This window comes from Micromonospora sp. WMMA1996 (genome assembly GCF_002573675.1).
GTDB classification, from domain to species: domain Bacteria; phylum Actinomycetota; class Actinomycetes; order Mycobacteriales; family Micromonosporaceae; genus Micromonospora; species Micromonospora sediminicola.
In genome coordinates this window covers 56,084-170,647 of record NZ_PDHU01000004.1, presented here as the reverse complement: position 1 = coordinate 170,647, position 114,564 = coordinate 56,084, and the positions used below count along the sequence as shown (strand labels likewise).

General features: G+C 72.0%; 99 protein-coding genes, 4 tRNA genes and 3 rRNA genes (2 of these 106 only partly in view). 51 read left to right on the top strand and 55 right to left on the bottom strand.

Annotated elements, in window-relative coordinates:
- The 4 genes from COO58_RS25040 to COO58_RS25025 all read right to left on the bottom strand — a co-directional run.
- On the bottom strand, positions 1 to 40 hold the beginning of the coding sequence (locus tag COO58_RS25040; RefSeq protein WP_091568054.1) for a CDP-alcohol phosphatidyltransferase family protein. It extends 683 nt beyond the left edge of the window; only the first 40 of its 723 coding nucleotides appear in the window; its start codon is at positions 38 to 40; its stop codon lies off the left edge, out of view.
- Entirely contained in the window at positions 15 to 1,082 is a 1,068-nt protein-coding gene (locus COO58_RS25035; protein WP_091568057.1) for an iron-containing alcohol dehydrogenase family protein, read from the bottom strand. Before COO58_RS25035 ends, COO58_RS25040 begins: the two co-directional genes overlap by 26 nt.
- Entirely contained in the window at positions 1,070 to 1,801 is a 732-nt protein-coding gene (locus tag COO58_RS25030) for a sugar phosphate nucleotidyltransferase (protein ID WP_098747506.1), read from the bottom strand. Before COO58_RS25030 ends, COO58_RS25035 begins: the two co-directional genes overlap by 13 nt.
- An 86-nt stretch (positions 1,802 to 1,887) precedes the next feature.
- Entirely contained in the window at positions 1,888 to 2,337 is a 450-nt protein-coding gene (locus COO58_RS25025; protein WP_245666107.1) for an NUDIX domain-containing protein, read from the bottom strand.
- Between the two features lie 112 nt (positions 2,338 to 2,449).
- On the opposite strand from COO58_RS25025, the gene COO58_RS25020 reads away from it, so the two are divergent.
- Positions 2,450 to 2,842, top strand: a complete 393-nt coding sequence (locus COO58_RS25020) for a cyclic nucleotide-binding/CBS domain-containing protein (protein WP_098747504.1) — start codon at positions 2,450 to 2,452, stop codon at positions 2,840 to 2,842.
- Positions 2,843 to 2,925: 83 nt separating this feature from the next.
- Here the strand turns inward: COO58_RS25020 and COO58_RS25015 are convergent, their stop codons facing one another.
- From COO58_RS25015 to COO58_RS31150, 8 genes are all read right to left on the bottom strand, one after another.
- Entirely contained in the window at positions 2,926 to 5,997 is a 3,072-nt protein-coding gene (locus tag COO58_RS25015; protein ID WP_255292772.1) for a malectin domain-containing carbohydrate-binding protein, read from the bottom strand.
- A 218-nt stretch (positions 5,998 to 6,215) separates the two neighbouring features.
- Positions 6,216 to 7,262, bottom strand: a complete 1,047-nt coding sequence (locus COO58_RS25010) for a glycoside hydrolase family 26 protein (RefSeq protein ID WP_091568076.1) — start codon at positions 7,260 to 7,262, stop codon at positions 6,216 to 6,218.
- A gap of 68 nt (positions 7,263 to 7,330) precedes the next feature.
- Positions 7,331 to 8,878, bottom strand: coding sequence for a lipopolysaccharide biosynthesis protein (locus tag COO58_RS25005; RefSeq protein ID WP_255292771.1), 1,548 nt, complete (start codon positions 8,876 to 8,878; stop codon positions 7,331 to 7,333).
- The gene (locus COO58_RS25000) at positions 8,866 to 9,726 is read right to left on the bottom strand and encodes a sulfotransferase domain-containing protein (RefSeq protein WP_091568082.1); all 861 of its coding nucleotides are present in this window, start codon (positions 9,724 to 9,726) and stop codon (positions 8,866 to 8,868) included. The genes COO58_RS25005 and COO58_RS25000 overlap by 13 nt, the downstream gene beginning before the upstream one ends.
- Entirely contained in the window at positions 9,723 to 10,949 is a 1,227-nt protein-coding gene (locus COO58_RS24995; RefSeq protein WP_091568086.1) for a hypothetical protein, read from the bottom strand. The genes COO58_RS25000 and COO58_RS24995 overlap by 4 nt, the downstream gene beginning before the upstream one ends.
- Positions 10,949 to 12,415: an O-antigen ligase family protein gene (locus COO58_RS24990; protein ID WP_098747500.1), complete on the bottom strand. Its 1,467-nt coding sequence runs from the start codon at positions 12,413 to 12,415 to the stop codon at positions 10,949 to 10,951. Before COO58_RS24990 ends, COO58_RS24995 begins: the two co-directional genes overlap by 1 nt.
- On the bottom strand, positions 12,412 to 13,386 hold the full coding sequence (locus COO58_RS24985) for a DUF3048 domain-containing protein (RefSeq protein WP_255292770.1): 975 nt from the start codon (positions 13,384 to 13,386) through the stop codon (positions 12,412 to 12,414). The genes COO58_RS24990 and COO58_RS24985 overlap by 4 nt, the downstream gene beginning before the upstream one ends.
- A 17-nt stretch (positions 13,387 to 13,403) precedes the next feature.
- Positions 13,404 to 15,284, bottom strand: a complete 1,881-nt coding sequence (locus COO58_RS31150) for a Wzz/FepE/Etk N-terminal domain-containing protein (RefSeq protein ID WP_304363133.1) — start codon at positions 15,282 to 15,284, stop codon at positions 13,404 to 13,406.
- 337 nt (positions 15,285 to 15,621) lie between these two features.
- Between COO58_RS31150 and COO58_RS24975 the strand changes: the two genes are divergently transcribed.
- Positions 15,622 to 16,401 (top strand): N-acetylglucosaminyltransferase, encoded by a 780-nt coding sequence (locus tag COO58_RS24975; protein ID WP_141561954.1) that lies wholly within the window; start codon positions 15,622 to 15,624, stop codon positions 16,399 to 16,401.
- Positions 16,402 to 16,443: 42 nt separating this feature from the next.
- Here the strand turns inward: COO58_RS24975 and COO58_RS24970 are convergent, their stop codons facing one another.
- A complete protein-coding gene (locus COO58_RS24970; protein ID WP_091568104.1) occupies positions 16,444 to 17,433 on the bottom strand; it encodes a sulfotransferase in 990 nt (329 codons plus the stop codon).
- A gap of 236 nt (positions 17,434 to 17,669) precedes the next feature.
- Here COO58_RS24970 and COO58_RS24965 point away from each other — a divergent pair, with 236 nt between their 5' ends.
- The 4 genes from COO58_RS24965 to COO58_RS24950 are packed head-to-tail and all read left to right on the top strand — an operon-like array spanning position 17,670 to position 20,570.
- Positions 17,670 to 18,110: a UDP-N-acetylglucosamine--LPS N-acetylglucosamine transferase gene (locus COO58_RS24965; protein WP_098747494.1), complete on the top strand. Its 441-nt coding sequence runs from the start codon at positions 17,670 to 17,672 to the stop codon at positions 18,108 to 18,110.
- A 56-nt stretch (positions 18,111 to 18,166) separates the two neighbouring features.
- Positions 18,167 to 18,700: a glycosyltransferase gene (locus tag COO58_RS24960; protein WP_098747576.1), complete on the top strand. Its 534-nt coding sequence runs from the start codon at positions 18,167 to 18,169 to the stop codon at positions 18,698 to 18,700.
- On the top strand, positions 18,688 to 19,659 hold the full coding sequence (locus COO58_RS24955) for a sulfotransferase (protein ID WP_098747493.1): 972 nt from the start codon (positions 18,688 to 18,690) through the stop codon (positions 19,657 to 19,659). The genes COO58_RS24960 and COO58_RS24955 overlap by 13 nt, the downstream gene beginning before the upstream one ends.
- Positions 19,656 to 20,570, top strand: a complete 915-nt coding sequence (locus COO58_RS24950; protein ID WP_098747491.1) for a glycosyltransferase family 2 protein — start codon at positions 19,656 to 19,658, stop codon at positions 20,568 to 20,570. Before COO58_RS24955 ends, COO58_RS24950 begins: the two co-directional genes overlap by 4 nt.
- 10 nt (positions 20,571 to 20,580) lie before the next feature.
- Here the strand turns inward: COO58_RS24950 and COO58_RS24945 are convergent, their stop codons facing one another.
- The gene (locus tag COO58_RS24945; RefSeq protein WP_091568122.1) at positions 20,581 to 21,732 is read right to left on the bottom strand and encodes a hypothetical protein; all 1,152 of its coding nucleotides are present in this window, start codon (positions 21,730 to 21,732) and stop codon (positions 20,581 to 20,583) included.
- A 96-nt stretch (positions 21,733 to 21,828) separates the two neighbouring features.
- Positions 21,829 to 22,644, bottom strand: coding sequence for a 3'(2'),5'-bisphosphate nucleotidase CysQ (locus COO58_RS24940; RefSeq protein ID WP_245666112.1), 816 nt, complete (start codon positions 22,642 to 22,644; stop codon positions 21,829 to 21,831).
- 202 nt (positions 22,645 to 22,846) lie between these two features.
- On the opposite strand from COO58_RS24940, the gene COO58_RS24935 reads away from it, so the two are divergent.
- Together COO58_RS24935 and corA are read left to right on the top strand one after the other, a co-directional pair.
- Entirely contained in the window at positions 22,847 to 23,941 is a 1,095-nt protein-coding gene (locus tag COO58_RS24935; RefSeq protein ID WP_091568130.1) for a PLP-dependent aminotransferase family protein, read from the top strand.
- 362 nt (positions 23,942 to 24,303) lie between these two features.
- Complete coding sequence (gene corA, locus COO58_RS24930) at positions 24,304 to 25,452, top strand: magnesium/cobalt transporter CorA (protein WP_091568134.1); 1,149 nt, start codon at positions 24,304 to 24,306, stop codon at positions 25,450 to 25,452.
- A gap of 75 nt (positions 25,453 to 25,527) precedes the next feature.
- Here the strand turns inward: corA and COO58_RS24925 are convergent, their stop codons facing one another.
- Positions 25,528 to 26,349 carry a hypothetical protein gene (locus COO58_RS24925; protein WP_091568138.1) on the bottom strand — a complete coding sequence of 274 codons (822 nt, stop codon included), beginning with the start codon at positions 26,347 to 26,349 and terminating at the stop codon, positions 25,528 to 25,530.
- Between the two features lie 84 nt (positions 26,350 to 26,433).
- On the opposite strand from COO58_RS24925, the gene COO58_RS24920 reads away from it, so the two are divergent.
- Positions 26,434 to 26,964, top strand: a complete 531-nt coding sequence (locus tag COO58_RS24920; protein WP_091568142.1) for a peptidylprolyl isomerase — start codon at positions 26,434 to 26,436, stop codon at positions 26,962 to 26,964.
- Between the two features lie 25 nt (positions 26,965 to 26,989).
- The gene (locus COO58_RS24915; protein WP_098747490.1) at positions 26,990 to 27,934 is read left to right on the top strand and encodes a rhomboid family intramembrane serine protease; all 945 of its coding nucleotides are present in this window, start codon (positions 26,990 to 26,992) and stop codon (positions 27,932 to 27,934) included.
- Between the two features lie 782 nt (positions 27,935 to 28,716).
- Here COO58_RS24915 and COO58_RS24910 read toward each other — a convergent pair.
- A complete protein-coding gene (locus COO58_RS24910) occupies positions 28,717 to 29,151 on the bottom strand; it encodes a PH domain-containing protein (protein ID WP_176558966.1) in 435 nt (144 codons plus the stop codon).
- A gap of 100 nt (positions 29,152 to 29,251) precedes the next feature.
- Here COO58_RS24910 and COO58_RS24905 point away from each other — a divergent pair, with 100 nt between their 5' ends.
- From COO58_RS24905 to COO58_RS24880, 6 genes are all read left to right on the top strand, one after another.
- A complete protein-coding gene (locus COO58_RS24905; RefSeq protein WP_098747488.1) occupies positions 29,252 to 30,424 on the top strand; it encodes an acetyl-CoA C-acyltransferase in 1,173 nt (390 codons plus the stop codon).
- 106 nt (positions 30,425 to 30,530) lie between these two features.
- Entirely contained in the window at positions 30,531 to 31,043 is a 513-nt protein-coding gene (locus COO58_RS24900; protein WP_091568159.1) for a hypothetical protein, read from the top strand.
- Between the two features lie 69 nt (positions 31,044 to 31,112).
- Entirely contained in the window at positions 31,113 to 31,805 is a 693-nt protein-coding gene (locus COO58_RS24895; protein WP_091568163.1) for a response regulator transcription factor, read from the top strand.
- Complete coding sequence (locus COO58_RS24890; protein ID WP_091568167.1) at positions 31,798 to 33,240, top strand: HAMP domain-containing sensor histidine kinase; 1,443 nt, start codon at positions 31,798 to 31,800, stop codon at positions 33,238 to 33,240. Before COO58_RS24895 ends, COO58_RS24890 begins: the two co-directional genes overlap by 8 nt.
- Before the next feature lie 56 nt (positions 33,241 to 33,296).
- A complete protein-coding gene (locus COO58_RS24885) occupies positions 33,297 to 33,896 on the top strand; it encodes a hypothetical protein (RefSeq protein ID WP_091568170.1) in 600 nt (199 codons plus the stop codon).
- Between the two features lie 79 nt (positions 33,897 to 33,975).
- Positions 33,976 to 34,686 carry a glycosyltransferase family 2 protein gene (locus tag COO58_RS24880; RefSeq protein WP_091568173.1) on the top strand — a complete coding sequence of 237 codons (711 nt, stop codon included), beginning with the start codon at positions 33,976 to 33,978 and terminating at the stop codon, positions 34,684 to 34,686.
- 67 nt (positions 34,687 to 34,753) lie between these two features.
- Here the strand turns inward: COO58_RS24880 and COO58_RS24875 are convergent, their stop codons facing one another.
- Both COO58_RS24875 and COO58_RS24870 read right to left on the bottom strand, forming a co-directional pair.
- Positions 34,754 to 35,638, bottom strand: a complete 885-nt coding sequence (locus COO58_RS24875; protein ID WP_098747575.1) for a transketolase family protein — start codon at positions 35,636 to 35,638, stop codon at positions 34,754 to 34,756.
- Positions 35,639 to 35,652: 14 nt separating this feature from the next.
- Positions 35,653 to 36,336 (bottom strand): transketolase, encoded by a 684-nt coding sequence (locus COO58_RS24870; RefSeq protein WP_091568178.1) that lies wholly within the window; start codon positions 36,334 to 36,336, stop codon positions 35,653 to 35,655.
- Between the two features lie 46 nt (positions 36,337 to 36,382).
- Between COO58_RS24870 and soxR the strand changes: the two genes are divergently transcribed.
- Complete coding sequence (soxR, locus tag COO58_RS24865; RefSeq protein ID WP_098747486.1) at positions 36,383 to 36,826, top strand: redox-sensitive transcriptional activator SoxR; 444 nt, start codon at positions 36,383 to 36,385, stop codon at positions 36,824 to 36,826.
- Between the two features lie 4 nt (positions 36,827 to 36,830).
- Here the strand turns inward: soxR and COO58_RS24860 are convergent, their stop codons facing one another.
- Complete coding sequence (locus COO58_RS24860; protein ID WP_098747484.1) at positions 36,831 to 37,805, bottom strand: NAD(P)H-quinone oxidoreductase; 975 nt, start codon at positions 37,803 to 37,805, stop codon at positions 36,831 to 36,833.
- Positions 37,806 to 37,876: 71 nt separating this feature from the next.
- Here COO58_RS24860 and COO58_RS24855 point away from each other — a divergent pair.
- The 3 genes from COO58_RS24855 to COO58_RS24845 all read left to right on the top strand — a co-directional run bounded on the left by COO58_RS24855 (position 37,877) and on the right by COO58_RS24845 (position 39,239).
- Positions 37,877 to 37,963, top strand: a tRNA-Ser gene (locus tag COO58_RS24855).
- A 50-nt stretch (positions 37,964 to 38,013) separates the two neighbouring features.
- Positions 38,014 to 38,664, top strand: a complete 651-nt coding sequence (locus COO58_RS24850) for a DNA alkylation repair protein (protein ID WP_098747573.1) — start codon at positions 38,014 to 38,016, stop codon at positions 38,662 to 38,664.
- A gap of 41 nt (positions 38,665 to 38,705) precedes the next feature.
- Complete coding sequence (locus tag COO58_RS24845) at positions 38,706 to 39,239, top strand: YbhB/YbcL family Raf kinase inhibitor-like protein (RefSeq protein WP_091568190.1); 534 nt, start codon at positions 38,706 to 38,708, stop codon at positions 39,237 to 39,239.
- Between the two features lie 93 nt (positions 39,240 to 39,332).
- Here the strand turns inward: COO58_RS24845 and COO58_RS24840 are convergent, their stop codons facing one another.
- A complete protein-coding gene (locus COO58_RS24840; RefSeq protein ID WP_091568193.1) occupies positions 39,333 to 40,043 on the bottom strand; it encodes a bifunctional 2-polyprenyl-6-hydroxyphenol methylase/3-demethylubiquinol 3-O-methyltransferase UbiG in 711 nt (236 codons plus the stop codon).
- A 207-nt stretch (positions 40,044 to 40,250) separates the two neighbouring features.
- Between COO58_RS24840 and COO58_RS24835 the strand changes: the two genes are divergently transcribed.
- Positions 40,251 to 42,017, top strand: coding sequence for a hypothetical protein (locus tag COO58_RS24835; protein WP_098747483.1), 1,767 nt, complete (start codon positions 40,251 to 40,253; stop codon positions 42,015 to 42,017).
- Positions 42,018 to 42,031: 14 nt separating this feature from the next.
- Here the strand turns inward: COO58_RS24835 and COO58_RS24830 are convergent, their stop codons facing one another.
- On the bottom strand, positions 42,032 to 42,814 hold the full coding sequence (locus COO58_RS24830; RefSeq protein ID WP_091576806.1) for a hypothetical protein: 783 nt from the start codon (positions 42,812 to 42,814) through the stop codon (positions 42,032 to 42,034).
- A gap of 322 nt (positions 42,815 to 43,136) precedes the next feature.
- Between COO58_RS24830 and COO58_RS24825 the strand changes: the two genes are divergently transcribed.
- Positions 43,137 to 44,666, top strand: a complete 1,530-nt coding sequence (locus tag COO58_RS24825) for a peptide deformylase (protein WP_098747481.1) — start codon at positions 43,137 to 43,139, stop codon at positions 44,664 to 44,666.
- Positions 44,667 to 44,732: 66 nt separating this feature from the next.
- Here the strand turns inward: COO58_RS24825 and COO58_RS24820 are convergent, their stop codons facing one another.
- Positions 44,733 to 45,854 (bottom strand): globin domain-containing protein, encoded by a 1,122-nt coding sequence (locus tag COO58_RS24820; protein WP_091568206.1) that lies wholly within the window; start codon positions 45,852 to 45,854, stop codon positions 44,733 to 44,735.
- 122 nt (positions 45,855 to 45,976) lie between these two features.
- Between COO58_RS24820 and COO58_RS24815 the strand changes: the two genes are divergently transcribed.
- Positions 45,977 to 46,750, top strand: coding sequence for a CPBP family intramembrane glutamic endopeptidase (locus COO58_RS24815; protein WP_091568210.1), 774 nt, complete (start codon positions 45,977 to 45,979; stop codon positions 46,748 to 46,750).
- Between the two features lie 60 nt (positions 46,751 to 46,810).
- Here COO58_RS24815 and COO58_RS24810 read toward each other — a convergent pair whose 3' ends face one another.
- On the bottom strand, positions 46,811 to 48,358 hold the full coding sequence (locus COO58_RS24810; protein ID WP_255292767.1) for a hypothetical protein: 1,548 nt from the start codon (positions 48,356 to 48,358) through the stop codon (positions 46,811 to 46,813).
- 248 nt (positions 48,359 to 48,606) lie between these two features.
- On the opposite strand from COO58_RS24810, the gene COO58_RS24805 reads away from it, so the two are divergent.
- The 4 genes from COO58_RS24805 (at position 48,607) to COO58_RS24790 (ending at position 51,259) form a co-directional block, all read left to right on the top strand.
- A tRNA-Ser gene (locus tag COO58_RS24805) sits at positions 48,607 to 48,697 on the top strand.
- Between the two features lie 36 nt (positions 48,698 to 48,733).
- Positions 48,734 to 48,806: transfer RNA gene (locus tag COO58_RS24800), tRNA-Arg, on the top strand.
- Positions 48,807 to 48,975: 169 nt separating this feature from the next.
- Positions 48,976 to 50,463, top strand: coding sequence for an aromatic acid exporter family protein (locus tag COO58_RS24795; protein ID WP_255292766.1), 1,488 nt, complete (start codon positions 48,976 to 48,978; stop codon positions 50,461 to 50,463).
- Positions 50,464 to 50,590: 127 nt separating this feature from the next.
- Positions 50,591 to 51,259 (top strand): NAD(P)-dependent oxidoreductase, encoded by a 669-nt coding sequence (locus COO58_RS24790; protein WP_218012422.1) that lies wholly within the window; start codon positions 50,591 to 50,593, stop codon positions 51,257 to 51,259.
- A gap of 239 nt (positions 51,260 to 51,498) precedes the next feature.
- Here COO58_RS24790 and COO58_RS24785 read toward each other — a convergent pair whose 3' ends face one another.
- The 5 genes from COO58_RS24785 to COO58_RS30390 are packed head-to-tail and all read right to left on the bottom strand — an operon-like array spanning position 51,499 to position 55,945.
- The gene (locus COO58_RS24785) at positions 51,499 to 52,353 is read right to left on the bottom strand and encodes an ABC transporter permease (RefSeq protein ID WP_141561953.1); all 855 of its coding nucleotides are present in this window, start codon (positions 52,351 to 52,353) and stop codon (positions 51,499 to 51,501) included.
- A complete protein-coding gene (locus tag COO58_RS24780; protein WP_091568237.1) occupies positions 52,350 to 53,114 on the bottom strand; it encodes an ABC transporter permease in 765 nt (254 codons plus the stop codon). The genes COO58_RS24785 and COO58_RS24780 overlap by 4 nt, the downstream gene beginning before the upstream one ends.
- On the bottom strand, positions 53,111 to 54,067 hold the full coding sequence (locus tag COO58_RS24775; RefSeq protein WP_091568241.1) for an ABC transporter ATP-binding protein: 957 nt from the start codon (positions 54,065 to 54,067) through the stop codon (positions 53,111 to 53,113). Before COO58_RS24775 ends, COO58_RS24780 begins: the two co-directional genes overlap by 4 nt.
- Positions 54,064 to 55,158: a nucleotidyltransferase family protein gene (locus tag COO58_RS24770; RefSeq protein WP_091568245.1), complete on the bottom strand. Its 1,095-nt coding sequence runs from the start codon at positions 55,156 to 55,158 to the stop codon at positions 54,064 to 54,066. The genes COO58_RS24775 and COO58_RS24770 overlap by 4 nt, the downstream gene beginning before the upstream one ends.
- Complete coding sequence (locus COO58_RS30390; protein ID WP_091568248.1) at positions 55,148 to 55,945, bottom strand: hypothetical protein; 798 nt, start codon at positions 55,943 to 55,945, stop codon at positions 55,148 to 55,150. Before COO58_RS30390 ends, COO58_RS24770 begins: the two co-directional genes overlap by 11 nt.
- Positions 55,946 to 56,644: 699 nt before the next feature.
- Here COO58_RS30390 and COO58_RS24760 point away from each other — a divergent pair.
- From COO58_RS24760 to COO58_RS24740, 5 genes are read left to right on the top strand one after another with little or no spacing between them, the layout of a single operon-like run.
- Positions 56,645 to 58,177: a radical SAM protein gene (locus COO58_RS24760; protein ID WP_218012421.1), complete on the top strand. Its 1,533-nt coding sequence runs from the start codon at positions 56,645 to 56,647 to the stop codon at positions 58,175 to 58,177.
- 15 nt (positions 58,178 to 58,192) lie between these two features.
- On the top strand, positions 58,193 to 59,479 hold the full coding sequence (locus COO58_RS24755; RefSeq protein WP_091568252.1) for a radical SAM protein: 1,287 nt from the start codon (positions 58,193 to 58,195) through the stop codon (positions 59,477 to 59,479).
- A gap of 12 nt (positions 59,480 to 59,491) precedes the next feature.
- Positions 59,492 to 59,881 carry a hypothetical protein gene (locus tag COO58_RS24750; RefSeq protein ID WP_091568256.1) on the top strand — a complete coding sequence of 130 codons (390 nt, stop codon included), beginning with the start codon at positions 59,492 to 59,494 and terminating at the stop codon, positions 59,879 to 59,881.
- Complete coding sequence (locus COO58_RS24745; protein WP_091568260.1) at positions 59,878 to 60,792, top strand: phosphotransferase; 915 nt, start codon at positions 59,878 to 59,880, stop codon at positions 60,790 to 60,792. Before COO58_RS24750 ends, COO58_RS24745 begins: the two co-directional genes overlap by 4 nt.
- The gene (locus COO58_RS24740) at positions 60,789 to 61,763 is read left to right on the top strand and encodes a hypothetical protein (RefSeq protein ID WP_091568265.1); all 975 of its coding nucleotides are present in this window, start codon (positions 60,789 to 60,791) and stop codon (positions 61,761 to 61,763) included. Before COO58_RS24745 ends, COO58_RS24740 begins: the two co-directional genes overlap by 4 nt.
- Here the strand turns inward: COO58_RS24740 and COO58_RS24735 are convergent.
- The 5 genes from COO58_RS24735 to COO58_RS24715 form a co-directional block, all read right to left on the bottom strand.
- Complete coding sequence (locus COO58_RS24735) at positions 61,734 to 63,068, bottom strand: hypothetical protein (protein WP_141561950.1); 1,335 nt, start codon at positions 63,066 to 63,068, stop codon at positions 61,734 to 61,736. The two genes, COO58_RS24740 and COO58_RS24735, sit on opposite strands and share 30 nt — an antisense overlap.
- A 6-nt stretch (positions 63,069 to 63,074) precedes the next feature.
- Complete coding sequence (locus COO58_RS24730) at positions 63,075 to 63,701, bottom strand: histidine phosphatase family protein (protein WP_098747477.1); 627 nt, start codon at positions 63,699 to 63,701, stop codon at positions 63,075 to 63,077.
- Positions 63,701 to 64,174 (bottom strand): NUDIX hydrolase, encoded by a 474-nt coding sequence (locus COO58_RS24725; RefSeq protein WP_091568280.1) that lies wholly within the window; start codon positions 64,172 to 64,174, stop codon positions 63,701 to 63,703. Before COO58_RS24725 ends, COO58_RS24730 begins: the two co-directional genes overlap by 1 nt.
- Positions 64,171 to 64,638, bottom strand: a complete 468-nt coding sequence (locus COO58_RS24720) for a hypothetical protein (protein WP_098747475.1) — start codon at positions 64,636 to 64,638, stop codon at positions 64,171 to 64,173. Before COO58_RS24720 ends, COO58_RS24725 begins: the two co-directional genes overlap by 4 nt.
- Before the next feature lie 72 nt (positions 64,639 to 64,710).
- Positions 64,711 to 65,514, bottom strand: a complete 804-nt coding sequence (locus tag COO58_RS24715) for a DUF1206 domain-containing protein (protein ID WP_091568284.1) — start codon at positions 65,512 to 65,514, stop codon at positions 64,711 to 64,713.
- A 264-nt stretch (positions 65,515 to 65,778) separates the two neighbouring features.
- Between COO58_RS24715 and COO58_RS24710 the strand changes: the two genes are divergently transcribed.
- The gene (locus tag COO58_RS24710; RefSeq protein ID WP_255292765.1) at positions 65,779 to 69,177 is read left to right on the top strand and encodes an NACHT domain-containing NTPase; all 3,399 of its coding nucleotides are present in this window, start codon (positions 65,779 to 65,781) and stop codon (positions 69,175 to 69,177) included.
- Positions 69,178 to 69,230: 53 nt separating this feature from the next.
- Positions 69,231 to 70,151, top strand: a complete 921-nt coding sequence (locus tag COO58_RS24705; RefSeq protein WP_098747472.1) for an alpha/beta fold hydrolase — start codon at positions 69,231 to 69,233, stop codon at positions 70,149 to 70,151.
- On the opposite strand, the gene fxsT is transcribed toward COO58_RS24705, so the two are convergent.
- From fxsT to COO58_RS30385, 5 genes are all read right to left on the bottom strand, one after another.
- Positions 70,129 to 74,064: an FxSxx-COOH system tetratricopeptide repeat protein gene (gene fxsT / locus COO58_RS24700; RefSeq protein ID WP_091568293.1), complete on the bottom strand. Its 3,936-nt coding sequence runs from the start codon at positions 74,062 to 74,064 to the stop codon at positions 70,129 to 70,131. The two genes, COO58_RS24705 and fxsT, sit on opposite strands and share 23 nt — an antisense overlap.
- Entirely contained in the window at positions 74,061 to 75,251 is a 1,191-nt protein-coding gene (locus COO58_RS24695; protein ID WP_098747470.1) for a TIR-like protein FxsC, read from the bottom strand. The genes fxsT and COO58_RS24695 overlap by 4 nt, the downstream gene beginning before the upstream one ends.
- A gap of 129 nt (positions 75,252 to 75,380) precedes the next feature.
- Positions 75,381 to 76,196, bottom strand: coding sequence for an aminoglycoside N(3)-acetyltransferase (locus tag COO58_RS24690; protein ID WP_255292764.1), 816 nt, complete (start codon positions 76,194 to 76,196; stop codon positions 75,381 to 75,383).
- Positions 76,184 to 78,487 (bottom strand): FxsB family cyclophane-forming radical SAM/SPASM peptide maturase, encoded by a 2,304-nt coding sequence (locus COO58_RS24685; protein ID WP_098747469.1) that lies wholly within the window; start codon positions 78,485 to 78,487, stop codon positions 76,184 to 76,186. Before COO58_RS24685 ends, COO58_RS24690 begins: the two co-directional genes overlap by 13 nt.
- Positions 78,488 to 78,494: 7 nt before the next feature.
- On the bottom strand, positions 78,495 to 78,668 hold the full coding sequence (locus COO58_RS30385; RefSeq protein WP_176558965.1) for a hypothetical protein: 174 nt from the start codon (positions 78,666 to 78,668) through the stop codon (positions 78,495 to 78,497).
- 503 nt (positions 78,669 to 79,171) lie between these two features.
- On the opposite strand from COO58_RS30385, the gene COO58_RS24680 reads away from it, so the two are divergent.
- Both COO58_RS24680 and COO58_RS24675 read left to right on the top strand, forming a co-directional pair.
- Entirely contained in the window at positions 79,172 to 80,695 is a 1,524-nt protein-coding gene (locus tag COO58_RS24680; protein ID WP_098747467.1) for a non-reducing end alpha-L-arabinofuranosidase family hydrolase, read from the top strand.
- A 166-nt stretch (positions 80,696 to 80,861) separates the two neighbouring features.
- Entirely contained in the window at positions 80,862 to 81,155 is a 294-nt protein-coding gene (locus COO58_RS24675; RefSeq protein WP_098747466.1) for a DUF4287 domain-containing protein, read from the top strand.
- 167 nt (positions 81,156 to 81,322) lie between these two features.
- Here the strand turns inward: COO58_RS24675 and COO58_RS24670 are convergent, their stop codons facing one another.
- The 6 genes from COO58_RS24670 to COO58_RS24650 all read right to left on the bottom strand — a co-directional run bounded on the left by COO58_RS24670 (position 81,323) and on the right by COO58_RS24650 (position 88,471).
- Positions 81,323 to 81,739 carry a hypothetical protein gene (locus COO58_RS24670; protein WP_141561949.1) on the bottom strand — a complete coding sequence of 139 codons (417 nt, stop codon included), beginning with the start codon at positions 81,737 to 81,739 and terminating at the stop codon, positions 81,323 to 81,325.
- A 118-nt stretch (positions 81,740 to 81,857) separates the two neighbouring features.
- On the bottom strand, positions 81,858 to 84,458 hold the full coding sequence (locus COO58_RS24665; RefSeq protein WP_098747462.1) for a cellulase family glycosylhydrolase: 2,601 nt from the start codon (positions 84,456 to 84,458) through the stop codon (positions 81,858 to 81,860).
- 240 nt (positions 84,459 to 84,698) lie between these two features.
- A complete protein-coding gene (gene argS / locus COO58_RS24660; protein WP_098747567.1) occupies positions 84,699 to 86,417 on the bottom strand; it encodes an arginine--tRNA ligase in 1,719 nt (572 codons plus the stop codon).
- Positions 86,418 to 86,684: 267 nt separating this feature from the next.
- Entirely contained in the window at positions 86,685 to 87,743 is a 1,059-nt protein-coding gene (gene trpS, locus COO58_RS24655; protein WP_098747461.1) for a tryptophan--tRNA ligase, read from the bottom strand.
- A gap of 88 nt (positions 87,744 to 87,831) precedes the next feature.
- Entirely contained in the window at positions 87,832 to 87,978 is a 147-nt protein-coding gene (locus COO58_RS30380) for a hypothetical protein (RefSeq protein ID WP_157779165.1), read from the bottom strand.
- 49 nt (positions 87,979 to 88,027) lie between these two features.
- Positions 88,028 to 88,471, bottom strand: a complete 444-nt coding sequence (locus COO58_RS24650) for a PRC-barrel domain-containing protein (protein ID WP_091568321.1) — start codon at positions 88,469 to 88,471, stop codon at positions 88,028 to 88,030.
- 273 nt (positions 88,472 to 88,744) lie between these two features.
- On the opposite strand from COO58_RS24650, the gene COO58_RS24645 reads away from it, so the two are divergent.
- The 6 genes from COO58_RS24645 (at position 88,745) to COO58_RS24620 (ending at position 96,392) form a co-directional block, all read left to right on the top strand.
- Positions 88,745 to 89,194 (top strand): hypothetical protein, encoded by a 450-nt coding sequence (locus COO58_RS24645; protein WP_091568324.1) that lies wholly within the window; start codon positions 88,745 to 88,747, stop codon positions 89,192 to 89,194.
- A 126-nt stretch (positions 89,195 to 89,320) separates the two neighbouring features.
- A complete protein-coding gene (locus tag COO58_RS24640; protein WP_091576822.1) occupies positions 89,321 to 89,566 on the top strand; it encodes an SCO4848 family membrane protein in 246 nt (81 codons plus the stop codon).
- Between the two features lie 795 nt (positions 89,567 to 90,361).
- Positions 90,362 to 91,876: ribosomal RNA gene (locus tag COO58_RS24635) — 16S ribosomal RNA — on the top strand.
- 378 nt (positions 91,877 to 92,254) lie between these two features.
- Positions 92,255 to 95,364, top strand: a 23S ribosomal RNA gene (locus COO58_RS24630).
- Between the two features lie 73 nt (positions 95,365 to 95,437).
- Positions 95,438 to 95,554: ribosomal RNA gene (rrf, locus tag COO58_RS24625) — 5S ribosomal RNA — on the top strand.
- Together the 16S, 23S and 5S rRNA genes form the textbook arrangement of a ribosomal RNA operon.
- 211 nt (positions 95,555 to 95,765) lie before the next feature.
- Positions 95,766 to 96,392, top strand: a complete 627-nt coding sequence (locus COO58_RS24620) for an NADPH-dependent F420 reductase (protein ID WP_098747565.1) — start codon at positions 95,766 to 95,768, stop codon at positions 96,390 to 96,392.
- Positions 96,393 to 96,457: 65 nt separating this feature from the next.
- Here COO58_RS24620 and COO58_RS24615 read toward each other — a convergent pair whose 3' ends face one another.
- Positions 96,458 to 98,275, bottom strand: a complete 1,818-nt coding sequence (locus tag COO58_RS24615; protein ID WP_176558964.1) for a VanW family protein — start codon at positions 98,273 to 98,275, stop codon at positions 96,458 to 96,460.
- Between the two features lie 185 nt (positions 98,276 to 98,460).
- Here COO58_RS24615 and nudC point away from each other — a divergent pair, with 185 nt between their 5' ends.
- From nudC to COO58_RS24600, 3 genes are all read left to right on the top strand, one after another.
- Positions 98,461 to 99,387: an NAD(+) diphosphatase gene (nudC, locus tag COO58_RS24610; protein ID WP_091568339.1), complete on the top strand. Its 927-nt coding sequence runs from the start codon at positions 98,461 to 98,463 to the stop codon at positions 99,385 to 99,387.
- A 451-nt stretch (positions 99,388 to 99,838) separates the two neighbouring features.
- Positions 99,839 to 100,390 (top strand): DUF6230 family protein, encoded by a 552-nt coding sequence (locus tag COO58_RS24605; protein ID WP_091576824.1) that lies wholly within the window; start codon positions 99,839 to 99,841, stop codon positions 100,388 to 100,390.
- A gap of 80 nt (positions 100,391 to 100,470) precedes the next feature.
- The gene (locus COO58_RS24600; protein ID WP_098747454.1) at positions 100,471 to 102,003 is read left to right on the top strand and encodes a DUF6114 domain-containing protein; all 1,533 of its coding nucleotides are present in this window, start codon (positions 100,471 to 100,473) and stop codon (positions 102,001 to 102,003) included.
- A gap of 63 nt (positions 102,004 to 102,066) precedes the next feature.
- Here the strand turns inward: COO58_RS24600 and COO58_RS24595 are convergent, their stop codons facing one another.
- Together COO58_RS24595 and COO58_RS24590 are read right to left on the bottom strand one after the other, a co-directional pair.
- Positions 102,067 to 103,737: a DUF885 domain-containing protein gene (locus COO58_RS24595; RefSeq protein WP_098747453.1), complete on the bottom strand. Its 1,671-nt coding sequence runs from the start codon at positions 103,735 to 103,737 to the stop codon at positions 102,067 to 102,069.
- 74 nt (positions 103,738 to 103,811) lie between these two features.
- The gene (locus COO58_RS24590) at positions 103,812 to 104,435 is read right to left on the bottom strand and encodes a Uma2 family endonuclease (RefSeq protein WP_218012420.1); all 624 of its coding nucleotides are present in this window, start codon (positions 104,433 to 104,435) and stop codon (positions 103,812 to 103,814) included.
- 90 nt (positions 104,436 to 104,525) lie between these two features.
- On the opposite strand from COO58_RS24590, the gene COO58_RS24585 reads away from it, so the two are divergent.
- The gene (locus COO58_RS24585; protein ID WP_176558963.1) at positions 104,526 to 105,503 is read left to right on the top strand and encodes a DMT family transporter; all 978 of its coding nucleotides are present in this window, start codon (positions 104,526 to 104,528) and stop codon (positions 105,501 to 105,503) included.
- A 4-nt stretch (positions 105,504 to 105,507) separates the two neighbouring features.
- Here the strand turns inward: COO58_RS24585 and COO58_RS24580 are convergent, their stop codons facing one another.
- Entirely contained in the window at positions 105,508 to 106,578 is a 1,071-nt protein-coding gene (locus tag COO58_RS24580) for a PHP domain-containing protein (protein ID WP_098747450.1), read from the bottom strand.
- A gap of 58 nt (positions 106,579 to 106,636) precedes the next feature.
- A complete protein-coding gene (locus COO58_RS24575) occupies positions 106,637 to 107,263 on the bottom strand; it encodes a M23 family metallopeptidase (protein WP_369700221.1) in 627 nt (208 codons plus the stop codon).
- Positions 107,264 to 107,597: 334 nt separating this feature from the next.
- On the opposite strand from COO58_RS24575, the gene COO58_RS24570 reads away from it, so the two are divergent.
- From COO58_RS24570 to COO58_RS24560, 4 genes are all read left to right on the top strand, one after another.
- The gene (locus COO58_RS24570) at positions 107,598 to 107,894 is read left to right on the top strand and encodes a hypothetical protein (RefSeq protein WP_091576827.1); all 297 of its coding nucleotides are present in this window, start codon (positions 107,598 to 107,600) and stop codon (positions 107,892 to 107,894) included.
- 72 nt (positions 107,895 to 107,966) lie between these two features.
- Positions 107,967 to 108,137 (top strand): hypothetical protein, encoded by a 171-nt coding sequence (locus COO58_RS30375; protein WP_172967891.1) that lies wholly within the window; start codon positions 107,967 to 107,969, stop codon positions 108,135 to 108,137.
- Positions 108,138 to 108,258: 121 nt separating this feature from the next.
- On the top strand, positions 108,259 to 108,783 hold the full coding sequence (locus COO58_RS24565; RefSeq protein WP_091568366.1) for a tRNA adenosine deaminase-associated protein: 525 nt from the start codon (positions 108,259 to 108,261) through the stop codon (positions 108,781 to 108,783).
- Positions 108,773 to 109,381: a nucleoside deaminase gene (locus COO58_RS24560; protein WP_098747448.1), complete on the top strand. Its 609-nt coding sequence runs from the start codon at positions 108,773 to 108,775 to the stop codon at positions 109,379 to 109,381. The genes COO58_RS24565 and COO58_RS24560 overlap by 11 nt, the downstream gene beginning before the upstream one ends.
- 99 nt (positions 109,382 to 109,480) lie before the next feature.
- On the opposite strand, the gene deoD is transcribed toward COO58_RS24560, so the two are convergent.
- A complete protein-coding gene (deoD, locus tag COO58_RS24555; protein WP_091568373.1) occupies positions 109,481 to 110,188 on the bottom strand; it encodes a purine-nucleoside phosphorylase in 708 nt (235 codons plus the stop codon).
- Positions 110,189 to 110,263: 75 nt separating this feature from the next.
- On the opposite strand from deoD, the gene COO58_RS24550 reads away from it, so the two are divergent.
- A tRNA-Ser gene (locus tag COO58_RS24550) sits at positions 110,264 to 110,350 on the top strand.
- A gap of 69 nt (positions 110,351 to 110,419) precedes the next feature.
- Here COO58_RS24550 and COO58_RS24545 read toward each other — a convergent pair.
- The 4 genes from COO58_RS24545 to COO58_RS24530 all read right to left on the bottom strand — a co-directional run.
- Positions 110,420 to 112,906, bottom strand: coding sequence for a hypothetical protein (locus tag COO58_RS24545; protein ID WP_098747447.1), 2,487 nt, complete (start codon positions 112,904 to 112,906; stop codon positions 110,420 to 110,422).
- Between the two features lie 116 nt (positions 112,907 to 113,022).
- Entirely contained in the window at positions 113,023 to 113,544 is a 522-nt protein-coding gene (locus COO58_RS24540) for a hypothetical protein (protein ID WP_098747446.1), read from the bottom strand.
- Positions 113,541 to 114,155 carry a hypothetical protein gene (locus COO58_RS24535; RefSeq protein ID WP_098747444.1) on the bottom strand — a complete coding sequence of 205 codons (615 nt, stop codon included), beginning with the start codon at positions 114,153 to 114,155 and terminating at the stop codon, positions 113,541 to 113,543. The genes COO58_RS24540 and COO58_RS24535 overlap by 4 nt, the downstream gene beginning before the upstream one ends.
- A gap of 52 nt (positions 114,156 to 114,207) precedes the next feature.
- Positions 114,208 to 114,564: the 3' portion of an NUDIX hydrolase gene (locus tag COO58_RS24530; protein WP_098747564.1), read on the bottom strand. It continues 156 nt past the right edge of the window; the window shows 357 of its 513 coding nt (coding positions 157-513); the start codon falls outside the window, past its right edge; the stop codon is at positions 114,208 to 114,210.

Sequence of the window (114,564 nt, the reverse complement as noted above, 5' to 3'; positions counted from 1 at the left end):
CGGTGGGACGGGGCTCAGCCAAGGTGGTCGCGGAGGGCACCGGCGTAGTCTGCCAGCCGCTCCCGGGTCTCGGTAGACGACATCGCGAGGTGTTCGAGGATGGTGTAGCGGTCCGGTCGGGTGGCCGGCGCGAACTGCACCGCCTCGACGAACTGGTGGTCGGTCAACCCCACCTCGGCCGGCAGCCGGGGCAGCCCGTGCCGGGCCAGGCAGGCCGACATCTCGGTGAACCGGCGCTCGTCGCCACGAAGGAACGTGCAGAACAGCGCGCCGAGCCCGGCCAGCTCGCCGTGCGAGGCGGTGCCGGGGAAGAGCGCGTCGACCGCGTGCATGATCTCGTGGCAGCCGCCGCTGCACGGGCGGCTGGTGCCCTCGATGGCCATCGCCAGACCGCTGGAGATCAGCGCGTCCGCGAGGACCGTGACGAATCCGTCGTCGGTCATGTCGCCCGGATGGTTCAGCACCGCCTCCGCGCCGGCCCGCGACAGCGAGGCGGCCAGCCCGTCGAACGGCTCGCCGCGGACCGTACGGGCCAGCTCCCAGTCGGCCAGGGCGCTGATGTTGCTCACCACGTCGCCCACGCCGGCGCGGTTGTGCCGCTCCGGGCCGGCCTCCACGAAGTCCAGGTCGACGATCACCGCGATCGGGATGTGCACGCCGTAGGAGCCCTTCAGGCCCTCGGTGATCAGGCTCGCCACCGGGGAGGCGATGCCGTCGTTGGCCAGGCTCGTCGCCACCGAGACCATCGGCAGCCCGCGCCGGGTTGCCGCGTACTTGGCCACGTCGATGGTCTTGCCGCCACCGATGCCGACCACCGCGTCGTAGGAGCGGGCGCGCAGCTTGCCGCCCAACTCGTCGGCGGCGTCCAGGGTGCCCCCGGCCACCGTGAACACGTCCGCCGAACGCAGCGACGGCCGGAGCAGTTCGGCGATCTTCTCGCCCTGCCCCGGACCGACCACCACGGCGACGTCGCCGCCGGCCGAGATCCGGCCGTCGGAGAGGATCGCCGCCAGGTCCGCCACCGCACCCCGCCGCACGTCGATGTGCAGCGGGGTGAGGACGCTACGGGCTAGTAGCGGCACGCGATCTCCCGCGCCCGGGCCAGGTCCTCGTGGTTGTCGACCTCGACCCAGGAGACGTCACCGATCGGCGCCGCCCGCACCTCGCCGCCCCGGTCGGCGAACTCCTGGTAGCCGTCCTCGTAGTAGAGGTTCGGGTCGCGTCGCCAGGTCGCCTCCAGCGCGTCCGCGAGCGCGTCGGCCACCTGCGGCTCGATCAGCGTCGCGCCGATGTACTCGCCGTACGCCTCGCCCGGGTCCATCAGCTTGGTGATCCGGGTGAGCTGGCCGGCGGCGTCGAAGGTGGTCTTCATCTCCTCCTCGGCCAGCGCCTTGAGCGTGTCGACGGCCAGCAGGATGCCGGGGCCACGCTCGGCCAGCAGCGTCTTCTCCACGCTCACCGGGTGCACCGTGTCGCCGTTGACCAGCAGCACGCCGCGGGCGAAGTGCTCCCGGGCCAGCCAGAGCGAGTACGCGTTGTTCCACTCCTCGGCCTTGTCGTTGTGCACCAGCGTGAGCGTCACGCCGTACTTCTGCTCCAGGTCGGCCTGCCGCTGCCGGACCGCGTCCGCCGCGTAGCCGACCACGATCACCACCTCGGTCAGCCCCACCTCGGCGAGGTTGCGCAGCGCGATGTCGAGGATGGTGGTCTCCCCGCCGACCGGCACCAGGGCCTTGGGCAGGGTGTCGGTGTACGGCCGCAGCCGGCGCCCCGCACCGGCGGCGAGCACCATCCCGATCATGCCGACACGCTCCTCTTCTCGACCGGATTCCACGTGGCGAGGATATCGTCGGCGGCCGGACGGCCGTGGTGCAGCCCGTGATCGCCCTACAGCCCGATGGAACGGAGGGCGGCGAAGCCGTCCTCGGCGATCCGGCGGATCAAGCCGTCGTTGACGTCCCGGTGCTCGTCGAGCAGGGCGACGTCCGACTCGGCCAGCCAGCGGAACTCGGTGTGCTTGCCGGCCTCCAGCCGGGGCCGGCTGAGGTCGCCGTCCACCCGGACCAGGAAGTCGGTCTCGACCCGGGCCAGCCCGTCGTCGGCGGTGTACCGGTATTCGCCGACCAGGCCGAGCACGTGCGACACCGCCCAGCCGGTCTCCTCGGCGACCTCACGACGCAACGCGTCGTCGATCTCCTCGCCGGGTTCGAGGTGGCCGCCGACGATGTCCCAGCAGTTGGGGAAGATGCGCCGCTCGGGGGACCGGCGCTGGATGAAGATGCGGCCGTCGTCGTCGACGATCAGCGCGCCGGCACAGCGGAGGGGCTCGGTGGGCACCCTCCGACAGTAGCCATCCGCACCGATTCCGGCGATGCCCGTTCTTGTCCCGGTACGCATCGATGGCCCACCATGTCCGTACCCAGTCGCCGTCCCACAGGAGTGATGTGTGATGCAGGTTCGGGAAGCGATGTCCAGTGAGGTTCTCGTGGTCGGCCCGGAGCACACGCTCCGCCAGGCGGCCCGGATGATGTCGGCCCGCGGTGTCGGGTCGGCGGTCGTGATCGACCCGGACTCCGAGGGGATCGGGATCATGACCGAGCGCGATGTGCTGAAGGCGATCGGCGCCGGGCTCGACCCGGACGTCGAGCGTACCGGTGCCCACCTGACCTGGGACGTGGTCTACGCCGGCCCGGACTGGACGGTGGAGGAGGCGGCCGCGGCGATGGCCCGGGGTGGATTCCGCCACCTGGTGGTGCTCGACGGCCGGGAGGTCGCCGGGGTGATCTCGGTGCGGGACCTGATGCGGGTGTGGGCGCGGGAGCACGCGCCGACCGGGATCTGACCCGGCCCGAAACGGGCGATGGCCCGGCCGATACCGGCCGGGCCATCGTCGCTTGCGGTGCTGTCAGGTCGTGTCCGCCCCGGTCAGGGGCCGACGAAGACCGCGGTGCCGCGCCAGTCCACGTCGTCCACGCCGGGACCGCTGCGGACCGTGGCGGAGCCGGTCGGCACGCCGTCCGACCACGCCATCGAGGACAGGTTGCCGGTGGTCCGGGAGACGACGTAGAGGTTGTCGCCGTCCAGGAACAGACCGCCCGCGTCGGCGAACGCCGTGGTGCCGGCGACCGTGGCCCGCTCCGCGCCGACCGTGCCGGTGTCCGGCGTGAAATAGCGCCAGAACAGGGTGCTCTGACCGGCCAGCGAGTAGTAGAGCCGGCCGCTCTTGTAGAACATCGCGGTCACGTTCGGCAGCTCGGCGGCGAAGTTGACCGTCATGCCGGCGTACGTCTGGCCCTCCGGCGCGGAGCCGGTGATGACCGTGTCCCACTTCGCGTCGTGGTAGGGGTCCAGCTTCTTCGGGCTGCCGAACTCGGCACCGTCGAAGGAGCGCTTGTAGAGGTCGCCACCGACGCCGTAGAACAGGTCACCGCCGACCCAGAACGCGCCCTTGACGGTGGACCAGCGGGTGTTGTCCGGGTTCGCCACCGACATCGCGTTGCCGACCGTCGTCGCGCCGTCGTACGACCGCTTGGTGATGCTGTCCACCGTGGTGGCCGGCGGCACCGGCGGGAGCTTCACGATCTCGATGCCCTGCACCAGCGGGTTCTCCAGGACCCGACCGAAGTCGATGTCGATGTTGCCGTCGCTGGTGATCGGGAACGCCCGCATGGTGCCCTTGTTGGTGGCGCCGATCGCGGCGATCGGGTCGAAGCTGTTCAGCTTGAGCACACCGTCGATGCTCACGTTGAACTTGCGCTTGCCCGCGGTGGCGGTGCCGGCGTACCGGTTGGCCAGGTAGAGGCGCACCTGCACCGGCGTGCCGGCCGGGACCGGGAAGTCCCACTGCATGTCCGGCGTGGTCGTCTGGTCCCACCGCTCGCTGTTGAACAGCTCGACCGGGGTGCCGGCCGGGACGGTGGCGTCGACCGAGGCGTTCGTGGTGTACGTCGTGACCGTGCTGCCGTCGTTGTGGTAGGTGCTCGGCGCGGCCAGCGAGTCCCCGGCCCAGGCCGGGCCGTTCGCGCCGGCCAGCTGGTCGCCGCCCGCGTTCACCCGGTAGAGCACGTCCGAGGCGTCCGGCGTCGGGGCGGTCTTGACCACCTCGATGCCCTGGATGAGCGGGTTCTCCAGCACCCGGCCGAAGTCGATGTCGACCACGCCGTCGCTCACCAGCGAGAAGGACCGCATGGTGCCACGGTCGGTGCCACCGGCTTCGGCGACCGGGTCGAAGTCGTTCAGCTTGAGCACGCCGTCGATGGTGACGTCGAGCTTGCGCTTGCCCACCGTGGCGGTGCCGCTGTAGCGGTTGGCCAGGTAGAGGCGGACGTCGACCCGGGTGCCGGCCGCGACCGGGATGTCCCACTGCATGTCCGGCGCGGTCGACTGGTCCCACCGCTCGGTGTTGAACAGCGTCGCCGGGGTGCTCGCCGGCACGGTGCTGTCGAACGTGGCGTTGGTGGTGTAGGCCTTCGCGCTGTTGCCGCCGTTGTGGTTCGGGCTCGGCGCGGCGTCGGTGTCGGCCGCCCAGTCCGGGCCGCCGTCGGTCGCCGGGATGGCCGGGCCACCCGCGTTCACCCGGTAGAGGACCTCGGTCTGCGCCGCCCGGCCGGCCTGGTAGACGTCGCCGGGCAGGCCCTTGGTGCTGGTCGAGTGGGGTGCGTCGCCGCCGTCCAGCGGGAAGAACGCGATCTTCTTGCGCAGGTGCTCGCCGGCGCCGATGTAGTCCTGGTCGCTGCCGAGCCAGAGACCCTGCGGGGTGACCATCATCTCGGTCACGCCGTAGCCGCGCGGGTGGCGCCCCGGGTTCCAGGACAGCGGCAGGCCGCTGGCCGGGTCGAGGGCCGCGATGCTGGCCCGCGGCACCGCGCCCGGTCCGGCCTTGTCGCGGGCGATCGGGTTGTTCGACCAGCGGAAGTGACCACCGACGTAGATGGCCTTCTCACTGATGCCGACGGAGAGGAACGTGTCACCGCCGCTGAAGTTGGTCCAGGTCGGCTGCTGGCCGCCACCGGTGGCGTCGGCCTCCCAGCGGGCGGCCGAGTCGCAGAGCGTGCCCGGGTAGGACGCGCCGGTGGTGACCACCACGAAGTACTTGCCGTCCGGGGAGAACTGGACGTCGCGGACCCACGAGTCGAACGCGGCGTACTTGCAGGCGCCGGAGTAGCCGTCCGTGTTCCAGTCGGCGACGGTGGCTCCGCTGTCGCCCAGGTTGATCCGGACGATCTGGTCGTGCACGACGCCGTCGGCCTTCTTGAAGTTGCCGATGACGACCATCTGCTTGCGGTCGGGCGAGACGGCGAGCTTCTCCGGACCCACGCCCGCCTTGGCGGTGCCGGTGCTGCCCTCGGTCCAGTTGTGGTTCTCGGTCAGGTTGGTGGTCAGGTAGTCGTCCACCGCGCCGGTGCTGGCGTCGATGGAGGCCAGGCCGCCGCGGTTCACGCCGGTGCCCGCGGTGGTGAAGATGCCACCCACCAGCAGGCGGTCGCCGACCTTGACGATGTCGTTGACCAGACCGTTGAAGGCCGGTCCCTTGAACGTGGTGACCAGCGAGCCGTCGGCGATGTTGAGCAGCGCCAGCTTCCGGCGGTTGACGCCGTTGACGGTGTTGAACGAACCCGCGATGTAGACCGTGCCGGCGGTGGGCCCGGCGACGACGGCCGAGACGTCACCGTCGATGACGGGCGCGAACGCGGGGTCGACGATGCCGGTGGCCTTGTCGAAGGAGAGCAGCTTGGTGCGCGGGATGTCCTGGGACTTGTCGCGGTTGCGCACCTCGGTGAAGGACCCGCCCGCGATCACCTTGCTGCCGGCGTCGTAGATGGCGTAGACCGCGCCGTCCTTGATGTTCGGCGTGGTGGTGGCGGGGGCGCTGCTGACCATGGTGCTGTGGTCCGGTGCGGCCAGCGCGGGGCTGGCCGACAGCACACCACCGACACCGAGGAAGGCGGCGGTGACCAGCGCGAATGATCGGCGCGTGGTCGCGGGAAGATTTAGCACGGGCAGCTCCGGAGGAGTGACGGAGAACGAGGTGGCCGGCCCGGCCGATCGGACGAGGGGTGCAGGGGTCGCCGATCGGGGGCGCACGGCCGGTTGACGCGTGATGGGCACACAATTCCGCATTTCAGCTATGGCGTCCACCCCGGATGACCTTTATACCCGTCCACACGACCTGACGGATACCGGGAGAGGTGAACCGGCCACACGAACGGTGGAGGTCAGTTCACCGGGCCCCCCGGCGTGGCCGTCGGCGCGGGCGCCGAGAAGTACGGGTCGCCGGCCAACTCGCGGTACGCGGCCAGACCCTCCGGGTCGTCGTCGAAGGTGCTGTCGTACGTGGTGCCCTTGGTCTGCTTGGCCGAGAAGTAGACCACCGCCTTGATCTGCGGGTGCTGCTTGATGTAGGTGCGCGCCTCCCGCAGCCACGCCGCCCGCTGGCCCGGCCCGCCGTCGTGGGTGACGCCGAACTCGCCGATCAGCACCGGTCGCGGCCGCTGCCGGGCGAAGGCCATGAAGGTGTCCATCTGCTCGGCGAAGCCGTCGTAGTTCTTGCCCGGGTAGACGTCCGTGCACAGCCAGTCGACCTGGTCGTCACCCGGGTAGTAGGCGGCGGCGTCGCGGCTTGAGTCCACGAAGCCGAGCACGTGCGGGCACCACACCCAGCCGGCGTTCGTGGCCCCCTCCTCGGTGAAGATGGCCCGGATGTGCTTCCACGCGGCCACGTAGTCCTCGGGCGACCGGACGCTCTGGCGCAGGTTGGGCCGGTCCATCTCCCACCGCCACCGCAGCAGCACCGGGACCCCGAAGTCCTTGATCTTCTTGGCCCGCTGCCGGATCAGCTGGTCGTACACGCCGTCGCTGATCGACCGGGTGTCCGCGCCGGACCAGGAGATCATCTGCAGCATCTGGGCGGCCTGGAACGCGTTCTCGGTCGGGCCGGGGAAGTCGTCCTCCCACTCGTGGAACATGTGCGCCAACGTCACCTTGCCGCCGGTCTGCTCGCCGAAGGCGGTGAGGGCGCTGACCCGACCGTCGGGCGTCTGCCAGGTCGGCTTCACCCACGCGCCGAGCCAGGCACCCTGCGCCGGCATCTCCGGGCCCCGTCCGGTGGTCTCCAGGCCGCCCACCGGCCGGGGCTTCACCGGCGCGGTCTGACCGCCGGTCGACGGGGCCGGGGTGAGGGGCGCGGGCGCCTCCCGCTGACAGGCGGTCAGGGCGAGTGTCGCTCCGATCAGGAGCGCCGCCGAACTGCGGACCCACTTCATGATTGCCGTGCCTCCCCGTGTTGGTGCCACCGGCCGGGCCGGTGGTCGATGTCGTGTGGAGTCGCCGGTCATCGCCCCCGGTTGCGCCGCAGCGCCCGCAGGGCGTCGAGCTGGAGCACGCCACGGAGCCGCCAGACCGCCACGGCGTAGCCGGCGCCGCCCAGTGCGGCGACCACCAGCAGGGACGCCATACCCGGATCGGTGACCGCGTGCAGCGCCAACGACGGCGCACCGAAGCAGGCCAGCGCCAGCCCGGCGGCGGTGAGCGTGCCCCGACCGAACGGATGCAGCCGGAACGCGCGGTGCAGCTGGACCAGCGGCACCAGATTGGTGATCAGGATGGACGCGGACCAGGCGATCGCCGCACCCATGACGCCGTAGCGCGGGATGAGCAGCACGTTGGCGACCACGTTGACCACCGTGCCGGAGAGCGCGTTGTAGAACGTCCAGGCCGTCTTCCCGGCCATGTTCAGCACGGTGTCGACCATGCCGCAGCCGGTGGCGACCAGCATCGTCAGGGCCAGGTAGACGGTGACCGTCCGCCCGGCGTCGTAACCGGAGCCGAACAGGGACAGCATGGGCTCGGCGAACGAGGCGAACAGCAGGTAGGCGGGCCAGGCCAGCAGCACCAGCCACGCGGTCGCGGCCTGGTACAGCCGTCCGGCCGCGGCCCGGTCGTCCCGGGCCAGATGCTCCGCCAGCCGGTGCTGGACGGCGGTCGACAGGGCCTGACCGGAGAGCTGACCGAGGGTCAGGAACCGGGTGGCCGCCGTGTAGAGCGCCGCCTCGGACAGCCCGCGCAGCGCGCCCAGCAGGACGATGTCGAGCCGTTGCACCACCATCTGGGCGAGCCCGCTCAACGCGCGCGGCCCGCTGTACCGCCAGTACGGGACGAACTCCTGCCGCCAGCTCACCGGCGGCGGCGCGTCCGGGCCGGCCGAGCGTTCCGCCCGCCGGACCATGCGGGCCAGCCAGAACACGGCGGCGAGCGCGGCCGGCACGTACGGCAGAGCCCACGCCAGCGGCAGCGCCGTGGTGGCGGAGAGGCCGAGCACGGCGACCACCAGCACGGCGAGGAACTGGAGCAGGGTGCGGCCGAGCCGCTCGATGAGCAGCAGCGGACGCATCTTGCCGAAGCCCCGGCAGGCGGACAGCGTGAAGTCGCAGAGCGCGGCCACCGGTACGAAGAGCAGCAGCGCACGCAGCGCGGGCACCGCGCCCGGGACCGGCTCGGCGAAGGTCAGCTCGACGATCCGCGGGGTGAACAGCCAGCCGACCGTCGTGAGCAGAACGCCCATGACCAGCAGCGGAAGCAGTCCGGCCAGCACCGAGGCCCGGATCCGCTCCGGCTGCCCCAGCGTCCGGTAGCGGCTGATGAAGTAGACCGAGCCGATGCCCGTGCCGAGGCGGGCGGCCGCGTACGCGATCATGAACGCGCTGGTGGCGGCGAAGAACAGACCCGCGTCCGCCATCGACCAGCCACGGGTGACCACGATGTTCAGCCCGAAGCCGGCGACCGCCGCCACCGCCACGCCGAGCAGGTTCAGCACCCCGTGCCGGGCGGCCCCGCCCAGCTCGGCGCCCGCCGCCGGTCGGGTGGGAGTTACCGTCGCCACGACGGTACGCGTCCCCACCAGGCGGCGAGCCGTTCGTCGTACGGCGTGAAGTGCGCCTCCAGCCGGGCACGCAGCTCCGGGTCCATCGCCGAGCGGGACCGCGAGTTGTGCTTGCCGAACGAGATGTCCGCCCAGTGCGGCAGGCCGAGGAAGTCGCAGACCCCGTCGAAGGCCGGCCGCGGGTCGGCGAAGAAGTCGTCGGCGTCGATCACGTGCAGCCGGTCCCGCCCGAAGATCGACTCCAGTCGCTCCAGCTGCTCGACGTACTGCCCCCGGGTCAGGTAGGCGTTGTGCTGGTAGTGGTGGCTGTGCGCGGTCGGGTCGGCGAGCAGGCGCTCCCGCTCGCCGGCGATCCGGCTCTGCTCCAGTTCGAGCGCCCGCTCGAACGTCTCCGACTCGAAGCCCCGGGCCGACTCGTGCGCGTGCGCCGAGTACGCCCGCTCCACCGGGTCGCGCAGCAGCACCAGCAGCCGGACCTCGGGCAGGTCGGCGGCGATCCGCTCGCCGGCCAGCGGGTGGAACATGTAGTACGGGCTCGACTCGCCGGTCACCCCGCGCACACCGAGCTGCGCGCGTACCGCCTCGGCCCGGCGGTTCGTCGGGAAGTGCCCGAGGTACCAGTCCATGCCCCGGTCGTAGCCGGTGTCGAAGTAGTGGACGCCCTTGTGGTAGACCGCCGGCAGCACGCCCGGGTGCTGGGAGAGCGTCTTGAACAGCGACGTCGTGCCGCACCGCTGGGCGCCCACGATCAGGAAGTCGGGGGTCATCCGCGAGTTCGCCGTCCACCGACCGACCGTCCGCGTCACCGACCGCACGGCCCGTCGGGCCTTGGCCTTGGCCAGCGTCATCTCAGCACTCCTCCCGCACCCGGCCGGGTCGCCAGGTGATCCTCCACCGCCGGCAACAGCCAGGCGGCCACGTGTCCCAGCCGGGCGCCGGCCTCGGCCTGCCGGTCGCGCAGGTAGCGCGCGGCCAGCTCGACCAGGTAGAGCACCGCCACCAGGTCCTCGGTGCGGGCCGGCGGCGCGAACGGGGCGAGCGTGCCCGCCGCCCCGCCCAGCAGCTCGCGGGCCGCCGTCGTCGGCTCCACCCCGGCCTTGGTGATCGCCGTCTGGAGCCGTCGGTGCAGCGCGTCGTAGCCGACCGGCACGCCCGCCGCGAACCGCTCCCAGTCCCAGACGAGCATCCGCCCGTCGGCCAGCGCCGCGCTGTTGCCGCCGTTCCAGTCGCCGTGCCAGGCGCCGAGGTCGAGCGTCGGGTCGAGGTCGACGACGGTGGCCAGCACCGCGCGCAGCCGCGCGGTCTCCGGCCGGTCACCCAGCGCCTCGACCTCGGCGGCGAGACGGTCGGCGTAGCCGCTGCCCGCGAGGGGTCGGCGGTCGACGCCCAGGCAGCGGCTGACCGCCACCATCGCCTCGCGTTCCCGCTCGGCGGCCGCCGCCGGCGTCGCCCGGGGCAGCCCCACGGGAAGTGCGCTCTGCACGAGCAGGGCGTGCGGGCCCCAGGCGCCGTGGTGCAACACGTCGGCCACCACGATCCCGGGCAGGTCGACGGTGGCCAGCCGGCGCAGGACCTCGGCCTCGGCGTCGACCAGGCCACGGGTGAGCGGGTCCACGCCCAGTTTGGCGTACCCCAACGGTCGGCCGTGGTCGTCGAGCAGCTGGATCACCGGCTTGCGGTTGGCGCGGGCCGGACCGATGTGCACGCTCAGCAACGCCGGGCGGCCGAGCACCTCGGTCAGGTGCTCCTCCAGCGTTCCGCCGGTCGCCCCGACCTGGAGACGGTCCCGGAAGGCGAGCCGGCCGAGACCGGTGCGGAAGGCGGTGGCCAGCAGCGACCGGCGCAGCCGGGCCCTCGTACCCACCGCCTCCGTCGAGTGCCGGACCGCGCTGGCCGCGGCCCGCCGCGAGCCGGCGGGCACCAGCAGCCGGGGTCGCGCGGCCGAGGGCACCACGGCGTAGCCGGCGCCGCCGCGGCGCAGCGTCGGGCCGGCCGGTTCCGGCCAGACCACGGCCGCCAGCTCGGGCAGGTACGCCGCGCGCGCGTCATCGACTCGTGGGGTTGCGGTCATCAGCGGGTCCGTTCCCGTCGGTTGGTCGGCACGGCGGACGCCACCGCGGCGAGCGCCTCCCGGCGCAGCGTCCGCAGGTACTGGTCGTTGCGGGCCAGCACCGCCACGCTGATCAGGCCGTACGCCAGCGTGGTGTTCAGGGCGCCGTAGAGGAACTGGAAGAACAGCATCAGGATCAGCACCGCGCTGCCGGCGATGCCGATGGCGGTATGGTCGCGTCGGAACCGCCACAGGCACCAGAGGAAGAACGCGCTGTAGCAGAACGCGCCGACCCAGCCCTGGCCCACGAGCAGGTTCCAGACCTGCCCGTTGCTGCCCAGCTCCCGGTTGCCGCACTGCTGGCAGTCGGCCGACTTGCCGATCGCGATCGACCGGTTGCTGCCGATCAGCGCCCGGTTGGCGCCGTAACCCAGCACCGGCGAGTGGTTGGCCGCCTCGACCGCCCCGTTGGACAGGGTGGCCCGGATCTCGTCACTGTGCCCGTTCTGCATCCGCTCGTCGAGCAGCCCGCCCAGCGGTGAGGCCAGCACCAGCACCCCGGCCAGCGCGGTAGCCAGCGCCATGCCGGCGAGGACCGCGATCCGGCCGCGCAGCGCCAGCCGCAGGGCGACGTAGACGGCGGCGATCACCAGCCCGATCCAGAGACCGCGGTTGAGGGAGAACACGATCGGGAAGATCGCGGCGGCCACCAGGAGGTATCCGCCGAGCCGGCGCAGCCCTCGGCCGTACACCACCCAGCCGACGAGGAACCAGATGAGCAGGATGCCCATGTTCTCGCCCCAGGTGTTCGTGTACTCGAACGGGGCGGCCGGACGCGGGGAACTGGCCTCGCCCTCCAGCACCTCCTGCACCTGGGCCACCTCGACGTGCATGAGCCGGTTGACGAACGGCTCCTTGGCGATGACGTCGGGCAGGATGTAGTTGAGCGGGGCGGTGAACTTCAGGTCGGGCAGCAGCGCGCCGACGTAGCCGCCGATCACGGTGACCACGGCCAGGAACCCGAAGAGCCGCAGCATCCGGATCCGCGGCAGCTCCTTCTCGCTCAGGTTGAGCACGTAGAGCATCGTGATGGTCAGCGCCGTGTAGTTCATCACCCGGATGCCCCAGCCGATGTACCGGCCGAAACCGTCCGGGGTCAGCGTGTTCGGCGCGGTGACGTCCAGCATCAGCCCGGAGAGCACCACCCAGGCGAGCAGGATCAGCCAGAACCCGAAGCCGGGGGGCACCCGGATGCGGTCGCGCCGGCGCAGTTGGAACGCCATCGGCACGGCGAGGATGGCGAAGATGAACGACGGCAGGCCGAGCGCCCACCACACCGGGTAGAGCACGAAGAGCGCGATCAGCGGCCACGCGGTGGGCAGACCTCGACGTCCGGCGGCGCGTACGCCGGCCGGCGCCCCCGTCGGCACCGGATCACTCGGCACCGGCTCCGGCCGCGAGGGCTGGAGCGGGACGAGCGTCTTCATGTGACCGCTACCCGGGCCGTCGTCGGCGCGTAGACGATCCAGGTGGTGCCCGGCTGCGGGCGGACCTGGAATCCGGCCAGGTCGGTGACGTTGCAGACGAGCTTCTGCCCGGGCTTGCTCCACTGCGCCTTGGCGCTCGACGGCCCGGACACGACCAGGGCCGCGCCCTTGCCGTAGACGTTGGCGCTCGGCAGGGAGCGCGGGCTGGGCTTGCGGACGTTCAGCGTCCGGTATTCCATCGTGAGCACGACCACCGAGGCGGCGGTCACGGTGGTCTTGCCGACCCGTCCCGACCACTGCTGCTTCGCCTGGTCGTACGTCCAGGTCTGGGTGCGGTGACCGGACGCCGAGACGGTGAGTTTGCTGGCGGGCGCGACGTCCCGGGTGGCCAGCGCCGTGCCCGTGGTGGCGTAGTCGAACAGCGGCGCCGGTGCGGCGCCGCCCTTCGGCGCGGTGGCCCGCAGTGCCGTCGTGGAGGTGTTTCCGCCCGGGAACGCGGAGCTGCGCTGCGCCGGCGTCACGCCGCTCAGGTCGGCGGCCTTGAGCTGGCTGACGAAACCGGTGGGACCACCGTCGTAGCCGAGCCAGGGGCGGAGCACGCCGACGCTGCGGATGTCGACCGGGCGGATCTCGGCCACCGGGCCGATCTTCGCGGCGTCGCGGGACTGGTAGACCGCGCTCAGGTGCAGGCGGCCCGACTCGGCGAACTCCTGGTAGACCAGGTCCGCCGCGTCGAGGCCGGTCGCGGTGCCGGACTCGCTCACCCGGATCGGCACCGCCAGCGCCTGCCGCGCCTCCACTCCCGGCTGGGTCAGCGGCTGCCCGGAGAGCGGCCCCGCCGGCAGGCTGGGCGTCGGGCTGGGCTTCGGCGCCGGGGTGCCCGGGTCGACCAGGTCGGTCGCACCCGGGGGCGGCGGGTCGCTGCACGCGGCGCCCAGCGCGACGATCAGCACCCCGACGGCCGACGCCACGACAGACCGTCGGAGCCTCACTCCTGGTCCTCCACCGGGTCGAAGGCCATCGAGAGCCGGCCCTGGCCGTCGACGCCGTCGATGTCACGCTTCGACCGGTAGACGGTGGACGGCGGCTGCCGGACCGCGCCGCCGGCCTGGACCGGCGCGGGCGGGCCGGGCTTGGCGGCGGGCACGGCGCTCGGGGCCGGGTTCGGGGTCGGGGTCGGGGTCGGCTTGCGGGGGCCCGGGGCCGGCTTGCGCGGGGCGGAACCACCGGTCGACGAGCCGACCGGCCGGGGCAGGATCATCGTGCTGTCACTCGTCGGCTGGCCACCACCCGGGCGGAAGACGGGCTCCGGGCGCGGGCGGGGTGACGGCCGGCGCTCGTCCCGCTGGTTCTCGGCGGCGGGGGTACCGCCGGCGGCCGGGCTGCCGGCCTGCTCCGGCAGGCGGGGCGCCATCACGCTGCCCAGCACCGGCGCGTCCACCTGCTCGAACTGCTGGAGGGCGGCGGTGATCTCGCTGGTCCGGGTCCGCCCGCTCTCGATCACGAGGATCACTCCGTCGACGTGCCGGGCCAGGGCCTGCGCCTCGACGGCCTGGGTGGGTCGGGCGGTCTCGATCAGCACGTGGTCGAAGCGGTCGGCGAGCTCGTCGAGGATCCCCAGCATGGTGGCGACCGGCAGTTCCACGTCGGTGTCGAGCTCGCCGGGCAGCAGGGCGCGCAGCGTGTTGAGCCCGGGTGCGGGGGTGAGCGCGGCGAGCGCGCCGACGTCGTGCCGCAGCACGTCGGCGAGGGTGTGCCGGGGCTTCGCCCCGCCGAACATGGCGGTCAGCGGCGAGTCGGGCCGGGTGGTGACGATCGCGACCTGGGCGCCGGTGCGGGCGTACGCGGCGGCCAGGTTGCCGGCGACGAAACCGGCCACCGGGCCGGGCGAGGTGTCGGTGAGCAGCAGTTGGCGGCCGCGCCCCGGCCGGGGCTCCGACATGATCGAGAGCAGCACGTTGCGCAGCCGGCCCAGCTCACGCGAGACCCGGTGGGTGGGCGGCAGGATGCTGAGCGCCGGAGCGCGCGGCGGCAGCTCCAGCAGCGTCGCCAGGCCGGTGCGGGCGGTCACGTCGCGGCCGCGCCGGACGCGGGTGTCGAGCCGGTCCAGGACCAGGGCGAGCACGATGCCGAAGAGCAGCCCGGCGCCCATCCCGCTGGCCAGGTTGAGCGTGCGGTTCGGCGAACTGGGCTTCCGGGGCAGGGCCGCGTCGGAGATGATCTGGCCGGCGTCGGGCGCGTTGTCCTGCAGCGGGCTGAGCCGCTCGTTGAGTCGGGTCAGCTGGTTGGTGTAGACCTGCTTGCTGGCCTCGGCCTGGGCCCGGGCGGCGGAGTTGGCCGGCGCCGCGGCGATCTTGCCGGCGGTCGCGGTCAGCTGCTTGTTGACCTCGGCGATCTGCTGGGTGATCGAGGTGATCTCGTTCTCCACCGCCTTGGCCGCCGTGGCGAGCCGCAGGTCGAGGTACGCCTGCGCGAACGAGTGCGAGCCGTTCTGCGCCGCCTGCGGCGTGGTGCCCTCGTACGAGATCTGGAGCACCTGGCTGTTCGGCGGCACGGTGACCGACAGCGACCGCACCAGGTCCTCGTTGCTGGTGCTGGTCTTCAGCAGGGCGCGGGCCCGCTCGGCCACCACCAGGGAGCGGACCACCTGCGCCTCGGTGTCGAGGTTGACCTTGGTGCCCGGCACCGCGTCGGGGCCGACCTGGCGCACCAGCACCGACGTGGTGGAGGTGTAGGTGGGCGTCTGCAGCTTGGTGACGAGCAGACCCGATCCGATGCCGAGCAGGGCCGCGAGCGCGAGGATCCACCATCGGCGGCGGAGCCACTCGAGGTAGGACATCAGCGTGGGCCCGTCCGCGTCGTGCTGCACATCGGGGCGGTGAGGTGAGGGCATCGGAGTGTGTCGCTCCCTTTCGACCGGACCGGCCAGTCAGCCGTGGGACGTCCGCGCCACGGTGAATTCTGAGTCTCCCTGATCGGAGCGGAGAGTGGAAGTCGCCGAGGGTCCGCCACTTCTGCCCGGAGGGTGCCGGGACGATAATGCACTGGTGCGCTTCTGCTATCACATCCAGAGTCACCGTTCGCCCGACCAGCTGACCAGGCTGGTCCACGCGGTGAAGCGGTACAGTCCGGACAGTATCGTGCACATCAGCCATGACGTGAACGGGGCTCCGCTCGACCTCTCCGAGCTGCGCACACTACGCGACGTGACGGTTCAGTACCACGAGGGTGGTTACGGCGACTTCAGTCACGTCGATCGCTACATGGCGGCCGTGGACTGGCTGAACGGTGAGGGTGTGCAGGTCGACTGGTTGGTGAACATCACCGGTCAGGACTACCCGATCCGTCCGCTCGACCAGGCGGAGGCCGAGCTGATCGGCTCCGGCGCCGACGGGTTCATGGAGTACTGGGACGCGTTCGGTCCGGAGAGCCACTGGCCGCAACGTCGGGTCCGCTCCCGCTACCACTTCCAGCACCGTCGGCTGCGCGGGCTCAGCCCGCGGGCCAAGAAGCTGCTCCGGCCGGTGCAGGCGGTCAACCGGATCCAGCCGCTGATGCGGGTGCACGTGTCGTACGGGCTGGTGGTGGGTCGGCGGGCCCGCACCCCGTTCGGGCCCGACCTGCGGCTGCACGGCGGGTCGGCGTTCTCGTCGTTGACCTGGCCGGTGGTGGCCTACCTGCGGGAATACTTCGACCGGCGGCCGGACGTGGTCGACTACTTCCGGCACTGCCTCTCCCCGGTGGAGGCGGTCTTCCAGACCATCGTGTGCAGCGCGGACCGGTTCAACCTGGTGCCCGACTGCAAGCGCTACTTCGACTTCCGGAACAGCACGTTCAACCACCCGAAGTCGCTCACCGCCGACGACCTGCCCCGGGCGTTGGCCAGCGGCGCCCACTTCGCCCGCAAGTTCGACTACGAGCGCAACCCGGAGCTGCTCGACGTCCTCGACGCCCACCTGGCCGCGGCGGCGACCCCGAGGGCCTGACCGGTTCCGGCGGGCCGGTGACCGGCCCGCCGGACCGGCCGCTCAGCGGTAGTCGTACCGCCGACGCAGCGGCCAGGTCATCGCACCGACCATCCGGCGGCGGCCGGGCGCGTACTCACGACGCCACTTCTCGTCGAGGCTGAGCGCGATCGGCCCGGTGCGCATCCGGATCCGTCCGCCGGCCACCGCGTGCGACCCGGCCTGCTCGAACTCGGTGCCGTGCAGGAACGACAGCGGGTCGACCTGGCCGGTCACGTCGGCCGTCAGGGCGGCGATCCGGCCCAGCTCCGTCCGCGGGTCGCGGACCAGGTCCTCGTACCGGACGACCACCCGCGGGACGCCGGACCGGGCGAGCGACGAGATCATCGCGTTGACGGTGACCCAGCGCCGCGCGGTCAGCCGGGCCGAGCGCTGGTTCATCCGGCCCTTGGTGGAGGTGCCCTCGGGCAGCTCGACGAGCTGGCTCCAGGAGTAGGCCACCCCGCGCGGGTCGCGGAGGATGTGCACCAGCCGCAGGTCGATCTCCGGCGCGCGGGCCAGGATGTACGCCAGCGAGGGGCGCTTGGTCGAGTCGACCACCACCTTGGCGCCGGACACCTCGGCGATCGCCCGGTAGAGCTTCGTGATCAGCGTCGTGTAGCGCTCCAGGTCCTGCCGGAAGCCCGGCACGACCCGGGCCCCCTTGATCATCGGCACCTTGCCGGTGGCGTCGACCCGGCGTTGCAGGGCGCGTACCTCCTGCACGTCGATGTTCGCCCAGCCGCCGTACGCGCGCCGGCCGACCTCACCCCAGAACGGGCACTCGTCGAAGTGCTCCCCGCAGGCGCAGCGGAAGTTCCGTTCGACCCCGGACTGCCACAGGTAGAACAGCTCGCCGACGTCGCAGTGGTCGACGAACTGGCCGAGCATCAGGTCGAGCAGGGTGGAACCGCTGCGCGGCATCCCGCAGACGTAGAGCACCGTCACCCGGTCGGTGCCGGACGGAGCGCCCGCCCCGGAACCGTCCGCTGCCGCAGGCTGCTGGGCCGTCATCGATCGCTTCTCCTCGTCCCCGGTGGATGTCAAGCGGCAGTGTAGGCGCGATCGGAGGAGCCGGGGACTGGCGGAATGCGTGAAGGAATCCGGCCGGCAGGACGTGAATCGTGACTCCCACTTCTGTTCCGCGTGCGGTGCCGTTAGATTGTTCCGGCGCTCAGCTGACCGTCCCACGGAAGTGGCACGGGTGTGCGGTGGGGGAGGCGGTTGGAGACGTGGAGCCCGGTGAAGTCATGCTCGTGGGTTCCAGTGGCGGGCACCTTGCCCAGCTGCTGGCGCTCGCACCCTGGTATCGCAACCGCGCTCGTTCCTGGGTGACCTTCGACACCCCGGACGCGCGCTCGCTGCTCGACGGGGAGCAGGTCGTGTGGGCGCACCACCCCACCACCCGCAACGTGAAGAACCTGGCCCGGAACATGCTGCTCGCGGTCCGGACGCTCAAGCGCCGCAACGTCGACGCGGTGGTCACCACCGGCGCCGGTGTCGCGTTGCCGTTCGTCGTGGTGGCGCGGCTGCGCGGGATCCCCACCGTCTACATCGAGGTGTACGACCGGATCGACAGCCCCACGCTCACCGCCCGGCTCTGCCGTCCGTTCCTCTCGGCGATGCTGGTGCAGTGGGAGGAGCAGCGCCGCTTCTATCCCGACGGCACCGTGGTGGGGAATCTCCTGTGACCTCGTTCATCCCCCGGCAGCGGCAGACCGAACCGGAGCCGGACACCGTGCTGGCCATGGTCGGCACCGACGTGCACAGGTTCGACCGGCTGGTCGGCTGGCTGGAACGCTGGTGGACCGCCCGGGCCGACGGTCCGCGGCAGGTCCGGCTGGTCCTCCAGTACGGCAGCAGCACCCCGCCGAACCTGCCGGACGCGGTGCCGTTCCTGGCCCACGACGAGTTGCAGCGGGCGATCGCCGAGGCGAACGTCGTGGTCTGCCACGGCGGGCCGGCCACCATCACCGAGGCCCGACGCAACGGCCACCTGCCGATCGTGGTCCCGCGCGACCCCGCCCACCACGAGCACGTCGACAACCACCAGCAGCTCTTCTCCCGCCGGCTCGGCTCCGCCGGCATGGTGCGGCTGGTCGAGACCGAGGCCGACCTGGTCGAGGCGCTCGACAAGGCGCTCGTCGACCCGGCGACCTTCCGGCTGGACGCCGACCCGGACCGCCCCGACCCCCGCGCCGCCGCGGCGGCGCGGGTCGGCCAGATCGTCGAGGACCTGGTACGCCAGCGTGCGTCGGGACGACGCCGGTGGTGGCGGTGACCGCGCCGGTCCGCGTGCTTTTCGTCGGCGGCCTCGGACGCAGCGGCTCCACCCTGCTGGAGCTGATCCTCGCCCAGCACCCCGACGTCTGCGCCGTGGGTGAGGTGGTGCACCTCTGGGAGCGGGCCCTCGGTGGCGACGAACGCTGCGGCTGCGGCGAGCGCTTCACGGTCTGCGGCTTCTGGCAGCAGGTCGGCGACCACGCGTTCGGCGGTTGGGCGGCGGTCGACCGGGACGAGGTGCTGGCGCTCAAGGCCGAGGTCGACCGGACCCGGCACATCCCCCAGCTGGCCCGGGGCGACCTGCCGGCCGAGCAGTTGGCCGCCGTGCGCCGCTACGCCGACCTCTACACCCGCATCTACCGGGCGGCGACCGAGGTGACCGGCGCCGAGGTGGTGGTGGACTCCAGCAAGCACGCCTCGACGGCGTTCGCCCTGCGCTGGGCGCCCGATCTCGACCTGCGGGTCGTCCACCTGGTCCGGGACAGCCGGGCGGTCGCCTACTCCTGGGCCAAGCAGGTCCGCCGCCCCGAGGTGGTGGACGGCGAGGCCTACATGCCGACCTTCTCCCCGTTCACGGTGAGCAGCCTCTGGACCGCGCAGAACGCGGCGTTCCACCTGCTCGCCCAGCGGGCGCCGGTGGTCCGGCTGCGCTACGAGGACTTCACCGCCGACCCGCGCGGCACCGTCACCCGGGTGCGCCGGTTCGCCGGCCTCACCGACACCCCGGACGCGCTGCGGGTCCTCGACGAGCCGCCGGTGCCGCTGGTCCGGGCGCACAGCATCGCCGGCAACCCGCTGCGGTTCAGCGCGGGTCCGCTGAAGGTGCGCCAGGACAACGCCTGGCGGGAGAACCTGCCGACGCGCAGCCGGGCCGTGGTCAGCGCCGCGACGCTGCCGCTGCGCCTGCGCTACGGATACCTCGGCGGTGGCCGAACCAACAGCACGGAGGCGTCGTGACCGGGAGCAATCCACCGCAGGTGACCGCCGTGGTCCCGACCCGGGACCGGCCGGTGCTGCTGCGCGCCGCCCTCGACGCGATCCTGGGTCAGGACTACCCGGGCGGGATCGACGTGGTGGTCGTCTACGACCAGTCCGAGCCCGACCACACCCTCGCCGACGACCCGCGGATCCGGGTGATCACCAACAGCCGTACCCCCGGCCTCGCGGGTGCCCGCAACACCGGCATCCTCGCCGCCGAGGGTGAGCTGGTCGCGTTCTGCGACGACGACGACGAGTGGCTGCCCGGCAAGCTGGCCGCCCAGGTCGCCGCGCTGGAGGCGACGACGGACGGCGCGTTCGTCAGCTGCGGCATCCGGGTCGACTACGACGGCCGCCAGGTCGACCGCTCGTTGTCGATGGACCGGGTGCCGCTGGCGTCGCTGCTGCGCGACCGGCACACCGAACTGCACCCGTCCACGTTCCTGATCCGACGGGACGCGCTGGTCGACGCGATCGGGCTGGTCGACGAGGAGATCCCGGGCAGCTACGCGGAGGACTACGAGTTCCTGCTCCGGGCCGCCCGGCACGCGCCGCTGGTCAACCTGACCGAGCCGTACGTGACGGTGCGCTGGCACAAGCGGTCATACTTCGCCCAGCGCTGGGAGACCATCTCCACCGCGTTGCAGTGGCTGCTGGAGCGCTACCCCGAGTTCGCCACGGTGCCGGCGGGGGAGGCCCGGGTCGCCGGGCAGATCGCCTTCGCCCAGGCCGCGATGGGCAACCGTCGGGAGGCCGTCCGCTGGGCCCGCCGCACGCTGGCCGGCAACCCGAAGGAGGCCCGCGCCTACCTGGCGCTCGCCGTGGCCAGCAAGGCCGTGGACCCCGACCGCGTCCTGCGTACGCTGCACAAGCGCGGTCGGGGCATCTGAGCCGGAGCGGTCAGGCGGACGCCGAGCACCAGGCGCGCCAGGCGTCCCTGCTGGGTTGGTCGGTGAGCCGGAAGTCTCCGCCGGACACCTGGTAGTCGTAGTACGCCACCCAGAGCGGGCGCTGCCCGTTCAGGTAGCTGCTCATCGATCGGATCCAGGCGGCGCGGCCGGTGCCGCTGTCCCCGGCGATCCGCACGCTGCCGGTCTCGGCGAGGCCCCAGGGCTTGCCGAGCTCCTTCGACTTGCTGATCATCGGTCCGAAGACCTTGGCCGGCTCGGTGTAGCGGTTGTACTTGCCGCCGCTGTTGTAGCAGTCCCAGCCGAGCACGTCGACGACGTCGCCGCCGGGGTAGTAGTCGGTGAAGCTGCGCCGGGAGTTCGGGTTCAGCGTCCAGCACATGAGGATCAGCGTCGCCCGCAGCCGCGGGTTCTGGGCCCGGTCGGCGAGGCCGGCCACCCGGCGCCAGGCGGCCCGGAACTGGGCGGTGGTGTAGTTGCCGCTCTCCACGTCGTTCTCCGGCTCGTGGAAGTACGACCAGTAGACGTCGTGGTCGCGCGGGATCGAGGCGAACCACTGCGTCAGCCGGGCGTCGTGCTTACCGGCGGCGACCTCCGCCGGCGGCGCCTTGAAGGACACCACCACGGTCCGGTTGACCACGTCGGCGCGGCTGCCCGACCAGGCGGGCGGCAGTCCCGGGTAGAACACCCGGACCATCCGCAACGGGCCGTAGGTGCGGTCGGAACGGGCCACGCCGGCGCTGAAGCTCTCGCCGCCGACCAGGTGGATGCTCGCCCCGGGCAGGGTGGCCCGCGGCGCCGGGAACGGCTGGAAGCCGGGCCTGGCCGACGGGGACTGGCCGGGCGAGAGGCTCGGGTTGGCGCCGAGCCCGGCGACCCCACCGGTCGGACGGGCGGACAGGGACGCGGCCCCGCCGGGCGTGGCCGCGACGCTTCCCGGCCCGTTCGCCTCCGGGGCCGGCTGCCGTGCGGGCTCCCGCTCCTGCGTGACCGCGACGGCGACCGTCGTGCTGAGCAGGACGACGGTCGCGGTGACGGCGACGAGCCAGCCGCGCCGGTAGAGGCGGCGTGGCCGCCGGCCCGGGGGTGGGGTCGGGGCCGGGTGGGCATCGCGAACGGGGGCGATTGACGGGCCGGGTCCCATGATCCTCCTCCGGATCGGCGTGTCAGCTGTCTCCCGGCTCAGCACCGGCGTCACCGCATAGTGCAACGAGCGAGGCGGCAGGTCGGTGCGGTGCCGTCACAGCAACCGGTCGATGGCCTTCAGCAGCTGCTCGGCCTGCTCGGGCCGGCAGACGAGCAGGTCGGGCAGGCGGGGGTTGGCGGCGTTGTAGCGCAGCGGTGACCCGTCGATCCGGGACGCGTGCATCCCCGCCCCGAGCGCGACCGCCACCGGGGCGGCGGAGTCCCACTCGTACTGCCCGCCGGCGTGCACGTACGCGTCGGCCTGGCCGGTCACCACCGCGCAGACCTTGACACCGGCGGAGCCCATCGGCACCGCCTGCGCGCCGAGGTCCTCGATGAGCTGGGGGACGAACGCGGGCGGCCGGCTGCGGCTGACCGCGATCCGCAGCGGACCGTCGACCGCGGCGGGTGTCGGCTCGCCCGTGCCCAGGATCAGCGGGGTGCCGTCCGCGCCGGTCCGCGCCGGCATGCCGACGGCGCCGGCGGTCAGACCGCCGTCCGGGCCGGCCGAGCGCTCCCAGAGGGCCACGTGGACGGCCCAGTCGGTGCGCCCCTCCTCCGAGAACTCCCGGGTGCCGTCCAGCGGGTCGATGATCCACACCCGGTCGGCGTCGAGGCGGGCCGCCCGGTCGCCGGTGGAGAAGTCCTGTCGGGAGTCCGCCTGCTCCTCGGAGAGCACCGCGTCGGTCGGCCGGTAGCGGGCCAGCGCGGCCAGCATCAGCTCGTGCGAGGCCTGGTCGCCGGCGTCCTTGAGCGCCCGCGGGTCGGCGAAGCCCTGGCCGGCGCGCAGCGCGGTCAGCGCCTCGCCGGCGCGTCCGGCCAGCCAGCGCGCGAAGGCCTGATCGTCGAGCCGGTCGATGTCGTCGGACACCTTGCCATCCACCACCTTGTCTGATGTCGACGGGCGGCCGGCGGGTGCCCGCCGCCCGGACCGCACCATCTTGGCCGGTGGGGCGAGTGGACAACAAGTACGGGGGCCGAAACGGTACGCCCGGCCCACCGAGTTCTGCCCGCATGTTGAACTTCGCGTGTATGCCGGTCGGACCGCCGGATGCAGGCCCTAGGCTCTGCGCATGACCGCCGAGCAGCTGATCTCCTTCGCCCGTGGGGCTCCTTCGCTGGACATCGTCGATGTCGAGGGGCTCAAGGCCGCCGCCGTCCGCGCCTTCGACGCCGACCCCGCCGGGGTCACGGCGTACGGCACCTCCGTCGGTTACCCGCCCCTCCGCCGCTGGATCGCCGAGAAGCACGGTGTCGAGGCGGATCAGGTGCTGGTCACGAACGGCTCGCTGCAGGCCGACGCGTTCCTCTTCGACCACCTGGTCCGGCGCGGCGACGCGGTGGTCGTCGAGCGCCCCACGTACGACCGCACGCTGCTCAACCTCCAGCAGATGGGCGGCGAGGTGCACGGCGTGACCATCCAGCCGGACGGCCTCGACACCGCCGAGCTGCGCAAGCTGCTGGAGTCCGGGGTCCGGCCGAAGCTGGCCCACGTGATCCCGAACTACCAGAACCCGGCCGGCGTGACGCTCTCCCTGGAGAAGCGCCGTGAGCTGCTCGATCTCGCCGCCGAGTACGAGTTCACCATCTTCGAGGACGACCCGTACGCGGACATCCGCTTCCGGGGCGAGCCGCTGCCGTCGATGCTGTCGATGGACAGCCGCGGCGTGGTGGTGCACGCCTCGAGCTTCACCAAGACGGTCTGCCCGGGCGTGCGGGTCGGCTATCTGGTCGGCCCGGCGGAGCTGATCGCGGCGATCGCCAAGCGGGCCACCAACCTCTATATCTCGCCGGGCATGGTGGCCCAGGCGATCGTGCACCAGTTCTGCGTCTCCGGGTCGATCGAGCAGTCCATCCGGACGGTCCGCACGGCGCTCGGCGAGCGGGCCGCGGTGCTGGCCGAGTCGCTGCGCCGGCACATCCCGGAGGCCCGGTTCGTCGAGCCGGACGGTGGCTACTTCCTCTGGGTCGAGCTGCCGGAGGACGTCGAGGTCGACCGGCTGGCGCCGGCCGCCGCCGAGCGCGGCGTCGCGGTGGTGAAGGGCAGCGACTTCATGGTCGACGGCGGCCGGCACGCGCTGCGGTTGGCCTACTCCGCCGTGACGGCGGACCGGATCGACGAGGGTGTCCGGCGGCTCGCCGAGGCGATGGCGGCGGTTCGCGGCTAGTTTTCTGTCGGGTTTTTGACAGAACGGCCCTGCTGGCCGGCTCGGCTCTCCCGCTGGGCCGGCCGGCGGCCCACAATGCTGCGAGCGCCGCTCACCTTTTCCCGGTGACCGGCCCGCACGTCCCGGGCGGCAGTTCTTCGCCCCGGGCCGGGCCGGGGGCGCGCCCAGGCATCACTCCCGCCCCCAAGGGGTGCCGGGTGGGCCGTGTCGCCCCTCACCCCCCTGACGCGGCCCGGCCCGCCCGGCGCCACACCGCGTGACGCCCGTCGCAGCCGCCCGTCCGGGCCCGCGTCCGCCCGTGCCGCGCCCGCTCCCGATCGGCGTAACCTGCAAGCCGCAGCTTCGCGGAGAGGGGGCGAGAGATGACGGACCGGGTGGCACGCGACCGCACCGCCGGGGAGAACGGCGGCCGGGCACTCCGGCCACGCGCCTGGGCCGCCCCGGTACGCGCGATGTCCCGCATCCTCAACGCCGACGGCTCCCCGCGTACGCCCCAGCCGGCCGGCCCCGGCCGCAGCGGCATCGTCGACTGCGGGCTCTACGTCGACGGCGAGCGTCAGCCCGGCCGCCCGCAGTACGCCGAGGCCCTGGCCGCCGCCCGCCGGGAGCGGGACGGCTTCGTCTGGCTCGGCCTGCACGAGCCGGACCTGGCCGAGATGACCGAGATCGCCGCCACGTTCGGCCTGCACGAACTGGCGGTGGAGGACGCGGTCAAGGCCGAGCAGCGCCCGAAGCTGGAGCACTTCGGGGAGATCGTCTTCCTGGTGCTGCGCACCGCCCGCTACTGCGAGCACACCGAGCTGACCGAGAACTCCGAGGTGGTGGAGACCGGCCAGGTGATGCTCTTCATCGGGCCGAACTTCGTGATCAGCGTCCGGCACGGGGACGCCTGCCGGCTGTCGCCGGTCCGGGCCGACCTGGAGGCGAAGCGGGACCTGCTCCGGCAGGGGCCGTGGGCGGTCGCGTACGCGATCACCGACCGGGTGGTCGACCTCTACCTGGAGGTCGCCGACCGGCTGGAGGACGACCTCGACGTGCTGGAGGCGGACGTCTTCGACCGCCAGAGCAGCGGCCGGATCCAGCGGATCTACCAGATGAAGCGGGAGCTGGTCGAGTTCAAGCGCGCGGTGGTGCCGTTGCAGCGCCCGCTGATGACGCTCACCTCCCAGGTCAACCGCGCGGTGCCGCAGGAGGTGCGCCGCTACTTCCGGGACGTGCAGGACCACCTCAGCCGCACGGTCGAGCAGGTGAACTCCTACGACGACCTGCTCAACTCGATCCTCCAGGCCCGGCTGGCCCAGGTCACCGTCGACCAGAACAACGACATGCGCAAGATCGCCGCCTGGGCCGCGATCGGTGCGGTGTGGACGGCGATCGCCGGCATCTACGGCATGAACTTCGACAACATGCCCGAGCTGAGGTGGACGTACGGCTATCCGGGCGTGTGGGCGCTGATGCTGGCGGCGTCCTTCACGCTCTACCGCCTGTTCCGCCGCAACGGCTGGCTGTAGGCACGCCGCCCGCAACGGGAAGCGCCGGCCACGCGGGACGTACCCGCGCGCCGGCGCTGCTCCGAGAACCGGGGGTCAGCGGCGACCGCTGGCCTTCGCGGCGCTCTTGCCGTTCTGCGTGGCCTTGGTGATGTCGTCGGCCGGACGGCCGCTGACGTCCCGGGCGCCCTCGGCGACCGAGGGGACCTTGCTGTTCGGGTGGATCACCGGGTCACCGGCGGGGGCGGTGGTCGACGAGCTGCTGCCGTTGGCGACGGCGGAGCTGCCGGCGCCGGTCGGGCCGGCCTGGGTCACCTTCGCGCTCGCGTCGGGGGTGTCCACCACGATCGTGTCCACGTCCTCCCGCATCGGCTCCAGCTTGTCCTGGCCGGTCGGGCCGAGCGTGCCGGTCGGGTCGTACTCGGCCCACTCCTGCTGCTCGCGGCGGCGGCGCATGGCCATCGCCCCGGCCAGGCCGGCCACGGTGCCGGCGATCAGCAGGCCGGTGGTCATGCCACGCGACCTGCGCTGCTTCTTCTTGCCCACCTTCATGTTCTTCGCCTTCTTCGTCATCGCGGACTGCTTCGCCGCCACGGCCCGGCGACCGGTCGACGCCTTGCCGGCGGCCTCGGTCCGCGCGTTGCGCACGGCGAGGACCACCGGGGCGAGAGCGGCGACGCTCGACGCGACGCCGCTGGACGCCCGATCCCGGACCAGGACGGCGGTGGGTGCGACGGCGACCCGGGCTGCCTGGACCCGCGGACCGACAGTGGCCCCGGCGCCCTTCGCCGCGTGCGTGGCGGCCTGCCGCAGGTGACCGATGCCCTGGTTCAGCTCGGCCTTCGCGAGCTGGCCCTGGGTCTTTCGCCGCCCGATTCCAAACACGGTCCCACCTCCTGGGAGTTGTTCCTTCGTCATCCTCCACCTTCGGATGCCTCCGCATGGCCAGATCGGGCACATGGGAGGATCCGCAAGGAACTGACCAACGAGTGAGGAGTACCCGTGGCCGAGGCTGTCTACGCCACCTTGCACACCAACGCCGGCCCGATCCGGCTGGAGCTCTTCCCGAACCACGCGCCGAAGACCGTCCGCAACTTCGTGGAGCTGGCCGAGGGCACCCGGGAGTACACCGACCCGCGGACCGGCCAGCCGGGCAGCGGGCCCTACTACGACGGCACCATCTCGCACCGCGTGATCAGCGGCTTCATGGTCCAGATGGGCGACCCGACCGGCACCGGGCGCGGCGGCCCGGGCTACAAGTTCGCCGACGAGTTCCACCCGGAGCTGCGCTTCGACCGGCCGTACCTGCTGGCGATGGCGAACGCCGGGCCGGGCACCAACGGCTCGCAGTTCTTCATCACCGTGGGGCCGACCCCGCACCTGAACAACCGGCACACCATCTTCGGCCAGGTGGCCGACGAGCAGTCCGCGAAGGTGGTCGACTCGATCGCCAACACCCCGACCGGGCCGAGCGACCGGCCGCTGCAGGACGTGGTGATCGAGCGGGTCGAGATCGAGCGGCAGCCGTCCTGAGCGTCACGCGGGTACCTTTGCTCGCATGACTGAGCGCTCCGGGCAGGCAGGTGACGCCACCGAGGGGCCGGTGCCGACCACTCCGGTCTGCTACCGGCACCCCGATCGGGAGACGTACATCCGGTGCACCCGCTGTGACCGGCCGATCTGCCCCGAGTGCATGCGGGACGCCTCCGTCGGCCACCAGTGCCCGGAGTGCGTCGCCGAGGGACGCCGCAGCGTGCGGCCGGCGCGTACCGCCTTCGGTGGCGGTGCCGCCGGCCGCCAGGGCTATGTGACCAAGGTCCTGATCGCGCTGAACGTGCTGGTCATGCTGCTCTCCATCGCCTCCGACAGGGGAGGCGACGCGGCCGCCGGCGGCTCCGGCTTCGGCGGCCTGATGGGCGGCTCGACGCCGCTGACCAACTGGGGTGCGGTGCTCGGCCAGGCGATGTTCCCCGACGGCACGGTCGGCGGGGTGGCCGAGGGCCAGTGGTACCGGCTGGTCACCGCGATGTTCCTGCACTACGGCCTGGTGCACCTGCTGCTCAACATGTGGGCGCTCTGGGTGCTCGGCCGGACGCTGGAGGCGGTGCTCGGGCCGCTGCGCTTCCTGGCGCTCTACCTGATCGCCGGGCTCGGCGGCAACGTCGCGGTCTATCTCTTCAGCGCCCCGAACCAGCCCGCGGTCGGCGCGTCGACGGCCATCTTCGGCCTGTTCGCCGCCATCTTCGTGATCATGCGTCGGCTCGGCCGGGACATCTCGGCGATCGTGCCGATCCTGGTGATCAACCTGATCTTCACGTTCACCGTGCCGGGCATCTCCGTGGCCGGGCACCTCGGTGGGCTGGTGGTCGGCGCGATGATGGCCCTGGTCCTGGCGTACGCCCCGCGGATGCGGCGGACCGTCTTCCAGGCGGCGGGCGGCGCGATCCTGCTGGTGGCGCTGATCGGCCTGGCCGTCGTCCGCACCGCGGCGCTGCTCGGCTGACCCGCTGCCGCTGCCGCGGCTGACGACGCCGGTTTCGCGCGAGCAGGTCCGGCGGTCGAGGTCTGACACTGCGCGGGCAGGGCCGTGCAGTGGGGCACCGCTCGGCCACGTTGCCGTCGGCCAGGTTGCCTTGGGGGCTTTCTCTTCGGCGGTTCCCTTGGGACGCGTCCCCCTCGGGTTTGTTCCTCTGGGCGGGTCCCCCTCGGGTTTGTTCCTCTGGGCGGGTCCCCCTCGGGTTTGTTCCTCTGGGCGGGTCCCCCTCGGGCTTGTTCCTCTGGGCGCGTCCACCTCGGGCGTGGCCCTTGAGACGTCGCGTCTCGGGCGTGTTCCCTCGAGGCGTGTCGCGTCTCGGCGGCAGTGTGCCCGAGAGCGATATACCGCTCAGTCATAATTATGACTGAGCGGTATATCGCTCATCAGTGATGAGTTGTCCCGGTGGCTCCCGCTCCTGCGGCTTCCACCGCCATTCCCGGTCCGGCTCCGCCCTTCCCGGGCCGGCCCTTATCGGCCCGGCACTTCCCGGCTCGGCCCGCTTCGGCCCAGGCCCGCCCGGCCCGCCCGGCCCGCCCGGGCCCGCCCGGGCCCGCCCGGCCCGCCCGGGCCCGCCCGGGCCCGCCCGGCCCGCCCGGTACGGCCCGCTCGGCTCGGCCCGTCTCGGTCCCGTCCGAGCCGCGACGCCCGGCTCTGGCGACCGGCTCGGTCCGCCGGGCCCGCGCCTGAAGGCGCGCGATCACCCGAGCCTGACGGCGGCGGGCGGCGCGCGTGAACGGTCGGTGTGTGGGTCAGCGTGCGGCAGCGCGGGCGGCGGTGAGTGCGGCGGCCACCTCGTCCAGTGGCGCGTCCAGGTCGCGCCGGCCGTACAGGTGCAGCGACTCCCCCGCGTCGATCTCGAGGGTCTCGGCGGTGAGTCCGCGGCGGCTGCGCCGGTCCAGCCGGATCGCCTCCACGGTCGCCCAGGGCAGCCGGCGGCGCCCGGCGAACCCGCGGAGCACGGTGATCCCCTCCGGGTCCACGGCGAGTCGGACCGGCGCGACGACGTCGCGCAGCGCCCAGACGAGCAGCCCGGCGGCGGCCAGGCCGGCGAGCGCCGGGCGGACCGGGTCGCCGGCGGCGAGCAGCAGGCCCAGGGCCAGCAGGAGCAGCGCGCCGAGCGCCTTGACCACCGGCGACGTGCGCGGCACCCGCCACTGTCGGGCCGGTGACGACTGTGGATCCATCCGACCAGCATGCCAGCCGCCGGTGTCCGCAGGGCGGGGGAGGACGACCGGTCGGGTCAGCACGTAGGATCGGGGCAAGCGAGGTTACCGGGGAGTAGACATGAGTGACGCGGTCATCGTCGGCGCGGTGCGGACCCCGGTCGGGCGACGCAAGGGCAGTCTCGCCGGCGTGCATCCGGTCGACCTGTCGGCGCACGTGCTGCGCGCGCTCGCCGAGCGCACCGGCATCGACCCGGGCCAGGTCGACGACGTGATGTGGGGCTGCGTGTCGCAGGTCGGCGAGCAGTCCTGGAACGTGGCGCGCAACGCGGTGCTGGCCGCCGGCTGGCCGGAGTCGGTCCCCGGCACCACGCTCGACCGGCAGTGCGGGTCCAGCCAGCAGGCGCTGCACTTCGCCGCCGCCACCGTCCTCTCCGGCCAGGCCGACCTGGTCGTCGCCGGCGGCGTCGAGTCGATGACCCGGGTGCCGATGGGCTCCAGCGTGGCCGGCGGGTTGCCGTTCAGCCCGGCGATCCTGGAGCGCTACCGCGGCGTCGAGGGCGTCGCCGAGGACTCGCCGCTGCCGTTCAACCAGGGCGTCGGCGCCGAGCTGATCGCGCAGCGGTGGCGGTTCTCGCGTACCCAGCTGGACGAGTTCGCGCTGGCCAGCCACGAGAAGGCGGCCGCCGCGCAGGACGCCGGCGCGTTCGACCCGGAGCTGGCGCCGGTGGCGCTCGCCGACGGCGGCAAGTTCGCCGCCGACGAGGGCATCCGTCGCGACACCTCGCTGGCCAAGCTCGGCGAGCTGGCCACCCCGTTCCGCCCCGACGGCGTGGTCACCGCCGGGTCCGCGTCGCAGATCTCCGACGGCGCCGCCGCGCTCGCGGTGACCACGAGCGAGTGGGCCAGCCGGCACGGCCTGCGTCCGCTCGCCCGGGTGCACACCGCCGTGGTCGCCGCCGACGACCCGGTCGCCATGCTCACCGCGCCCATCCCGGCCACCGCGAAGGCGCTGCGCCGCGCGGGGCTGGGCATCGAGGAGATCGGGGTGTACGAGGTGAACGAGGCGTTCGCGCCGGTGCCGCTGGCCTGGCTGGCCGAGACCGAGGCCGACCCGGAGCGGCTCAACCCCCGGGGCGGCGCGATCGCGCTCGGCCATCCGCTCGGCGGGTCCGGCGCGCGGATCATGACGACGATGCTCCAGCACATGCGGGACAACGGCATCCGCTACGGCCTCCAGACGATGTGCGAGGGCGGCGGGATGGCCAACGCCACCATCGTCGAGCTGCTCTGAGCCGGAGTCGGCGGAGTCGCACCGCGGGTGCGATTTGCACGGGTGGAAGTTCCAAAAATCGGGCGTGACCCATATCACCCCTGGTCAGCCGCTCGTTGCACCGGGCATGGACGTGTTCTCGCGAACGTTCCTCCCGGCCGCCGCCGAGACCGGCCTGGCCACCCAGACCGTCACCCGACACATGCCGGTGTTCCGCCGGTGCGTCGGCTCCGGCGATGCCACCATCCTGGTCACCCGGTGCAGCCGCCCGGACCACCCGGTCGGCGGCGAGTACCTGATGCTCCTCACCCACCGCCGGCTGGTGGTCACCCGGCAGACCCGGGTGTTGCACCGGCTCCGTCTGCACCTCAACACCGAGCTGCGGGAGCTGAGCAACGTCACCTGGAGCCCCGACCCGCGGGCGCACAGCCTGGAGCTGGCGGCCACCGCGATCGACGGGGTCCGTGAGCGGTTCCTCATCCGTACCCACCACCCGAAGCAGGTGTGGCAGCTCGACGCCCTGCTGAACCACGCCTTCCGCACCCGGCTGCGGACGCCGGCGGAACGGCTCGTCGCCACCATCGGCGACTCCCCGACCGCCGCCCGACCCGCCGTGCTCCACCCGGCGCGGGCGCGCTGACGTTCTTCTTACCTGACCCGAACGTTCCCCAGACCTTCCCGGGCACCACCGAGCGGTCATCATGGGCCGGTGACCGCCGACGCCGCACAGCGCGGGCTCGTCCTCGTGGTGGAGGACGAGCCGGCCATCGCCGACCTGGTCCGGCTCTACCTGACCCGGGACGGGTTCGGCGTACACCTGGAACGGGACGGCGACGCCGGCCTGGCCGCCGCGCGGCGCCTGCGCCCGGTGGCCTGCGTGCTCGACATCGCGCTGCCCGGCCTGGCCGGCACCGAGATCTGCCGGCGGCTGCGCACGTCGGGCGACTGGACGCCGGTCATCTTCCTCACCGCCCGCGACGACGAGGTGGACCGGGTGGTCGGGCTGGAGCTGGGCGCGGACGACTACGTCACCAAGCCGTTCAGCCCGCGCGAGCTGGTCGCCCGGGTCCGCGCGGTGCTGCGCCGCACCTCGGGCACACCGGCGACCGCCGAGCGACCACGGGTGCTCGGCGCGGTCACCCTCGACCCGGGCCGCCGCACGGTCACCGCCGGCGGCGTTCCGGTGCAGCTCACCTCCACCGAGTTCGACCTGCTCGCCCACCTGATGGCCCGGCCCGGCCGGGTGTTCACCCGGGAGGAGCTGCTGGCCGGCGTCTGGGGGTACGCGGCGCACGCCGGCACCCGGACCGTCGACGTGCACGTGGCGCAGGTCCGGGCGAAGCTCGGCCCGGCCAGCGTGATCCGCACCCACCGCGGCGTCGGGTACGCGGCCGATGCCTGACCACCCCACCGTCGCGCTGCCGGTCGTCGGCCCGCCTGCGCCGCCCGCCCGCCGCCGGAGCGCGCACACGCTGACCGCCCGCGCGGTGCTCGTCACCTGCGCCGTCGCGCTGGTCTCGGTGCTGGTCACCGCGCTGGTCGCGGTTCCCCTGGCGGTGCGCGGCGCCGAACGGCGGGACCAGGAGGCGCTGGCCGCCCAGGCCCGACTCGCCGCCGAGGTGCTCCGCGTCCGGGCGGTACGCCAGCGGGACAGCGCCGGGGACCGGCTCATCCGCCAGCTCCGCCAGCAGCAGATCGAGGTGTACGTGATCCGAGGTGGCCGGGTCGACCGCCCCGGCCTGCCCGCACCGCTGGTCACCCGGGTCACCGCCGGCAAGAACGTCTCCGGTCGACGGCTGGTCGACGGGGAACGCCGGCTGGTCGAGGCGCGGGCGCTGCCGGGCGGTGACGGCGTGGTGCTCACCCGGGCCGTCACCACCGGCCCGTGGCGGCAGGTGCTGCGCGGTCTCTGGCTGCCGCTGCTCGCCGGCCTCGCCGCCGGCGCGGCCGCCGGGCTGCTGCTCGCCCGTCGGCTGGCCCGACCGATCCGCGTCGCGGCCACCGCCGCCGCCCGGCTCCGGGCCGGTGACCGGGCGGTCCGGGTGCCGGTCGAGCCGCCCGACGAGGTGGCCGACCTGGCGTACGCGCTGAACGGGCTGGCCGCCGCGCTGGCCACCAGCGAGGGTCGGCAGCGCGAGTTCCTCCTCTCCGTCTCGCACGAGCTGCGCACCCCGCTCACCGCCATCCGGGGCTATGCCGAGGCGCTGGCCGACGGCGTGATCGACGCCGACGCGGTGCCGGCGACCGGCCGGACCGTGCTCGCCGAGGCGGAGCACCTGGACCGGCTGGTCAGCGACCTGCTCGCACTGGCCCGGTTGGAGGCCGCCGACTTCCCGCTGGATCCCGGGCCGGTGGACCTGACCCGGCTCGCCGCCGACGCGGAGCGGACCTGGTCGGACCGGTGCGCGGCGGTCGGGGTGCCGTTCCGGGTCGAGTCGCCGGGCGCGCCGGTGCCCGCGTACACCGATCCGGGTCGGATCCGGCAGGTGGTGGACGGGTTGCTGGAGAACGCGCTGCGGGTCGTACCCCCGGGGGCGCCGGTGGTGCTCGCGGTCCGGGCCGCCGGCGCGGACCCGGCGGCCGGCGGCGTGCTGGAGGTCCGGGACGGCGGCCCCGGCTTCACCGACGACGACCTGGCGGTGGCGTTCGAACGGGGCGCGTTGCACCAGCGGTACCGGGGGGTGCGCAAGGTGGGCAGCGGCCTCGGGCTGGCGCTCGCCGCCGGGCTGGTACGCCGGCTCGGCGGCGACATCACCGCCGCGCACGCCCCGGAGGGCGGGGCGGCGTTCACCGTCCGGCTGCCCGGAGATCCTTACCTGGCTCGAACATCGGCCTGACGCTCCGCTCGTGGGGGTGGGGAACGCTGACGTCACCACCGACGAGAGGAACACAGATGGCACGCCAGCGAATCGTCACCGGCGCCACCGCGCTGCTCACCGCCGCGGCGCTCGGCCTGTCCGGGTGCGGCGCGGGCCGGGTCGGCGCCGAGCCGGTCCGGGAGACCGCGGTCGAGGTGGCCGCCGCGATGGGCGCGGACGGTCAGGCGCTCGCCGCGCTCGGGGTGGACGCCGCCGACCTGGACGTCGACCCGGTCGCCGCGCCCGCGCCGTCCGCCTCCGGCACCCCGGACGAGCAGGCCCGACCGGACCGCAAGGCCGGTGCGCAGGAGTGGCGCAAGCGACACCGCGCCCGGGTGCTGCTGCGCAAGAACACCCTGCACGGCGAGGTCGTGGTGCAGACCAAGGAGGGCACGAAGACCGTCGCGGTGCAGCGGGGTCAGGTCACCGCCATCGATGACCGTTCGATGACCGTGAAGTCCACCGACGGCTTCACGAAGACCTGGACGTTCGACGAGAAGCTGCGGGTGGTGGAGCGCCGATCCACCGTTCGGTCGAGTGACATCAAGGTCGGCACCACGGTGGGAGTGGCCGGGGCTACCCAGGGTGACGGTGGGGTCGCGCGCCTGGTCGTGGTGCCGCTCAAGCAGGGCTGACGAGGACGGCTGTGGGTGACCTCAGGGATCTGCCAGGCTAGGCTATGCCCCGACCTGCCGCCGCCTTTGTGGAGAACCCGTGAAGCTCTCGATCCTCATGCCGGTCTACAACGAGGAAGAACGCATCGCGGACGCCCTCAAGCAGGCGTTGGCGGTGGACTACCCCTGCGAGATCGAGCTGGTCGTCGTGGACGACGGCAGCCGGGACGGCACCGGCGAGGTGCTCGGCCGGGTGGACGACGCCCGCCTGCGGGTGATCACCCACCCGCGTAACGCCGGCAAGGGCGCGGCCATCAAGACCGCCGTGGACAACGCCGAGGGTGAGTACATGGTCATCCTCGACGCCGACCTGGAGTACGACCCGCAGGACATCCCGCGCCTGCTGGAGCCGGTGCTCGACGGCCGGGCCACCGTGGTCTACGGCAATCGCACCTTCGGCAGCCACAGCTCCTACAGCTTCTGGTACGTGATGGGCAACAAGGGCGTCACGCTGGCGGCCAACGTGCTCTACAACTCGTACATCGGCGACCTGGAGACCTGCTTCAAGCTGATGCCGCTGGCGCTCTACCGCTCGCTTCAGGTGCGCTCGCGCGGCTTCGGCATGGAGGCCGAGGTCACCGGCAAGCTGCTCCGCCAGCGGATCCGCCCCTACGAGGTGCCGATCAGCTACCGGGCCCGGGGCCGCGAGGAGGGCAAGAAGATCACCTGGAAGGACGGCGTCGAGGCGATCTGGATCCTGGCCCGCGAGCGCGCCCGGCGCCGCCCGGTCGGCCCCGCCGCCGCGCGCTGACCCGAACGACACGAGGACCCCGCATCCCGGCGCCGGCCGGGGTCGCGGGGTCCTGTCGTATCCGGGTTCAGGCGGTGGGTCCGAGGAACGCGTCGACCGAGCGGCGCAGCCCGGCGGCGTCCAGTCCGTGCCAGCGGTCGTGGTCCTCCGGCCCGCCGTAGCGGCGCAGGTCCGCCCGGCCGACGCCGAGGGCGAGCAGCCGGTGCGGCCGGTCGGCCAGCGCCTCGCTCACCACCCGGGTCGAGGTGCCGGCCAGGTACGGCTCGACGAGGATCACCTCGGCGCCGGCCAGCGCCCGCAGCCCGGCGGTGTCGAACGGCCGGGGCCGGTGGGTGTAGGCCACCGTGACCGGCCGGTCGGCCACCGCCTCCAGCGCCGCGTCCAGCGTCGGCCCGACCGCCACCAGCAGCGGCGCGCCCGCTCCGGCGTCCCGGACGACCCGCAGCTCACCCGCCTCCGGGTACGCGGTCGCGTTGCTCCGGGTGGACAACCGCAGGTACGCCGAGCCCGCCCCGCACACCGCCGCGCGCAGCAGCGGTCGCACCTCGTCCGGGTGACCCGGCACGTGCACGGTCCAACCGTCGAGCGTGTCGACCAGGGCCACGTCGGCCGGCCCGAGGTGGGTGCGCCCGGACGCCGCCCGGTCGTAGGAGGCGCCGATGCCCACCAGCACCGCCCCCACCCCCTGGTGGCCGAGGTCGAGCTTGATCTGCTCGTAGGCGCGCTCGACGAGGAACGGGGCGTAGCTGTGCACGATCGGCCGCTGCCCGGTCAACGCCAGTCCGCCGGCCACGCCGATCATGAGCTGTTCCCGGATGCCGACGTTGACCACCCGGTCCGGGTGGCGGGCGGCGGCCGGCTCGAAGGCGGCGGCGGAGATGTCGGCGAGCACGATCACGCTCCGGGGGTCGGCGAGCACCTCCTCGGCCGTGCGGACGAACTCCTCGCGCATGGTCGTGGTCATGGTCACTCCCCGTTGTCGACGACCGCGACGACGACGTGCGGCCGGTGGTGGTCGTGTCCGGTGAGGGCACGGTGCAGGGCGTCGTGGTCGCGCCCGTCGACGGTGGCGGCGCTCCACCCGTGCACGGTGAACCGGCTCGCCACGCCGCCCGGCCAGCCGTGCGTGGCCGAGTGGTTGTCCACCACGATCGCGGTCAGGTCGGCCAGGCCCGTCGCTCCGGCGTACGCGATCGCCTCGTGGTTGGATCCCTCGTCCAGTTCGGCGTCGCCGAGCAGCACGTACACCCGGGGGCCGGTCCGTCCCTGGGCCCGCAGGCCGAGCGCGGTGCCGACGCCCAACCCGAGGCCGTGACCGAGCGAGCCGGATCCGATCTCGACCCCCGGCACGAGGGTGCGGTCCGGATGGTCGCCGAGCCGGCTCGCCGGGCCGCCCTGGTCGTCGAGCCACTCGACCGGTACGAAGCCGCGGGCGGCGAGCAGCGCGTAGTAGCCGGCGACCGCGTGCCCCTTGGAGAGCAGGAACCGGTCCCGGTCGGGGTCGTCCACGGTGGCCGGGGTGATCCGGAGCACCCGGTCGTAGAGCACCTGGAGCACGTCCAGCGTCGAGTACACGTTCGGGCCGAACTCGCGGCCGGCGCGGACCCGGTCCAGCAGCGCGGCCAGCTCGGTGGCGGTGGTCGTCGTCATACGGATAGCCTCGGACCTGAAGCGAACTTCAACTCAAGGCCCTGTGATGCATGAGGCAACCCTGACCATCGGCCAGCTCGCCGAGCGGAGCGGCGTGGCGCCCTCCGCGCTGCGCTACTACGAACGGCTGGGCCTGATCCGCGCCGCCCGTACCGGCGGCAACCAGCGTCGCTACGCCCGCACCGAGCTGCGCCGGGTGGCCTTCGTCCGGATCTCCCAGCAGGTCGGCGTGTCGTTGGACGAGATCCGGGAGGCGCTGGACTCGCTGCCCGCCGGGCGTACGCCGACCCCCGACGACTGGGCCGCGCTCTCCCGGGCCTGGCGGGACCGGCTGGACGAACGGATCCGGCTGCTCGGCAAGCTCCGCGACGACCTGGACGGCTGCATCGGCTGCGGCTGCCTGTCGTTGCAGCGCTGCACGCTCTACAACCCCGGCGACTCACTCGCCGCCGAGGGCCCGGGCGCCCGCCTGGTGCTCCCCCGGGATTGAGGCGTCACCGCACCAGCAGCACCTTGCCCAGGTGGTCGTTGGTCTCCACCAGCCGGTGCGCGTCGGCGGCGTCCGCCATCCGCACCCGGGCGTGCACCACCGGGCGCACCCGACCGGCCTCCACCAGCGGCCACACCTGCTCGCGGACGCCGCGCGTGATCGCCGCCTTCTCCGCCACCGGACGGGACCGCAGCGCGGTGGCGTGCACCGAGCCGCGCTTGGCCAGCAGCATCCCCAGGTCGAGTTCGCCCTTGCGGCCACCCTGCATGCCGATCACCACGAGCCGCCCGCCGGTCGCCAGCGCCGCCACGTTCCGGGGCAGGTAGGACGCGCCCATGATGTCGAGGACCACGTCCGCGCCGCGCCCGTCGGTGACCCGGCGTACCTCCTCGACGAAGTCCTGCTCCCGGTAGTCGATCGTGTGCGCGGCCCCCAGCTCGCGCAGCCGGTCGTGCTTGGCCGACCGGGCGGTCACCACCACCGTCGCGCCCAGCGCCACCCCGAGCTGGATCGCGAACGTGCCGATCCCGCTGCCGCCGCCGTGCACCAGCAGCGTGTCGCCCTCGGCCAGCCGGGCCAGGTCGACCACGTTCGACCAGACCGTGCAGGCCACCTCCGGCAGGGCGGCGGTGTCGACCAGGTCCACCCCGGCCGGCACCGGCAACAGCTGCCCGGCCGGCACGGCGACCTGCTCGGCGTATCCGCCGCCGGCCAGCAGCGCGCAGACCTCCTGGCCCACCGACCAGCCGGTCACGTCGGGACCGAGCGCGCGGACCGTCCCCGAGCACTCCAACCCGGGGTACGCGGGCGCACCCGGCGGCGGCGGGTAGTGGCCCTGCCGCTGGAGCAGGTCGGCCCGGTTGACCGCGCTGGCCCGCACCTCGACGACGACCTCGCCGGGGCCGGGCTCGGGGTCGGGCACCTCCGTCCAGACGAGGGCCTCGGGTCCGCCGGGTTCGGTGATCGTGATCGCGCGCATGGCTCAGTCTTACCCGATCCCGGGTTCGTGGCAGACTATGCGCGGTTGGGTTCCCCTCGGGGAGCACGTCGGGAGGGTTCGCCTAGTGGCCGATGGCGCTGGTCTTGAAAACCGGTAAGGCAGCGATGTCTTCGTGGGTTCGAATCCCACACCCTCCGCCCGCAACGCCCTGGAGGCCGAGGTGACGGACGCGGCGTTGGCCGAGGTGATGGCCGAGTTGGTCGCGCTGGAGGACCCGAAGGTCCGCGCGGTCAACGAACGGCACGGCGACGACCACGGGGTCAACCTGAGCCGGCTGCGGGCGGTCGCGAAGCGGCTGAGGACGCAGCAGGAGCTGGCCCGCGAGCTGTGGGCGACCGGTGACAGCGCGGCCCGGCTGTTGGCGCTGCTGGTCTGCCGGCCGAAGGCGTTCGGGGCGGACGAGCTGGACGCCATGCTGCGCGAGGCGCGCACGCCCAAGGTGCACGACTGGCTCGTGACCTACGTGGTGAAGAAGAGCCCGCACGCCGAGCGGCTGCGGCTGGCCTGGCTCGCCGACCCGGATCCGGTGGTGGCGAGCGCCGGGTGGGCGTTGACCACCGAGCGGGTGGCGCGCAAGCCCGACGGGCTCGACCTGGCCGGCCTGCTGGACGTGATCGAGGCGGAGATGCGGGACGCCCCGGACCGCCTCCAGTGGGCGATGAACCACTGCCTGGCCCAGATCGGGATCGACCACGCGGGGCACCGTGACCGGGCGATCGCCGTCGGCGAGCGGCTGGCGGTGCTGAAGGACTATCCGACGCCGCCGGGCTGCACGTCGCCGTACGCGCCGATCTGGATCACCGAGATGGTGCGCCGGCAGCACGAGAGCGGGGTATGAAGGGGCGCAGAACATTTCGCGCACCCGGAAGGACCGTTTCGATGACCCTGGAACGACCGATCGCCCCGGACCCGTACGAGCTGCTGCCGACGGTGTCGGCGTTCGACCTGACCAGCGACGACGTGCACAACGGCGAGCCGATGGACGCGCGGTACGCGCACGGCAGCGCCGGCGGCGAGAACGTGTCGCCGCACCTGTCCTGGTCCGGCTTCCCGGCGGAGACGAAGAGCTTCGTGGTCACCTGCTTCGACCCGGACGCCCCGACCGGCAGCGGGTTCTGGCACTGGGTGCTGGTGGACGTGCCCGCGTCCGTCACCGAGCTGCCCACCGGGGCGGCGGAGGCCGACCTCGGGGGCGCGTTCAGCATCCGCAACGACTACGGCGACACCGGTTACGGCGGCGCGGCGCCGCCCCCGGGGGACCGACCGCACCGGTACGTCTTCGCGGTGCACGCGGTCGACGTCGAGCGCCTGGACGTGGGCAAGGACGCCAGCCCGGCCTTCGTCGGCTTCAACCTGGCGTTCCACACCCTGGCCCGCGCGGTGATCCGCCCGACCTACCAGGTCAAGGACTGACCAGAGGTAAGCAGGGGCCCCTTCTTGACACGTGGGTGTGAGAGGGGGCCCCATCTATACCGGAGGCGTTAAGAGGGGGCCCCTCCTTTCGCCTCAGGCGGGGACGCGAGCGACCGCGAAGACGGACTGGCCGAACGGCGGCCGGACCCGCTGCTCCGCCGCCTTGGTCGCGGGCAGCACCAGCGTGTCGTAGACCTTCACCATCGGGCCCTCCTTCGGCATCAGCCGGAAGACCTTGGTGGCCATGAAGTAGCCGATCAGGCCGAGCGCGTTCGCGTAGTGGATCTTCTCCACGGTGAGCCCGGCCTCGGTCATCGCCGCGCCGAGCGTCTTCTTCGTGTAGCGCCGCACGTGGCCGGTGGCGATGTCCGCCGGGCTCATCGCGAACTGGAACGCCGGCACGATGATGACCACCGCGCCGCCGGGCCGGACCAGGTCGCGCATGCTGCGCAGCGCGCCCACGTGGTCGTCGATGTGCTCCAGCACGTTGTAGGAGACGGCGGCGCTGTAGTCGCCCCGCTCGGTGTGCGGCAGCAGCATCTGCCGGACCTCGACGCCCGGGTGGTCGGCCAGCCGTTCCTTGAGCTTGATCAGCCGCTCCGGGTCTGCCTCGGTGGCGGTGATCCGGGGGAGGTGCTCGGCCCACTCCAACGCGTAGTCGCCGAGGCCGCTACCGATCTCGATGGGGTTGTCACCGAGGTAGGGCACGGCCAGCTCGACGAACCACCGTCGGTGGTTGACCGCCGTCGCCAGGCCTTCGAGCACCTCCGACTGGACGCGCTGATCCCCAGTGATTTCTGCCATGCGTCGATTCCTCACGATATGACTGACCCGCGCCTGGACCGTCAGAGTCAACCATCTGGATGGCTGGTGGGGAAATCGGGGCACCGGGGTGGCCGAATTGCGGTCGGGTGGGGCACGTGATCGGCGGTCGGCGAACTCGGCACATAGTACGTGAGTCCCGGAAACATGTCACGGGCCCGTCATACCCTGACTACGCTCTGAAATGTCATGACTACTCCGGAATCGGACGTCGGCCCACGGGGCCGGCGGTTCGACGCCCTCGCCGTGCTCAGCTTCGTGCTGCTCGCGTTCTGGGTCACCGCTCGCCTGTGGGTGGATCCGGCGAACGGGGTCCGGGACAATCGCACCGATCAGGCGCAATTCGAATGGATGATGGCGCACGGTGCGCGCGTCGTCACGGATTTCGCCTATCCGTTCACCTCGGACCGGATGAATGTGCCGGACGTGGTCAATCTCATGGCCAATACGTCCGTATTATCCATTTCGGTACCGCTGTCGCCGATAACGCTGTGGTGCGGGCCGCGGTGGTCCTTTCTCATTTTCCTCACCCTCGGCCTCGCCGCCACCGGAGCGGCCTGGTATTTCCTGCTCTCCCGCGTGGTGATCGGCGCGCGCGGGCCGGCCTGGCTGGGCGCCGGCTTCTGCGCGTTCGCGCCCGCGATGGTGTCGCACGCCAACGCCCATCCGAACATCGTCAGCCAGTTCGTGGTGCCGCTGATCGTCTGGCGGACGCTGCGGCTGGCGCAGCCCGGCCGCTGGCTGCGCAACGGCGTGCTGCTCGGCCTGGTGATCGTCTGGCAGGCGTTCCTCAACCTGGAGATCCTGCTGATGGCCGCCATCGGCCTGGGCGTGGTGGTGCTCGCGCTGGCGCTCGGGCGGCCCGCGCTGCGGTCGGCGGCACGCCCGTTCGCCGCCGGGCTCGGGGTGGCCGCCGTGGTCGCCGGGGCGCTGCTCGCGTACCCGCTCTGGGTGCAGTTCTTCGGCCCCGGCGCCTACAGCGGGCTCTCCACCCTGATCCGGGGCTACTCCACCGACCTCGCCGCGTACGTCGCGTGGTCCCGGGAGTCGGTGGCCGGCGACGCCCGGGGCAGCGAACCGCTGGTGAAGAACGCGACCGAGGAGAACGCGTTCTTCGGGTGGCCGCTCGTGGTGCTGGTGGCCGCGCTGGTCTGGTGGCTGCGCCGGGACGCGGTGGTGCTCGGGCTGGCCGCGGTGGGGCTGGTGTTCGCGCTCTTCTCGCTCGGCCGGGAGGTCCGGTTCGACGGGCGGGACACCGGCGTCCCGGGCCCGTGGGCCGCGCTGGAGAACCTGCCGGTCCTGCACTCGGTGGTGCCCACCCGCTGGTCGCTCGCGCTCACCCCGATCGTCGGTGTGCTGCTCGCGCTCGGGGCCGACCGGGCCCGACGTCTCGCCGCGCGTCACCCGGCGGCGCGCGGGCAGATCCGGTTCGCCACCGGCACCGTGCTGGCCATGGCGCTGCTGCCGATCCTGCCCACCCCGCTGCCGGCCAAGCGACTCGACCCGACACCGGTGTTCGTCACCTCCGGGGCCTGGCGTCCCTACGTCGCCGACGGGCGGAGCGTCGTCACGCTCCCCCTGCCCGACACCACGTACGCGGTCCCGCTGCGCTGGTCCGCCGAGACCGGGCTGGACATGCCGCTGGCCCGCGGCTACTTCCTCTATCCGGACACCCGCCCGGGCGGCGACCGGATCGCCCTCTTCACCGCGCCACCGCGTCCCACCAGCACGTTCTTCGACACGGTGCGGCGCACCGACGCGGTGCCCCCGATCACTCCGCAGGACCGGGTGGCCGCCGTCGACGACCTGCGGTACTGGCGGGCCGGCGTGGTGATCCTCGACCCCCGGCTGCGGCAGGCCGAGGCGCTGCGCCGGGCGATGACCGAGTTGACCGGGATCACGCCCACCCGCTCCGGCGGGGTGTGGCTGTGGGACGTCCGGCCACTTGCCGACTGAACGCGCCCGGGGGGTCAGGTCTGGCGGACGCAGCAGCCCTGGCAGACCTTGGGCCGGGGCAGCGTGAACGCGAGGCAGCAGGTGCGTCGCTGCACGGTCGGTTCGCCGGTCGGGCCGGGCACCAGCTCGACCAGGTCGCCCAGGTCGAGCGCGTCCAGCAGCGTGGTCACGGTCGCGGCCGACGGGCCGGGCAGCGCGTCCGCCGCGCGCAGGATGCCGTGCGCGATGCCGGACGCCACCGAGCCGAGCAGCGTACGGGTGCCGATCCGGACCTCGCCCTGGATGGCGGTGATCAGCGGGGCGAAGTGCGCGTCGAGCAGCGACGCGCGCAGCTCGCCGAGCAGTGCCGTCTCGTCGGCGACCACCCGGATCCCCGGCGCGCCGCTGAGGGCGAGCGGGTCACCCGGCAGCACCGCCACCGGGGTCGAGGCGCGCAGCCCCAGGGTGAGCAACTGGTGGTGGTCCTCGAAGTGCACCAGCACGTGGGCCGGGTCGAGCAGCGGCACCCGGCGGGCCGAGGCCCAGCCGAGCACGGCCGGCAGCGCGGTCCAGTAGCTGTAGGACTTCCAGGCCAGCGCGGCGCAGGCGTGCGGGGTGCCGCCCCAGCGCCGGCCCGCGGCGGTGAGGAACTCGGGCAGCAGCGTGCCGTCGACCAGGCGGGCGGCCGGGGTCCAGCGGTCCAGCTCGTCGCGGACCAGCAGGCCGGGCGCGAGCCCGGGCAGGTCGTCGGTGCCGAACATGACGCGCAGGGTCGCGGTCACCGGGGCGAACGGGGTGGCGACGTCGCGCCCCGGCATCACCGCAGTCACCTGGCCGTCCCCTGTCTGGTCGCCCTGCCGGCCGGCGCGTGCCGTCGACCGAAGCTAAGGCTAGCCTAACCACATTCCCCGGCGGAGGGAAAGTGGTGCCACGGGCTTCAGGGGGAGGTCCCGGTCACTCCGTCGCCGTCGCGTACTACCCGGCGGGGTGGGCGGAAAACGCCGCCGGGCGAGCCGGGCGGGTCGCGCAAGCATCGACGCGCGCCATTGAATTGTCAAGGCGAGTGTCGAATACGAGGCAGTTTCCGTACACGTCCGGCCACCCAACGTGAAAATGGTCGTCCCGGCTACGAGGAAGCTGATGACGACCTCACCGATCGAGCGTGCCGCCGACTCGTTCGCGGCCGAACTCGCCCGGCACCGGACCGGCCGAGGGCTGTCCAAGAAACAGTTGGCGACGCTGATGGGCTTCGACCCGTCCTACGTCAGCCACGTCGAAGGGCGCCGCCACCGGCCCACCGAGGACTTCGCCCGCCGGGCCGAGGCCGTCCTGGAGGCCAGCGGCGCGATCTGGCAGCGCTTCCGGGAGTACGACGAGCTGCGGCACGGCCGGGCCGCCGGCGCGCACCGGGATCCGCCGGTACCCGGCCAGTGGCTGCCGCCCGGCACCGGCCTGGTGGTCGAGCGCGAGGTCGCCACGCTCACCCACACCGGCGACGGCTACCACTGCGCCATCCGCCGGGAGCTCTACAACGCCGGCACCGAGCCGGTCACCCGCTACCTGGTCCGGGTCGCGGTCGACCGCTACCCGAACGATCCGGGGCGCTCCAACCGGCACCACCGGGAGCATCCGCTCACCTTCGCCGAGCTGCAACTCACCGCGTACCGGGACGACGGCAGCGGGCGGGAGCCGATGCACTGGCGGGCCAAACACGACCGGGACGCGTTCAAGGAGATCTGGCTGCTCTTCGAGAACGACGAGGGCCGCTTCCCGCTCTACCCGGGCGACCGGGTCACCATCGAGTACGCGTACCAGGTCGGCCGGGACAAGTGGGGCCCCTGGTTCCAGCGCGCCGTACGCCTGCCCACCCGGCACCTGGCGGTGCGCCTCGACCTGCCCGCGGACCTCGACCCGAAGGTGTGGGGCGCGGAGACCTCGCTGTCGGCGGAGGAGGGACCGCTGCGGACGCCGATCCAGCGCACCACTGCCGACGACCGGCTGATCTTCGACTGGGGGACCGACGACCCGCCGCTGAACGCCCGCTACCGGTTGCAGTGGCGGTTCCGCAGTCCGGCGCCGGCGGCCGAGCCGGACGGCCCGCCGGCCGGCGGCCGGGTGCGGGCCAGCGACCGGATGCGCGCGGTGGGCATCGTGCAACGCGGCGACGACCTGCTCCGGCAACCGGCCCGCCCGTTCGACCTGCCGGCCGAGGAGCCGCACGCCCGGAAGGTGGTCGACCGGCTCGCCGGCATGCTGGTCCGCCTGGACGAGCTGCACCCGTTCAGCAAGGGCGTCGGCCTCGCCGCCCCCCAGCTCGGCCTCGGCTGGTCCGCCGCCCTGGTCCGCCCCGCCGACCGGGCGGCCGAACCGGTGGTGCTGCTCAACCCCCGCGTGGTGGACGCCGCCGCCGAGACCGACGAGCAGTACGAGGGCTGCCTCTCCTACTTCGACCACCGCGGCCTGGTGCCCCGGCCGCTGCGGATCGACGTGGAACACGCCCTCTGGGACGGCAGTCGGGTGATCACGTCCTTCGAGTACGCGATGGCCCGGCTGGTCGCGCACGAGATCGACCACCTGGAGGGGCGCCTGTACGTCGACCGGATGGCCCCCGGCGTACCGCTGGTGCCGGTGGAGGAATACCGCGAGACCGGTACCCCCTGGCGCTACTGACACGGGGGGCCGGGTCGCGTGCCCCAGGGGGCGGGGGCACGCGACCCGGCTCGGGGGGAGAAAGGTTCAGAGGTTGCCGAACGTGTCGTAGCGGATGTTGTCCGGCGGGACGTCGTCGGCGGCGAGCGCCCGCAGCGTCGCCCGGACCATGGCCGCCGAACCGGAGACGTAACAGTCGTGCGTGGTCCACGGGCCGTACCGGGTGACCACCTCGGAGACGTCACCCTGCTCACCGGCGTAGTCCGCGTCCTCGCTGCACGCCGGCGTCACCGACAGCCAGGGGTGGGTCGCCACCAGCTCCTCCAGACCGGCCAGCCCGTACAGCTCCTCGGGGCGGCGGGCGCCGTAGAAGACGTGCACCCAGCGGGTTCGGTTGACCCGGGCCAGCTCCTCCACCAGCGCCTTGATCGGGGCCAGCCCGACGCCGCCGGCCACGCAGAGGATGTCCCGGGTGGAGTCCGGGTCCAGCGTCATCGAGCCCATCGGCGCGGCCACCCGCAGCAGGTCACCCGGCTTGGTCCGGCGGACCAGCGCGCCGGAGACCCAGCCCGCCGCCCCGGGCGGTGTCCGGACGTGGAACTCCAGCACGTTCTCCTCGTTCGGGGCGTTCGCCACCGAGTACGTCCGCCACACCCGGGGGTGGTAGCGGGGCACCTCCACGCTCACGTACTGACCGGCCTTCCAGGGGAGCGGATCCTGGAGGGCGCGGACGGTCAGCACCGCCGTGTCCGGGCCGTGCCGCTCGTGGGTGAGCACCTCGGCGTGCCAGAACGGCGGGTTCCCGTCCGCCTCCGCGCCGGCGAGCATCCGCTCGCTGATGCTCGCGTACGCCTCCCGCCACGCCTGGTCGTACTCCAGGTTCCAGCCGTCGCCGGCGGTGCTGCGCAGCGCGTCGAGCAGGGCGACGCCCATGGTCTCGTAGTGGGCGGACGACACGTGGAACTTCCGGTGGTCCCGACCCAGCGCGCGCAGGTACTCGTCGAAGCTCTCCGGGTCGTCCACCGTCTGGGTGGCCGTGACGATGGCCTCCAGGATCCGGTCGCCCTGCCCGTTCATCTGCACCGGGAAGAGCGCGCGCAGCTCCGGGTCGAGGAGGAACAGCCGGGCGTAGAAGTGGCCGCTGAGCCGCTCCCGGTGCTCCTCCACCAGGGCCCAGCTCTCCTTCAGCAGCCGCGCGAAGTTCTCCACAGGGGCACGCTCCTTCTCCGTACGGGCGGATCGGCCTCCATAGAATGTCCACGCAGCGTGTCCGTCGGTCGCACACGATGTGCGACCGGCCCCCCTCGTCGCCGAGGTGGTTTCATGGTCCGGTGACGGTTGACGAGCTGGCCCGGCCGGTCTCCCGCCGGGTGCTGGGCACCGAGACGCTGCTCGTGCTCGGTCTCTCCCTCGGCCAGTCGGCCGTGTACGCGCTGGTCTCGCTGGTCGCCAAGCTCACCGCGTCGGGCGGGCTGTCGAAGCAGACCGCCGCGCTGAACACCTCCGCGTCCGCCCGGCCCTACCTCGACCTCACCTACCAGCTGCTCGGGATCGTCTTCGCGCTGCTGCCGGTGCTGCTCGCCGTACACCTGCTGGCGCGCGACCCCGGCGACCCGGCGCGGACGCTCGGCGTCGACCTCCGCCGGCCCGGCTCCGACCTGGTCCGCGGCGCGGGCCTGGCCGCGCTCATCGGCCTGCCCGGCCTGGCGCTGTTCTGGGTGGCGGCGCAGCTCGGCATCAACGCCACCCTCGTTCCGGCCGCCCTGCCGGACCTCTGGTGGGCGGTGCCGGTGCTGATCCTCGCCGCCGTGCAGAACGCCGTGCTGGAGGAGGTGATCGTGGTCGGCTATCTGGTCACTCGGCTGCGCCAGCTCAACTGGCGGCTCGGCGCGGTGCTCGCGACCAGCGCGGTGCTGCGCGGCTCGTACCACCTCTACCAGGGCTTCGGCGCGTTCGTCGGCAACGCCGTGATGGGGCTGATCTTCGGGTGGTTCTACCTGCGCACGCGTCGGGTGGCCCCGCTGATCGTCGCGCACACCCTGCTCGACGTGGTCGCCTTCGTCGGCTACGCGCTGCTGCCGAGGTCCTGGTTCGGCTGGCTCTGAGCGTTGCGCCAGGTCGGCGAGGTGGCGGGTGATGCCACCACCTCGCCGTACCGGTGTCGATCAGGCGCGGGTGGGCCGGTAGCGGGCGACCGCCCGGGCGGCGAGCCGCTCGGCGGCGGCCGTACCACCGGTCGCGGCCGCCAGCGCCGCCGCGCCCGGCAGCAACCGGGCGGCCAGCCGCAACCCGAGCCACCCACCCGCCTGCGCGGCCACCGGCGTGGCCAGCCGCCAGGCCGCCTCGGCCACCCGCCCCCACGGCCCGTCCGCCGGCTCGTCGGCCGCCCGGGCCGCCGCCAGCGCCGCCCGGGCCGTGCCGTCGTCCGGATGTACCGACGTCAGCACCAGCAACTCGGCCGCCCGGTCCGGATGCGCCGGCTCCCGCCCGTAGGCGGCGGCCAGGTGCAGCACCAGGTTCGCCTGGGTCCAGAGCACGGCGGTCAGCTCCGCGACCGGCGCGAACAGCCCGGTGCCCGCCGCCAACGCGCCGCCCGTGCCGGCCATCCGGACGAACCGCCGGGTCGCCAGCCGGGCCACCCCGTCCGCGTCCGCCTGCGGGTAGGCCCGGCGGACCTGCTCCACCCAGTCCCGGGCACGCGGACCGAGGGCGTCCACCGCGGCCAGGGCCAGCAACTCCGGCGCGAACCCGGGGTGGTCGCGCAACCTCGGCCCCACCGCCCGCCAGCCCTCCACCGGGGTACGCGCCACCGCCGCCGACCCGTCGGCCGGCCCGGTGCTCCGCTCACCCGTGCCCGCCGGGGTCGGCTGCGCGACGTCTCCACCGACGCGCTCCGGCCCGGCGGTCTCCGCGCCCGGCCCGGCGGTCTCCGCGCCCGGCCCGGCGTCCGGAGCGACGTCCGCGGCGGCCTGCTCGGCGGTGCGCTTCGCCGGGCTGGTCCGCGCCGCCGGGGCGGCCTTGGTGGTCCGGCGGGCGCGCGCGGGGCGGGACGTTGCCCCCGATTCCTCGGCCGTGACCGGCAGGGCGTCGTCGGGCCGCGGCCCGGCCGTGGACGGTTCGGTCCCGGCCGGGGCGGTGAACTCGGGCGCGCCGGAGGTCTTCCGGGTCGCGCCGGCCGCCTTCCGGGCGGCGAGCGCCGCCTTCTTGGCGGCCGGGGCGGTCCTCTTGCCGGCCGGGGTGACCTCCACAGCGGCAGCGGTCCCGTCCTCGGTGGCGGCCGTCCCGGTGGAGGCGCGTCGCGCCCGCTTCGGCGTCCCCTTCGCGACCGGGGCCGGCCCGGTCGCCGTCGCCCCGACCGGGGACCCCCCGGACGTCGTACTCCCGGCGGAAACCTCGCCCGGCATGGGATTGCCGGCCGCCGGTGGTGGGGCGGGCACCGCCGGCTCGCCGGGGAGCACGGCCGGCGGCGCACCGGGATCGGTGTCGTCCGGCTCGGTGGCGGCCCCGCCGGGCCGCGTGCCCGGACCGGTGTCGACCGCCTCGGCGGCGGCCGTGCCGGCGCGCGAGGCCGGATCGGGCCCGGACAGGGCGCCGCCGGCGCGTGGACGAGGGGCCGGCGCCGTCTCGGTGACCGGGGTCGGCGGCTGGAAGACGACGGTCGGCGGGGTCCGACGCGACCGCCCGCGCGGTGGGGTGTCCTCCGTCGCCTCCACCGGAGCGGGCTCCGGCGCGGGTGGCGGACTGAAGGTCGGTCGGGGGGAGCGGCTCCGCCGGGCCTTGGCGGCGGGCTCGCGACGGGGCGGATCGCTCGGCGGATGCTCCTGCATATCGATGAAGCGTAGCCGTGGAGGTGATCTGGCACACGGTGGAAACACGGTGGCCGGGTCGGGTACCGGTAGTCGCTTTGCTCCGGGCGGGTGCGGACCTGTATTCTCGGGCGCGGTGACCTCCGGGCCACCAGGGAGACTTCGCCTAGTCTGGTCTATGGCGCCGCACTGCTAATGCGGTTGGGGTCTTAAAGCCCCTCCCGGGTTCGAATCCCGGAGTCTCCGCGCGAAAGCCGGTTGTGTAGACTGGCCGAGCACCGGGCGCCCGTAGCTCAATGGATAGAGCATCTGACTACGGATCAGAAGGTTAGGGGTTCGAGTCCCTTCGGGCGCACAGGATTGATAAGGGCCCGAACTGCGGAAACGCGGTTCGGGCCCTTATTGCTGTCCGGCCTGTGCGGACGGACAGCGGATGCGACGTGGTGCGGCTCCTCCGCGGCCTGCGCAGTCGAGGGCCAGCCGGCCGGGACGGGCGCGATCGGTCCGGCCGCGGTGCCCACTCCGTGATCGGCCACCCGGGCGCGCCCCGACAGCAGCAGTGTCAGCGCGACGGCTACCGCGACGATCGACACCCCGTTGATCCCGGCCCAGAACATCGCCAGTTCCCGCAGTGTCGGGCGCTGCGGCCTTCATGGGGCGATTCGTCCGCTCACGGCGGGGTAATCACCCCCATGGCCGATCATGACCGTGATGTCGCCCGTTCCCCGCTCGACCGGGTCGTCGAGCGGGGCGGCCACCTGCTCTCCACCGCGCGGGAGGAAGGCGGGGCGTTCGGGCGCGCCCGCCGGCGTCAACTGGAGATCATCCTGATGATCGCCGTGCAGGCCGGGCTGGCGGCCGGCTTGGCCGCGTTGCTGGCGGCCCGGCTCGGGCCCGGGGCCCACGTCTTCGCGCCGGCCGCGGCGGTCGGCACCATCGCCACCGCGATCGGTCAGCGTGTCCGGCGCACCCTGGAACTGCTCGCCGGCGTCGGCGTCGGCATCGTGGTCAGCGATGTGCTGCGCTACTTCCTCGGTTCCGGCGTCGTGCAGACCGGCCTCGTGGTCACCGTGGCCATCGCCACCGCGTTGCTGGTGGCCGGGCGCGGTGGTGCCCTGGTCGGCCAGGCGGGCGGCACCGCCGTGCTGATCACCACCCTGGCCCCCGCCGACCACAACCTGGAGGTGCCCCGAATTGTCGACGCTCTGATCGGCGGGCTGGCGGGACTCTTCGTGGTGGCGGTGCTGCTTCCGGTGAACCCGCTACGAATACTCGACAATTCGGCCCAGCCCGTCATCTCGGGACTGACTCGGCAGCTCGACGCCATCGCCGAGGCGCAGACGAACCGGGACGCGGAGGCGGCCATGCGTGCCCTGGAGGCCCTGCGCAATCTCGGCCCCGACGTCGGCCGGCTCACCGACGCGCTCAGCGGGGCCCAGGAGGTGGTCACCATCGCGCCGGCCCGCTGGCGCCGCCGGCAACACTTCCACCGGTACGCCGCCGCCCTGCGTCACCTCGAACAGGTGATCCTCTACACCCGGTCCGTGGCGCGCCGTACCGTCACCGCCCTGCAACACGACGAGCCCGTACCGCCCGCACTGCCCATGGCCCTGTCTCGACTCGCCGATGCCCTGCGGGAGCTGCACCAGGCATGTCGTGACGAGCGCGAGTTCACTCGGGTTGACCAACTCGTCCTGGAGAGCGCCCAGTGTGTCGGCCGTGCCTGGGGGCAGGGGGTGCGTTCGGACGGTGAGGCGATGATCAACGATATTCGTACGGCCGGCAGCGAGGTGCTGCGCGCCGCGGGTTGCCCGACGGAGGAATCCAACGAGCTGGTGCGACGGGCGACAACGGCCGGTGAGGTCGAGACGCGTCCACCGGCGCGGGCACATCTGTACCGGCCGATACCCGACCGGGGACATCGGCCGGTCCGATCCCGGTCACGCGCCGACCGAGCCGCCCCCGCCCGCCGCGCACGGAAGCGACGGACCCCGCCGGCGGACGGACGATGACAGCGACGCTCGCCCGGCGGCGGGTGCGACCGCTCTCCCGGGCCCGTGTCTCAGGTCACCCGGCACGGTGTCAGGTCCGTGGCAGCCGTTCTGTCACCTGGTCATGACAGACATCAGGAACGTTCTGTTGGCAGGGGCGAGCGGCGTCTTCGGACGGCACGTCGCCGCGGAGCTGACCGCCGCGGGCTACCGCGTGCTGGGGCTGGGCCGGGGGCCGGGCAACAGCGTCGTGGCGGACCTGCTGGACCGGTCGGCGCTGGTGCGGACCGTGGACGGTATGGCGATCGACACGATCGTGCACGGCGCGACCGCACTACGGCGCGCGCCGATGCGGCACGCCGACATGGCCGCGACCGACGCCCTTCGAACCATCGGAACCGCCAACCTGGTCGAGGCGGCACGGATCACCGGCGCCCGGCGGATGATCGCCGAGTCGATGGTGTTCGGATACGGATATCAGGACATGGGCGACCGGGTCCTCACCGAGTGCGACGAGTTCGGTCCGGCGGGCCAGGACCGGCGGTCGCAGGCACACGTCGACGCGATGCGCGTCAAGGAACAGTTGGTGACCGGCGCTGACGGCATCGAGGGCATCGTGCTGCGCTTCGGTCTGTTCTACGGGCCCGGTGGCACCGAGGCGATGGTGGACCTGCTGAACAAACGCAGGCTGCCGGCCGTGGCCGACCGTGGCCGGGTGCTGCCGTGGGTCGAGCTGGGCGACGCCGCCCGGGCGGAGCTGGGCTGGACGCCGCGTCACCGCGACTGTGCCGCGGGCCTGGCCGCCATGTGTGCCTGACATGCCATCGGCACGTCGTCGCAGCGCACCGCCACCCGGCCCCTGCATGACTCCGTCGAGGCTGACGAAGGTGTGAACGCTGAGTCTCATGTGTCGTCTCTCCCATGGTCGTGCGGCATGCCGCCGCCACCGGCGAGAGACGGATCGGTGTCCCTCGCCCATGACCTGTAGACAGGGATGACCGACCGGACGTGACACCAGCGGCGGTGTTCCGCACCACCGCCGGCCGTGGTTCGCCACTAACCGTCGAAAGTGATCGACCCGTCCCGTCGTCCGTGCTCGGCCAGCCGGCGGAACGTCAACACCGCGACGGTGAGCCAGCCGGCCGCCACCAGCAGTTCCAACCCGGCCTGGCGCAGCACCTCCGATCCCGGCCGGTGGTCCAGCGTGGCGCGGACGGCGGCCGTGCCGTGCCGGGCGGGACTGACGAAGCCGACCGCCCGCAACCAGTCCGGCAGCGCCTGAACCGGCACCTGGGCGCCGGCCACCAGGGAGATGCACAACCAGCCGATGTTGCCGACGACGTTGCGCAGCATCATGGCCCGCAGCACGAGGCCGGCGAGCACCAGGGCGAAGCAGTAGGCGCTGACCGACACCAGGCCGATCAACGGCACGACCAGCAGCGCCCGGGGCATCGGCAGTTCCACGCCGAACACCGGTGCCATGACGAAGAGGGCGATCGTCGCGCTCACCGTGCCGCTGGCCAACCACTGCGCGCTGCGACCGCAGAACACCAGCACCGGGTCGGTGGGTGCGGCGACCAGCAGGGGAAGGACGCCGGTGCGTCGTTCCCAGGTGGTGGAGGCGACCACGAACATCGACTCCATGACCGCGATCAGCACCGCGTTGCCGACCAGCAGGTAGCGGGTGCTGTCGGCGGAGTCGAGCAACCGGCCGATCAGCGCGAAGAAGGCGACCTGGCACAACACCCGTCCCAACCAGCCGAAGAGCCAGGTGCGCCAGGTGTGGATGGCGGCGAAGTCGGCGAAGCCGGCGGCGGCGGCGAGCCGTAGGGCCTCCGCCGTCTGCATCAGGGCGCGCGCCGGCGCGCGCCGCTGCGGCCGGACGGAGGGCGGCGCGGCCGGGTCGGTCATGCCCACCCCGCGCTGCCCGTCCGGCGGAGCCGTTCGGCGACCCGCCGGACCAGCAGGTGGCCGACGGCGTACCCGGTGACGCCGAGCGTCAGCACGACCGCGAGCCGGGCCGGGGCCGTCCGGACCGGATCGGGGTCGAGGGAGTCCCGGAGCAGGTCGGTCGCCCAGGCCAGGAAGTTGGGTAGCGCCAGCGGCCGCAACCAACCGGGCAGCAGCGCCACGGGCACGAGCGCGCCGCCGAGCAGGTACAGCGGATAGGTCAGTGAGTTCTGGTACGCGCGGGCGGAGCGGCTGAGCACGAACAGCGCGGCCATGACGGCGGCGGTGCCCGACATCGCCATCGCCGTGACGGACAGGGTGGCGAGGAAGATCAGCGGGTGGGCGATCGGAACCTTCGTCCCCAATGCCAGGGCCACCAGCCAGCTCTCACCGACCGCGAGCAGGCTGACCGCCGTCACGGTGGTGACCCGCGCGGAGACCACCATGGCGAGGGCGGTGGGGCTGGCCAGGAGGAGTTCGAGGACGCCGCTGCGTCGGTCGATCTCGATGATCTCGCCGGACGTGGTGATCGCCGTGGCGAGGATCGCCATGACAGCCGGCGCCAGCACCGCGTATCCGGCGAGGTCACCCCGGCCGGCGTGGCGGGTGATGGCCAGGAAGATCGCGGTGAGCAGCGGCACGGTCGTCAGGGCCAGCAGGTCTCCCGGCGAGGTGCGCAACACGGCCAGTTGCAGCCGTACGGCCGTGGCGGCGGCCCTCATACCCGCAGCTTCTTCTGGCCGAAGAGGTGCAGGTACACCTCTTCCAACGACGGTCGGCTGGTCGCCATGGACGTCACGCCGGCCTCCAGCAGCAGGTGCAGCACCTGGCGCGTGGCGGAGGTCGAGCTGACGTGCACGCGGAGCGTCTCCGCGTTCGTGCGCTCGACCTCCGTCACCCCGTGGACACCGGCGAGGGTGGCCGCGACCTGCGGGGGCACCCCGGTCGCGTCGATCCGCTCGTACGCCGACAGCCAGCCGCCGAGGGTGCGCGGCGACTCGGTGCGCAGCAGCCGGCCGCCGTCGAGGAGCGAGACCCGGTCGCAGAGTGCCTCGGCCTCGGCCATGTCGTGGGTGGTCAGGAGCACCGTCCGGCCCTCGTCACGAAGTTCGTGGACCAGGGCGCGGACCTCGCGGGTGGCCACCGGGTCGAGGCCGTTGGTCGGTTCGTCGAGGATCACCACCCGCGGGTCGCCGACCAGGCTCCGGGCCACGTGCAGACGTTGCTTCATGCCCAACGAGTAGGTCTCCACCCGGTCGTCCGCCCGCTCGGTGAGGCCGACCCGCTCGAGGAGTTCGTCCACCCGGCGTTTCGCCTCGGTGCGGGGCACCCGGTAGAGGCCCGCCCAGAAACGCAGGTTGCGCCGGCCCGACAGGCGGGTGTAGAGCCCGCGCTCGCCGCCGAACGCCAGCCCGACCATCGGGCGTACCCGGTCGGGGTGCCGCGCCACGTCCACGCCGTGCACCAGGGCGACGCCGGAGGTGGGCAGCAGCACGGTGGAGAGGATCCGGCACAGCGTCGTCTTGCCCGCGCCGTTCGGGCCGAGCAGCCCGTGCACCTCGCCGACGGGCACCGTCAGGTCCACCGCGTCGAGCGCGGTCCGGGCCGTCGACGTGCGGCGGGACGGAGGGTACGTCCGGACGAGACCTCGGACCTCCGCCGCCGGGACCGTCACCGCGCTCCGTCCAACGTGGCCAGGGCCCGCTGCGCCCGGTCGTACAGGTGCGAATCGACGAGCTGACCGGTCACCATCAGCGCGTCGGCCACGGGCGTGCGCAGCAGCGTCAGGTCGGGTTCCGGGGTGTGCAGCCGGCTGAGCGTCAGCTCGGGCCTGGTGGCCCTGCGCAGCACCATCCCGTAGACCGGCTGCCCGGCGCGGAGGCGTTCTTCCGGGGTCGCCGCGACCGCCGAGGGGTCGGCCGGGTCCGGCTGCGCCGCCCGCCTGGCCCGCTCCTCGGCGACGGCACACGCGAGTGCCGCGTCGAGACCGTCCCGGCGGTCCGCCGGCAGCACCGGTGAGCAGCGGGCGAGCAGCTGGGCCAGCTCCGGCGCCAGGTGGTTGTCCCGTGCCACGGCGACGATCGCCGCGTCGTCCGGGACCGGGTGTGCCGCGTCGATCAGGACGAGCACGTCCACGACGTCCTTCGGGGTGAACCGCCGCTGGAGACCCTCCTCGGCGAGGGTGAGCAGGTCGGCGAGCCAGGGATCGTCGGGGAGGCGGCGGCGTGCCGGGACGTCGCGGCCGTTGCCCGGAAGGGCCGTGGTGGAGAGTTCGACCTTGACGTCACGGTCGAGCAGGGGGTCGTCGGCGGGCCAGCTCAGCCCCACCATGACGTGCTGCCGGACGTCGTCGCGCAGCAGGGTGAGGTCGAGGTGCTCCACGGGGTACGCGTCCAGCACCGCGTGGGCCACCCGCCACAACCCCGCCTCGTCGGCAACGACGAGGTCCAGGTCGCCGACCGGACGGAGTACGCCCGCCGGGTAGCGGGCGGCCAGCGAGGGCCCCTTGAGCACCCGGACGTCGGCCAGCTCGCGCGCCCGGGTCAGGATGTCCCGGTACCGCGCGGCCCGCTGCCGGGCCCGGCGCAACTCGTCCGAGGATCCGCTGCCCAGCGTCGTCCCCTCACGTTCGAGCAGCGAGAGCACGAGATGAGGCAGCGTCACCGAGGAGTCCCGGGCGGCGCGGAGCAACGCCCGGTCGCTGCGGTGCTCCTCGACGTCGAGGAGTCGGCGGAGCAGGCCGGGCGAGAGGCGGTCAGCGGCCATCGGTGGCACGCTCCAGCGCGACGGTGTGGAAACGGTGGTCGGTGACCCAGCCCTTGCCGATCAGCGAGCACACGACGCGGTCCCCGTGGGCCTGGTCCGGCCCGTGCACGACGTGGCCGAGGAGGGGACGGCCCAGGGCGGCCGCCTCGGTCGCCGAGGCCGCCACGAGCGCGTCGGTCACCGCGCGGCCGGCGAAGCGGGGCTCGACGAGGATGTCGAGCAGCTCCACGAACGGGCGGCCGGTGACGTCGTCGAGCGCGTCCAGCAGCAGCGTCACGTGACCGACGGGCCGGTCGTCGGCGAGTGTCACGTACGACCGCCGGTCGGGGGCGGCCAGGATGCCTGCGGCGACCTCGACGGGGCGTGCCGGGTCCACGGACCGCGGTGCGGCCGCGATCAGGGCCCGGGCCAGCCAGTCCTCGATCAAGTGGTCGTCGGCCGGTTCGGCTGCCCGCACCTCGACGGTCGCGCCCTCGTCGGCGCCGACGCCCCGGTGGCGTACATAGGTGAGGTGTGGCGCCCAGGGTGGGGGCAGATCGGTGCCGGCGGATGCCCGGACCACCGCGCGGGCGGCGTCGGGGAACTCGACGGCGAGATGCCGGAGGAGTTCCTGCCGCCGCCGGGGCTCGACGAGCAGACGGTCGTCACAGTATTCGACGAGGCAGTAGCTCTCACCCGTGACCGGTTCGACGACGGCGCCGGCCACCACGGGTGATCCGTCCAGCATCCGGAGTGCGCCGACCTCGGCCATCCGGGACAGGTATCCGGCGTCGACTTCGATGGTCATGCCGTGTGTGCCGCCGTTCGTTCGTCGCTCCATGGTCGCCGCCGAGGGGTTGCCGTCACCAGAGGACGACAGGTGGCGGCAACCCCTCTTAGGAGAGGGCGTGACAATGGAATGTCACTTTGCCTTTTCCGTGTCCTTCGGCTTGGCCGAAGCGCCGATCTTGTCCAGTCGGGGCCGGAGCTGCATCAACATTTCATAACCCCCTTCCTATCCTCTTTTGCGGCGACTGCCGCTCATTGATGGGAAGGTGAACTCCGGTCAATGGGAATTCACCAGGCAGACCCTAGCAGGGGCGTTGCCCCTGTCGACACCCCAGATTCTTGGGTGCGCGCAGATTAGGGGTTGCGTCGGCGGGTTCCCCCTGTTCGAGCTGCCGGTGGTGGCAGGAGGGAGCGATGTGTTGTATCGGTGGACATGAAAGGACGCTCTTTGTCGCATACGGTGATCGTGGCGTTTCGAAGGGTGGTTGCGCATTGTTGGCGGCGGGGTTCCGGCATCGTCCGACGGCCTCTTTTCGAGACTTGTGGGCAGTCTTGACGGGGCATTGAGGTCCTGATTAGGCTCCCGACCTCAAGTCGCGGGAATTGTAGAGGTCGTGGTCCGTTTCTGTCCGGCTGTTCCGACGGTTGATGGGGGGCTTGCGTGCGCGATCGAGCAGAGCAGTCCCGATTCCGTATCCTCCTGACCACGCCGGCGCCGGTGACGCACCGGACCGCCGAGGAGAACCTCGGCCTCGGCTACCTGGCGGCGGTTCTCCGCGAGGACGGTTGGCAGGTGGACGTCGTCGACGGTTGGCTGGAAGGGCTGACACCCGCCGAACTGGCCCACCGCATCGTCGGGCGGGAACCGGCCCTGCTCGGCTTCGCCTGCTACCGCTCCAACATGGACCGGGCCATGGAGACGCTCGACCTGGTGCGCGCGGGCGGACTGCGCCCGTTCACCATGGCCGGTGGCTACGGGCCCACGTTCCACACCAACGAGTTCCTCCGGACGGGCGTCGACGTCGTGGTGCGCGGCGAGGGGGAGGCGGCGGTCATCGGGATCGCGCGTCACCTGGCCGACGGAAAGCCCGAGCTGGCGGACGTGCCCAACGTCAGTTACGTCGACCCGGACGGGGTGGCCCGGCACACGCCCGCCGGGCCGAAGATCCCGCTCGACGACCTGCCCGACCCGGCCCGGGACACCCTGCCGCTCACCATCCGCCGCCGCAGCCTGGTGCACATCCAGACCGCCCGCGGCTGCCAGGCCAGCTGCACCTTCTGCTCGATCGTCGCCTTCGAGCGCGTCGCGGGCGGCGACACCTGGCGGCAGCGGGGCCTCCGGCGCATCGTCGACGAGTTGGAGCGGCTCACCCACCAGGGCGCCACCCACTTCAAGGTGATCGACGACAGCCTCGTCGAGCCGCCGCGCGACGAGGAGTGGTGCGCCGCCCTCGCCGACGAGATCGCCCGCCGGGGCATCCGCCCCCGCCTGCGTGGCTCCATCCGGGCCGACCGGGTCAACGAGACCGTCGTCGCCGAGCTGGCCCGCGCCGGGTTCTTCTCGTTCTCCTGCGGCATCGAGAACTTCGCGGAAACGGCGCTGCGGCGGATGGCCAAGCGGGCAGACCTGGCCCAGAACCTGGCCGCTCTGGACACGTTCCACCGGCATGGGATCTACGTCCAGGCAGGTCACATCCTCTTCGACGACCGCACCACGATGGTCGAGCTGGAGGAGAACCTGGCCATGATGCGCAGGTACATCTGGACGGTCTCCAAGGGCATCTTCACCGAGATGTACGCCGCGGACGGCACCAACTTCACGCGTCGGTTGTCCCGCAACGGGCTGCTCGAGAGCGACCCGGCGGGGCTGGGCAACAACAGGTACCAGCTCGCGGACCCGGCGGTACGCGAGGTCTACCGGGCGCTCAAGACGTGGCACAAGGCGCACTCCGCCTGCTACGACCGCACCATCGACCCGATCTCGGCGCCGAAGGCGCTGGACGCCGACTCGCTCCGGGAGTTCCACCGCCTCGGCGTCTCGTTGCGCGAAGTCGACCTCGAGTTCTTCGGCCGGCTGATGGCGGTCGTCGGGGCCGGCGGGGCCGACCTCACGCGGGACGTCACGGACCTGGTCGCGGCGGAACTGGACCGCACCGTGCCCTGGTACGACGCCTTCGCCCACCGGGTCGACGCGGCGTACGCGGCATCCGGCCTGGTCTACGACGGCGAGCCGAACCCCTTCATCTGCTGACGAGGAGAGCCCAGCATGACCGACGCCACCGTGGGGACGAACCCGTCCCTGCTGCCCTGGAACCGGCCCAAGCCGCCGGTGCTGCTCGGCCAGATCAACCCCAAGGAGCACTTCGACCGGGCGGTCGGGCCGATCGAGCACGAGGACCTGGAGGAGTGCCCGGCCACCATCCGCAACATCGGCTGGACCCTGGGCAACGACTGTCCCTACCGGTGCACGCACTGCTACTCGATGTCGGCCCGGGAGAAGGGCATGAACTTCTCCACCGAGATCGTCGACCGGATCGTCGACCAGCTGGTCTCGATCGGGGTCGAGACGGTGAACCTCGGCGGTAACGAGCCACTGTTCACCAACGGGCCGAACCCGAAGGACACGCTGCTGCCGTACATCATCGACCGGCTGGTCGACTCGGGGATCCTGGTGGGTCTGACCACCTCCGGCATCACCGCCCTGCACCTCGAACGCGACCACAACAAGCAGTGGCTGCGCCTCAACGACCTCGACGTCAGCTTCGACTCCCCGTTCGAGGACGAGCACAACGCCAACCGGGGCGCGAAGATCTACAAGCAGGCCATCCGCTCGTTGGAGCTGGCCCAGCAGTACGGCCTGGACCACACGCTCATCATGTGCGGCATGAACTGGAACTTCACCCGGCGGCACCTGGAGCGCATGGTGGAGCTGGCGATCCAGTACGACGCCCACATCCGGATCAACCCGATCAAACCGGTCGAGGCGGCCCACATGGAGTCGCTGCTCAGCGCCGAGCAGTACTACGAGGGGTTCGCGTACCTGATGTCGCAGTGCTCCCCGGTCGACCTGGGCGAGCCACCGATCGCGGCCGTGACGAACTACCAGAACGCGAAGGGCTGCCCGTGCGGGCGGACCTCGTTCCGGATCCACTCGATCACGCCGGACGGCCGGATCCCGGTCTCGCCCTGCGTCTACCTGCACGACTACAAGTTCGGCGACCTCCGGGTGGACAGCCTGGCCGACATCGTCCAGTCCCCCCAGTTCAAGTCGTTCCGCCGACGCAACGCCAACCCGGAGGCGATCCCGGGCTGCGCCGGCTGCGAGATGTTGCAGCAGTGCCGGGGCGGCTGCGCGGGCCGGTCCTACCTGCACCACGCGCACGAGACCAACGAGCGTTCGCTGTTCGTCCGGGACCCGTACTGCCCGAAGGAGATCCAGCCGACGCAGGAGTTCCCGCAGCGTCCGCAGGTGCCCACCGACAAGCGGCTGGTACACATGGACTACCTCTGCACGTGGATCGGCAAGCCGCAGCGCGTCCAGGCCGCGGGCTGAAGGAGAACGACGGTGGGGAAGCCGACTGACCCCGGTACGACCTCGCTGGCACTCGCCCGGGGCTTCCTGGGTCGGCGGGTACGGGTCGCCGTGGACCGGCCGCTGGGGTCGCGACATCCACGGGCGGGCTTCCGGTACGAGCTGAACTACGGCTATCTGCCCGGCGTCGTCGCCCCGGACGGTGACGACCTCGACGCGTACCTGCTCGGGGTGGAGGCGCCGGTCAGCGAGGCCGAGGGCGTCTGCGTCGCGATCGTCCACCGGCTCTACGAGGACGACGACAAACTCGTGGTGCTGGTGGGCGACGGCGACCCGCCCGGCGACGTACGGCTGCGTGAGCTGGTGGGTTTCCAGGAGGGCGACCGGCCGTACGAGATCATCCGCGCGGACACCGAGCCGTGACCTCGACGGTCGGGACGCCGCCGGGCTACGGCCTGGTCGGCGCGGTGCCGCACCACGTCGTCGAGGACATCAGCGACCACCTGCGGGCGAGTGTCGTGCGCCAGGTGGTCGCCGGTACCGCCCGGGACCGGTCGGTGAACGCCTGGTTCCGGGCCGAGACCGACGCGGGCACACTGTTCGTCAAGTGCTACGCACGGGCCGACCGGGCCGCCGTCGAACGGTCGGTGGCGGCCGACCTCCCCGAGGACCTCTCGCCACCGCTGCTGTCCGGCGGGGTGATCGCCGGCGTCGGCGCGTACAACTGCTTCGGGTGGCGGGACCTGAGTCCGCTGCCGGCGACGGCCGGGTCCCTGGCGCAGGTCGGCGAGCGCCTCGCCACGCTGCACGCCGTCCCACCCCCCGCCGGGCTGCCCCGCCGGGAGGTGGGCCCGGCGGCCTACGCGGCGCAGGTCGCCCGGCTGGCCGACGTCGCGCCGGACCTGGCCGACCGGCTGCGGCACCGGCTGCACGGCGGGTGGGCGGCGCAGCTCGTGGCGGAGGCGGAGGCGGCTGCCGCGCGGGCGCGACCGGTCCTGCTGCACGGCGACTTCTCGCTGCGCAACGTGGGCCGGCAGCCGTGCGGTGGGACGTTGCTGTTCGACTTCGAGCGCGCCGAGATCGGGCCCGCCGAACTCGACCTCGACCGGATCTGGGACCGGGAGGCCGTGGTGCCGCCGGGCGGACGGCGTGCGCTGTTGCACGGGTACACCACCCGCTCCGGGGTCCGGCCGGACCCGGTCCTGATCACGTACGCCCGGCTGTGCTGCGCCCTCTCCACGCTGGTGCGAGCACGGCTCTCCGGCGACACCGACTTCGAGGAGCAGGCGTGGGCGATCCTGGCGGCTCTGCCGTGGCGGCGGCTTCCCGCATGACGACCGAACTCCCGCTGCGATCCACGGTCGGCGGCTACCGGCTCGTCGGCGCCGAGCAGCACGTACGCCGACTTGCGTGGCTGGCCGCGCCGTTCTTCCACCCGGCCCCGGCCGACCCCGCGACGGCCTGGCTGGTGGAGCTGACCGGCCCGACGACGGCGACGGGACTGCCGGCCGCACCGACACAGCCGCCGCACTCGGCGCACTGGGTGACGGCCGCCCGGACACTGCGGATCGAGTGCCCCTCGGACACCTGGCTGCCGCTGATCGCCCTGCGCTACCTGCGCACGATCGACCGTGCCCAGGCGTTGACCCGGGGCGCGATCCCGCTGCACGGTGCCGCGGTGACCGCAGCCGGGCGGGGCATCGTGCTGGTCGGGAACAAGCGTGCGGGCAAGACCACCGCCGCGCTGTCGCTCGTCCGCAGCCTCGACGGCCGGCTGGTCTCCAACGACGACGCGTTGTTGTGGTCGCGTGCACCGGGATGGGTGGTCACCGGAGGGCCACGGTCGACGGGGATCAGGCTGTCGTCGCTGCCGGACCACATGCCGTCGCTCAGCCCGGCGGCGCTGGCGAAGGCAGCCCACGCGCACCCCGCCAACGGCAGCGTGCCGGACAAGACGTTCCTGCTCACCGCCGAGGCCACCGCTCTCGGCTGCCGGCTCGCGCCCGAGGCCCGCGTCGACGCGATCATCGAGCTTGACGCCGTGGCGGAGGTCGCGGAGCTGCGCCGGCTCGACGAGGACGAGGCCGCGACCATGCTGAACCGCCACCGCGAGCTGAGTGCCGACCGGCGCCGGCGGGAACTGCTCGCGGACCTGGGCGATCCGGCGCCCCGACGGGCCGCGTCGGTCATCGCGGCCGACGTGGCCTGCTACCGGTACGCCCATCCGCGCCACGGCTGGCTCCCCGACTTCATCACGGCGCTCGACCGGGTCGGTTCAGAGCAGGTGCCGGCGCGCGAACGGTGACATGACCGGGGTGTGCCGGGCGAGAGCCGTGCGCCACCCGGGATTCAGCACCTCGGCGGCGAAGCGGGACAGCCCGTCGTCCAGCCGCCGGCGCAGGCGCTCCCTCACGGCGGGTGGCGCGAACGACGCGTCGACGCTGTTCCGGGCCAGCGCCGTCACCTGCTTCCAGGACAGGTCGAGGTGACGCGTCGCCACGTAGAACTCGTCGGTGAGCTGGCTGCCCCAGGCCCCCGGATTGTCGGTCGACAGGCAGGGCCGCAACCCGGCTTCGATGAAGCGCCGCAACGGGTGGGCGCCGTACCCGTCGATCCGGCCGAGGCGCACGTTGCTGATCAGGCTGCATTCCACCGCGACCCCGGCGGCGGCCAGGGCCGTCATGGTCTCCTCGTCCTCGACCAGGGCGAGGCCGTGGCCGATCCGCGACACCGGCAGCAGGGTCGCGGGCCGCACCTGGTACGCCGCGCCGAACCCCTCGCCCGCGTGAACGGCCACGCCCAGTTCCGGATAGCGCCGATGCAGCTCCCAGTAGGTGCCGGCCAACTCGTCGAGACTCCGTCGTGCCTGGTCCTCACGTCCCGACAGGTGGAGGCCGGTCCAGAGGTCCCGGTGCCGGTCGGCCATCTCGAAGCTGAGCCGCAGCCGGTCCTCGACATCCTCGGCGGTACGCGAGACGTTGATCAGCAGCCGCGCGGTCACTCCGCTCGCCGTCGCGCGGTCGCCGGAGAGAACAGCCCGGTACCGCGCCGCCATCTCGTCCGGCGGGACGGGACCGTCGGCACCCACGTAGCCGAACGGACCGGTCTGGAACTCCAGGTGGTCGACGTGCTCGGCGGCGGCCCGGTCGAGGGTGGCGGCCAGCACGCCGAGCAGCAGTTCGGGCTCCTTGCGCAGGTGCTTGAGCTGCGGGGTGACGCGGTCGAAGAAGGAGTCGGGCTCGTCCTCGCCCACCGTCAGCATGCCGTCCCACCGTTCGCGCTCGGCGTCGGACAGCTCGGCCAGCGGCCGGTGACCGGCCCGGCAGCAGGCGGGGAGCGCGGCGACGGTGGCCGCCGGGACGGTGACCACGGTCCCCCGAGCGTGCCCGTCGGGGCAGTCAGTCACCCGCACCTCGTGGGCACCGGGGCGCAACGTCGTGGCGAGCGTGTACCAGTCGTCTGGCCGACCGCAGCCGGAGAGGTGGATGTGCAGGTCGGCGCCCTTGGGCAGGGCGAACAGGAGCGCGTACAGCTCGGTCGGCGTCGCTACCGCCCTGATCCGGTCGAACCAGCGTCCGGCGTCGTCGGCCCCGTCCGTCGTTGCGCCCACCACCGGTCAGCCCGCCAGGTGGTGGGCGAAGGAGTCCTCCAGGTGCCACAGGTCGTTGACCGCCAGCACCTGGACGGTCCCCTCGGAATCGGTGCGCAGCAGTGTGGCCGACGCGGTGGCGGGCCGGAACGGCGCCACCCTCGTCACCCCGATCACCAGGCAGAGCAGTTCGTTGATCACGTTCCCGTGCGTGACGACCAGGTGATTGCCCGGCGAGTCGTGCAGCCGGTCGAGGGCGGCACCGACCCGGGACCGGAACTGCGCACGGTCCTCACCGCCGGGCCATGCCGCCCACGTGCCGCCGCGCCAGGCCGCGCGGAACTCGGGCGTACGCTCCGACACGCCCTCCAGCCGACCCCGGTGGCACTCGGCCAGCCTGTCGTCCACGGTGAGGGACGGTTGGTGGACCAGGGCGGAATGGATGAGCTGCCCGGTCTCGCCGGCCCGCCGCAGCGGCGACACGCGCGCGGAGTCGAACCGTAGTTCGGCGAGTCGTTCGGCCAGGGCACCGGCCTGCGCCCGACCGATCTCCGACAGGGGCGGGTCCCACCGGCCCGCGTGGTCCGGGTGCGATCCGGCCTGCCCGTGCCGGACGAGGAGGACGGTCGACCAACGCGGGCGGGGCTTGATCATCAAGTATTGATAGCAGGTGATCGACCCGATGGGAACGGGGAGGCGGCAGCAAGGAGGTTCAGGAGGCCGTGCGGATACAGGATCGCCTCGCCGTCGGCGAAGCGGCGCAGCGGCTGCCAGCTGACCGGGCTGCCCTCGTCCGCGACGATCCCGACGGCGTCCCGCTCGTAGATCGACGGGTCCGCCAGGTCGGCCGAGAAGACGAACACGACCTCGTGACCGGCGCGGCCGAACGCCGTGAAGATGTTCTCCAGGACGCCGAGGGGTTCCACCTTGGACAGCTCGACCGCCAGTTCCTCCCGCAACTCCCGCCGCACGGCCTCGGCGGCCGACTCCCCGAACTCGACGCCACCGCCCAGCGGCCGGTAGAACGTCTCCCGCTTCGTCGCGTCGTGCGCCTCGAAGACCAGGAGGTCGTCCCCGCGTCGCACCACGGCGAGGGCCACGGCGCGAATGTGCGGCGGTGAGGTCACGGCGTGACCTCCGCCAGGGTCCCGTCCGGTCCCGGGCGGAACCTTCGCGGCGGCCCCATGGCGCGCATCGCCTGTTCGTAGGCGGCCGCACGCGCCGCCTGTTCCCGACCCGTGGGGTCCACGACGTGGAAGCAGAGCCCGTCCACCACCGAGTGCATGCCGTGCATGACGATCCGCCTGCCGGCACCCAGGCGCAGTAGGTGCTCGGGCAGTTCCGAGGGGCGGTCGAGGACCAGCTGGCGGTCGCACAGGACCGTGGCCCCGGGTAGCGCCGCGACGTGGGTGACGTCGTCGGGCGGCCAGGTCACGCCGAGCGTGCTGTCGCCGGCCGGAGTGACCTCGTACCCGGGAAGGGCCTGCCGGACGGCAGCCTCGGCCTCCGCCGGGTCCGAGGCGACCGCGGCCCGCAACGCCGGCCGCAGGTCGCCGTCGGCGAACGCCAGCAGCGCCGTCTTCGCGCCCATCGCACCTCCCGGTCGGTCCCCGGACGATACCCGGCATCGATCTCGACGGTGTGCCGGCGCCCGCGCCCCGGGTCAGACCTTGCGGTAGCGCGCCTCGGTCACCGCGAACAGGCCGTACGCCGTGAACCCGACCCCCACCACGAGCAGCAGCCAGGTGCCGTAGCTCTCGTCGGCGAGCGCGCGCAGCGCCGCGTCGAGTCCACGCGCCTTCTCCGGGTCGTACCGCCACGCGGCCACCACGAACAGGATCCCGGCGATCGCGTACGCCAGGCCCTTGGCCGTGAAACCCACCGTGCCGAGCCGGCCGACCAGCCGCCGCGTCGCCGCCGCCATCCGGCCGACGTGCAGGTGCTTCTCGAAGCGCCTGGTGATCCCGACGATCGCCAGCCAGACGCCGATCCCCGCCAGGACCAGGCCGGCCGTCATGACGGCGACCCGGCCGGCGTCCGAGGCGAGCAGCCCCGCGGCGGCGTCCTGCTGGGTGTCGGCGCTGGACGACTTCTTGCCGCGCAGCACCTTGACCCCGCTGAACGCGAGGTAGAGGTAGAACGCCGCCCGGCCGGCCGACGCCGCCCGCTCGCCCAGCCGGCGTTCCCGGACGATCTCCAGCACCTGCCAGACCGCCATGGCCACCAGCCCGACGACGATCGCCCCGATGAGCGCCGCGCCGAACGGCTCGTCGGCGATCTGCTGCATGGCGCCCGACTGGTCGCCGTCGGCGGCCGGGCCGCCGAGGGCGACCTTCATGATCACGTACGCGAAGAGCAGGTGCAGGATGCCGTAGCCGACGAAGCCGGCCCGGGTCAGGCGCTCCAGCCAGGAGTTGTCGGCGGCACGGGAGGCGGCCCCGCGCGTCCGCGCGGACAGCGATGACATGGACCGTCAATCACCGATCGCGGCTCCCGCCAAACCTCCGGCCCCGGCGTGCGCGATGAAATGACCGCCTTCAACCCCTTGCCTCCCATTTATCGGGTGAATGAAATGAATGAGCGGCAAGTCGTGCTAAAGCCTTCGCCCCGGTGCGGAATCGATAGCTTTCCGTCAGTGAAGTTTCTATCCTTGAAGGATCCGATCGCCCGCAGCGAAAGGGGCGGCATGCCGCGCCGTTCGAGCCTCAGCTATCGAGATGCGTTACGACTGTTGGCTCCCGGCAGCACGCGCATCGCCGAGACCGACAAGGTCGTCAACGCGGGAATCCTGGGCGCCGGCGCGCTCTCGCACGGCGCGGCGCTGGCCCTGCTCGGTCCGAAGAACGCGCTCATGCAACTCGTCCGGGACGCCACCGGCAACCAGGCCGGCCGGATACGCGCATCCGGCGGAAAGGCGTACTACGAACTGTTGGAGGCCAGCCACACGGTGCTGGCGCTGTCCGCGTTCTTCGACGGATTCCGGGACGAGGTGGGCCCGGGATTCGACCGGCTGGAACTGACCGACGCGGAAAAGGTCGCCATGGTGCCGGCCGAGCGACGTCGACACACCCTGCCCCAGGAAATCGACGCCGGATACTTTCCGCTGCCGTCGTCGGTGCACGGCATGGACGACACCCGGCGGGACGTCGAGGCGGCCTACGTCACCCTCTACGACGCCACCATCGCCTTCTGCGACGGCCTCGCCGCCTGGCCGGCGGTGCGGCGCGGGCTGGACCTCACCTCGCTGCGGTCCCGTGTGGTCGCCCGCAGCATGTGGCACTACGAGGACCGCTTCGACCGGCTCGCCACCGACCTGCCGGAATTCGGGTTCCGGATGGTCCGGCAGGCGATCGAGCACAACCTGGTCGACAACCGGAAGCTGACCGCCGAGGTCACGGAACGGCTGGACGCGCTGGCGGACCTGTCCCGCAACCTGGCCGGGCTGGCCGGCCCGGCCGCGCCCGAGCCGGACCGGCTGCGGGAATCCCTCGACCGGCTCGCCGGCTCGCTGGGCGCGGTGTTCCGGCAGCCGCTGCTGCGGATCAAGGACATCGACTTCCACCTGCGGCTGCCCACCGTGGAGCGGGGGTTCATCAGCCCCGACTTCCGGGTCGCGGAATACGACAAGCGCGCCGCGCCGGAGCGGGAGCGCTGGTGGGAGGAGCAGCCGCGCAGCGGCGACCTGGTCGGGTTCCTCTCCGACTACCTGACCGACCCGGCGAGCCTGCACCGCCCGCTGCTGGTCCTCGGTCAGCCCGGCGCCGGCAAGACGCTGCTGACCCGGGTGATCGCGGCCCGGCTGCCGGCGAACCGGTTCACCGCCATCGTCGTACCGCTGCGCCGGATGTCCGGGGACACCTCGCCGACCGAGCAGATCGAGTCGGCGATCGAGCAGCTGATGGACGAACGCATCCGGTGGGCGGACCTGCGCCGCGCCACGAGCACCACCACGGTCGTGGTCGTCTTCGACGGGTTCGACGAACTCGTCCAGGTCACCGGCACCGCCCACTCCCAGTACATCGACCGGGTTGCCGAGTTCCAGGAGGCCCAGTGGGACCTGGGCTACTCGGTCATCCCGGTGATCACCTCACGGATGCTGGTGATGGACCGGGCCAGCGTGCCCCAGGGCACGGTGCTGGTCCGGCTGGAGGACCTGACCGACGCGCAGGTGACGACCTGGGTGTCGGCCGTCAACGGCGCCAACGAGGACCGGTCCGGCTACCGTCGCCTGTCCGCCCGCGACCTGCTGTCGCACGGCGAGCTGGCCCGGCAGCCGCTGCTGCTCACCCTGCTGGCCATCTACTACGACGAGCACCGGGTGGAGGGACCCCCCGACCTGGGCATCTCCCGGTCCGACCTGTTCACCGGCCTGCTCACCGCCTTCATCCGGCGGCAGATCGGCGAGAAGGCGCCGGGCGACCTGTCGCAACGCGAGCGGGAGGCCCGGGAACACCGGCTGCGGCGCGACCTGGCGATCACCGCGTTCGCCATGTTCAACCGCAACCGGGAACTGGTGAACCGGGCCGCGCTCCGCGACGACCTGGGCTGCTTCGGCTCCGGCTCCGGCGACGGCACCCGGTTCGAGCTCGGCGACGTGCTCGGGCCGGAGCAACTGGTCACCGCCGCCTTCTTCGTCGTGTACGGCCCGGACGACCTCCAGGGCGAGGACGCCCGCCGGACCTACGAGTTCCTGCACGCGACGATCGGCGACTTCCTGATCGCGGAGTACGTGATCGGGTCGCTGCGGGAACTGGCCGAGCTGCGGCGGCGCACCCGCACCCCGGCCGGCTTCGGCTACCAGCTGGACACCGGCCAGTTCCGCGCCCTGCTCTCCCACCAGCCCCTGGTGAAACGGGAGGCGGTGGTCGGGTTCGCCCGGGAACTCAGCGCCCGGCACCCGGAGGAGCGTGGCGCGATCATCGAGACCGTCGCCGAGCTGCTGGCCGAGGCGCGGCAGCGGGGCAACGTCGCCGGGGTGGACGGCTACCGGCCGTCCCCCTACGACCCGGTGCGGCTGCTCGCCGCGTACACCGCCAACCTGGTCGCGCTGGCCGCGCTGGTGTCGCCCGACGGCGTACGGCACACCGACCTGATGGACGACGAGACCTGGGTCTCCACGGTCCGGCTGTGGCGGGCCGGGCTCGACGAGAAGGGCCAGCTCGCCATGATCAGCTGGCTGGGGCGGGACGCCGACGGCCGGATCACCGCCGAACGGCGGCGCGAGCGCCGGGGCGAGACCGTGAGCGTGGCCGCCGAGGAGGCCCGGCTGCTCGGCGACATCACCACGTACGGCCAGTTGCAGGCCGGCGCGCGGACGTGGCGCGGCCGGCAGCCGGACAGTTTCGAGGCCGGCCGGTTCCACGCGGACCTGGTGTCGCTGGCCACCCGGCGTTGGCCGGTGCCGTCGTTGCACCAGCTCATCCTCTACGACGAGCGCAGCTACCGGCGGCTGTGGGAGCGGGCCGTCGAATCGCCGGCGGCGGTGTCCAGCACCAGCGCCACGGTGCTGCTGGAATGCCTCGCCGAGGATGGCGCGCAGTTGCCCCGCGAGGTGGTCTGCGGGTTGACCCGGGTGGCGCTGGACCGACTGCCCCGGTCGGTGACCGCGCCCCCGGAGCTGATCATCTCGTGCCCGTACCTGATCGACGAGTTTCCCGAGCTGCTCGACTCGATCGGCACGCCGGAGGACCACGCGGTCCTGCACGCGCTGATCCTCCGGCACGGGCTCGACCGGCTGCCGTCCCGGTACGTGCCCCGGGTGCGGGCGGTCCTCGCCGACATCGAGGGGCGGCTCGCCGAGCTGCCCCTGGAGGACGGGGTGGTCTCCGCCGAGATGGCTGAGCAGTTCGCCGCCGCGCGGGTCGACAACCGCACCGCGTTGTGGTTGCTGATGGCGCTGAGCGAGTACGCCGACCTGGCCTGGCGGAAGATCCGGCCCGGGACCATGGCCGCCCTGCTCGCGCACCGGCTGCCCGACGAGTTCCTCGACGAGACGAGCCTGTGCCGGCTGCTCCTCGACTACCTGCGGGCGCACGACCGGGTGCCCGCCGACGTCACGTTGACGGCCGCCCTCGACACGCTGCGCGTCCTCGCGGCGACCGATCAGGGCCTGGCCGCCGATGCGGTCTGACCCCACGCCCGGCCGGCCCGCCACCCCCGCCACCACCGTCCCGGAGGCCCGGTTTGTCACACCCGCCCACGCACCGCGAGCACATCGTCCGATCCGGAAGGCGCAGCCTGGCCGTCGACGTCGCCGGCGCGGAGCGCGGCTGGCCGGTGTTCCTGATGCACGGCACGCCGGGCAGCCGCAACGGGCCGCGCCCGCGATCGAGCGTGCTCTACCGGCTCGGCGTCCGGCTGATCTCCTACGACCGGCCGGGTTACGGCGGCTCCAGCCGGCTGCCGGGCCGCCGGGTGGCCGACGCCGCCGCCGACGTCGCGGCCATCGCCGACGACCTGGGCCTGGACGAGTTCTCGGTGGTCGGCCGCTCCGGGGGCGGCCCGCACGCCCTGGCCTGCGCGGCGCTGCTGCCGGAGCGGGTACGGCGCACCGCCGTGCTGGTCGGCCTCGCCCCGGCCGGCGCGACCGGACTGGACTGGTTCGGCGGCATGACGGAGGCGAACGTCCGCGACTACGGAACCGCCGAGCACGACGAGGTGGTCCTCGCCGAGCAGTTGCGCCTGCGGGCGGAGCGCACGATCGACGACCCGGGCTCGTTGCTGGCGCTGCTGGTCGAGCAGATGACCGAGGCCGACCGTCGGGTGGTGGCCGGGGTGCCGATCCGCCGGCAGTTGACCGACGCCTACGCCGAGGCGCTGCGGCGAGGGCCGGACGGCTGGATCGACGACGTCCTCGCGCTGCGCGCCGACTGGGGCATCTCGCTGGCGGAGATCCGGATGCCGGTACGGCTGTGGCACGGCGCCGACGACAACTTCGCCCCGGCCAGCCACACCCGCTGGCTGGCCGGTCGGATCCCCGGCGCGCAACTGCATGTGCAGCACCGCAGCGCGCACTTCGGCGCGGTCGAGGTGCTGCCGGAGATGCTGGCCTGGCTGACCCGCCCGTCGGAGCGGACCCCGGTCAGATCGGATGCGGGTCGATGATCCGCCGCTGGAACCGGTGCTGGCGGAGCGCCTCGACCGCCGGATGGTGCTCGCCCAGCCGGCGGGCGAGCTTGTCGGCGACGGTCTCGATCTCGGCCCGCCGGCCGGATTCCATCCGCTCCCGCATCAGCACCAGGTTGGCCCGGCAGCGCAGCGCGTTCGGATGCTCCGGTTGGAGCACGCGGTCGAGACCACGGGAGGCACGCTGCAACAGCTCCAGCGCCGCCCGGTCCGCCGCCTCCCGGCCCTCCGGCGGGTCCGGCTGCTCGGCGAGACAGATGGCCTGGTTCATCCAACCGGAGAGGGGGTACGGGTGCGCGTCGCCGAGCACGGCGGCGAGTGCGTCCGCCGAGCTGCCGGCGAGCTGCCGCGCCTCGACGAAGTCCCCGGCGCGACGGGCCACCATCGCCAGGTTGACCTGGCAGACCAGGGTCAACGGGTGCTCGGGGCCGAGGTTGCGCCGGTAGATGCGGTGCACCTCGGTGAGTTCCCGGCTGGCCCGCTGGTGGAGGTCGACGGTGAGCAGGTTGATCGACAGGCTCAGCCGGCAGGTGAGGGTCTCCGGGTTGTCCGGCCCGAACCGTTCGGTCAGCAGCTCGTAGGCGGCCTCGAGCAGCTTGCCCGCCTCGACCGCGTACCCGGCCGCGCGGAGCGACACCGCCAGGTTCGTCTGCGTCCGCAGGGTGATCAGGTGTTCGGCGCCGGCGGTGTGCAGCAGGTCCCGGTGGACGGCCCGCAGCCGGGCGATCGACTGCTCGTAGTCGCCGGCGTCGCGCATGTCGATGCCCACGTAGGCGGAGGAGGCCAGCGTGTCCGGGTGGCTGTCGGTGAGGGTGCCGCGGCGCCCCTCCAGCACCATCTCGTCGTTCTTGCGCGCCTCCTGGAAGTCTCCCATCAGGCGCTGGGTGCTGGCCAGGTTGTTCAGGGCGGCGAGGGTACGCGGATGGTCCTCGGCGAACAGTCGCTTCCAGGCGTTGAAGGTGATCTCGTCGAGGCGCAGCGCCTCGCTGTACATGCCCATGCCGCGCAGGTCGCGCGCCAGCCCGCCCGCCGTCATCAGGGTGTGCGGGTGGTCGTCGCCGAGCAGTTCCCGCTGGGCCGCGAGCACCTTCTCGTCCAGCGCCCGGGAATCCTTGAACTGCCCCAGGAAGGCGAGGATGTTGGCGAGGTTGAACTGGAGGTGCAGCAACTGCCGGCGCAGGTCCTCCCGCGCCCGCTCGTCGGTCTCCTCCGCCAGCATCCCCTTCCAGGTCCGGACGACCTCCTCGCCGAGCCGGCGGCCGGTCTCCAGGTCGCCCCGCAACTGGAGGTAGCGGACCCGGTCGATCATCAGCGCCCGCACCTCGACCTTCCGGCTGAGCGCCGCCTTCGACGGCTCCAGGTGCGGCCAGATCACCCGGAACTTGGGCCAGTTGACCGGGTCGTCGACCTCGCCCTCGGGCCGGAAGGCGGCCAGCACGAGGTGGACCTGGGCGCGCGCCTCGTCGAGTTCCTCCTCCGTCATCCGGGACCGGACGGCGTGCTGGAGCAGGCGGTGCATGAGCACGAGCCCGCCCCGGCTCCGCTCGCCGCCGGACGGGTTGTCGGCCCGGAGGTCGACCCGGACCAGGGCGAGCCGGTTGGCCTGCTGCACCAGCTGCTGGCGGACCAGGCGCTCCTTCGCCTGTGGGTGGAACGGCACCAGCGCCTCGGCGAACTTGTTGCTGTAGACCAGGTCGGCCGAGATCTCCGGCGCGAACACCGAACAGAGCTGGAGCACCCGGTAGGCCGCCGGGTTCCGGGTGCGCAGGTGGTTGAGGGACAACTCCCAGGTGGCCTCCACCGAGACGTTGCTGTTCGGTTCCATCACCGCGCCCGGGCCGAAGCGGGCGATCTCGGTGAGGTAGCTGTCGACCGAGTGGCCGGTGTCGGCCAGCCAGGCCGCCGCGGCGGTGACCGCGATCGGCAGGTCGCCCAGCAGAGAGGCGATCTTGTCGGCCTGGTCCGGCCGCATGTTCGGCACCCGCTCGGTGAGGTGCTGGATGCTCTCCGCCCGCTTGAACACGTCGACCTGCACGGTGGTGGCCCGCTCGACCCACTGGAGGTTGCGGGACGTGATCAGGACGTGGCCCTTGCCGTCCGGCACGTAGGGCAGCACGCCCTCGACCTCGTCGGCGTTGTCCATGATGAGCAGCCACCGCAGGTCGGTGTGGCGCAACGCCTGGAGGACCAGCCGGGCGTTCTCCCGGTTCGACTCCGACGCCTGCACGCCGAGGTAGGGCGCCAGGTCGCCGATCGCGGACTCGATGAACGGCACCTGGTCGGCGTCGACCCACCACACCATGTCGTACGCGGCGCGGTAGCGGTGGGCGTACTCCAGCGCCAGCTGGCTCTTGCCGATGCCGCCCATGCCCTGCAACGCCACCGGCCCGGTGCCGGCCAGCACCACCTTCGGGCTGCTGCGCAGCAGCGTCCGCAGCTCCCGCAGGTCCGCCTCCCGGCCGGTGAAGCGCTTGTTCCGGCCGGGCACCTCGAAGACGCTGTTGTCCCGGCCGGGAAACCGGGGGCCGGTCGGCAGCTCGACGTCGGCGCTCGCGCCCTCCCGCCCGACGAGCCGCAGGATGCGGGTCGCCGCGGTCCGGGCCTCCAGCCCGGCGACCGAGACGCTGTGCGCGGCCGGCACGTTGGCCAGCCGCCGCACGTCCGCGACGTAGACGACCAACGGCACCTGGTCGGGTGAGCGGTCCGGCGCGGCGAGCACGGCCTCCTCGGTGGCGTTGGCCTCGGAGACGATGATCAGCTCCCGGGCCGTGCGGGGCGTCTCGTCGTCGGCGAACCAGGGGTCGGTCACCCGGACGTCGGCCGAGGCGAGCAGGTTGCCGATCCACTCCGCCCACACCCGGTCGTACGGGTCGTGCCGCAGCAGGATCTCGTTCTCCACCGAGGTGGACGTGCGGGTGAACCGGGCGTTGACCCGGTCACGCACCGCGCCGCTCATCGGGGGCAGCGACTCCACCTCGCCCCGGGTGATCTCCCGGGCCAGCACCTCGTACGCCGACAGCAGCGAACCGTTGACGCCGGGCTGGTCGGCGAAGGTCGCCAGCAACTCCTCGTACGCGTAGTAGGCCTGGTAGGGGACCTGCATCCGGGCCCAGTAGCGGTCGCGTTCGGCCTCGCTCATCCCGCTCGGCAGGCCGCTGAAGCGCTGCCGGGCCACAGCCCGCCCGGTGTCCGCCTTGATCTTCTCGGCCGGGTCGATCCGCATCGGCACGGGCAGCACCCGGATCCGCCGCGAGCCGTAGCGGTGCTCGACCAGTCGGGCCACCTTGGCCGCCCCGGTGATGCCCTGCTCGCTCAGGGTGAAGCAGGTGACGAGCACGTCCGGGAGCTGGATGGTGCAGATGTCGGCGACGTCGGAGAAGCCGGTGCGGCTGTCGATCAGGACGTAGTCGTAGTTGCGCTTCATGTCGGCGCGCAGCGCGTCGAAGAAGTGGCCGCCGCCCTGCCGCTCGTAGAACTCGTCCCAGTTCATCCCGGCCAGCGCGCCGGCGTAGTCGTTGTTCTGCTGGCCCGCCGAGAGGAAGTCGAGCGTGCCGTCACCGGGGAAGTTCGACCAGTTCAGCGAGAACGAGTACTTGTGCACGCGGGCGTACTGCTCGTGCCAGCGGTCGTCGCCCTTGTCCTGCGTGGTGGTGGTCGCCCACTCGTACTCCCGGATCAGGTCGATCACCCCGCCGGTGCTCTCCAGCGCGTCGCGGTCGATGAACGGCGCGAAGAAGCGCGCCAGCCCGGGGGATTCCAGGTCCCAGTCGACGGCCAGGACCCGCTTGCCGTTGGCGGCGAGGATCCACGCCACGTTGGCCAGGGCCATGGTCCGGCCGGTGCCGCCCTTGTAGGAGTAGAAGGTGACGACCTGTCCCTCGGGTCGGGTCATGGCTCCACTCCTTCGTCGGGCGGCGGGTTCTCCCAGAGCCGGGGTTTGCTGATCGGCCGTCCCGGCGGCGGGTAGGCCGGTCGCGCGTCCAGGTAGCGGCGTCGCATCCGGTCGACCAGGCCGTGCACCCCGGCCCGCCAGTCGTCGTAGGTGGTGACCGCCAGCGGGCGGGCCGCCGGGGGGAACATCGCCACCGCCCGGTCGAGCAGCACCGTGGAGTGGGAGCGGCGGCCGGGCGCCGGGTCGTCGATGAGCACCACCACCCCCACCCAGCTGTGCAGGCAGTCGACGGCCGCGCGGACCGCCTCGGTGCCGTCCGGCGTCTCGACCACCCGCGGGTCGACCATGAGGACACCCGGGCAGCCCCGGAACAGGCCCTCGTCCGGCGCGAAGTCCTGAACGTCGATCGGCATCCGCAGCCGCTGGACCGCGTCGGTGACGTCGTCGACCACCGGGGGTCGGTCGCGGAACGGTCGCCACCGACCGGCGTGCGTGTCGGGCCGCCCGTTGAGCCGGCTCGCCTCCGGCGGCTGGCCGGGGGCGATGACCACGGCCAGGAAGGGCACCTCGCTGGTCGGGGAGGAGGGCACGTCGGTCGGCCCGGTCGGCGGCTCGGCCGGTTGCAGCGGAGTCTGCTCGGCGGTGTCGACGATGTGCTGGGCCAGCCGGCCCAGGACCTCCTGGTAGTCGCGCTGGAAGATCTGCAGGCGGCAGAGCGCGCTCATCCCGTTGGCGGCGTAGGCCTCCACGTCCGCGGCCATGGCCAGCGCCCGGGCCTGGTCGGTCGCGTGGACGGCGGCGGGTGACGGGGTCCACAGCACGGGCAGGATGTTGTCCCCGTCGGCCGGGCGGCCGGCCCGCAGCAGCCGTTGCCGGAACCACTCCCGCTCCCGGCGCGAGTCGTCCCGGTTGAGGTAGTCCGGGGAGTAGAGCGGGACGAACACCTCGGCCTCGGCGAGCGCCACGCGCTTCTGTTCCGCCCGGTCCTCCGACAGCCGGACGGTGAAGTCGGCGAAGCCCCGCCGCCGCAGTCGTGCACCCGGGCGCCCGTCGATGGCGAGGTTGAGATCGTGGTAGAAGCGGCGGACCCAGTGGTCGCCGAGGGTGCGGTCGCTGTGTGTCGGTGGGGGGACGTAGCTGAGGAAGAAGTAGCGCGCGCCGGCGAGGACGGGCCTCTCAGGACTCACGTCGGCACGACCCGTCCAGCGTGGACGGAACCTCCGACCGCCAACCGGTAATGATCACGCGCTGCTCTCCAGTCGACACGTTGTGCGTATCGATCAGAGTAAGAGACGGTGCCCACCGGTGAACAGGCCTCACCGTCCGGCGTGGTGATCCATCCAGCCGACCGCGGCGCGCACCGCCGCCGGCATCGGCAGCAGACGGGCGACGGCGTCCCCGACCGTTCCGTGGCGGGTGAAGTCCGCCCGGTCGAGGTCCTCGCCGATCGCGGTGAACGGGGCCGCGTCCAGGTGCGGGGCGACGAAGTCGAGCCGCTCCCTGCGGCCGTCCCGGAGCACGTAGCAGCGGTAGGGGCGGATCATCGGCGGGCGGTGCGACCGGTACTCGGCCAGGTGCAGGGCGGTGCACGACGACCAGCCGACGCCGAGCAGCAGGATCCGCGCGTCGGCGGCCTCCAGGGCGGCCAACGGGGACCGCTGGCCGAGGTGCGAGTCGAGGTCGTGGACGCGCATCAGCGCCTGCGCCCGGGGGCCCCACGCGCTGAACGACGTCTGGGGGTGGCGGCTGCGCACCGCGCCGGGCAGCCGGCGTACGTGTTCGGCGAGCGCGCCCACCCCGAACGACGGTGTGGTGGCCGGGTCGAAGCCGGGCATCCGCTCCTCGTACGCCCGGCGCTCGTCGTCGGTCATCCCGGCGGTCGCGGTGCGGTACGCCGCGCTGCTGACCGAGTTGTCGGGGGTCTGCGCCGGCACCACGACGGTGCCCGCCGGCCCGACGGCCGCCCGGAGCGCCCGGGCCAGGGTGGCCGCGCCACCGGTGACCGGGCCGACGGCGCGCATCGCGCAGTGCACGAGCACGACGTCGCCGGGGCCCAGCCCCAACGCCCGCAGCTCGGCGGTGAGGGTGCCGAGTCGGTGTCCGGCGCGGACGGCGGTGGTCACGACGGCCACCCGGCCACCGCGTGAGCCACCTGCCGGAGCAGCCGGGAACCCACCGGCGTGAGGGCGTCCGCCCGCTCCAGGGCGCCGATGGCCTCGGCCGTCCAGTCCCGGTACCGCCGGTAGACCGCCTGCGCTCCGTCGACCTGGCGGTCGGCCCGGACGCGCCAGATGTCGGCCACCGCAGCGTGCGCGTAGATGCCCTGCAGCACGGCCTCCGGGGGGCGCGGGTCGGGCCGCCAGCCGACCGTGATTCCGGCCGGCCGGGTGCCGTCGACGAGGTCGTAGAGGTCGAGCAGGGCGTTCATCTTGCTGTGCTGGAACTCGTGCACCAGCAGCACCGCCAGCGACCCGGCGTCGGTCTCCGTGGCCGCGACGCCGCCGAACGCCTGCCGCGCGGTCGAGGCTTCGCTCACACCGGCGCCGCTGCGTCGCAACGGCACCAGGGCCCGCAGGCCGGCGCGCAGTTCCTCGGCGTGGCCCGGCGTCTCGTCCCGGACGATCGTCCAGGCGGCGCCGAACGTGGTCGCCCAGTGGGCGGCGGTCGCGTCGTCGAGCCGCCCGGCGGCGGGCAGCCGGTGGCAGTCGCGGTGCGGGTCGCCGTCCTCCAGCAGGACCGTCACGTCGTCCGCGACCAGAGCCCGGGTGGGTTGCCAGCGGGGCTCGTCCCCGGCCGCGTCGACGCGTACCGTCACCGCTCCGGCGGTCACCCGCAGCGATCCGGGGCCGACGTGGACCTCCGCCGCGCCGTCGCCGGCCTCGGGCAGCAGCACGGTGCCGACGGTCGGCAGGTGCAGGCGGCCGGCCCGGACCGGCACGGCGAGCCGGAGCGGGATGCCGGCGTCGCGCGCCACGGCGGCGGCGATCGCGGCCAGGTAGTCGGCGCCGTACCGGGCGCCGGTGCCGGCGCCGGCCAGGCACTCGACCGCCCACGCGCGGACGTACGGGTGGGCGGTGACCCGGACGACCGACTCCGGCGCGTGCCGGTCGAGGTCGGTCAGGGCCGCCCAGCCGTCCGCTCCCGGACCGGGGCCCGGCACGCCGGCGGCCACCGCGCCGAGCAGCGCGCGGACGATGGCGGTCTGCGCCTCCACGAGCCGGCGGACGGCGGACCGGTCGCCGGTCGAGGCCGCGAGACGGTCGATCAGGTCGTCGGCCGGGTCGGCGGCCAACGGGGCCGGCGTGGACGCCGGCGGGTTCTCGTTCACGTGCACGATCAGCTCTTTCAGATCGACGCAGTAGACGCTGGGACGGTCGAAGTGCCCGTCGCCGTAGCGGTGGGCGAAGAGGCCCCCACCGCACTGGGCGACCACCGGGCAGCGCCGGCACTCGTCGCTGAGCCCGGCGCGGCCGGTGCGGCGGCGGGCCAGTTCCGGGCTGCCGGCGACGTCGTCGGCCGAGTGCGAGAAGACGGTCATGCCGGTGGCGGGCGCGCCGTCGTACGTGGTCTTGAGCGAGTCCGCCTGCTCCCACTCACCGTCCGTCTCGATCACGGCCAGGTCGACCGGGTCGAGGCCGAGCCACTCGGTGCCGCTGGGACCGCCGCCGGCCGTGGACCGGAGCGAGTCGAAGAGGCGGACCGGGACCGGACGTCCGTCCGCCCGCCACCGGTCGTAGACCGCGCGGAGCCAGTCGGCGTACGCGGCGCCGCCGCCCGGCCGTGGGGGTGGGCTGTCCCAGGTGGCGTGCGGGAGCAGGAAGTCGATCCGGGGCGGTCCCTCGGCGAGCAGCGACTCGTAGACGGCGAGCGGGTCGTTGCGGACGTCGACCGTGCACAGCAGCCCGGACCAGAGCCGCCGGTAGGCCGGGCGGCGGAGGAGGGCGAGGGCCCGCAGCACCTGGTCGTGGCTGCTGGCGCCGTTGCGGAACCGCCGGTGCCGGTCGTTGGCGGCGCGGTCGCCGTCCAGCGAGACACCGACCGCGACGTCGTACTCGGCGAGCAGGTCGCAGAACCGTTCGGAGAGCAGCACCCCGTTGGTCTGCATGCCGATCCGCAGGTCGGTGACCGGGGCGACGGCGGCCCGGAGGTCGGCGAGGACCCGGCGCAGCCGCTCGGGGCCCAGCAGCAGCGGCTCCCCGCCGTGCAGGATGACCGAGACGCGCGGCAGGTGGTGCGCGGCGGCGTGCTCGGCGATCCGGCCGGCCGCGGCCCGGAGCACCTCGGGCGTCATCCGCGCCGGGCGCCGACGCCAGCTCTGGTCGGCGTGTTCGTAGACGTAGCAGTGGTCGCACGCCAGATCACATCTGGAGTGGACCTTCAGCACGAACTCGGTCAGCGCCGCGCGGGCCGGCCCGGGGGACATCGCCGGATCAGATGAACGACGAGAACTTCGCGGCGGGGATCCTGGACTGATCGAGGTGAGCCGCCATGACCCGGCGCACGATCGGCGAGATGTCCGCGGCGGAGAGGCGGTCCAGCGGCTCCGCGCGAACCCTGCCCAGCGACACCGGGGGCTCATCCTGGGGCATGGGTGCGGTTGTCATGAGTCTTCCTTAGGTATTCGTGTGCGCGCCGTGCGGGCACATGAAGCGACGGCCTACCGTAGTGCGTCCATAGGTTGATCACCATCAACCCACCGGTGCGACACGGTCCTCATAAGACTGAGTGCGGCGAGTGTCGGCGGTGGCGTCGTACGTGCGGCGAGGGATCAATATTATGCCCCTTTTTGGGCATCAGGCATGATTCAAAAGTCCAGACTTTTACAGAAATCGGCCACCTGATCGCAACATGTGTGTGTCCGGCTCGCGTCCCTCCGGCCGGGACCGTGAAGACGTTACGTCTTGACGAACAGCGTGTTATCGCTCACAGTCGATGTCATAGGACGGCGACGCCTGTGGCTTACCGGGCAGGCCCTGCTTCGTCGAACCATGGGTCGGACGTGCCTCACCATGCGTGGTGCCAAGTGTTAGCGCTAACAGGTCCTGACCCACGTCCCGGTCCGTCCGGCCCGGGCGGACCGCACGGCTCTGTTCACCGGAGGAGGATCATGTTCGCCCTCGATAGGTCCCCATCGATCGTGTCGTCGCCCCGACGGCGCAGGTGGCTGCCACGGCTCGTCGCCGCCGGCGTGACGGCGGTGCTGGCGGGTGTCGGCGCCGCGGCGGTGGTGTCGACCCCCGCCGCCGCGGCGACGGTCGACACCAGCGCGTGGTACGTGCTGGTCAACCGCAACAGTGGCAAGGCCCTCGACGTCTACAACCTGGCCACGAACGACGGCGCGCGGATCGTCCAGTGGGCCCGCAACAACGGCAACCAGCAGCAGTGGCAGTTCGTGGACTCGGGTGGCGGCTACTACCGCCTGCGGTCGCGGCTGTCCGGCAAGGTGCTGGACGTCTACAACTTCTCCACCGCCAACGGCGGCAACATCGTGCAGTGGTCCGACGCCAACGGCGTCAACCAGCAGTTCCGGCTCGCCGACTCGGACAGCGGCTACGTCCGGTTGATCAACCGGAACAGCAACAAGGTGGTGGAGGTGCAGGGCGCCTCGACCGCCGACGGCGGCAGCATCGTCCAGTACGACGACTGGAACGGCAGCAACCAGCAGTGGCAGCTCGTCCGCGTCGACGGCGGGGGCAACCCCACCACGCCGCCGCCGAGCGGTGGGTGCAACCTGCCGTCGAGTTACCGCTGGAGTTCGACCGGTCCGTTGGCGAACCCGCGGTCGGGTTGGGTGTCGTTGAAGGACTTCACGGTCGCTCCGTACAACGGTCGGCATCTGGTCTACGCGACGACGCACGACTACGGGTCGTCGTGGGGGTCGATGAACTTCGGGTTGTTCAGCAACTGGTCGGAGATGGCCTCGGCCAGTCAGAACGCCATGTCGCAGGGCACCGTCGCGCCGACGTTGTTCTACTTCGCCCCGCGCAACATCTGGGTCCTGGCCTACCAGTGGGGTCCGACCGCGTTCTCCTACAAGACCTCGAGCGACCCGACCAACCCCAACGGCTGGTCGTCGGCGCAGCCGCTGTTCACCGGCAGCATCTCCGGCTCCGGCACCGGCCCGATCGACCAGACGCTGATCGCCGACGAGCAGAACATGTACCTGTTCTTCGCCGGTGACAACGGCAAGATCTACCGGGCCAGCATGCCGATCGGGAACTTCCCCGGCAGCTTCGGCTCGACCTACACCACGATCATGAGCGACTCGACGAACAACCTCTTCGAAGCCGTCCAGGTCTACAAACTGCAGGGCCAGACCCGCTACCTGATGATCGTCGAGGCGATCGGGGCGCAGGGCCGCTACTTCCGCTCGTTCACCGCGACCAGCCTCAACGGCTCGTGGACCCCGCAGGCGGCGACCGAGAGCAACCCGTTCGCCGGCAAGGCCAACAGCGGCGCCACCTGGACCAACGACATCAGCCACGGCGAGCTGATCCGCACCAGCGCCGACCAGACCTTCACCGTCGACCCCTGCAACCTGCAACTGCTCTACCAGGGCCGCGCCACCAACTCCGGCGGCGACTACGGCCTGCTGCCCTACCGCCCCGGCCTGCTCACCCTCCAACGCTGACCTACCCGGGAATCGGGAGCCCGACCCGCGCGGACGCGGATCGGGCTCCCGAACCGTTGTCCGTGAGGCAACGGTCGTGCTTCCTATCGTCGTTGATCGCCCGGTGCCGCTGACCGAGGCTGGTGGTCGACAACGACGGAGAACGAACGACACCGGGGGCGACCAGATGTCCTTCCAGGCTTACCTCGACACGATCGAGGACCGGACCGGCAAGACCCCGCGCTCCCTGGTCGACGAGGCCAGGCAGCGCGGCTACCACCGCACCGACGTGAAGGCCGGCGTGATCGTCGACTGGCTGAAGGAGGAGTACGGCCTGGGCCGGGGACACGCGATGGCCCTCGTCCACGTGATCAGGAAGGGCCCGACGATCAGCGCCAGGCACGTCGGCTCCACCGGCTCGCACCGCGACGCCACCGACACGTTGTGGCTCGACGGCAGGGCGGCACGGGCTTCCGCGTAGGGCCCGGGTGGACGGTCACGCTAGCGTTCGGCGCATGGGAGCGATCAAGCCGTGGCACCTGGCCGTCCTGACCGTCGTCTGCGTGCTGCCGGCCCTCGCGGCCGTGGCCGGCGGGATCTGGGCGCTCCGGCGATCCCGCAACCGCCGCTGAGCGGCGGCCCGCCGGCTCACCCGGCTGCGGCGATACCGGTTCGTGCCGTCATCTCGTGGAGGAGGGCCGGGGGCACGGAATCCGGGTCGCACGGGACGAGATCCTCGGGAGCGTGCACGCCGACGCTCGTTCCGGGCCGCCACACGAGGACTCCGCCGACCGGGAGGAAACCGACCACCTGGCCGTAGGGATGCTCGTGCGTCTCTCCGGGATCGTCGGCCGGCGCCAGGGACCGCACGACCATGCCTTCCCGCAACCAGGGCGGCTGGTCGACCAGGAGCGAGACATCCACTCCCGCGGACCCGTAGAGGCGTTCCGCGGCCTCCCGCGCCATTCGGCCCAGTTCGTCGGTCCGGTGGGTCGAACCGACGTCGACGTCGCCGTCCGGACCGGTGAGGAGGAGGCGCATCGACCGGTCGGCGGCGTACCGCACGCGGCCGTTGATGCTGGGTGTCATCCGTGCGTCTCCTGGGGTCGTGGATCGCCCGCCCACTCTAGTCGGGTGCCGGGACCGGAATCGCCGAAGCGGCTCCGGTCCCGGCACCTCGGCATCACGACGCGTACGCGGCGACGGAGTCGATCCGGAGGCTGCTCGCGCCGGTGGTCCCGCCCGGGTAGAGCGACATCTGCGTGACCGAGCCCAGGTCGAGCGGGCCGGGGGTGGCCCACGGCGGCGGCGCGAAGTCGCCGAACGGCACCTCCACCACCCGCGCCTCGGTCCCGGCGAACGTGAGCGTCTTCTCCCAGTAGAAGCCGGACGCCACGAACTGGACGGTCAGCTGTTGCCCGTCCGCGCCCGGCTCGACCCACATCCGCAGCCCGGTGGTGCCGCGCCAGTCCTGTGGCACGGACAGGTTGCGGATGACGCCCGCGTACCCGCTGGCGCCGGGCGTCCAGTCCAGCCGCATGCTGTGCCCGCTGCCCTCCCCGGCCGGGGCCAGCGTCGCGGTGATCGGGTCGCCGCCGGTGTTGCGCGGGTAGGCGGCGGCCAGCGCGGCGTCCGACGGGTAGGTGTCGAAGTCGTCGACGACCACACCGGGCAGGTCGGCGCGGGTGGCGAACGCCGCGGTCGCGGTGGTCGAGCCGTACCCGTTGGTGGCGGTGATCCGCACGTGCAGCGTGGTCCCGGCGGGCCACGCCGTGGTCGGCGTGAACCCGGGGGTACGCAGGCCCGACACCGCCACCAGCGGCGCGCTCAGGTCGGCGTGCGCGGAGACGGTGAGCGAGTAGTACGCGGCACCCGGCGCTGCGGACCAGTCCAGCGCCGCCAGCCGGCTCACCCCGGTCGCGTCCGGCGCCGGCGCGGTCAGCGCGAAGGCGCCCGGCGCGGTGCTGGCCGTCGAGTCGGAGCGGGCGGTCAGCGCCACCGAGGCGACCGCGAAGCGGGCGTCCCGCCGCCACACCACGCGCATCCCGTCCACCCCGCGCAGGCCGGAGACGGAGAGCGCGTACCGGCCGGCGCCGACCCGGTCGATCCGGGGCCGCACCGTACGCCAACCGCTCGTGCCGTCGGCGGACACCTGGAGCACGGCGCGGGGACGCCCGGACGAGGCGACCGTGACCGTGGCCGCGGTCAGGTCCGCGCGCCGGTACCGCAGCTCGCCCGAGCGCCCCCGCCCGGGCGCGACCAGCACGCCGTCGCCGGCCGGCGTGCGGCGCAACGAGTCGCTGTGCCCGGCGCTGACGAACCAGTCCTCCAGCGGGTCGTACACCTGGTCCTGGCTTCCGGTGGTGCCGACCGTCCGGGAAACGGCCAGGGCGGCGCCGGTGGCGTCGACCGCCACCACCCGGTAGGAGACCGGGCCGGTCGGGGTGGTCAGGTCGAACCACGGGGCGTCGTCGGCGCCCACCGGCTCGGTGCCGCTGACCGTGGCCCAGGCCCCGCCCGGACCGCGCCGCTGCACGAGGTAGCCGGTGGCGCCCGCGGTTCCCCGCCAGCGCAGCGTGTTGATGCCGTAGTCGGCGTCGACGGCGGTCAGCAGCGGTCGGTCCCCGGTCACGGCCGGCGCGGGACGGCCCGACATCCGACCGGCGAAGCGGGTCAGGGCGGTGACCGCCGTCCGCATGGCCGGGGTGTCGCCCGGATAGTGCACCGTGAAGCCGTCGCCGTGCGGCACGAAACCGTGGTGGTCGTGGTGGCCGAAGAGCGACCAGAACAGCGCGCCGGTCACGTCCGGGTTGGCCGCCACCTGGTTCAGCAGCTCGTCGGTGGCCTGTCCGGAGCCGAACTCCCCGGCGACGTAGACCTTGCCGGCGGCGGTGGCCGCGGCGGCGTCCGCCGCGATGCCCGCCGCGGTCGGCGGATAGTAGTGCGAGTCGCTGATGTCGACGTGCGGCGAGGCCAGGACGGCGGGGTCGACGCCGTGCTGGCTGCCGGCCGCGACCAGTTGACGCGGGGCGAGCGTCCTGACGTGTCCGGCGAGGTCGTCGACCCAGTCGGCGGTCATCCCGTTGAGTTCGTTGCCCAACTCCCACGCCATGATCGTCGGATCGTCGGTGTACGCCGTGCCGGTGTAGCGGTTCACGTGGGTGAGCAGCGTCCGGACGTACTCCTTGAACGCGGCGCGCGCCGCCGGGTCGGTGTAGAACGCCGCGCCGTCGTCGTCGGTGCTCAGGCCGAGCCAGCGCAGGAAGTCGTACCGGCCGCCGTGGTAGTACTGCCAGTTGTCGGTGAGCGGGACGATCAGCCGCAGGCCCTGCCGGCGTGCCTCGGCGATCGCGTAGTCGATCCGGTCGAACGCCTCCGGGTTGAACTCGCCGAGCGAAGGTTCGAGCGACCGTGGGTGTCCGGTGGAGACGCCGAGGGTGTGGGCGCGGACCACGGTGGCGCCCATCCGCCGGGCCGTGGTGAGCCCGTCGCGGATCCGGAAGTAGGTGGGGTGGTCGACGGCCGGCGGGTCGGCCGGGTCGGTGCCGCCGACGTTCTCGTCCAGGCCCAGCCAGTACATGTTGGGTCCGGCGAACCGGAAGGGCCGCCCGGCGAGGGTCAGCCGGGTGCCGTCGCGGACCACGAACGTGTGGTCGGCGCGTCGGGCCGATTCGTCGGGTGCCTGCTGCCGGGCGCCGGCCCCTGCCGGTGGGGCGGGCAGGGCGGTCGTCGCCAGCGCGGCGAGGACCGCGACGACGACGGTCCGGCGGATGCGCAGTGTCATCGGAAACCTCCGCAGCTGTGCCGCCGGGGCCGGCGGCGACCGAGCGGCGACGGCGTCCGTCGATGTCCGGCCGTCGCCACGGCCCACTGAACCGGTTAAGGTATCGAGCGTCAAGCGCTGGAAACACCGCGTTATTCGAACGTTATCGATGACGTCACGAGCCTGGGCCCGTCCGAGCGCACGCCTGAATCGGTTAACGGGCGGCACCGGCCGTCAGGGTCCGAGCATGAGCGGGCCCGCTCACAACCGCTCCGGGGTGCGGATGCCGAGCAGGTGCAGGCCCTGGTGCAGGACCCGCGCCGTCAGGTCGCACAGCACCAGCCGGCTCTCCCGCACCGGCCCCTCCGCCCGCAGCACCGGGCACCGCTCGTAGAACGCGCTGAACGCGGCGGCGAGCCGGTGCAGGTATGCGGCCAGGTGGTGGAACTCCAGGCTGCCGGCCACCGCGTCGACCACCGCCGCGAACCCGACCAGCTCGACGGCGAGCGCCCGCTCGGCCGGCTCGGCCAGCGAGATCCCCGCGTCCGGACGCGCGGCGACGCCGGCCCGCCGGAAGATCGACCGGATCCGCGAGTACGCGTACTGCAGGTACGGCGCGGTGTTGCCGTCCAACGCCAGCATCCGCTCCCAGTCCAGCACGTAGTCCTTGTGCCGGTCGCCGGACAGGTCCGCGAACTTGATCGCGCCGATGCCGACCGCGCGCCCCACCTCGGCCGCCTCCGCCTCGCCCAGCTCCGGATTGCGCTCGCGGGTCAACGCGGTGGCCCGCTCCACCGCCTCGGTCAGCAGCCCGACCAGCTTCACCGACCCACCGGCCCGGCTGCGCAGCATCCGCCCGTCCGCACCCAGGATCGACCCGAACCCGACGTGCTCGGCCCGCGCCGGCGGGGTCAGCCAGCCGGCCTGCGCGGCGGCCGCGAAGACCATCTCGAAGTGCCGCCGCTGCGGCAGCCCGACCACGTAGAGCAGCCGCGTCGCGCCCAGCGTGCCGGTCCGGTGCCGCAGCGCCGCCAGGTCGGTCGCCGGATAGCCGTACCCGCCGTCGGACTTGCGCACGATCAGCGGCAGCGGCTCGCCGTCACGCCCCACCGAACCCGGCGGGAACACGCACTCCGCGCCGTCGCTGCGCCGCAGCAACCCGAGCCGGTCCAACTCGTCGACGGTGGGCGCGAGCAGATCGTGGTAGCTGCTCTCACCCCGGAAGTCGGCCCGGGACAGGGTCACGTCGAGCAGGTCGTACACGGTCAGGAAGTAGCTCTCGGACTGCGCCACCAGCAGCCGCCACAGCCGGAGCGTGGCGGGGTCGCCGCCCTGCAACGCCACCACCCGCGACCGGGACCGGTCCCGGAACGCCGCGTCGTCGTCGAACTTCCCGCGCGCCGCCGTGTAGAACGCGTCCAGGTCCCCCATCGACAGCTCCTGCGCCGCCTCGGCCTCGCCGAGGTCGACCAGGTGCTCGATCAGCATGCCGAACGGAGTGCCCCAGTCGCCCAGGTGGTTGGCCCGCGACACCCGGTGCCCCAGCCATTCCAGCGTCCGCGCCGCCGCGTCGCCGATCACCGTCGACCGCAGGTGCCCGACGTGCATCTCCTTGGCCACGTTGGGCGCCGAGTAGTCGACCACCACGGTCTCCGGCGCGGCGACCACCGGCACCCCGAGCCGCGCATCGGTGGCCAGCGCGGAGACCATCCCGCCGAGCGTCCGGTCGGCCACGGTCAGGTTCAGGAAGCCCGGCCCGGAGACCTCGACCGCCGCGCAGAGGTCGGCCAGCTCCGCGCGCTCCCGCACCTCCTCGGCGACCGCCCGCGGCGGCCGGCCGAGACGCCGGGCCAGGCCGAGCGCCGCGTCGGACTGGAAGTCCGCGTGCTGCGAGCGCCGCACGACCGGGTCCACCGGTACGCCGGCCACCGCCGCGAACGCCGGCGCCAGCCGGTCGGACAACAACTTTTCAAGATCCATCGGTACGCCGATCTCGCTCGGATCCGTCGCGCGGATCACCGGTCGGGACTGCGGCGGAACGAGGACGATCGACGACGACCGGCGGCTCGATCCGCCGGTCGCAGGAGGGGAAGGCTCAGCGCAGGCGGTCGCGGGACCGCCGGCGTCGCAGCGCGCCGAGCCGGACGTCGGAGGACGCCGTCGGGTACGCCTGCGCGCTGGTCATGTCGGGAGCGTAACCGGCCGGTCCGGGGTACGCGCAACCGCGTACCCCGGACCGGCGGGTCGTCAGGCCGGCGTGGCCGCGGCCTTGCGATAGCGCTCGGCCCGTCGCCGCACCTGGGTGTACGCGCCGGTCAGGCCCATCGCCCGGCGGGCCTCGACGAGCGTGCGGCGCACCTCGGCGCGGGTCCGCTCGGTGCCGGCGACGATCAGCTCGTCGACCAGACCGGGCTGCGCCTCGAACCGGACGCGGCGCTCCCGGATCGGGTCGAGGAACCGGTTGAGCGCGGTCGTCAGGGCCTCCTTGACCTCGACGTCACCGACCCGGCCCGCCCGGTAGCGGGTCTTGAGGTCCTCGACCTGCTCCCGGTCCGGGTTGAAGATGTCGTGGAACGCGAAGACCGGGTTCCCCTCGACCGTCCCGGGCACGTCGGCGCGGACCCGGTTCGGGTCGGTGTACATCCCCATCACCTTGCGGCGCACGGTCGCCGCGTCGTCGGCGAGCCCGATCGCGTTCCCCCTGCTCTTGCTCATCTTCCCGGCGCCGTCGGTGCCGACCAGCGTGGGCGTCTCCGACATGATCAGGTCGGGCACCGGGAAGACCTCACCGTAGAGGTGGTTGAACCGGCGGGCGATCTCCCGGGTCACCTCGACGTGCGCGGCGTTGTCCCTGCCCACCGGCACGACCTGCCCCTTCACACAGAGGATGTCGGCAGCCTGGAGGACCGGGTAGCCGAGCAGCCCGTACGGCATCTCGTCCTTGCCCGCGTCCCGACTCATCTCCTTCAGCGACGGCACCCGCTCCAGCCGGGGCACCGTGATGAGGTTCTGGAAGAGCGTGTTCAGGTCACCGACCTCGGGGATCGCCGACTGGAGATAGAACGTGGCCCGGTCCGGCTCGACACCGGCCGCGAGGATGTCGGTGACCATCTCCCGGGCGTTGTGTGCGACCCGCTCGATGTCGGGGCGGCTGTTGCGGGTGGTGAGCATGTGCAGGTCGGCGATGATGAAGAAGCTCTCGTAGCGCTGGTGCAGCCGCACCCGGTTGGCGATGCTGCCGACGTAGTGGCCGAGGTGCAGCCGCCCGGTCGGGCGGTCGCCGGTGAGCATGCGTGCTGAGGACATGGTGGTACGCCTTTCGTGCCGGTCGCTGGCGGGGACGCGCGGATGCGCGGGCCGACCCGGGTGACCCGGATCGGTGGAGGTGGGCTCGTCAGAGCGAGCGCCGCCATCGCCCGCCGGCGCGGAACCGCAGCCCGCCGGCACGAAGGACGTCGAGGATCTGCTCCCGGCCGTCGTCGGCACGGCGACCCCGGAGACCGACGGGGGTCTCCGGGTCGCAGGTGTTCGACCGGGGCATGTCTGACACGGTAGCGGCTCACCGGCGCCGCCGGCTGCCCCTCAGGCGGTCAGTGCTGCCGGTAGCTCTCCGTGTAGTAGCTGCCGACCCGGTCCCGGTAGTCGGCCCGGCCGAAGTCGTCCGGGTCGAACGCCGGTGACTCCTTCACCTGATCCCGCGTGCGGTCCACGTGCACCACGCGCTCCAGGTGGTCGACCCGGGCGACGGTGCCCGCCGGCAGCAGCACCTTCTTCCCGAAGATCCAGGGCCCGGTGTCCACCACCAGGTACCGGGCGTCGGCGTCCTCGCTGGCCTCGTCGATCGAGCCGATCCGGCCGTCGGTCGCCTCCACCCGGTAGCCGGTGAGGTCGATCGGCGTGCCCGGACCGGGCGCGTCCGGTCGGTCGTCCGCGTCCCCGGAGCGCTGCTGCGGCACGTCGTCCGGGTCGGTCTGCTGGTAACCCCCGGCGAGAGCGGCGGGATCCCGCCAGGACCACGGGTTGAACGGCTGCATCACGGCACCTCCGGATCGTCGTCTCGGGACTCTCGACGGTGCCCCGCCGACCGCCGCCGGAAACGCGGACGCAATTGGCGAATTCACCTCGCCTCATTTCTGCGAGATAGCTCATAGCCCGTGCCGTATCGTCTCCGCCCCAGCTCAGGGCCGATACGACGGCCGGTCGGCACATCGGCTGACCACCGGTGGTGTGACCGGCGCACATTCGGCGGCGGTCGCCGTGTCGACCATTCTTTGCCCGCATCGGTGGCAGCGAACAAAGGAGTGCAGATGCAACGGCTCATTCGACGCGTCGGCGTCTCGACGGCCGCGGCGGCCGTCCTGGTCGCGCTCACGGGCGCCACCCCGACGTCGCTCCCCGAGGCGCTCTGCGGCCCCGGGTACGCCGCCGTCGACCAGGACCCGATCCACGATGCCGCCACCGGGGAGGCGCTCGGCAGCGTGCACCTGCTGCGCAACCTCCTGACCGGCTACGGCTGCGCGGTCACGGTCAAGTCCGCGTACGCCGGCACGTTCACCGAGACCCGCGTCTACCTCGCTCCGGAACACCTGCCCTTCGTGGTCGACCAGGGCAGCCGCCGCTACGCCGCCGGCCCGGTCCACGGCTACGTCCGCGCCCGGTGCGTCGTCTGGGGCGGCTCGATGACCGACCCGTCGGGAGTGGTCCACCACCACGACCGGGCCAACCCGGCCATCGGTGGCGCGGTCACCTGCTTCTGACGTCTCCGCTCCCGGCCGGTGGGTCGGGCCGTCCGCGCGCCGGCCGTTCCGCTCCTCGGGTCCACTGGCGGGTCGGATCCTCCGGCCCGCCGGCGCCGGGAGCTGCCGCTGGCATACTGGCCGACCATGGTTCTGTCGCGTGGCTGGTCGTTGTTCCTGCTCGGGGTCGGCGGGTGGACCTGGGTGATCTGGCCGAGGTTCGCGGTCGCCATCTGGAACGACCCGCGGGCCTGGTCCGCCGGCGTCGTCGGCGAGGGCGATCCCACCGCCTTCCTCTGGGTGCACGCTCTGCTCATCGCCGCGTCCCTGGCCATCGGTACGACCGTCGGCGTCCTCGGCCTCCGCGCCTGGCTCGCCACCCGCCGCCGCTGACTCCCTCCGCCCGCCTCTCCCGCTCTCCCGGCGTTGACCAAGGAGTTTGCGTCGCTCAGGGACCGTTCTCCTGACCGGAACTCCTTGGTCACCAGGACCGGACGAGGACGCCGAGCGTTCCGGTAGTGGTGCTGAGCTGGGGAGATTTGCGGTCGAAGATGGTGTGACGCGGGACGCTACCCCTGGATTTGACGATCAAACCCGCAGACGCGTAACTTTCTCTCTGCCAGCGCGGAACGGGGCAAACGGGACGAAAGCCCGGGAGTGCCGAACCGAGGTGGTACCGGGTCGGACGGAGGCTCTGCCTCCTGAGGACGCGGTCCGGGCGAGGCCCCGCCAAAACGCCGCAGGGCGGATTTGGCGGAGCGGAACCGACCGGGTAAGGTTGTCGACCGGCAGGGCACCGGGCGAGCTTGCGGGAAACCGCAGCGGCCGGCCTGCCAAATCCGATGATCAAGCGCACGGCTTGCCGCTGCGCGCGGTCAGCGGCGCCAACCCGTACGAAGCATGACAGACCGGGACACACGGTTTGACACGGCGGAGACGGTGAGGTAACGTAGTAAAAGTGCCCGGCGCGAGAGCGGCGGACATGAACGAGATGCCCCGGTCGGGGGTTCCACGGTGTGGGGCTTCTGGTTGGTGTGTGGTTGTTCTTTGAGAACTCAACAGGGTGCTTGTAAAGCCAGTGCCAATTGTTTTATACCCCGGACTGGTGGCTGTTCTTTGGAATGGTTGCTGGTTGGGATTCCTTTGGCAACACTTTTGTTGCCAGGACATTGTGTCCGACAAAGATTTTTGTTGGAGAGTTTGATCCTGGCTCAGGACGAACGCTGGCGGCGTGCTTAACACATGCAAGTCGAGCGGAAAGGCCCTTCGGGGTACTCGAGCGGCGAACGGGTGAGTAACACGTGAGCAACCTGCCCTAGGCTTTGGGATAACCCCGGGAAACCGGGGCTAATACCGAATATGACCTCCGATCGCATGGTTGGTGGTGGAAAGTTTTTCGGCCTGGGATGGGCTCGCGGCCTATCAGCTTGTTGGTGGGGTGATGGCCTACCAAGGCGACGACGGGTAGCCGGCCTGAGAGGGCGACCGGCCACACTGGGACTGAGACACGGCCCAGACTCCTACGGGAGGCAGCAGTGGGGAATATTGCACAATGGGCGGAAGCCTGATGCAGCGACGCCGCGTGAGGGATGACGGCCTTCGGGTTGTAAACCTCTTTCAGCAGGGACGAAGCGTAAGTGACGGTACCTGCAGAAGAAGCGCCGGCCAACTACGTGCCAGCAGCCGCGGTAAGACGTAGGGCGCGAGCGTTGTCCGGATTTATTGGGCGTAAAGAGCTCGTAGGCGGCTTGTCGCGTCGACCGTGAAAACCTGGGGCTCAACCCCAGGCCTGCGGTCGATACGGGCAGGCTAGAGTTCGGTAGGGGAGACTGGAATTCCTGGTGTAGCGGTGAAATGCGCAGATATCAGGAGGAACACCGGTGGCGAAGGCGGGTCTCTGGGCCGATACTGACGCTGAGGAGCGAAAGCGTGGGGAGCGAACAGGATTAGATACCCTGGTAGTCCACGCTGTAAACGTTGGGCGCTAGGTGTGGGGGGCCTCTCCGGTTCCCTGTGCCGCAGCTAACGCATTAAGCGCCCCGCCTGGGGAGTACGGCCGCAAGGCTAAAACTCAAAGGAATTGACGGGGGCCCGCACAAGCGGCGGAGCATGCGGATTAATTCGATGCAACGCGAAGAACCTTACCTGGGTTTGACATGGCCGCAAAACTGTCAGAGATGGCAGGTCCTTCGGGGGCGGTCACAGGTGGTGCATGGCTGTCGTCAGCTCGTGTCGTGAGATGTTGGGTTAAGTCCCGCAACGAGCGCAACCCTCGTTCGATGTTGCCAGCGCGTTATGGCGGGGACTCATCGAAGACTGCCGGGGTCAACTCGGAGGAAGGTGGGGATGACGTCAAGTCATCATGCCCCTTATGTCCAGGGCTTCACGCATGCTACAATGGCCGGTACAATGGGCTGCGATACCGTGAGGTGGAGCGAATCCCAAAAAGCCGGTCTCAGTTCGGATCGGGGTCTGCAACTCGACCCCGTGAAGTCGGAGTCGCTAGTAATCGCAGATCAGCAACGCTGCGGTGAATACGTTCCCGGGCCTTGTACACACCGCCCGTCACGTCACGAAAGTCGGCAACACCCGAAGCCGGTGGCCCAACCCTTGTGGAGGGAGCCGTCGAAGGTGGGGCTGGCGATTGGGACGAAGTCGTAACAAGGTAGCCGTACCGGAAGGTGCGGCTGGATCACCTCCTTTCTAAGGAGCACCATCCACCGAAAGGTGGCATGGAGCCCGCGACCTGCGAATGTCGGGTCGGGGTGCTCAGATGGCGGAGACACTGGCAAGTCGGGTGCCGGCAACGGCCATGGTTCCTCTAGTACAGCTGCTTCTTCGGGGGTGGTGGGAACGAGTCCGTGGTGCGGCTGGTGACTGATGTAAGCACCCTGTTGGGTCCTGAAGGAACAACCACGGTTGTTTTTTCAGAACCATGCTCCTGCCCGTGGTGGTGGGAGACGGTTATCCAGGCATGGCCTGGTCCTGCATACCGCCGGCGGTGGTCGGGTTTGGTGTGGGGCTGTGGGTTGTGGGTTGGTTGTTTGTTGAGAATTGCACAGTGGACGCGAGCATCTTTGTGGTCAAGTTGTCAAGGGCGAACGGTGGATGCCTTGGCACCAGGAGCCGATGAAGGACGTGGGAGGCCGCGATAGGCCTGGGGGAGCTGTCAACCAAGCTGTGATCCCAGGGTGTCCGAATGGGGAAACCCGGCATCAGTCATGTGATGTCACCCGCACCTGAACACATAGGGTGTGTGGGGGGAACGCGGGGAAGTGAAACATCTCAGTACCCGTAGGAAGAGAAAACAAATAGTGATTCCGTGAGTAGTGGCGAGCGAAAGCGGATTGAGGCTAAACCGGCTGCGTGTGATACCTGTCAGGGGTTGCGTGGTTGGGGTTGTGGGACCCTGCTGAGTGTGCTGACACGCACTCGAGGAGTTACAAAGCTGGTGGCTAGTCGAACAGTCTGGAATGGCTGACCGTAGACGGTGATAGTCCGGTAGGTGAAAGTTGCCAGTCTTCTGTGGGTGTTCCCGAGTAGCGGCGGACTCCTGAAATCTGCCGTGAATCTGCCAGGACCACCTGGTAAGCCTAAATACTTCCTGGTGACCGATAGCGGACGAGTACCGTGAGGGAATGGTGAAAAGTACCCCGGGAGGGGAGTGAAATAGTACCTGAAACCGTTCGCCTACAATCCGTCGGAGCCTTGCGGGGTGACGGCGTGCCTTTTGAAGAATGAGCCTGCGAGTTAGTGGCATGTGGCGAGGTTAACCCGTGTGGGGGAGCCGTAGCGAAAGCGAGTCTGAATAGGGCGAACATAGTCGCATGCTCTAGACCCGAAGCGGAGTGATCTAGCCATGGGCAGGCTGAAGCGCGGGTAAGACCGCGTGGAGGGCCGAACCCACCAACGTTGAAAAGTTGGGGGATGACCTGTGGTTAGGGGTGAAAGGCCAATCAAACTCCGTGATAGCTGGTTCTCCCCGAAATGCATTTAGGTGCAGCGTCGCGTGTTTCTTGCCGGAGGTAGAGCACTGGATGGTCTAGGGGGCCCACAAGCTTACCGAAATCAGCCAAACTCCGAATGCCGGTAAGTGAGAGCGCGGCAGTGAGACTGCGGGGGATAAGCTTCGTAGTCGAGAGGGAAACAGCCCAGATCACCAGCTAAGGCCCCTAAGCGTGTGCTAAGTGGAAAAGGATGTGGGATCGCATAGACAACCAGGAGGTTGGCTTAGAAGCAGCCACCCTTTAAAGAGTGCGTAATAGCTCACTGGTCAAGTGGTTCCGCGCCGACAATGTAGCGGGGCTCAAGCACACCGCCGAAGCTGTGGCATTCACATTTCAACCTCGCTTGGACTTGATTCCTTGTGCAGGTGTGTGGATGGGTAGGGGAGCGTCGTGCCGGGGGTGAAGCAGCGGGGTGACCCAGCTGTGGACGCGGCACGAGTGAGAATGCAGGCATGAGTAGCGAAAGAAGGGTGAGAAACCCTTCCGCCGGATGACCAAGGGTTCCAGGGCCAGGCTAATCCGCCCTGGGTGAGTCGGGACCTAAGGCGAGGCCGAGAGGCGTAGTCGATGGACAACGGGTTGATATTCCCGTACCCGCGAAAGAGCGACCCTGATGAACCTCGTTGTGCTAACCATCCGAGCTGCCGGACGTCTTCGGACTGATGGTGGTGAGCGTGGGAACCTGACGGGTAGTAGTCAAGCGATGGGGTGACGCAGGAAGGTAGCTGATCCCGGCCGGTGGTTGTGCCGGGGTAAGCGTGTAGGCCGTACCGTAGGCAAATCCGCGGTGCACATAGGCTGAGACGTGATGCCGAGCCGATTCAGGTGAAGTCAGTGATCCTATGCTGCCGAGAAAAGCCTCTAGCGAGTTCTTAGCGGCCCGTACCCCAAACCGACACAGGTGGTCAGGTAGAGAATACCGAGGCGATCGGGCGAACTGTGGTTAAGGAACTCGGCAAATTGCCCCCGTAACTTAGGGAGAAGGGGGGCCGGAGACGTGAAGCCCCGCGCGGGTGGAGCGTTGTATGGCCGCAGAGAGCAGGGGGAAGCGACTGTTTACTAAAAACACAGGTCCATGCGAAGAAGTAATTCGATGTATATGGACTGACGCCTGCCCGGTGCTGGAACGTTAAGGGGACCTGTTAGCTCTTCGGGGCGAAGCGGAGAACTTAAGCGCCAGTAAACGGCGGTGGTAACTATAACCATCCTAAGGTAGCGAAATTCCTTGTCGGGTAAGTTCCGACCTGCACGAATGGCGTAACGACTTCCCCACTGTCTCAACCACAGGCCCGGCGAAATTGCATTACGAGTAAAGATGCTCGTTACGCGCGGCAGGACGGAAAGACCCCGGGACCTTTACTATAGCTTGACATTGGTATCTGAATTAGCTTGTGTAGGATAGGTGGGAGCCGGTGAAGTCCATACGCCAGTATGGGTGGAGGCAATCTTGAAATACCACTCTGGTTGATTTGGGTATCTAACTTCGGACCGTTATCCGGTTCAGGGACAGTGTCTGGTGGGTAGTTTAACTGGGGCGGTTGCCTCCTAAAGGGTAACGGAGGCGCCCAAAGGTTCCCTCAGCCTGGTTGGCAATCAGGTGTTGAGTGCAAGTGCACAAGGGAGCTTGACTGTGAGACTGACAGGTCGAGCAGGGACGAAAGTCGGGACTAGTGATCCGGCACTGGCATGTGGAAGCGGTGTCGCTCAACGGATAAAAGGTACCCCGGGGATAACAGGCTGATCTTCCCCAAGAGTCCATATCGACGGGATGGTTTGGCACCTCGATGTCGGCTCGTCGCATCCTGGGGCTGTAGCAGGTCCCAAGGGTTGGGCTGTTCGCCCATTAAAGCGGTACGCGAGCTGGGTTTAGAACGTCGTGAGACAGTTCGGTCCCTATCCGCCGTGCGCGTAGGATACTTGAGAAGGGCTGTCCCTAGTACGAGAGGACCGGGACGGACGAACCTCTGGTGTGCCAGTTGTCCCGCCAGGGGCACGGCTGGTTAGCTACGTTCGGAAGGGATAACCGCTGAAAGCATCTAAGCGGGAAGCTCGCTTCAAGATGAGGTATCCCACCCACATTTGTGGGGTAAGGCCCCCAGCTAGACGACTGGGTTGATAGGCCGGAAATGTAAGCCCGGTAACGGGTTCAGTTGACCGGTACTAATAGGCCGAGGACTTGACTACCAAGCTGCTACGCGTCCACTGTGCAACTCTGAACAAACACCACCCATCGGGTTGGTTGACATGTTCATAGAGTTACGGCGGTCATGGCGGAGGGGAAACGCCCGGCAACATTCCGAACCCGGAAGCTAAGCCCTCCAGCGCCGATGGTACTGCACTCGGGAGGGTGTGGGAGAGTAGGACACCGCCGGACAATCTTCAGCTCAGGGCCACCCCTCACGGGGTGGCCCTGACGCATTTCCTCCGCCGGTCCGGCCGGAATCACCACGGCCGGCCCGGGCTGTCTCGTACCGTCGGTCGGGGATCCTTCCGTGCGCCTGGCCGCCCCTGGCGGCTACGGAAACGTGACGTGGCGTACGGCGGGTTTGTGATCGGGACGGACCGGCCGGGGTACAGGAGTGGTCATGGAGATCGGAATCATCGGGTCGGGGCACATCGGGGGCACCCTCACCCGTCGTCTGAGTTCACTGGGCCACGACGTGACGGTGGCCAACTCCCGCGGGCCGGAGAGCCTCGCCGACCTCGCCGCCGAGACCGGCGCGCGGGCGGCCGGGCTGGAGGAGACCGTCCGGGGCGCGGAGCTGGTGGTCGTCGCGATCCCGCTCAAGGCGGTGCCGCAGCTGCCGGCGGCGCTCTTCGACGGCAAGCTCGTGGTCGACGCGAACAACTACTACGCCCAGCGCGACGGTGAGATCCCGGAGCTGCTGGACCGGAGCCTCAGCTCGAGCCGCTGGACGGCGGACCACCTCAAGGGCGCCCGGGTGGTCAAGGTCTTCAACAACATCCAGGCCGCGCACCTGATGGACAACGGCAAGCCGGCGGGCGCCGTGGGCCGGATCGCCCTGCCGGTGGCCGGCGACGACGCGGACGCCAAGCGGATCGTCATGGGGCTGGTGGACGAGCTGGGCTTCGACCCGGTGGACGCCGGCACGCTGGACGAGAGCTGGCGCCAGCAGCCGGACACGCCGGTCTACGGCACCGACCGCGACGCGGACGGCGTGCGGGAGGGCCTGGCCGCGGCGCGGCCCTGAGAACCACTGAGGACAGCGAGAGGCCCCGCCGGCCATGCCGGGCGGGGCCTCCTCGTGTGCGCGGGTCAGGCGCCCGGCTCGGGCGCGCAGATGAAGCGCGGCTCCGGGTCGTAGCGCCAGCTGAACTTCTCCCGCTTGATCACCTTGCCGTCCTTCTTGATCACCCGGTACGCGTCCTGCGCGAACCCCACGCTGCCCGCCGCGGCGATGCAGTCCGGTCCGGGCTTCAGGTAGACGGTCTTCGGCTGGGTGATGTTCCGACGCGGGCCGTACTCGGTCTTCACGCTGTCGTAGATCTTGGTGCTCCAGATCGACACGGTGATCGTGCTGGACGTGTACGACGTGTCGATGAGCACGCCGTGCGGCGTGTTGTTGCGGAACTTGAAGTCGAGCTGGGGCCAGTAGATGGTCGACTCGATCACGGCCGGGTAGCGGCTGAAGTAGAACGAGTGCGGCTTGTGCTCGACGTCCTGCATCCCCGCGTAGTAGGTCGCGTTGAACAGCGTGGTGGTGAACTGCGAGACACCGCCACCCACCCCCGGCACCAGCTTGCCGCCCACGATCGTCGGCGCGTCCTGGTAGCCCTGGTCGTAGCCGCGCTCACCGGTGTGGCCGTTGAGCGAGAAGGTCTCCCCCGGCTTCACGATCGTGCCGTCCACGTCCTTCGCGGCCTGGACGATGTTCTGGCTGCGCGGTGAGGAGAGGCCGCCGGTGAACCGGGTGGTGAAGGTGGAGACGCGCTCCTTGATGCCCAGCTCCGCGAGCGCGGCCTCGGTCAGCTCCGGCGCGGCCGGCTTGAGCTCGGCGCTGACCGAGCGGCCGGTCGACCTGGGCAGCACCGCGAGCAGTGCGGGGCCGAGCGCGGCGGCGTCGACCTGGCGGCCGGCGCGGCTGGGCACCACCTTGGGCTTGCCGCCGCTGATGGTCAGCCCGGCGTCGCGCGGTTCCACCTCGAGCGTGGCCAGCTTGCCGCCGAGCGCGGCACGCAGCCGCTTGACGTCGACCCGGGGGGTGAGCGTCCCGGCTTCGTCGGCCGAGAAGCGCAGCGACCTGGCGATGGCGGCGGGCGGGATGGTCACCGACCCGCCGTCGGTGGTGAGCGTGACGGGTGCGGAGACGGCCGGCCGGGCCAGCTCGGTGACGAGCCGGTCGACCTCCTCGCGGGTGGTTGCCGGCCACTTCTCCACCAGCGGCACGGTGACCGGCCGGGCGGCGAGCCAGCCGGACGTCACCGCCTCGGTCGCGCCGGCCGTGTCCACGGTCAGCGCCGGCTTCGGGTAGACCGGCTTGGGGGTGGTGCCGGTCCAGATGATGGCCGGCATGGTCATCTCCCGGCCCTGGGAGCCCATCGCCTTGCGCAGGGCGGCCTCCAGCCGGGCGGAATCGACGGTCACCACCGGCTCGACCGTGCGGGACCCGACGAGCCGGCTGACCGCGTGCGCGTCGGCGGCGGCGGCCGCCGCGACGGTGGCGTCCACGTCGATGGCGAGCCCGACGTCGGCCGGCTTCAGCTCGGCCTTCTTCTCGCCCACGGTCACCGTGAGCGGGGCGGTCAGCGTCTCGGCGCGGCGCTCCAGCTCGGCGCGGAGCGCCCGGGCAGCGTCCGCCCGGCTCCGACCGCCCAGCTCGGTGCCGAGCACGGTGGTGCCGCGGGGCACGTCGCCGGCGTAGGCGTAGGCGCCGACGCCGACGCCCGCGGCGAGCACGGCGGCGGTGAGCCCGCCGGCCAGCAGCAGCCAACCGCGCCGGGACCGCCCGGGCTTCTCCCCGCCGCCAGTGTCGGGCGGTGTGGCGACCGGCTCCAGCTCGACGCCGGGCCAGCTCACCGCCGCCACCTTGATGGTGGGCCGGTCGTCGGCAGCCGGCATCTTCTCGCCGTTCATCGTCACTGCAACCTCGATCGGAAAGACACGCGGGGACCGCTTCCCCCGCGGGAGACACCTACGGTAACCAACGCTCGAGCCGGTCGGGAGTCTCCGGCCGGCAGCCGTGTCGGGCGAGTGCCGGTGTCGTACCCGTCACCCGTTTCCGGCCCCCGCTCCGTCGCCGGTCGTGGCACGGTGGGCGGGTGCGGACGGATGACCGGGTGGTGGCCGCGTACGGCGGTGGGTGGCTGGACCGGGCGGCGGCGCTGCGCGGCGACCCGGCCTGGCTGGCCGGGCGGTTGGCCGATCCGGAGAGCGTGGTGCTGCCGCTGTGGCGGGACCGGTGCCTCGTCGACGCCGGGCGGACGCCGGTGCGACCGGCGGTGGTCGGTGCGGCCGGCCTGCTCGCCGCCGCCGACGAGACGGTCTTCCTCGGCTTGGCGGAGGGCCGGGCGGTCTTCGCCGCCGACCTCTCCGGCCGCGCCGAGGGCGAGGCCCGCGACCTGGCCGGCGCCGTCGAGGCGGTGGACGTCCGGTCCCTGGTGGGCGGGCTGGGGGCGGCCGAGGCGGCCGTCCAGGCGTACGCGAAGGGGTTGCTGCACTGGCACCGGGGCCAGCGGTTCTGCGGCGCGTGCGGCGCGGCGACGGTCGCCGGGGCGGGCGGGCACACCCGGGCCTGCACCGGCGACGGGTGCGGCCGGCTGCTCTTCCCCCGGATCGAACCCGCGGTGATCATGCTGGTGGAGTCGTCCGGTGAGCCGGAGCGCTGCCTGCTGGCCCGGCACCGTGGCGCCGGCGAGGACTCGTGGTCGCTGCTGGCCGGTTTCGTGGAGATCGGCGAGAGCCTGGAGGACGCGGTTCGGCGGGAGCTGGTCGAGGAGGCCGGGATCGCGGTGCGCGGGGTGGTCTACCAGGGTTCGCAGGCGTGGCCGTTCCCGGCCGGGCTGATGGTCGGCTTCCGGGCGACGGCGGCGTCGACGGAGGTCCGGGTCGACGGTGCGGAAGTGGTGGAGGCGCGCTGGTTCACCCGGGACGAGCTGCGCGCCCGGGTCACCGCCGGTCGTCCGCTCGGCCGGATCGACTCGATCGACCGCCACCTGCTGGGGTCGTGGTTGGACGGCCGGAGCTGACCGGTCTCCGGTCGTCGTCGCGGGTCGGCCGGACGGGTGATCGGCACCTCACCCTCAGCGGCTTGTCAGCTGGCCGTTACTGAACTGTGATGTTTGACCGTGATGGCTACCACAGGTGAAACCTCTGCGCCATCGTGTCGTAATCAGGCCGGTTTGCCCAGGGCCGGTTGTCGCCGGGACGTTAACCGATGGTAACCGTAGGCGATCTTGATACCACAGCTGTGTTACCCGTCAGTAGCAAGGGGCTTGTGAGGTCTGTCGCTTCGCGAGAGCATCCAATCCGCGACCGCGCGGCCCGTTCGGCACAACGGCACCCGCGCCGCCCCGCAGCTTTCCGTCCCGCGTCGCGTCCCGCGTCCGGAGACGCACCCCCGTCGAGGAGGACCTTGTGAGTGAATCGGAGAACCGCGAGCTGAGTGGCGGCACCCGCTGGCGGCGCTTCGCCGCGGTGATGGTGCCCGCGACCGTCGTGGCCGGCGGCATCGTGCTGGGGATGGCCAACGGCGCCATCGCGGCGTCGTTCGCCGTGTCGGGCCAGACCTTCAAGGTCGGCGCCTCGAAGCTGGAGGGCACCGGCTTCAAGCAGTACGGCGGCATCGCCAAGGAGTCGGACGGCACCCAGCACCCGGTGGCGGTCTCCGAGATCGCCGACGCCAAGCTCTACGACCTCTGCCAGTCGGTCAACGCCAGCATCCCCGGCGTGCCGATCGTGCTGACCATCAACGCCGGCGGCGGCGGCAAGCCGGCCACCGCCACCAACCTGCTGATCGACATGGACTCGCTCGAGGGTGACGCCCGGTTCGAGAACATCAAGATCGGCCGGGACGCGGCCGACATGAACCCGGCGCAGCCGGTCGTGCCGAAGTCCTTCGGCCAGAGCGCCGACGCGGTGACCATCACGGACCTGGAGCAGGTGGCCCGTTCCACCAGCGCCGGCGTCTTCACCCTCAACGGCCTGAAGCTCAAGGTCAACGTGGGCAAGGACGCCAAGGAATGCTTCTGATCTGAACTCGAGGCCCGCGGAGGGCGCCCTCCGCGGGCCTCGACCATGTCTCACCCCGTCAGCACCGCCAGGAGGAGTACGTGACAACCGCCGAAACGCAGCAGGCCCGGCCCGGTCGGCTCGGCCAGGCGTGGCGTGGCTTCCGCCGGTGGCGCCGGGCGCGGCCGTTCTGGGGCGGGCTCTTCACCACCCTGGCCGGCCTGGAGATCTTCGCCACCACCCAGTTGAGCCTCAACGGCCTCACCTTCCAGATGGGGCCGACCGGCTTCCTGTCCTGGCTCATCCCCACCATCCTCGTGGCCTGCGGCATGCTGCTCTGGTTCAGCCCGGCGCAGCGCATGTTCTACGCGGTGGTCGCGGCGATCACCGCGCTCTACTCGCTGATCGGTGTGAACCTCGGCGGCTTCTTCATCGGCCTGCTGCTCGGCATGGTCGGCAGCGCGCTCGGTTTCGCCTGGGTGCCGCGCAAGGGCCCGGCCGCCGACGTGCCTCCGGCGGAACCGACCGACGACGAGCCGGTCGAGGAGCCGGCCGACGAGCCGGAGCCGGCCCTGGTCGACGAGCTGCTGCCCCGGCAGCGGGAGGACGACACCACCGGGGTGCTCACCGACACCCTGCCGGAGCCGCGCAACCCGCTGCGGGAGTCGGCCCCGGCGGAACCGGCCGTGGACGCGCCGCCCACGGACGCGCCGCGCGGTTCCGGGCAGCCGCCCCGGGCGTACGCGATCCTGCTGGTCCTCGCCGTCTCCGCGGCCGGGCTGGTCGCGATCCGCGACGAACGGCCGGCGATCGCGGCACCGGCGGCCTGCCCGACCACCTCGGCCCCGGCGCCCAAGCCGTCCGCCTCGAAGACCCCGACGGCCTCCCCGTCGGCCAGTCCGAGCACCACCGCGCCGGCCGAGCCGGCGGAGGAGAAGGACGGCAACCTGCTGACCGACATCGTCGACGGCATCACCGGCCTGTTCACCGGCGGTGACGACGACAAGGCCGAGCCGTCGCCGTCCGCGTCGGCCGTGGCCGCCGCCGCGGCGACCCCGAGTGGAAGCGCCACGCCGAAGCCCAGCGGCAGCGCCAAGCCGTCGACCCCGGCCGAGTCGGGCGCCGACTGCGACGAGGACAAGCCGGCCCCGACCAAGCCGAAGCCGGTCGAGGAGGGCAAGCCGCTGCCCAAGCTGGCGGCCGACCCCGACCAGCCGCTCGTCGCCGACCCGCCGTCCCGGCTCACCGGCTCCAAGGTCACGATGACGGGGCTGCGCTTCGAGGGCATCGTCGAGCTGCCGACCCGGGACGGCACGCTCAAGTGCCTGAAGTTCACCATGGACAAGGCGGTCACCGACGACTTCACGCTGCTGGCCAGCGGCCCGGCCGGCAAGAAGCAGCGGTACGTGACCGACCGGCTCACCGTCGAGGGCGACGTCGCCTTCTACGCCACCCGGTTCGTCGGCTACCTGCTCGGCATCAAGATCACGCTGACGCCGGACCTGCCCTTCCCGGACGGGATCCCGATCACCTCGCCGATCCCGATCAGCTTCACCGACCCGGTGATGGAGTTGGCGTACGAGAACTCGAAGTCCCTCACCGCCCGGCCGGTGCTCCGGGTCGACCTGGCCTGACCGGCGCGGACAGCGAAACGGCCGGGAGCCGGAGGGAACTCCGACTCCCGGCCGTCGCCGTGCTCAGAGCCGGGCCAGCGCCCGGCGCAGCGGGTCGAGCCCCAGCGCCCCCAGGTCGAGCGCCTGGCGGTGGAACTCCTTCAGGTCGAAGTCGGCGCCCTTGCGGGCCTTGGCATCCTCCCGCGCCTGCAACCAGATCCGCTCGCCCACCTTGTACGAGGGCGCCTGCCCCGGCCAGCCCAGGTAGCGGTTCAGCTCGAAACGCAGGTTCTCGTCCGGCACCCGGCAGTGCGCCCGCATGAACTCCCAGCCCAGCTCCGGCGTCCAGCGCTCGCCCGGGTGGAAGCCGAACGGGTTGTCCGCCGGGATCTCCAGCTCCAGGTGCATGCCGATGTCGACGATGACCCGGGCCGCGCGCAGCGCCTGCCCGTCGAGCATGCCGAGCCGGTCGCCCGGGTCGACCAGATAGCCCAGCTCGTCCATCAGGCGCTCGGCGTAGAGCGCCCAACCCTCACCGTGCCCGGAGACCCAGCAGAGCAGCCGCTGCCAGCGGTTGAGCAGGTCGGCCCGGACGGCCGTCTGGGCGACCTGGAGGTGGTGGCCGGGCACGCCCTCGTGGTAGACGGTCGTCACCTCGCGCCAGGTCGAGAAGTCGGTGATGCCCTGCGGCACCGCCCACCACATCCGCCCCGGCCGGGAGAAGTCCTCGCTCGGGCCGGTGTAGTAGATGGCGCCGTCGCTCGTCGGCGCCAACCGGCACTCGATCCGGCGGACCTGCTCCGGGATGTCGAAGTGGGTGCCGTTCAGCTCGGTGATCGCCTTGTCCGCGAGCGCCTGCATCCAGTCGCGGAACGCCTCCTTGCCGCGCACGGTCCGCGCCGGGTCGGCGTCGAGCGCGGCGACGGCCTCGTCGACCGTGGCGCCCGGACCGGCGATCTGCCCGGCCACGATCCGCATGTCGGCCTCCAGACGGGCCAGCTCCGCGAACCCCCAGGCGTACGTCTCGTCCAGGTCGACCTTGGCGCCGAGGAAGTACTGCGAGGCCAGTTCGTAGCGCTCCCGGCCGGCGGCCTGCTTCTCCCGCCCCACCGGGGCCAGCTCGGTGCGGAGGAACTGACCGAACTCGGCGGTGGCCGCGGTCGCGGCGGCGGCGCCCTTGCGCAGCTCCGCGCCGAGCGTGCCGTCCGCGTCGAGCCGCTCGACCAGGCCGTGGAAGAAGTTGTCGCCCTCCGGGTCCACCCAGACGTCGCACTGCTTGGCCACCTCGACGAGCTGCACCCGCGAACTGACCCGGCCGTCGGCGGCGGCCTCGCGCAGCGTGCGCTTGTAGCCCTCCAGCGCCGACGCGAAGCGGTTGAGCCGGGTGGCCACGTTGGCCTTCGCCTCCTCGCCGTCGGTCGGCATCAGGTCGAAGACCATCCGGATCTCGTGCAGCCCGCTCTCGATGACGCTGATCTCGCTGGTGGTCTCCCCGGCGTCGTGCCGGGCGAGCTCCAGGCCGAGGCGTTCCTGCATCGCCTCCTTGGCGGTCCGCTCCGCCTCGGTCTCCGGCTCGGTCACGTCGAGCTGGCCCAGCGTGCGCCGGACCAGGTCCGCCCGGGCCGCGTAGCCGTCCGGCGAGAGGTCGTCGAGCTGGTCGTCGTAGCCGGCGATGCCGACGTAGGTGGCGCCGGTCGGGCTCAGCGGAGCCCACTCGGCCACGTACCGGTTGGCGAGGTCATCGATTCGTCCCACGGGCGAACCCTACGTGACCGGGCCACCCCGGTGTCGACAGTGTTTGCCGTGTTCGCCGGCACCGACCCGACGGCTCAGGGCAGCAACTCGACCGGATCGAAGTCGATCGTGAAGGGTGCGTCCAGCTTGAGTCGTTGGCCGCTGACCGCCTGCGCCGTGCTGACGTAGCCGCCGTCGCGGAGGGTGAGGAACTCGACGCCGACGTGACGGATCTGGCGGACGACCTGCACCCGCATGAAGTACGGGACGCCGGCCTCGGCGCAGCGGCGGGGCTTGTCCACGAAGTCCTGACGGCGGCTGCCGGGCGACACGAACTCGACCGCCATGGTGCACAGCCGCACCGGGATCCAGCGATCATCCTGGTCGGTCTCGGGCAACGCGTGCAGGACGGTGAGATCGGGCTGGATCCAGCGGTCCGGGCTGAAGGTCAGGTTCACCTGGCCGAAGACGTAGTAGCCGGCTTCCTTCGCCGCGGGCTTGAGCAGATGCAGCAGCTCGCCCTCGGCATAGCTGTTGGTGCCGGTCTCGGCGGGGGTCATGACCAGCCTTCCGTCGATGCACTCGTAGCGCGCGTTCGGCAGCTCGCGCAGCGGGAGGTAACGGTCGGCGAGCTCGGTGGTCCACATCCCGTCGAAGTCGACGAGCGGATCGAACGGCGTGGGCATGGCCATCGACGTCTCACCTCCTCGGCTGGTCAACGCCTCCACTGTAAGGCGGTTGCTGTGGCGGTCGACACGGCGTCTGAATTTCGCGCGACATCGTCGTACCCCAGGGGCAGAGTGTCAGGGGTGACAGTCGAGACCACTCCTGACCGCGCGCCGCTGCGGAGCTGGCTGCCCGGGTTCGTCGCGCTCGCCGCCATCTGGGGCTCCAGCTTCCTCTTCATCAAGGTGGGGGTGACCGAGCTGCACCCCGTGCAGCTCACCCTCTTCCGGGTCGCCACCGGCGCGGTCACGCTTCTGGTGGTGCTGGCCGTGCTGCGCGACCGGCTGCCCCGCGAGCCCCGGGTCTGGGCGCACATGCTGGTGGTCGCCGCGTTCGGCGTCGCGCTGCCGTTCACCCTCTTCGGCTTCGGCGAGCAGCGGGTCGAGTCGATGCTGGCCGGCATCTGGAACGCCACCACGCCGCTGATCGTGCTGCCGCTGGCCGTGCTGGTGTTCCGCACCGAGCGGCTGACCGCGCGGCGGGCCGTGGGGCTGGGGCTGGGCTTCGTCGGCGTGCTGGTGGTGCTCGGCGTCTGGGAGGGCGTGGGCGGTGCCCACTTCACCGGCCAGCTCATGTGCTTCGGGGCGGCGGCCTGCTACGGCCTGGCGATCCCGTACCAGAAGAAGTTCATCGCGGGCAGCGCGCACTCCGGGCTGTCGCTGTCGGCGGCGCAACTGCTCGTGGCCACCGCGCAGCTCGCGCTGGTCGCGCCGCTGGTGGCGGGCGCGCCCCCGATGCCGACCGACCTGTCGCCGCGGGTGGTGGCCAGCGTGCTCGCGCTCGGCGCGCTCGGCACCGGGCTGGCCTTCGTGATCAACATGCGCAACATCCGGCTGGCCGGGGCGAGCACGGCGTCCACGGTGACCTACCTGATCCCGGTGTTCGCGGTGCTGGTCGGCGCGGTGGTGCTCGGCGAGCGGATGAACTGGCACCAGCCGGTCGGCGCGCTGGTGGTGCTCGTCGGGGTGGCGGTCGCGCAGGGCCTGTTCGGCAGGCGTGCACGCCGGCCGGAGCCGGTGGCCCCCGCGGCGCGCACGGTCGAGCCGGCCGCCCGGGGCTGACCGCTCAGCCCCGGCCCGCCGTCCACTTCACCAGGCGGTCGGCCGTCCACGTGTTGACCACCCGGTCCGCCGGTACGCCGCAACGCGCCGCCCGCTCGCAGCCGAAGCGCTGCCAGTCGAGCTGACCGGGCGCGTGCGCGTCGGTGTTGATCGCGAACCGGCAGCCGGCCTCCAGCGCCCGGCGGATCAACCGCTTCGGCGGGTCCTGCCGTTCCGGCCGGGAGTTGATCTCGACGGCGACGTCGTGCTCGGCGCAGGCGGCGAAGACGGCGTCCGGGTCGAACTCGCTCTCCTTGCGGGTGCGGGCCCGGTGGCCCCGGTCGCCCGGCCCGGTCACGCCCGCCGGCCGGGACGAGACCATCCGGCCGGTGCAGTGGCCGAGGATGTCCAGGTGCGGGTTGCCGATCGCCGCCAGCATCCGGCGGGTCATCCGCGCCCGGTCGTCGCTCAGGCCGCTGTGCACCGAGCCGACCACCACGTCCAGCCGGGCGAGCAGCTCGTCGTCCTGGTCCAGCGAGCCGTCGGCGAGGATGTCGACCTCGATGCCGGTGAGGATGCGGAAGCCCTTCGGCAGCGCATCGTTCACGGCGGCCACGTGGTCGAGCTGCCGGCGCAGCCGGTCGGCGGTGAGACCCCGGGCCACCTTGAGCCGGGGCGAGTGGTCGGTGAGCACCACGTACTCGTGCCCCAGCTCGACCGCCGCCAGCGCCATCTCCTCGATCGGCGAGCCGCCGTCGGACCAGTCGGAGTGGGTGTGGCAGTCGCCGCGCAACGCGTCCCGCAGCCGCGCCGCCTCCTCGTCCAGGTCGGTGCCATCGATGGCGACCAGCCGGCGCAGGTAGACGGGTTCCTCGCCGGCCAGCGACTCGACGACACAGCGGGCGGTCACGTCGCCGACGCCGGCCAGCTCGGTCAACTTGCCGGTGCGGGCCCGCTCCGCCACCTCCCCGGCGGGCAGCGCGCCGAGCGCCGCGGCCGCCGACCGGAACGCCCGGACCCGGTAGGTGGCCTCGTTCGCCCGCTCCAGCAGGAATGCGATCCGGCGCAGGTCGGCGATGGGGTCCCGGGCAGTCATGCCCTGGAACCTACGCGCTCGCGCCGCCCGCCGGGTGGCCCCGCACCGCGCGTCGGGGTCAGCCGCCGGCGGTCGACCGGCCGGGCGACGTCGGGCAGCCGTGCTTGCGCTGCCAGGCGGTGACCTCGGCGACCGGCGACCGGTTGCCGCCCTTACGCCACGAGTTCAGGTAGGGCGCCGGCCAGACCACACCCCGCCGGATCCACCAGTCGTTCGCGCCGGTGCACTTCGGCGACAGCCCGAAGTGCAGGTGGCAGACGTTGTTGGCGTTGCCGGTGCGGCCCACCTTGCCGAGCTGCTGGCCGGCGCGCACGCGTACGCCGGCGTCGACGCCGGCCGTGATCGCGCTCAGGTGGGAGCCGTAGTAGCGCACCCCGTCGTCGCCGAGCAGCGACACCGAGAGTCCGCCGTTGTTCGGCCCGAGCGGCCCGCGGTTGTCGAACCGGTCCACCCGGCTGACCTCCAGGACCACGCCGTCGGTGACCGCCACGACCGGCTCGCCGCAGTCGGCGAAGAGGTCGGTGCCCGGATAGCCGCCGTGCGTCGGGTGGTAGTCGACGTTGCCGGCCCGGACCGGGAAGACCCGCCGCACGTCGGTGCGGGTCGGCGTCGGGGCGGCGGAGGAGGCGGCCGGCGGGGTCGGGCGGGGACTCGCCGGCTCGGCCGGCTGCGCGGCGGTCACCATCGGGCTCGGGTCCCGCCAGGCGTCGGCGGGCGCGGCGGGGCGGTCGCACCCGGCGGCCAGCGCCGCCACGAGCAGCAGGACCGGGTACGCCGGACGCGCGCGGCGTCCGATCGATGGCGAGCGCATCCGATCATCCTGGCAGACCACTACCGTGGGGACGAACGCCGAGAGCCGGCCGCATCGATCGGTTACTGTGCGTGATTGTTGAGCTGGTTCACCCGGGAAGGGGGCAGCGGTGACGAACGGGTGGTACGGCGTATCCGACGGGCCCGGTCCGGGGGTGGCGCACCCGCCGCCGCGTACGCCGTCGGGGCTCTTCCCGTCCGGCGGGCCGATGCGGCCCAGCTACCGCGAACCGCACCCGGTCACCGGCGGCGGCGTCGCGGTGGGCGCGGTGGCCGCGTTCGCCTGGCTGCTGCTGTTCGGGCTGGTCGGCCGCGATGTGCCCGGCTACGCGTGGTGGACGCTGTTCGCCGGCGGGGTGGCCTGGGCGGCCGCCGCGGCGCTGGTCCGCCACGGCGACCGGGGGGTGGCGACCGGGGTGGCCATCGTCACCGCGGGCGGCTGGAGCATCGCCGCCGCGGTCGTCGCGGTGCGGTGGGCGCAGTCCGGCGACTGGCCGCTCTGGTGACCTTGGGTGCCGGTTTCGCTGCGTAGCGAAGACCATCTTGACGAACGCGTGGTGACGGTTCACGCTCGCGGTATGGCCTGGACCACACCGCCGCGGCTCGACCCCGAGCGGAGCCGCCGTCGCCTGCAACTCCTCGCCGAGTTGGCCGGTGCCCGTGCGGTACAGCAGCGCGAACGGCCGCAGCGGGCGCGCACCGAGCGGCTGCGCCAGCTGATCGCCACCCGTCGGCGCGTCGCCGGCTGAACCACTTTCTCCAGGAACGGCCGGCCCCTTACGGGGCGTTGACCGGTCGCCCGCCGACCCGACCGGTTAACGTGCATCGCGTGACGTGTCGGCGTGCTGCCGAGGCCAATTTGGGGGGACCGTGTCGTACTTCGCTGCTGCCGTGGCGCGCGTCGACGGTGGCTGGACCGCCGGCGAGGTGAGCCTGCGGGGCGTCACCGACATCGAGGAGGTGGCCGACCGGCTGCGCGACGTCGAGCCGGACGCCGACCTCTCCCTGCTCTTCGTCGAGGCGGACGACACGTACCTGGTGATCCTGCGCCTGGACGAGGGGGAGGACCTGCGGGTCTTCGGCTCCGACTCGGCCTACGCGGAGGAGTCCCGGCTGGGCGCGCTGCTGGTGGGCGACCTGAAGACCTCGGTCACCGGGCTGGAGGACGTCGACGAGCCGCGCCCGACCGGCGGCGACGAGGACAGCGAGCAGCCGGCCGTGGACCCGGAGGCCGACCCGGTGGGCGACGCAGACCTCCTCGCCGACCTGGGCATCCCGGCGCAGAAGCTGCTCGCGCTCTGCGCCCACGAGGGTTCCATGCCGGCGGACGTCACCGCCGAGATCTGCCAGGTGCTCGGCTGCGCGGACGACGTCGAGGAGCTGCGTGAGGTCTGAGCCGGGAGAGTCGGTCACCCCCGGCGCGGCGGAACCGGTCGACGCCACCGATCCGGCGCTGGAGACGGTGGGACCGCCGGGCGCGGGGCCGGGTGCCGACGAGTGGCTGGCCGGGCTCGGCGAGCTGGGTCGCCGGCAGCGGCACGAGCTGTGGATGCGCCGGGCCCTGGAGGTCGCGGTGACCGGCCCGGACAGCGGCACCCCCGGCGAGGACGCCGACGACGTGCCGGTCGGTGCCGTGCTGTACGCCCCCGACGGCGCCGAGCTGGCGATCGGGCGCAACGAGCGGGAGCTGACCGGCGACCCGACGGCGCACGCCGAGGTGCTGGCGCTGCGCCGGGCCGCGCAGCGGCTGGGTCGCTGGCGGCTGGACGGCTGCACCCTGGTGGTGACGCTGGAGCCGTGCACCATGTGCGCCGGTGCGATCGCGCTGGCCCGGGTCTCGACGGTGGTGTTCGGGGCGTGGGAGCCGAAGACGGGTGCGGTGGGATCGCTCTGGGACGTGCTGCGCGACCGCCGCGTCACGCACCGCCCCGAGGTGTACGGGGGCGTGCTGGAGACGGAGAGCGCGGCGGTGCTGCGCGCGTTCTTCCGCTGAACCCGCCCGCCGCGCCGCGCCGGCGTCGGTCGTGGCGCGGCGCGGACGACGACCGCCCCGGCACCGGGCGGTGACGGGGCGGTCGGCGGAACGGATCGGTCAGGCGATGATGGTGTCGAGGGCGATCTCGACCATCTGGCCGAAGGTCTGCTCACGCTCCTGCGACGTGGTCTTCTCGCCGGTCTTGATGTGGTCGCTGACGGTCAGGATGGTCAGCGCGCGGGCCTTGAAGCGGGCGGCGATCGTGTAGAGCGCCGCGGACTCCATCTCCACCGCCAGCACGCCGTAGTCGGCGAGCGTGTCGTAGAGGTCCGGCCGGTCGGTGTAGAAGGCGTCCGCGGCCAGGATCGGCCCGACCCGCATGCTGATGCCGCGCCGCTCGGCCACCTCGACCGAGGTACGCAGCAGCCCGAAGTCGGCCACCGGGGCGTAGTCGATCAGCCCGTCGAAACGCATCCGGTTCATGTTCGAGTCGGTGGACGAGCCGATCGCCGCCACCACGTCGCGCAGCGCCAGGTCCTCGGTCAGGGCCCCGCAGGACCCGACCCGGATCAGCGACTTCACGCCGTACTCGTTGACCAGTTCATGGGCGTAGATGGAGGCGGACGGCATGCCCATGCCGGAACCCTGGACGGAGACGTCGACGCCGTTCCACCGCCCGGTGAAGCCCAGCATGCCGCGCACCGTCGTGTAGCAGCGGGCCTCCTCGAGGTAGGTCTCCGCGATCCACTTGGCCCGCAGCGGGTCGCCCGGCATCAGGACCCGCTCGGCGATCTCTCCCGGCTCAGCGCCGATGTGCGTACTCATGGCAAAGATCCTGCCAGGCCGGCCGGAGGGATACCGGTTCGGCGTCCAGACCGGTGGTCCTGTACCCTCGTCGGCGGTGGCGTGTCCGAGTGGCCTAAGGAGCACGCCTCGAAAGCGTGTGAGGGTTTACGCCCTCCGCGGGTTCAAATCCCGCCGCCACCGCTCGTGAAATGCGAGAACGCCCGGTCGATCCGTGAGGATCGACCGGGCGTTTCCCGTTCCGGTTGCCGGTCAGCTCGCCGGCGTGCTCGCGTCCCGGTGGGTGAGCTGGTAGGTGGCGTCGACCGCGTCCGCCTCCAGGACCACCGTGACCGGGCCGGCGGGCAGCGTGCAGGAGATCGTCCGCTCGACGGCGTAGCCGCTCGGCCCGCAGTAGCGCCGGCCGGCCGAGTCGAAGACCGACAGGCGCGCGTCACCGGTCCCGCCGGTGCGCTTCCAGGTGATCGACTCCGTGGCCGCGCGGGCGTCGGCCGGGATCGACAGGCACACCCCGAACCGGTCCGCACCCGTGGTCACCGTGGCGCCCGTCGCGCCGGCCGGCAGCTCCGGGCAGGCCGGCGGGCCGTCGGTGCGGGCGAACGCGAGGGCGTACGGCCCGTCCGCGACGCCGTCGCGCGAGGTGAGCACAGCGAGGAACGGCGCCTCGCCGGTCAGTTCGCAGTGATACTGGCGCAGCCCGAAGGACGAGTCGCACATGAACGCCCCGGTGGAGTCGATCACCGTCACGTCGGGTGAGCCGGCTCCGGTGGCGTCGCCCGGAAGCAGTTCGGTGATCACGGCGCCGGAGGGACTGCTCAACTGAAGGCAGTCGAACTGCGCGGGAGTGGCGAGCTGCCCCCGCACCGGCGCGTCCTGCCAACCGGTGTCGGACACCGGCCGGCAGTCCGACGGCATCCACGGCAACACCGCGAGGTGGTAGCGCAGGCCGTCGTCGATCACCGCGTCGGGCGCGCCGCCGCCGAGCACCAGGGTGTACCGCCCGGCGGCGGGAACCCTGCACCACATGTCCGTGCACACCTTGTGCCCGGTTTCGTCGTAGACGGTCCCGTACTGCCGGTAGTTGTCCTCGCCGACCGCCTTGACCCGGAAGGTGCCCTCGGGCAGGTCCAGGACGCGGCAGCGGATGCCGCCGAGCGCGCCGGCCGGCGCGGCGTTGTACGCCCCGGGCGTGACCGTCGGGCAACCGCTCGCGTCGCTGAGGTCGCGGATCTGCAGTCGGTAGGTCAGGTCGGTGTCCTCCGGCTCCCACCACACGAGATAGGAGACGACCCGGAAGGTGCCGGTCGACGGCAGGAGGCAGCCGTCCTCCTCCGACCACTCGGTGCACAGCACGGCACCCTGGTCGTCGATGATCCAGGAGAAGACGTCGTTGAAGCGGTCGGGGGTCCGGTACACCATGATCCGTTCGCCGGCCTCGCCGTGGAACGGCTGGCAGTTGGTCTGCACGGCCGAGGTCTGGTGCACGGTCAGGGACGGCTGCTCCCAGGCGAGTCCGGTCGGATCGGCGCAGCCTACGCCCTGGTTCAGTCGCGCCACCGCCATTCGGTAGGCGACCGGCTCCCAGTTCGAGTTCCGTAGCAGCAGCGTGTAAGGGCCCACGGCCGACGTCGTGCAGGCACGCCAGGACTCGTATTCCGAGCACACCACCTGGCCGGCGTCGTCGTACACCTGCCAGTAGAGGTGCTGGTTCGCGTACTGGTCGATCCGGACGAGCAGCGGGCCCGGGGTGGTGACCCGCAGCTTCTGGCAGCCGACTCCCTGGTTCGGCGGCACGGTGCCGTTGCCGACCGCTGAGCCCGGGTCACCGAAGGTGGTCAGGGGCAGGGCCGGGCAGCCGACCGACCGCGAGATCCGCGGCATCTTCAGGGTGTAGGCGGCCTTGGCGCCGTAGGTCTCCTCCAGGAAGAGCCGGTACGGCCCGGGCTCGCCGAGCGTGCACTCGGTGGGGTAGCGCACCGTGCAGATGGGCTGGAACTGCCCGTCCAGGATGGTGCCCTGGATGTCCTCGGCGCCGCCCGGGTCGGCCAGGTGCAGGACCGTGCCGGTGGGCTGCGTGAACGTGAAGCAGCGGGCGGCCAGGCCGGCGGGCAGTGTGCCGCTGCGTCCGGCCGACGCGAAGGAGAAGAAGCTCTCGGAGAGCGTGGCGCAGGTGGAGGGCGCGCGCATCGACTCCGCCGACAGCGAGTAGGCGCCCTGGCCGGTGCCGTAGTCGAGCTCCACCGTGATCGTGTAGGTGCCCGCCGCGCCGAGCCGGCAGTCGTTCAGGTACGGGCCGACGAAACAGGCGTGGGCGCCGTCGGGTCCGTGGACCTGCCCGCCGACACCGTCGCCTGAGACATGTCGGAGCCGGACGAACAGGGTGTCCTGGTCGACCGTCGAGGTGACCGTCCAGGTGTGCTTCGCGGCGCCGGTGATCGACGCGCAGTTCTTCACCTTGCCCAGCGGGAGCTGCCCACCGCAGGTGGCGGCCGTGCTGGCGACCGCCGCAGACTTCGCGGAGGTCGGGGCGGGAGCCGCCGGGGCGGGAGCCGTCGGGGCGGTGGATGCCGCCGCCGACGGCACGGCCGCCGGACGCGGCTGCTCGGTCGTCGTCGGTCGCGGCGAGGGATCGGTGGTCGGGGCGGCGGTGGCGGGGCCGGCCAGCAGGCCCGCCGCGGCGGCGCCCAGGGCGGCTACGGCGGACCACCTCGCCAGCTGCCTCCACCATGGATCGGACATGGTTGTACGCACGGTTCACTCCCCCGTAGAAGCCGCGCGATCTGCGCGAGCGAGGAGATGATTCCACGGTGGTCGATGGCGGACAATCGTCTTGTCAGGCCGCCGCGACGGGTCGATCAGCAGGGGCCGTAGCCCTCGTCGAAGAGGCGGCGGGCCCAGTCCGCGTACCCGGCGATGATCTTTCGCACCGTGACGCCGTCGTGCAGGAACAGGTACGCGCGATCGCCGTCGCGGGCGAGCAGCCCGGCGAAGCGGTGACTGCCGGGCGGCGCCGGCAGCGCGGTGGCGCCGGGGTACGCGGACCGGACGTCGGCGACCGGTGTGCCGGCGCTGATCCCCTCCGGTGTGCTCATCGGGTCGTCGAGCCAGAGCAGGACGAGCCGGTCGTCGACGAAGATCGGGCTGGCCGAGCCGAGCCCGGTCAGCGTGGGCCCGCAGGCCTCCTCGTCGGTGTGCAGCAGACCGCGCCGGGTGAGGTCCGCCTCGGTGTCGCCGAACTCCGCGTTGCGTAGGCCGTCGAGGCTGACCACCTCGGCGGCCCCGACCGGCCGCGCCGGCCACTGTGGATGGACACCGCTGCCGGCGATGGACGCGGCAGCGGTCAGCGCGGCAATAAAGCCGAATTGTCGTATTTTCATGCAATCCCCCAGTCCACAACGGGACCGGGGCGTCGAGGTTGCTGGTGCGGGTCGGATTGGCGCAGTTCCCACTCGTCGGCCAGCTCGTCCCAGTAGTCGGCGGACAGCCCACGCCGGCCGTGCGCCAGCCAGCCCTCGGTGTCGCGCTCCAGGTGCAGGCCAAGCTCGGCGAACGGATCGATCCACGCGCCCGGCTCGGCGCCCAGCCGGGCCAGCGCCGTGTTGATCGGCCACTCGGCGCGCGGCCGGTCCAGCGCCTGGTCGTAGCGCGGCCCCCAGCTCACGTCGCCGCCCAGCCAGACCACCGCGGACTGGTGACCGAGCCCGCCGGCGAACTCCGCCTCCAGGTAGGCCACCGGCCCGTTGTCCGACCAGCCGGCCAGCAGCTCCGCCAGCGCAGGCGAGAGGACCAGTCGGAACGGGCGTTCGGCGCACGGGTCGTCGGCGGCGAAGTCCGGCAGTCGGCCGGTCAGCTCCTCGACCAGCTGCGGAGTGACCGGCAGCAGCGCGAAGTCCTGGCGGAGCGCGGCGAGCACCGCGTGGTCCAGGTCGGCGGTCCGCTCGCGGAGCAGCTCGACGTCGGCGACCACGGCGCTGAGCTGATAGCTCATCCGATCCCCTCGGCATCCACAGCCTGTGGATAGAACATGTGTACGACGGTGGTCAGAGTGTGCCACCGGTCAGATATCTCGGACGTCCGTCGCTGAGCGCGTCCGCCGCGTGACGCAACCGCTGCCAAACGTACGGGCGAAGCAGCCTCCGCGCATCCTCGAACGGGACGAACCGGGCCTCGTTGAGTTCGTCGTCCGCCGGTCGGGGCAGCTCCGGGGAGGGCAGGACGCCCCCGTCGAAGACGAACATCAGGCTGTCGTCCCACGGGCCGTGCGGTGCCACCCAGTCCACCACCAGCATCGGGCCGATGCGTAACGCCAGCCCCAGTTCCTCCCGGAGTTCCCGCGCCGCGGTGACGTGTGGTGGCTCGTTCGCCTCGGCCATTCCGCCCGGCAGATCCCAGTCCGG

Excerpts from the sequence above, each read along its gene's own strand:
- COO58_RS24840 (WP_091568193.1), bottom strand. The coding sequence starts at position 40,043 with ATGGCAGAAATCACTGGGGATCAGCGCGTCCAGTCGGAGGTGCTCGAA.
- COO58_RS30380 (WP_157779165.1), bottom strand. The coding sequence starts at position 87,978 with ATGCCCCGGTCGAACACCTGCGACCCGGAGACCCCCGTCGGTCTCCGG.
- COO58_RS25000 (WP_091568082.1), bottom strand. The coding sequence starts at position 9,726 with ATGACGCTGGCCAAGGCCAAGGCCCGACGGGCCGTGCGGTCGGTGACG.
- COO58_RS24770 (WP_091568245.1), bottom strand. The coding sequence starts at position 55,158 with ATGGCCGCTGACCGCCTCTCGCCCGGCCTGCTCCGCCGACTCCTCGAC.
- COO58_RS24715 (WP_091568284.1), bottom strand. The coding sequence starts at position 65,514 with ATGTCATCGCTGTCCGCGCGGACGCGCGGGGCCGCCTCCCGTGCCGCC.
- COO58_RS24825 (WP_098747481.1), top strand. The coding sequence starts at position 43,137 with ATGACGACCTCACCGATCGAGCGTGCCGCCGACTCGTTCGCGGCCGAA.
- COO58_RS24990 (WP_098747500.1), bottom strand. The coding sequence starts at position 12,415 with ATGAAGACGCTCGTCCCGCTCCAGCCCTCGCGGCCGGAGCCGGTGCCG.
- COO58_RS24915 (WP_098747490.1), top strand. The coding sequence starts at position 26,990 with ATGACTGAGCGCTCCGGGCAGGCAGGTGACGCCACCGAGGGGCCGGTG.
- COO58_RS24685 (WP_098747469.1), bottom strand. The coding sequence starts at position 78,487 with ATGTCCCCCGGGCCGGCCCGCGCGGCGCTGACCGAGTTCGTGCTGAAG.
- COO58_RS24870 (WP_091568178.1), bottom strand. The coding sequence starts at position 36,336 with ATGACGACGACCACCGCCACCGAGCTGGCCGCGCTGCTGGACCGGGTC.
- COO58_RS24965 (WP_098747494.1), top strand. The coding sequence starts at position 17,670 with ATGCTCGTGGGTTCCAGTGGCGGGCACCTTGCCCAGCTGCTGGCGCTC.
- COO58_RS24545 (WP_098747447.1), bottom strand. The coding sequence starts at position 112,906 with ATGTCCGATCCATGGTGGAGGCAGCTGGCGAGGTGGTCCGCCGTAGCC.
- COO58_RS24570 (WP_091576827.1), top strand. The coding sequence starts at position 107,598 with ATGCGGCCCAGCTACCGCGAACCGCACCCGGTCACCGGCGGCGGCGTC.
- COO58_RS24905 (WP_098747488.1), top strand. The coding sequence starts at position 29,252 with ATGAGTGACGCGGTCATCGTCGGCGCGGTGCGGACCCCGGTCGGGCGA.
- COO58_RS24935 (WP_091568130.1), top strand. The coding sequence starts at position 22,847 with ATGACCGCCGAGCAGCTGATCTCCTTCGCCCGTGGGGCTCCTTCGCTG.
- COO58_RS24995 (WP_091568086.1), bottom strand. The coding sequence starts at position 10,949 with ATGACCGCAACCCCACGAGTCGATGACGCGCGCGCGGCGTACCTGCCC.
- COO58_RS24740 (WP_091568265.1), top strand. The coding sequence starts at position 60,789 with ATGACGACCGAACTCCCGCTGCGATCCACGGTCGGCGGCTACCGGCTC.
- fxsT (WP_091568293.1), bottom strand. The coding sequence starts at position 74,064 with ATGACCCGACCCGAGGGACAGGTCGTCACCTTCTACTCCTACAAGGGC.
- COO58_RS24970 (WP_091568104.1), bottom strand. The coding sequence starts at position 17,433 with ATGACGGCCCAGCAGCCTGCGGCAGCGGACGGTTCCGGGGCGGGCGCT.
- deoD (WP_091568373.1), bottom strand. The coding sequence starts at position 110,188 with ATGAGTACGCACATCGGCGCTGAGCCGGGAGAGATCGCCGAGCGGGTC.
- COO58_RS24675 (WP_098747466.1), top strand. The coding sequence starts at position 80,862 with ATGTCCTTCCAGGCTTACCTCGACACGATCGAGGACCGGACCGGCAAG.
- corA (WP_091568134.1), top strand. The coding sequence starts at position 24,304 with ATGACGGACCGGGTGGCACGCGACCGCACCGCCGGGGAGAACGGCGGC.
- COO58_RS24900 (WP_091568159.1), top strand. The coding sequence starts at position 30,531 with ATGGACGTGTTCTCGCGAACGTTCCTCCCGGCCGCCGCCGAGACCGGC.
- COO58_RS24830 (WP_091576806.1), bottom strand. The coding sequence starts at position 42,814 with ATGCCGGGGCGCGACGTCGCCACCCCGTTCGCCCCGGTGACCGCGACC.
- COO58_RS30375 (WP_172967891.1), top strand. The coding sequence starts at position 107,967 with ATGGCCTGGACCACACCGCCGCGGCTCGACCCCGAGCGGAGCCGCCGT.
- COO58_RS24925 (WP_091568138.1), bottom strand. The coding sequence starts at position 26,349 with ATGACGAAGGAACAACTCCCAGGAGGTGGGACCGTGTTTGGAATCGGG.
- COO58_RS24575 (WP_369700221.1), bottom strand. The coding sequence starts at position 107,263 with ATGGTGACCGCCGCGCAGCCGGCCGAGCCGGCGAGTCCCCGCCCGACC.
- COO58_RS25020 (WP_098747504.1), top strand. The coding sequence starts at position 2,450 with ATGCAGGTTCGGGAAGCGATGTCCAGTGAGGTTCTCGTGGTCGGCCCG.
- COO58_RS24640 (WP_091576822.1), top strand. The coding sequence starts at position 89,321 with ATGGTTCTGTCGCGTGGCTGGTCGTTGTTCCTGCTCGGGGTCGGCGGG.
- COO58_RS30390 (WP_091568248.1), bottom strand. The coding sequence starts at position 55,945 with ATGACCATCGAAGTCGACGCCGGATACCTGTCCCGGATGGCCGAGGTC.
- COO58_RS24605 (WP_091576824.1), top strand. The coding sequence starts at position 99,839 with ATGGTGCCCGCGACCGTCGTGGCCGGCGGCATCGTGCTGGGGATGGCC.
- COO58_RS24860 (WP_098747484.1), bottom strand. The coding sequence starts at position 37,805 with ATGCGCGCGATCACGATCACCGAACCCGGCGGACCCGAGGCCCTCGTC.
- COO58_RS24850 (WP_098747573.1), top strand. The coding sequence starts at position 38,014 with ATGGCCGAGTTGGTCGCGCTGGAGGACCCGAAGGTCCGCGCGGTCAAC.
- COO58_RS24645 (WP_091568324.1), top strand. The coding sequence starts at position 88,745 with ATGCAACGGCTCATTCGACGCGTCGGCGTCTCGACGGCCGCGGCGGCC.
- COO58_RS24580 (WP_098747450.1), bottom strand. The coding sequence starts at position 106,578 with ATGACTGCCCGGGACCCCATCGCCGACCTGCGCCGGATCGCATTCCTG.
- COO58_RS24620 (WP_098747565.1), top strand. The coding sequence starts at position 95,766 with ATGGAGATCGGAATCATCGGGTCGGGGCACATCGGGGGCACCCTCACC.
- COO58_RS24680 (WP_098747467.1), top strand. The coding sequence starts at position 79,172 with ATGTTCGCCCTCGATAGGTCCCCATCGATCGTGTCGTCGCCCCGACGG.
- COO58_RS24785 (WP_141561953.1), bottom strand. The coding sequence starts at position 52,353 with ATGACCGACCCGGCCGCGCCGCCCTCCGTCCGGCCGCAGCGGCGCGCG.
- COO58_RS25030 (WP_098747506.1), bottom strand. The coding sequence starts at position 1,801 with ATGATCGGGATGGTGCTCGCCGCCGGTGCGGGGCGCCGGCTGCGGCCG.
- argS (WP_098747567.1), bottom strand. The coding sequence starts at position 86,417 with ATGGATCTTGAAAAGTTGTTGTCCGACCGGCTGGCGCCGGCGTTCGCG.
- COO58_RS24720 (WP_098747475.1), bottom strand. The coding sequence starts at position 64,638 with ATGGGCGCGAAGACGGCGCTGCTGGCGTTCGCCGACGGCGACCTGCGG.
- COO58_RS25010 (WP_091568076.1), bottom strand. The coding sequence starts at position 7,262 with ATGAAGTGGGTCCGCAGTTCGGCGGCGCTCCTGATCGGAGCGACACTC.
- soxR (WP_098747486.1), top strand. The coding sequence starts at position 36,383 with ATGCATGAGGCAACCCTGACCATCGGCCAGCTCGCCGAGCGGAGCGGC.
- COO58_RS24650 (WP_091568321.1), bottom strand. The coding sequence starts at position 88,471 with ATGCAGCCGTTCAACCCGTGGTCCTGGCGGGATCCCGCCGCTCTCGCC.
- COO58_RS24875 (WP_098747575.1), bottom strand. The coding sequence starts at position 35,638 with ATGCGCGAGGAGTTCGTCCGCACGGCCGAGGAGGTGCTCGCCGACCCC.
- COO58_RS24960 (WP_098747576.1), top strand. The coding sequence starts at position 18,167 with ATGGTCGGCACCGACGTGCACAGGTTCGACCGGCTGGTCGGCTGGCTG.
- COO58_RS24665 (WP_098747462.1), bottom strand. The coding sequence starts at position 84,458 with ATGACACTGCGCATCCGCCGGACCGTCGTCGTCGCGGTCCTCGCCGCG.
- COO58_RS24615 (WP_176558964.1), bottom strand. The coding sequence starts at position 98,275 with ATGAACGGCGAGAAGATGCCGGCTGCCGACGACCGGCCCACCATCAAG.
- COO58_RS24835 (WP_098747483.1), top strand. The coding sequence starts at position 40,251 with ATGACTACTCCGGAATCGGACGTCGGCCCACGGGGCCGGCGGTTCGAC.
- COO58_RS24540 (WP_098747446.1), bottom strand. The coding sequence starts at position 113,544 with ATGAAAATACGACAATTCGGCTTTATTGCCGCGCTGACCGCTGCCGCG.
- COO58_RS24910 (WP_176558966.1), bottom strand. The coding sequence starts at position 29,151 with ATGGATCCACAGTCGTCACCGGCCCGACAGTGGCGGGTGCCGCGCACG.
- COO58_RS24890 (WP_091568167.1), top strand. The coding sequence starts at position 31,798 with ATGCCTGACCACCCCACCGTCGCGCTGCCGGTCGTCGGCCCGCCTGCG.
- COO58_RS24845 (WP_091568190.1), top strand. The coding sequence starts at position 38,706 with ATGACCCTGGAACGACCGATCGCCCCGGACCCGTACGAGCTGCTGCCG.
- COO58_RS24730 (WP_098747477.1), bottom strand. The coding sequence starts at position 63,701 with ATGATCAAGCCCCGCCCGCGTTGGTCGACCGTCCTCCTCGTCCGGCAC.
- COO58_RS24755 (WP_091568252.1), top strand. The coding sequence starts at position 58,193 with ATGACCGACGCCACCGTGGGGACGAACCCGTCCCTGCTGCCCTGGAAC.
- COO58_RS24945 (WP_091568122.1), bottom strand. The coding sequence starts at position 21,732 with ATGGGACCCGGCCCGTCAATCGCCCCCGTTCGCGATGCCCACCCGGCC.
- trpS (WP_098747461.1), bottom strand. The coding sequence starts at position 87,743 with ATGTCCTCAGCACGCATGCTCACCGGCGACCGCCCGACCGGGCGGCTG.
- COO58_RS24535 (WP_098747444.1), bottom strand. The coding sequence starts at position 114,155 with ATGAGCTATCAGCTCAGCGCCGTGGTCGCCGACGTCGAGCTGCTCCGC.
- COO58_RS24780 (WP_091568237.1), bottom strand. The coding sequence starts at position 53,114 with ATGAGGGCCGCCGCCACGGCCGTACGGCTGCAACTGGCCGTGTTGCGC.
- COO58_RS24885 (WP_091568170.1), top strand. The coding sequence starts at position 33,297 with ATGGCACGCCAGCGAATCGTCACCGGCGCCACCGCGCTGCTCACCGCC.
- COO58_RS30385 (WP_176558965.1), bottom strand. The coding sequence starts at position 78,668 with ATGACAACCGCACCCATGCCCCAGGATGAGCCCCCGGTGTCGCTGGGC.